The sequence below is a fragment of the Janthinobacterium sp. GW823-FHT06H09 genome (genome assembly GCF_058794735.1).
In genome coordinates, this window is the sequence record NZ_JBXAHC010000019.1 from 1 (window position 1) to 96,666 (window position 96,666).

At 63.8% G+C, this 96,666-nt stretch carries 85 protein-coding genes, 2 tRNA genes and 2 pseudogenes; 57 read left to right on the forward strand and 32 right to left on the reverse strand.

Annotation, left to right across the window (positions count from 1 at the left end; all coding sequences use genetic code 11):
- A pseudogene (locus tag AC1Q6X_RS24640) lies at positions 1–110 on the forward strand (IS1595 family transposase); the annotation flags it as partial.
- A gap of 16 nt (positions 111–126) precedes the next feature.
- Here the strand turns inward: AC1Q6X_RS24640 and AC1Q6X_RS24645 are convergent.
- Positions 127–465 (reverse strand): hypothetical protein, encoded by a 339-nt coding sequence (locus AC1Q6X_RS24645; protein ID WP_492420370.1) that lies wholly within the window; start codon positions 463–465, stop codon positions 127–129.
- 294 nt (positions 466–759) lie between these two features.
- On the opposite strand from AC1Q6X_RS24645, the gene AC1Q6X_RS24650 reads away from it, so the two are divergent.
- The 4 genes from AC1Q6X_RS24650 to fdhD all read left to right on the forward strand — a co-directional run bounded on the left by AC1Q6X_RS24650 (position 760) and on the right by fdhD (position 5,143).
- Positions 760–1,842 (forward strand): calcium:cation antiporter, encoded by a 1,083-nt coding sequence (locus tag AC1Q6X_RS24650; RefSeq protein WP_070219547.1) that lies wholly within the window; start codon positions 760–762, stop codon positions 1,840–1,842.
- Between the two features lie 162 nt (positions 1,843–2,004).
- Positions 2,005–3,462 carry a Ppx/GppA phosphatase family protein gene (locus AC1Q6X_RS24655; RefSeq protein WP_492498732.1) on the forward strand — a complete coding sequence of 486 codons (1,458 nt, stop codon included), beginning with the start codon at positions 2,005–2,007 and terminating at the stop codon, positions 3,460–3,462.
- 93 nt (positions 3,463–3,555) lie between these two features.
- Positions 3,556–4,248 carry a hypothetical protein gene (locus tag AC1Q6X_RS24660; RefSeq protein ID WP_492498681.1) on the forward strand — a complete coding sequence of 231 codons (693 nt, stop codon included), beginning with the start codon at positions 3,556–3,558 and terminating at the stop codon, positions 4,246–4,248.
- 76 nt (positions 4,249–4,324) lie between these two features.
- Positions 4,325–5,143 carry a formate dehydrogenase accessory sulfurtransferase FdhD gene (fdhD, locus tag AC1Q6X_RS24665; RefSeq protein ID WP_492498683.1) on the forward strand — a complete coding sequence of 273 codons (819 nt, stop codon included), beginning with the start codon at positions 4,325–4,327 and terminating at the stop codon, positions 5,141–5,143.
- Here the strand turns inward: fdhD and AC1Q6X_RS24670 are convergent.
- Both AC1Q6X_RS24670 and AC1Q6X_RS24675 read right to left on the reverse strand, forming a co-directional pair.
- Positions 5,119–5,274, reverse strand: coding sequence for a hypothetical protein (locus AC1Q6X_RS24670; RefSeq protein ID WP_492498684.1), 156 nt, complete (start codon positions 5,272–5,274; stop codon positions 5,119–5,121). The two genes, fdhD and AC1Q6X_RS24670, sit on opposite strands and share 25 nt — an antisense overlap.
- 106 nt (positions 5,275–5,380) lie before the next feature.
- A pseudogene (locus AC1Q6X_RS24675) lies at positions 5,381–5,623 on the reverse strand (CbbBc protein); the annotation flags it as partial.
- 146 nt (positions 5,624–5,769) lie between these two features.
- Here AC1Q6X_RS24675 and AC1Q6X_RS24680 point away from each other — a divergent pair.
- Positions 5,770–6,531: a GNAT family N-acetyltransferase gene (locus tag AC1Q6X_RS24680; RefSeq protein ID WP_070219538.1), complete on the forward strand. Its 762-nt coding sequence runs from the start codon at positions 5,770–5,772 to the stop codon at positions 6,529–6,531.
- On the opposite strand, the gene AC1Q6X_RS24685 is transcribed toward AC1Q6X_RS24680, so the two are convergent.
- From AC1Q6X_RS24685 to AC1Q6X_RS24695, 3 genes are all read right to left on the reverse strand, one after another.
- The gene (locus tag AC1Q6X_RS24685) at positions 6,464–11,941 is read right to left on the reverse strand and encodes a CHAT domain-containing protein (RefSeq protein WP_492498685.1); all 5,478 of its coding nucleotides are present in this window, start codon (positions 11,939–11,941) and stop codon (positions 6,464–6,466) included. The genes AC1Q6X_RS24680 and AC1Q6X_RS24685 overlap by 68 nt on opposite strands.
- A 266-nt stretch (positions 11,942–12,207) precedes the next feature.
- Positions 12,208–12,495 carry a hypothetical protein gene (locus AC1Q6X_RS24690; RefSeq protein ID WP_034757399.1) on the reverse strand — a complete coding sequence of 96 codons (288 nt, stop codon included), beginning with the start codon at positions 12,493–12,495 and terminating at the stop codon, positions 12,208–12,210.
- Between the two features lie 181 nt (positions 12,496–12,676).
- Positions 12,677–13,369 carry an ABC transporter ATP-binding protein gene (locus AC1Q6X_RS24695; RefSeq protein WP_070313594.1) on the reverse strand — a complete coding sequence of 231 codons (693 nt, stop codon included), beginning with the start codon at positions 13,367–13,369 and terminating at the stop codon, positions 12,677–12,679.
- Positions 13,370–13,690: 321 nt separating this feature from the next.
- Between AC1Q6X_RS24695 and egtD the strand changes: the two genes are divergently transcribed.
- Positions 13,691–14,683: an L-histidine N(alpha)-methyltransferase gene (gene egtD / locus AC1Q6X_RS24700; RefSeq protein ID WP_492498686.1), complete on the forward strand. Its 993-nt coding sequence runs from the start codon at positions 13,691–13,693 to the stop codon at positions 14,681–14,683.
- A 7-nt stretch (positions 14,684–14,690) separates the two neighbouring features.
- On the forward strand, positions 14,691–15,923 hold the full coding sequence (egtB, locus tag AC1Q6X_RS24705; RefSeq protein ID WP_492498687.1) for an ergothioneine biosynthesis protein EgtB: 1,233 nt from the start codon (positions 14,691–14,693) through the stop codon (positions 15,921–15,923).
- Between the two features lie 16 nt (positions 15,924–15,939).
- Here egtB and AC1Q6X_RS24710 read toward each other — a convergent pair whose 3' ends face one another.
- The 5 genes from AC1Q6X_RS24710 to AC1Q6X_RS24730 all read right to left on the reverse strand — a co-directional run bounded on the left by AC1Q6X_RS24710 (position 15,940) and on the right by AC1Q6X_RS24730 (position 21,417).
- Positions 15,940–17,544, reverse strand: coding sequence for a methyl-accepting chemotaxis protein (locus tag AC1Q6X_RS24710; protein ID WP_492498688.1), 1,605 nt, complete (start codon positions 17,542–17,544; stop codon positions 15,940–15,942).
- A 329-nt stretch (positions 17,545–17,873) separates the two neighbouring features.
- Complete coding sequence (gene leuA, locus AC1Q6X_RS24715) at positions 17,874–19,580, reverse strand: 2-isopropylmalate synthase (protein ID WP_070219528.1); 1,707 nt, start codon at positions 19,578–19,580, stop codon at positions 17,874–17,876.
- A gap of 353 nt (positions 19,581–19,933) precedes the next feature.
- Positions 19,934–20,203, reverse strand: a complete 270-nt coding sequence (locus AC1Q6X_RS24720) for a barstar family protein (protein WP_492498689.1) — start codon at positions 20,201–20,203, stop codon at positions 19,934–19,936.
- A gap of 14 nt (positions 20,204–20,217) precedes the next feature.
- The gene (locus tag AC1Q6X_RS24725) at positions 20,218–20,880 is read right to left on the reverse strand and encodes a hypothetical protein (RefSeq protein ID WP_492498690.1); all 663 of its coding nucleotides are present in this window, start codon (positions 20,878–20,880) and stop codon (positions 20,218–20,220) included.
- Positions 20,881–20,970: 90 nt separating this feature from the next.
- Positions 20,971–21,417, reverse strand: coding sequence for a hypothetical protein (locus AC1Q6X_RS24730; RefSeq protein ID WP_492498691.1), 447 nt, complete (start codon positions 21,415–21,417; stop codon positions 20,971–20,973).
- Between the two features lie 178 nt (positions 21,418–21,595).
- Between AC1Q6X_RS24730 and AC1Q6X_RS24735 the strand changes: the two genes are divergently transcribed.
- The 6 genes from AC1Q6X_RS24735 to AC1Q6X_RS24760 all read left to right on the forward strand — a co-directional run bounded on the left by AC1Q6X_RS24735 (position 21,596) and on the right by AC1Q6X_RS24760 (position 28,774).
- Entirely contained in the window at positions 21,596–22,504 is a 909-nt protein-coding gene (locus AC1Q6X_RS24735) for a patatin-like phospholipase family protein (protein ID WP_492498692.1), read from the forward strand.
- A gap of 70 nt (positions 22,505–22,574) precedes the next feature.
- Entirely contained in the window at positions 22,575–22,982 is a 408-nt protein-coding gene (locus AC1Q6X_RS24740; RefSeq protein ID WP_070219521.1) for a GlcG/HbpS family heme-binding protein, read from the forward strand.
- A gap of 295 nt (positions 22,983–23,277) precedes the next feature.
- Complete coding sequence (gene carA / locus AC1Q6X_RS24745; protein WP_070219520.1) at positions 23,278–24,456, forward strand: glutamine-hydrolyzing carbamoyl-phosphate synthase small subunit; 1,179 nt, start codon at positions 23,278–23,280, stop codon at positions 24,454–24,456.
- Complete coding sequence (gene carB / locus AC1Q6X_RS24750; protein WP_492498694.1) at positions 24,449–27,685, forward strand: carbamoyl-phosphate synthase large subunit; 3,237 nt, start codon at positions 24,449–24,451, stop codon at positions 27,683–27,685. The genes carA and carB overlap by 8 nt, the downstream gene beginning before the upstream one ends.
- 169 nt (positions 27,686–27,854) lie before the next feature.
- On the forward strand, positions 27,855–28,331 hold the full coding sequence (gene greA, locus AC1Q6X_RS24755; protein ID WP_034757428.1) for a transcription elongation factor GreA: 477 nt from the start codon (positions 27,855–27,857) through the stop codon (positions 28,329–28,331).
- A complete protein-coding gene (locus AC1Q6X_RS24760) occupies positions 28,331–28,774 on the forward strand; it encodes a DUF4149 domain-containing protein (protein WP_492498696.1) in 444 nt (147 codons plus the stop codon). Before greA ends, AC1Q6X_RS24760 begins: the two co-directional genes overlap by 1 nt.
- 201 nt (positions 28,775–28,975) lie before the next feature.
- Here AC1Q6X_RS24760 and AC1Q6X_RS24765 read toward each other — a convergent pair whose 3' ends face one another.
- Complete coding sequence (locus tag AC1Q6X_RS24765; protein WP_010397237.1) at positions 28,976–29,446, reverse strand: YhbY family RNA-binding protein; 471 nt, start codon at positions 29,444–29,446, stop codon at positions 28,976–28,978.
- Between the two features lie 42 nt (positions 29,447–29,488).
- Here AC1Q6X_RS24765 and AC1Q6X_RS24770 point away from each other — a divergent pair, with 42 nt between their 5' ends.
- From AC1Q6X_RS24770 to AC1Q6X_RS24795, 6 genes are all read left to right on the forward strand, one after another.
- Entirely contained in the window at positions 29,489–30,172 is a 684-nt protein-coding gene (locus AC1Q6X_RS24770) for an RlmE family RNA methyltransferase (protein WP_070219517.1), read from the forward strand.
- A gap of 202 nt (positions 30,173–30,374) precedes the next feature.
- Positions 30,375–32,255, forward strand: a complete 1,881-nt coding sequence (ftsH, locus tag AC1Q6X_RS24775) for an ATP-dependent zinc metalloprotease FtsH (RefSeq protein ID WP_035817778.1) — start codon at positions 30,375–30,377, stop codon at positions 32,253–32,255.
- Between the two features lie 115 nt (positions 32,256–32,370).
- Positions 32,371–33,204 (forward strand): dihydropteroate synthase, encoded by an 834-nt coding sequence (gene folP, locus AC1Q6X_RS24780; protein ID WP_230505425.1) that lies wholly within the window; start codon positions 32,371–32,373, stop codon positions 33,202–33,204.
- 39 nt (positions 33,205–33,243) lie between these two features.
- A complete protein-coding gene (gene glmM, locus AC1Q6X_RS24785) occupies positions 33,244–34,581 on the forward strand; it encodes a phosphoglucosamine mutase (protein ID WP_230505427.1) in 1,338 nt (445 codons plus the stop codon).
- Positions 34,582–34,718: 137 nt separating this feature from the next.
- A tRNA-Pro gene (locus AC1Q6X_RS24790) sits at positions 34,719–34,795 on the forward strand.
- A 94-nt stretch (positions 34,796–34,889) separates the two neighbouring features.
- A tRNA-Arg gene (locus AC1Q6X_RS24795) sits at positions 34,890–34,964 on the forward strand.
- A 71-nt stretch (positions 34,965–35,035) separates the two neighbouring features.
- Here AC1Q6X_RS24795 and AC1Q6X_RS24800 read toward each other — a convergent pair.
- The 3 genes from AC1Q6X_RS24800 to AC1Q6X_RS24810 all read right to left on the reverse strand — a co-directional run bounded on the left by AC1Q6X_RS24800 (position 35,036) and on the right by AC1Q6X_RS24810 (position 36,799).
- Positions 35,036–35,215, reverse strand: coding sequence for a hypothetical protein (locus AC1Q6X_RS24800; RefSeq protein WP_492498698.1), 180 nt, complete (start codon positions 35,213–35,215; stop codon positions 35,036–35,038).
- Between the two features lie 159 nt (positions 35,216–35,374).
- Positions 35,375–35,941, reverse strand: coding sequence for a PEP-CTERM sorting domain-containing protein (locus tag AC1Q6X_RS24805; RefSeq protein ID WP_070300314.1), 567 nt, complete (start codon positions 35,939–35,941; stop codon positions 35,375–35,377).
- Positions 35,942–36,247: 306 nt separating this feature from the next.
- Entirely contained in the window at positions 36,248–36,799 is a 552-nt protein-coding gene (locus tag AC1Q6X_RS24810; protein WP_175444744.1) for a GbsR/MarR family transcriptional regulator, read from the reverse strand.
- 137 nt (positions 36,800–36,936) lie between these two features.
- Here AC1Q6X_RS24810 and cydD point away from each other — a divergent pair, with 137 nt between their 5' ends.
- The 6 genes from cydD (at position 36,937) to AC1Q6X_RS24840 (ending at position 45,582) form a co-directional block, all read left to right on the forward strand.
- Complete coding sequence (gene cydD, locus AC1Q6X_RS24815; protein ID WP_492498699.1) at positions 36,937–38,637, forward strand: thiol reductant ABC exporter subunit CydD; 1,701 nt, start codon at positions 36,937–36,939, stop codon at positions 38,635–38,637.
- Positions 38,634–40,316 carry an amino acid ABC transporter ATP-binding/permease protein gene (locus AC1Q6X_RS24820; protein ID WP_492498700.1) on the forward strand — a complete coding sequence of 561 codons (1,683 nt, stop codon included), beginning with the start codon at positions 38,634–38,636 and terminating at the stop codon, positions 40,314–40,316. The genes cydD and AC1Q6X_RS24820 overlap by 4 nt, the downstream gene beginning before the upstream one ends.
- A 122-nt stretch (positions 40,317–40,438) precedes the next feature.
- Positions 40,439–42,016 carry a cytochrome ubiquinol oxidase subunit I gene (locus AC1Q6X_RS24825; protein ID WP_492498701.1) on the forward strand — a complete coding sequence of 526 codons (1,578 nt, stop codon included), beginning with the start codon at positions 40,439–40,441 and terminating at the stop codon, positions 42,014–42,016.
- Between the two features lie 13 nt (positions 42,017–42,029).
- Complete coding sequence (cydB, locus tag AC1Q6X_RS24830; RefSeq protein ID WP_230505440.1) at positions 42,030–43,184, forward strand: cytochrome d ubiquinol oxidase subunit II; 1,155 nt, start codon at positions 42,030–42,032, stop codon at positions 43,182–43,184.
- 173 nt (positions 43,185–43,357) lie between these two features.
- Positions 43,358–43,483: a cytochrome bd-I oxidase subunit CydX gene (gene cydX, locus AC1Q6X_RS24835; RefSeq protein ID WP_070222085.1), complete on the forward strand. Its 126-nt coding sequence runs from the start codon at positions 43,358–43,360 to the stop codon at positions 43,481–43,483.
- Positions 43,484–44,022: 539 nt separating this feature from the next.
- Positions 44,023–45,582 (forward strand): methyl-accepting chemotaxis protein, encoded by a 1,560-nt coding sequence (locus AC1Q6X_RS24840; protein WP_492498702.1) that lies wholly within the window; start codon positions 44,023–44,025, stop codon positions 45,580–45,582.
- A 59-nt stretch (positions 45,583–45,641) separates the two neighbouring features.
- Here the strand turns inward: AC1Q6X_RS24840 and AC1Q6X_RS24845 are convergent, their stop codons facing one another.
- Entirely contained in the window at positions 45,642–45,821 is a 180-nt protein-coding gene (locus AC1Q6X_RS24845) for a hypothetical protein (protein WP_492498703.1), read from the reverse strand.
- A 165-nt stretch (positions 45,822–45,986) separates the two neighbouring features.
- Here AC1Q6X_RS24845 and AC1Q6X_RS24850 point away from each other — a divergent pair, with 165 nt between their 5' ends.
- Entirely contained in the window at positions 45,987–46,706 is a 720-nt protein-coding gene (locus tag AC1Q6X_RS24850; protein WP_492498704.1) for a hypothetical protein, read from the forward strand.
- 2 nt (positions 46,707–46,708) lie between these two features.
- Here the strand turns inward: AC1Q6X_RS24850 and AC1Q6X_RS24855 are convergent, their stop codons facing one another.
- Positions 46,709–47,083, reverse strand: coding sequence for a DUF1294 domain-containing protein (locus tag AC1Q6X_RS24855; RefSeq protein ID WP_070222081.1), 375 nt, complete (start codon positions 47,081–47,083; stop codon positions 46,709–46,711).
- A 58-nt stretch (positions 47,084–47,141) separates the two neighbouring features.
- A complete protein-coding gene (locus AC1Q6X_RS24860; RefSeq protein ID WP_070310921.1) occupies positions 47,142–47,708 on the reverse strand; it encodes a methylated-DNA--[protein]-cysteine S-methyltransferase in 567 nt (188 codons plus the stop codon).
- A 95-nt stretch (positions 47,709–47,803) separates the two neighbouring features.
- On the opposite strand from AC1Q6X_RS24860, the gene AC1Q6X_RS24865 reads away from it, so the two are divergent.
- On the forward strand, positions 47,804–48,553 hold the full coding sequence (locus tag AC1Q6X_RS24865; protein ID WP_070310919.1) for a nucleotidyltransferase domain-containing protein: 750 nt from the start codon (positions 47,804–47,806) through the stop codon (positions 48,551–48,553).
- On the opposite strand, the gene AC1Q6X_RS24870 is transcribed toward AC1Q6X_RS24865, so the two are convergent.
- Positions 48,550–50,784, reverse strand: a complete 2,235-nt coding sequence (locus AC1Q6X_RS24870) for a TonB-dependent siderophore receptor (RefSeq protein ID WP_492498705.1) — start codon at positions 50,782–50,784, stop codon at positions 48,550–48,552. The genes AC1Q6X_RS24865 and AC1Q6X_RS24870 overlap by 4 nt on opposite strands.
- A 335-nt stretch (positions 50,785–51,119) precedes the next feature.
- On the opposite strand from AC1Q6X_RS24870, the gene AC1Q6X_RS24875 reads away from it, so the two are divergent.
- Positions 51,120–51,980 carry a hypothetical protein gene (locus AC1Q6X_RS24875; RefSeq protein ID WP_162995619.1) on the forward strand — a complete coding sequence of 287 codons (861 nt, stop codon included), beginning with the start codon at positions 51,120–51,122 and terminating at the stop codon, positions 51,978–51,980.
- 7 nt (positions 51,981–51,987) lie between these two features.
- Here AC1Q6X_RS24875 and AC1Q6X_RS24880 read toward each other — a convergent pair whose 3' ends face one another.
- From AC1Q6X_RS24880 to AC1Q6X_RS24895, 4 genes are all read right to left on the reverse strand, one after another.
- Positions 51,988–52,386: a bacteriohemerythrin gene (locus AC1Q6X_RS24880; RefSeq protein ID WP_070222077.1), complete on the reverse strand. Its 399-nt coding sequence runs from the start codon at positions 52,384–52,386 to the stop codon at positions 51,988–51,990.
- A gap of 299 nt (positions 52,387–52,685) precedes the next feature.
- Positions 52,686–52,841 carry a hypothetical protein gene (locus AC1Q6X_RS24885; RefSeq protein ID WP_162995620.1) on the reverse strand — a complete coding sequence of 52 codons (156 nt, stop codon included), beginning with the start codon at positions 52,839–52,841 and terminating at the stop codon, positions 52,686–52,688.
- A 140-nt stretch (positions 52,842–52,981) separates the two neighbouring features.
- Complete coding sequence (locus AC1Q6X_RS24890; protein ID WP_099408630.1) at positions 52,982–53,167, reverse strand: hypothetical protein; 186 nt, start codon at positions 53,165–53,167, stop codon at positions 52,982–52,984.
- Positions 53,168–53,297: 130 nt separating this feature from the next.
- Positions 53,298–55,823, reverse strand: coding sequence for a PepSY domain-containing protein (locus tag AC1Q6X_RS24895; RefSeq protein WP_492498706.1), 2,526 nt, complete (start codon positions 55,821–55,823; stop codon positions 53,298–53,300).
- Positions 55,824–56,021: 198 nt separating this feature from the next.
- Here AC1Q6X_RS24895 and AC1Q6X_RS24900 point away from each other — a divergent pair, with 198 nt between their 5' ends.
- The 3 genes from AC1Q6X_RS24900 (at position 56,022) to AC1Q6X_RS24910 (ending at position 59,428) form a co-directional block, all read left to right on the forward strand.
- On the forward strand, positions 56,022–57,122 hold the full coding sequence (locus tag AC1Q6X_RS24900; RefSeq protein WP_121669144.1) for a branched-chain amino acid aminotransferase: 1,101 nt from the start codon (positions 56,022–56,024) through the stop codon (positions 57,120–57,122).
- Between the two features lie 70 nt (positions 57,123–57,192).
- Positions 57,193–57,909 carry a ribonuclease T2 family protein gene (locus tag AC1Q6X_RS24905; RefSeq protein WP_492420320.1) on the forward strand — a complete coding sequence of 239 codons (717 nt, stop codon included), beginning with the start codon at positions 57,193–57,195 and terminating at the stop codon, positions 57,907–57,909.
- Positions 57,910–58,015: 106 nt separating this feature from the next.
- Positions 58,016–59,428 carry an MFS transporter gene (locus AC1Q6X_RS24910; RefSeq protein ID WP_492498707.1) on the forward strand — a complete coding sequence of 471 codons (1,413 nt, stop codon included), beginning with the start codon at positions 58,016–58,018 and terminating at the stop codon, positions 59,426–59,428.
- Between the two features lie 4 nt (positions 59,429–59,432).
- On the opposite strand, the gene AC1Q6X_RS24915 is transcribed toward AC1Q6X_RS24910, so the two are convergent.
- The gene (locus AC1Q6X_RS24915; protein WP_492498708.1) at positions 59,433–61,067 is read right to left on the reverse strand and encodes an acyl-CoA synthetase; all 1,635 of its coding nucleotides are present in this window, start codon (positions 61,065–61,067) and stop codon (positions 59,433–59,435) included.
- A 145-nt stretch (positions 61,068–61,212) separates the two neighbouring features.
- On the opposite strand from AC1Q6X_RS24915, the gene AC1Q6X_RS24920 reads away from it, so the two are divergent.
- From AC1Q6X_RS24920 to bla, 12 genes are all read left to right on the forward strand, one after another.
- A complete protein-coding gene (locus tag AC1Q6X_RS24920; protein ID WP_230505613.1) occupies positions 61,213–61,884 on the forward strand; it encodes a Crp/Fnr family transcriptional regulator in 672 nt (223 codons plus the stop codon).
- A gap of 62 nt (positions 61,885–61,946) precedes the next feature.
- Positions 61,947–62,540, forward strand: a complete 594-nt coding sequence (locus tag AC1Q6X_RS24925; RefSeq protein ID WP_492498709.1) for a helix-turn-helix domain-containing protein — start codon at positions 61,947–61,949, stop codon at positions 62,538–62,540.
- Positions 62,541–62,576: 36 nt separating this feature from the next.
- Complete coding sequence (locus tag AC1Q6X_RS24930) at positions 62,577–62,963, forward strand: DUF2946 domain-containing protein (protein WP_227742147.1); 387 nt, start codon at positions 62,577–62,579, stop codon at positions 62,961–62,963.
- Positions 62,964–63,025: 62 nt separating this feature from the next.
- Positions 63,026–63,622, forward strand: a complete 597-nt coding sequence (locus AC1Q6X_RS24935; protein ID WP_070291700.1) for an SCO family protein — start codon at positions 63,026–63,028, stop codon at positions 63,620–63,622.
- A 17-nt stretch (positions 63,623–63,639) separates the two neighbouring features.
- On the forward strand, positions 63,640–64,116 hold the full coding sequence (locus AC1Q6X_RS24940) for a copper chaperone PCu(A)C (protein WP_492498710.1): 477 nt from the start codon (positions 63,640–63,642) through the stop codon (positions 64,114–64,116).
- A gap of 122 nt (positions 64,117–64,238) precedes the next feature.
- Positions 64,239–64,901, forward strand: a complete 663-nt coding sequence (locus tag AC1Q6X_RS24945; RefSeq protein ID WP_492498711.1) for a CerR family C-terminal domain-containing protein — start codon at positions 64,239–64,241, stop codon at positions 64,899–64,901.
- Positions 64,898–66,106 carry a multidrug effflux MFS transporter gene (locus AC1Q6X_RS24950; RefSeq protein WP_070222053.1) on the forward strand — a complete coding sequence of 403 codons (1,209 nt, stop codon included), beginning with the start codon at positions 64,898–64,900 and terminating at the stop codon, positions 66,104–66,106. The genes AC1Q6X_RS24945 and AC1Q6X_RS24950 overlap by 4 nt, the downstream gene beginning before the upstream one ends.
- A gap of 122 nt (positions 66,107–66,228) precedes the next feature.
- On the forward strand, positions 66,229–67,569 hold the full coding sequence (locus tag AC1Q6X_RS24955) for a DUF3422 family protein (protein ID WP_492498712.1): 1,341 nt from the start codon (positions 66,229–66,231) through the stop codon (positions 67,567–67,569).
- A gap of 89 nt (positions 67,570–67,658) precedes the next feature.
- Complete coding sequence (locus tag AC1Q6X_RS24960; protein WP_492498713.1) at positions 67,659–69,152, forward strand: hypothetical protein; 1,494 nt, start codon at positions 67,659–67,661, stop codon at positions 69,150–69,152.
- Positions 69,153–69,213: 61 nt separating this feature from the next.
- Entirely contained in the window at positions 69,214–69,606 is a 393-nt protein-coding gene (locus AC1Q6X_RS24965) for a BlaI/MecI/CopY family transcriptional regulator (protein ID WP_070310901.1), read from the forward strand.
- Complete coding sequence (locus AC1Q6X_RS24970) at positions 69,603–71,366, forward strand: M56 family metallopeptidase (protein ID WP_492498714.1); 1,764 nt, start codon at positions 69,603–69,605, stop codon at positions 71,364–71,366. Before AC1Q6X_RS24965 ends, AC1Q6X_RS24970 begins: the two co-directional genes overlap by 4 nt.
- Before the next feature lie 81 nt (positions 71,367–71,447).
- Complete coding sequence (gene bla / locus AC1Q6X_RS24975; RefSeq protein ID WP_492498715.1) at positions 71,448–72,377, forward strand: subclass B3 metallo-beta-lactamase; 930 nt, start codon at positions 71,448–71,450, stop codon at positions 72,375–72,377.
- A 5-nt stretch (positions 72,378–72,382) separates the two neighbouring features.
- Here the strand turns inward: bla and AC1Q6X_RS24980 are convergent, their stop codons facing one another.
- Entirely contained in the window at positions 72,383–72,709 is a 327-nt protein-coding gene (locus AC1Q6X_RS24980) for a tetratricopeptide repeat protein (protein WP_492498716.1), read from the reverse strand.
- A 72-nt stretch (positions 72,710–72,781) separates the two neighbouring features.
- Positions 72,782–73,768, reverse strand: a complete 987-nt coding sequence (locus AC1Q6X_RS24985; protein WP_492498717.1) for a zinc-dependent alcohol dehydrogenase family protein — start codon at positions 73,766–73,768, stop codon at positions 72,782–72,784.
- Between the two features lie 121 nt (positions 73,769–73,889).
- On the opposite strand from AC1Q6X_RS24985, the gene AC1Q6X_RS24990 reads away from it, so the two are divergent.
- The 3 genes from AC1Q6X_RS24990 (at position 73,890) to AC1Q6X_RS25000 (ending at position 78,252) form a co-directional block, all read left to right on the forward strand.
- Positions 73,890–74,801, forward strand: coding sequence for a LysR family transcriptional regulator (locus AC1Q6X_RS24990; RefSeq protein ID WP_492498718.1), 912 nt, complete (start codon positions 73,890–73,892; stop codon positions 74,799–74,801).
- Between the two features lie 55 nt (positions 74,802–74,856).
- Complete coding sequence (locus tag AC1Q6X_RS24995) at positions 74,857–76,947, forward strand: TonB-dependent siderophore receptor (RefSeq protein ID WP_492498720.1); 2,091 nt, start codon at positions 74,857–74,859, stop codon at positions 76,945–76,947.
- Positions 76,948–77,088: 141 nt separating this feature from the next.
- Positions 77,089–78,252 (forward strand): acetyltransferase domain-containing protein, encoded by a 1,164-nt coding sequence (locus tag AC1Q6X_RS25000; RefSeq protein WP_492498721.1) that lies wholly within the window; start codon positions 77,089–77,091, stop codon positions 78,250–78,252.
- 12 nt (positions 78,253–78,264) lie between these two features.
- Here the strand turns inward: AC1Q6X_RS25000 and AC1Q6X_RS25005 are convergent, their stop codons facing one another.
- From AC1Q6X_RS25005 to AC1Q6X_RS25015, 3 genes are all read right to left on the reverse strand, one after another.
- Positions 78,265–80,136 (reverse strand): carboxypeptidase-like regulatory domain-containing protein, encoded by a 1,872-nt coding sequence (locus AC1Q6X_RS25005; protein WP_492498723.1) that lies wholly within the window; start codon positions 80,134–80,136, stop codon positions 78,265–78,267.
- A 106-nt stretch (positions 80,137–80,242) separates the two neighbouring features.
- Complete coding sequence (locus tag AC1Q6X_RS25010) at positions 80,243–80,773, reverse strand: isochorismatase family protein (RefSeq protein WP_492498724.1); 531 nt, start codon at positions 80,771–80,773, stop codon at positions 80,243–80,245.
- Positions 80,774–80,951: 178 nt separating this feature from the next.
- Positions 80,952–81,869, reverse strand: a complete 918-nt coding sequence (locus AC1Q6X_RS25015) for a LysR family transcriptional regulator (RefSeq protein ID WP_121671030.1) — start codon at positions 81,867–81,869, stop codon at positions 80,952–80,954.
- A gap of 140 nt (positions 81,870–82,009) precedes the next feature.
- On the opposite strand from AC1Q6X_RS25015, the gene AC1Q6X_RS25020 reads away from it, so the two are divergent.
- From AC1Q6X_RS25020 to mmsB, 3 genes are all read left to right on the forward strand, one after another.
- Positions 82,010–83,206, forward strand: a complete 1,197-nt coding sequence (locus AC1Q6X_RS25020) for an ABC transporter substrate-binding protein (RefSeq protein WP_492498733.1) — start codon at positions 82,010–82,012, stop codon at positions 83,204–83,206.
- Between the two features lie 86 nt (positions 83,207–83,292).
- On the forward strand, positions 83,293–84,807 hold the full coding sequence (locus AC1Q6X_RS25025; protein WP_492498725.1) for a CoA-acylating methylmalonate-semialdehyde dehydrogenase: 1,515 nt from the start codon (positions 83,293–83,295) through the stop codon (positions 84,805–84,807).
- A 10-nt stretch (positions 84,808–84,817) separates the two neighbouring features.
- Positions 84,818–85,723, forward strand: coding sequence for a 3-hydroxyisobutyrate dehydrogenase (gene mmsB / locus AC1Q6X_RS25030; protein ID WP_230505498.1), 906 nt, complete (start codon positions 84,818–84,820; stop codon positions 85,721–85,723).
- On the opposite strand, the gene AC1Q6X_RS25035 is transcribed toward mmsB, so the two are convergent.
- Positions 85,720–86,109, reverse strand: a complete 390-nt coding sequence (locus AC1Q6X_RS25035; protein WP_230505500.1) for a DUF1090 family protein — start codon at positions 86,107–86,109, stop codon at positions 85,720–85,722. The two genes, mmsB and AC1Q6X_RS25035, sit on opposite strands and share 4 nt — an antisense overlap.
- 152 nt (positions 86,110–86,261) lie before the next feature.
- Here AC1Q6X_RS25035 and AC1Q6X_RS25040 point away from each other — a divergent pair, with 152 nt between their 5' ends.
- The 6 genes from AC1Q6X_RS25040 (at position 86,262) to AC1Q6X_RS25065 (ending at position 93,046) form a co-directional block, all read left to right on the forward strand.
- Positions 86,262–87,086 (forward strand): tetratricopeptide repeat protein, encoded by an 825-nt coding sequence (locus AC1Q6X_RS25040; RefSeq protein WP_492498726.1) that lies wholly within the window; start codon positions 86,262–86,264, stop codon positions 87,084–87,086.
- Positions 87,083–88,084, forward strand: a complete 1,002-nt coding sequence (locus tag AC1Q6X_RS25045; RefSeq protein ID WP_492498727.1) for a tetratricopeptide repeat protein — start codon at positions 87,083–87,085, stop codon at positions 88,082–88,084. Before AC1Q6X_RS25040 ends, AC1Q6X_RS25045 begins: the two co-directional genes overlap by 4 nt.
- Positions 88,085–88,152: 68 nt before the next feature.
- Positions 88,153–89,367, forward strand: a complete 1,215-nt coding sequence (locus tag AC1Q6X_RS25050) for an AGE family epimerase/isomerase (protein ID WP_492498728.1) — start codon at positions 88,153–88,155, stop codon at positions 89,365–89,367.
- A complete protein-coding gene (locus AC1Q6X_RS25055; protein WP_492498729.1) occupies positions 89,364–90,296 on the forward strand; it encodes a carbohydrate kinase family protein in 933 nt (310 codons plus the stop codon). Before AC1Q6X_RS25050 ends, AC1Q6X_RS25055 begins: the two co-directional genes overlap by 4 nt.
- Before the next feature lie 263 nt (positions 90,297–90,559).
- A complete protein-coding gene (locus AC1Q6X_RS25060) occupies positions 90,560–91,012 on the forward strand; it encodes a hemerythrin domain-containing protein (RefSeq protein ID WP_070310706.1) in 453 nt (150 codons plus the stop codon).
- 393 nt (positions 91,013–91,405) lie between these two features.
- Positions 91,406–93,046 (forward strand): diguanylate cyclase domain-containing protein, encoded by a 1,641-nt coding sequence (locus AC1Q6X_RS25065; RefSeq protein WP_070310689.1) that lies wholly within the window; start codon positions 91,406–91,408, stop codon positions 93,044–93,046.
- Between the two features lie 50 nt (positions 93,047–93,096).
- Here AC1Q6X_RS25065 and AC1Q6X_RS25070 read toward each other — a convergent pair whose 3' ends face one another.
- Positions 93,097–94,194, reverse strand: a complete 1,098-nt coding sequence (locus tag AC1Q6X_RS25070) for a LacI family DNA-binding transcriptional regulator (protein WP_492498730.1) — start codon at positions 94,192–94,194, stop codon at positions 93,097–93,099.
- Complete coding sequence (locus AC1Q6X_RS25075) at positions 94,178–96,091, reverse strand: glucokinase (protein WP_070222013.1); 1,914 nt, start codon at positions 96,089–96,091, stop codon at positions 94,178–94,180. Before AC1Q6X_RS25075 ends, AC1Q6X_RS25070 begins: the two co-directional genes overlap by 17 nt.
- A 345-nt stretch (positions 96,092–96,436) precedes the next feature.
- Between AC1Q6X_RS25075 and AC1Q6X_RS25080 the strand changes: the two genes are divergently transcribed.
- Positions 96,437–96,666: carbohydrate porin (locus tag AC1Q6X_RS25080; protein WP_492498731.1), on the forward strand; the 230-nt coding region annotated here is incomplete at its 3' end.

Below are 96,666 nucleotides of genomic sequence, written 5' to 3' on the forward strand. Positions count from 1 at the left end.
TGCCGAATTACCTGGGGTGGCGCTGGATACTGGACGCCGGGCGCATCCGCTCCCCAGAAACATTATTGAAGGCAACACTGGGAGCATTCCCACATTTGACGGTGACATAGCCATATCTAAACCGGCTTATTTCTTGTGCGAGCCCAGCCAGCTGGGTTCCTTGCCGCATTCTTTGGGCAAGAACAGCGCATCGAGGCCCGGATCGCAGCGCCGGTCAGGCGCCTTCATCGGCTCGACGCTGAGCCATTCGCTCTTGGGCAGTATCTTTTCTTCGCGTGGCGCCACGGGCGGCGCGGGCGGCAGGCTGTCTTGCCAGCGTGCCTCCGGGGCAGGCGCGGGCGCAGTGGCCCAGTTGGCGTCAACCTGCGCTGCCTGCGCCGGCGGTGTGTCTGCGTGCGCGGCGGCGCACAGCAGGCTGCCCGCGAAGAAGAACGCGCGCATGGCTGTGCTGTTTATGGAAATCATGGTTTGTCCTTGGTCGGTGCCTGGAAGGCGGACCCTGCATTATGACGGCGGCAGCAAGCAAAAAGACAAGAAAATTGCAACGGCATGTTACCAAAGGGACTATAGTTACTGGTAGCAAGCAGGTGCACTGTGGCAAGGTGATTGAAAGGCGGGTCAGGCGCGGGTCGCCGTCACTCGAGATGTGTATTCCCTAACTTGCATTTAAGCTAGGCAAGTTATGCTGTGGCATGCACGCCAGGCTGTCCTTTGCCGTCCGCACCGCGCCCCTCTTTTTTTACTCTTGCCAGGCCCATAATGAAAATGCTCAAATCCCTGCCTGTATGGCCGCTTGCCGCCCCGCTTGCCGGCTGGCTGTTCCTGTTCGGTTCCACCCTCAATCTCGGCGGCGCCTATCAGATCCTGCTGGTGGCTGGCCTGATCGGCAGCGTGCTGGCCGCCGTGTACCACGCGGAAGTGGTCGCGCACCGCATCGGCGAACCGTATGGCACCCTCGTGCTGGCGCTGGCCGTGACGCTGATCGAGGTGGCGCTGATCGTCTCGCTGATGCTGGCCGGCGGACCGGAAACGACGGGGCTGGCGCGCGACACCGTGTTTGCCGCCATCATGATCATTTTGAACGGCATCGTCGGCATCTGCCTGCTGCTGGGCGCCGGGCGCCACCGCGAGCAGACCTTCGGCCTGCTGGGCGTGAGCGCGTCGCTGGCCACCCTGGCGGCCATCGCCATTTTGACGCTGGTGCTGCCGAACTACACGTCGAGCGCCGCCGGCCCGTACTACAACTCCAGCCAGCTCATTTTCATCGCCGTCATCTCGCTGGTCCTGTACGGCACTTTCGTGCTGGTGCAGACGGTCCGCCACCGCGATTACTTCCTGCCCAAGGAAGCCGTCGGCGATGAAGAGGTGCATGCGGCGCCGCCCACGCCCACCGTCGCCTGGGTCAGTGCCGGTGCGCTGCTGGTGTGCCTGGGCGCCGTGGTGCTGCTGGCCAAGTCGCTGGCGCCCGCGCTGGAGACGGCCATTGCCGCCATGGGCGCGCCGAAAACCCTGGTCGGCATCGTCATCGCCGCCATCGTGCTGCTGCCCGAAGGCCTGGCCGCCGTGCGCGCCGCGCGCGCGAATCGCCTGCAAACGAGCTTGAACCTGGCGCTCGGCTCCGCGCTGGCCAGCATCGGCCTGACTATTCCGGCTGTGGTGGTGGTGTCGCTGGCCACGGGCCTGACCATTACGCTGGGACTCGATATCAAGTCGACGGTGCTGTTGCTGCTGTCGCTGATGGTGGCCACCCTGTCGCTGGGCACGGGCCGCACCACGGTCATGCAGGGCACGGTGCACCTGGTGATTTTCGCCGTGTATCTCTTTACCACCATCGTCCCATAAGCTGCCGCACGGCTGCCGTTTTGTCACAATCCTGTCACGCCGCTGTCATACGATGAGGGTAGTGTGGTAGGATTTTTAAATCGTTTAAATGATTTATATAGTTTAGCAACTGAATTTGCCAACTTTTCAGTTGGCACAGTCATGACAAGACAAGAGGCCAGTATGTATGCAGCGGTGGACCTGGGGTCCAACAGTTTTCGTTTACACGTCGGCAAGCATGATGGCGACACCATCCGCGTGGTCAAGAGCGTGCGCGATCCGATACGCCTGGCCGCAGGCCTGGACGCCAATGGCGACCTGACCGAAGCGGCCATGCAGGGCGCACTGGCCTGCCTGCAGCGCTTTCGCGCCATTCTCGCCGGCTTCGAACTCGATGCCGTGCGCGTGGTGGCCACGTCGGCCATGCGCGTGGCACGCAACGGCGCCGTCTTCCTGCCGCTGGCCGAGCAAGCCATCGGCTACCCGATCGAGATCATCTCGGGCGAGGAAGAGGGCCGCCTGATTTACATGGGCGTGGCCAATGCGCTGGCCATTCCCGGCGAACGCCGGCTGGTGATGGATATCGGCGGCGGTTCGACCGAACTGATACTGGGGCGCGGCAACGATATCGAACGCGTGGAATCCTTCAGCCTGGGCACGGTCAAGCAAAGCCTGTCGTTCTTCATCGGCGGGCGCATCGACGCGCCGTCGTTCGAGGCGGCCATCCTGTCGGCGCGCAGCCATTTCGAGGATGCCGCGCCGCCGTACCATCCGCAGCACTGGAAGACGGCTTACGGCTCTTCCGGCACCATCCGCACCATCGCCGACATCATCGCCCGCAACAAGCTTGGTGACGGCTTGCTCACCAGCGTCAGCCTCGATGCGCTGGCGCGCCGCTTCATCGAACTCGGTCATACCAGCCGCATCGACATGCCGGGCTTGCGCCCCGACCGCGCCAGCACCATCGTCGGCGGCCTGGCCATCCTGATCGGCTTGTTCCGCGAACTGGCCATTCCCGCCATGACGCCGATCGAGGCCGGTTTGCGCATGGGCGTGATGTGGGACCTGTACCTGCGTTCGACCAAGCGCGACCGCCGCGAACAGTCGGTGCAGGGTTGCATGGAGAAATTTCATATCGACCAGCAGCGCGCCGGCCGGGTGGCCGAGCAGGCGCTGGCCATGTACGCGCAGCTCAAGCCCACGTCCGATGCCCTCGTGAAATGCCTGCGCTGGAGCAGCCTGCTGCACGAGGTGGGTATGGCCGTGTCGCAGACGGGTTATCACAAGCATGCATCGTATATCGTGGAAAATGCGGACTTGCCCGGTTTTACCACGCGCGAACAGAAGACCATGAGCCGGCTGATCCTGGCGCAGAAGGGCAACTTGCGCAAGATCGGCGAGGTGCTGTCCGACCCCGATTTCGCCAAGGCCGTGCTGGCGCTGCGCCTGTCGATTCTGCTTATGCATGCGCGCATCGAGGCCGATTTCAGCGAACTGCGCCTGCGCATGAAGAGCCGCATCGAACTCGACATCAAGCGCGGCTGGGTGGCGCACCATCCCACCGTGTCGTTCTGGATCGAGAAGGAGCAGGAATTCTGGGATGAGGTCGGGGTCGATTTCACCATCCGCGCCAGCGCCTAGAAGGTCATGGCATGCGCATGACTTGATGTGCAGCAAGCAAGATTTCAAAAAACAGTATATATTGTTTATATTATTTACTAGATTGGAGAATTCATGACCAAAACCACCCCAGCGAAAAAGGCCGACAGCGCGCCCGTATCGATGTTCCCGACCAGCGCATCGATCAACGCGGCAGCGGCCAAGGCCGCACCGGCTGCCAAGCCTGCAGTGAAGCCCGCCGCGAAGCCGGCAGCCAAGCCGGTGGCCAAGGCCACCGTCAAGCCAGTGGCCGCCAAACCGGCCGCTGCGAAGCCGGCGGCAGCGAAACCTGTGGCCGCCAAGGCGCCTGCCGCCAAGCCGGCGGCCAAGGCCGTCGTGGCCAAACCTGTCGCCAAGGCCGCTGTCAAGCCTGCCGCCAAGACGGCAGTAAAAACCGTTGCCAAGCCAGTGGCCAAGGTTGCTGCAAAGCCCGCCGCCAAGCCGGCAGCGAAAACCGCCGTCAAACCGGCTGCCAAGGCCGCCGCCAAGCCTGCGCCAGCGAAAAAAGCGCCGGTCGCCAAGGTCGCCGCCGTCAAGGAAAAAGCCCGCAAGCCGAAACTGGTGCGCGACAGCTTCACCATGCCGGAAGCGGAATACGAAGTCCTGGGCCAGGTCAAGAAAGCCTGCCTGAAGGCCGGATTCGAGATCAAGAAAAGCGAATTGCTGCGCATCGGCGTGGCGCTGATCAGCCAGATCGACCTGGCCACGCTGCAAAACGTGCTGGCCGGTTTGCCGCAGCTGAAAACGGGCCGTCCGAAGAAGGATTGATGGCGCGGGCAGGGGCCGCCCCCTGCCTGGCCGTTCTGGTTTACCATGGGGCCTGTGATAGTTCCCCATGGTTGCCATGTCAGAAGAAACAGAGATCGAACGCGCCGGCTTCGTCGAGCGCGCCATTGTCCGCCACTGCGGCGGCGAATCCACTGCCGCCATCGACCACGTCGCCGAGGAAATCCCCGTCGCGCTGGTCTTCAATGGCATTTCCCACGTCGTCATGATGGCCACCCCGCGCGACCTGGAAGCGTTTGCCTACGGTTTTGCGCTGACGGAAGGCGTGGTGGCATCGGCTGCCGCCATCTTCGATTGCGAAGTGTTGCTGCGTCCCGATTCCGCCGAAGTGGCTTTGAACATCGCGCAGGAGGATTTCGTGCGCCTGAAGGACCGGCGCCGCCAGCTGACGGGCCGCACGGGCTGCGGCGTATGCGGCATCGACAGCATCGACATGCTCGATTTGCGGCCCGCGGCGCTGCCGCCGTCCCTGATCCGCGTCGACTTGCCCGCCGCGCTGGCGCGCGCATCGGCCGGCTTGCGCGAGCACCAGGCGCTGATGCGGGAAACGGGCGGCGTGCACGCGGCCGCGTGGTGCACGCCCGACGGCGACATCGTGCACGTGTTCGAGGATGTCGGCCGGCACAATGGTCTCGACAAGCTGATTGGCTACCTGGCGCTGCACGATATCGACATGCGGCGCGGCTTCGTCTTCCTGTCCAGCCGTGGCAGCTACGAGCTGGCGCGCAAGGCGGCGCGCATGCAGATACCCTTGCTGGCGACGATTTCCGCCCCCAGTTCGCTGGCCATTTCCATCGCCACGCAGGCCGGCATGAAGCTGGTGGGTTTCTGCCGCCAGGACGCGTACGTGGACTACACGCCGGATATCGTCATCTGAACATTCGCCGCTTGTAGCAGCACCGGCACGGACTTCGACGTCGGCGTGCCGGCGCCGTCGGCCGTGCTGGCCAGCGGCACCAGCGCATTCGTCTCCGGGTAGTACGCCCAGGCAGCCGCGCGGGATGTCATAGGCGACCAGCCGGAAACCATCGGCCCGGCGCGTCACGCCATCGTCCCAGCCGCCTATCAAATCGACCATGTCGCCATCCGTAAAATCCAGCATGGCGATATCGGCCGCATTGGCGGCGACGGCCTTGGCGCCGTTTTCGCAAATGGCGAACGTGGACGCGTGGTGGCGGTCGGGCCAGGCGCAGCCGGGGCAATCGAAACCGTCCGGCTGGTTTTGCGCCAGCAGCGCCTTCAGATTCCCGGGCGCGACGCGCTCCTGGCGCAGGCTGATGGCCGCGTGTTTCAAGGCGTCCCAGCCGGCGGCAGGCTTGGTGTAGGGCGTGATGTGGACGGCGTCGGTGTCTGTCATGGGCTCTTTCGGCCGGGCGAGTGTGGTAATTATGCACGATCCCCACATGGCATTGCCTTGCGTCATGGAAATGACATTCGGCTGTCATTTTCCTGACATATTAGGCAAGTACGCTGGAGTCGTCTTGATCACAGGGGGATGAAACCATGCAAAACATAATCGCATCAAACGAAGCCAAGGCCCGGCCGGTCCAGCTGGTGCTGAGCCAGGCCTCCACGGCGGCGGAATTGCGCGAAGTCCAGCGTTTGCGTTACAAGGTGTTTATCGAGACGATGGGATTGACGTCGCTGGCCAACGCCGATGGCCTCGACAGCGATGAATTCGACGCGCACTGCGATCACCTGATCGTGCGCGACGCCGACACCCTGAAAGTGGTGGGCACCTACCGCGTGCTGAGCGCGGCCAAGGCGGCCAAGATCGGCCGCCTGTATGCGGAAAACGAGTTCGACCTGAGCCGCCTGAAGAACCTGCGCGGGCGCATGGTCGAAGCGGGCCGCGCCTGCATCCACCCGAAATACCGGGGCGGCAGCGTGATCATGCTGCTGTGGTCGGGCCTGGCCGAGTACATGCGCCGGGAGCGCTGCGACTACCTGGTCGGCTGCGCCAGCATCAGCCTGGCCGATGGCGGCCATAACGCCGTCGCCGTGTACCAGGCGCTGGCGGAAAAGCACATGGCCCCGAGCGAGTACCGCGTCACGCCGCACCTGCCTTTCCCCATCCACCAGGTGGAAGCGGCGCACAAGCCGCAAGTGCCGCCGCTGATCAAGGGTTATCTGCGTTCGGGCGCCTGGATTTGCGGCGAGCCGGCCTGGGATCCTGATTTCGAAAGCGCCGACATGTTCATGATGATGCCGCTGGCGAATCTGGACGAGCGCTATGCGCGCCATTACGGGGTGGTGCCTGGCTAAGGCTGCCAGGGCTCGCGCCGGGCAGTGAGGCCTGCAGCTGGCTGGCCAGCGCCTGCACGGCGCTGCGCAAGCCGGTCTCCGGGCTGTCGGGCGGCAGCAGTTCGAGCAGGAAGCGCAGCGGCGCCGTGATCGTTTCGGGTTCGCCGATGCTGCCGTGGCGCCGCACGGCGTCGTGGTACAGGGCCAGGAAGGCGGCGCGCGCGGAAGAGTCGAAGGACTGGCCGTCCGGCGCCTGCCACAGGGCCGCCAGCAGGGCGGCGCGCACGGGGGCGCCGGCGTCGATGGCGCGGTGTTCATCCGCGTGGCGCTGGCGCGCATAGGCGATGGCGTCGTGCAGCAAGTCGCCCAGCTGCGGATCGAGCGCGCGCCAGGCGCCGCCGTCGCCATGGGCTTTCAGCAGCAGGGCGCCCGCCAGCGCCTGGAAAATCAGGTCGCAGTCGGCCGCGCCGCTGCGCCGCCGCGCTTCTTCCAGCGCGGCCAGGCAGGCGTCCGTCATGGCGCGCAGGGCCGATGCGCCGGAGTTTCCTTCGCGGCAGGCCAGGCGCGCCTGCAAGGCCCAGTAGCGTCCCAGCAGGGCCAGGCGCTGCGCCGTGGGCGCCAGCGCCACCAGCAGGTCGATATGCTGTTTTCCATCCTGCAGCAGCTGGCGTCCCTGGGCCGGGTCGGGCACGGCGGGCACCTCGATGCCGGCACCCGCATCGAGGCCGCACAGGGCCGCGCCCTGGCGTATCTCCAGTTCCGCCCAGTGCGCGAGCGCGCGCAAGCCCACCTTGCCGTCGGCCGCGCTGTGCGCCGCCCGGTAATGTTCGATGGCGCGCAGGGTGTTCTCCAGTCCACCGAGACCGGCGCGCGTGGCGGCCATGTTTTCGCGGATGTCGGCGCAGCCGAAGAAGCGCGCGCGCACGGCTTCCTCGATGCTGCCCAGCTTTTCCTCGATGGCCGCGCGGCGCGCAGGATCGGCACCCGCCAGGCGCGCGTGCAGGGTTTCCAGGTCGGCCAGCAAATGGCCGTGGTAGTGGTAATCGGGCGCTTGCCAGGGCCGGCTCTGCGTGTTCGGAAAGCGGTAGCGGTCGTCGCCGTACGCCTGGTAGGCGCCCCAGGTGTTCGAGGCGGGGAACTGCAGATACGCCGCCTCGCGCGCCAGGCGCACGGCGTCGCCGAAGTATTCGCCGCTCAGCATGGCGTGGTAAAAGCTGTGCGCGAAGATGCTGGCCGCCTGATCGTCGATGCGCCAGCCGGCCGCGATCACCGCTTGCGAGCCCATTTCAATGAAGGCCGTGGCCAGGCTGGCGGCCAGTTTCGACCATGGCGCGATGGCGTCCGGGCGCATGTCGCCCAGGTGGCAGCAATTGATGAAGACGAATTGCGGCACGCGTTTCAATTTCCCCACCTGCGCCGCCGTCAGCCGCGTCTTCGGTCCCAGCACCAGGCCCGTATGCGCGATGCCGGGGCCGGCCACTTCGCCGTGGCCGGCCAGGTGGATGGCGAAATAGCGCTCGTCGAACAGGTGCACCAGCACGCGCTGCGCCTGCGGGCGCAGCAGCTCGCGCACCTGGTAGCCGTACGCGCCGAACATGCGCGCCACGTCCTGCGCCTCGGCCTGCGCGGCGGGCAGCTCGGGCAGGCCGGAATCGGTATCGCCGATCACCAGCACGCTGTTGCTGGGCGGGCTGACGGCCGGCGGCTGCTCGCGCAGGCTGGCCAGCTGGCGCACCATGCCGATGCGCGTCGACAGGGGGCTTTCCTCGCTGCCCGCCTCGTCGCGCATCAGTTCCCACGGGTAGATGGCGGCGCTCTGGTCGACGGCCAGGATCAGGCCGCGCATCTCGGGGATGGCCGCCTTCAGGCCATTGGGCAGCATCAGTTCGTACAGGGCGCGCGACAGGCCCGGCTGGTCGGTGGTGTTGTCGGTGGCATCCATGATCAGGCCATCGACGGCTTGCCGCTGGTTCGGCTCCTCGTCGACGCTGTTGTGGGCGCGGTCCGTCAGCACCGTGAAGCGCAGGGCGCCCGACAGATCGGCGGCGACGATCTGCACGCGGCGCCAGCCGTTGTCGCCGCTCAGGCTGGGCAGGATGCGCCGGTAGCCGCCGGGGCTGTGGCGGATGCGCCGCTCGAACGTGAAGCTGCCCTGGTAGCGCGCTTCGGCCATGATCTGTTCGATGGCCACGGCGGCGGCGATGGCGCGCGCCTCGGACTGTTCGTAGATGGCGATATGGCCGATGCGGCAGGTCATGCCCGCGTCTTCGAGGCGCCGGTTGGCGCTGCGCGCGCCGTCGATCAGGGCCCGCGCGCACAGGGCGATGCTCAAGCCGCCGTAGCCGGAACCGGACAACAGGCTGGCCACGCGCAAGCCGTGCTCGCCCATCGGCGGCGTGGCCACATGGCCGGCGGCGCGCACCTGCAGGCAGACGCACGCGTATTCGAGCAGGCCGCCGGCAAAGGCGCGCGCCAGTTCGCCCGGCGTCAGCTCGCCCAGCGCGCCCAGGCCGATGACGATGGCGCCGCCGGGCCGGCGCGCCGCATCGGGCTGCAGCACCACGAGGGCGGAGTCGGGGCGCTGCGGAAAGCGCCCGAGCGCGTGGATTTCCTGCAGCTTGCCCGCCAGCAGGCGGTCGAGAAAACTCATGCTGCCGCGCAGCGATTCGGACGCGTAGCAGCCGCTCATGACGGGCGCATCGGCCGAGGCCATGCTGCCGTGGATGACGGATAAGCTCAGCTGCGGCGCGCGGCTTTCCGGCGCGCTGGCGGGCCCGGCGGCGCCGATGGCCGCGTCGAGCAATTCCTGCGGCTGCGGGTACAGCGGCGTGGCGTCGGGCACGTAGGGATGGAAGCGGGGCGGGGCGCCGCCCGGCGCGTGCGGCGGGTGCCGGGGCAGGGCGGCGCCCTGGCCGCCGTCAAGCAGCTGCGCGATGGCCGGGTAGTATTCTTTTTGCAGCAGCAGGTCGCCGTGCGCCACCGGCAGGTAGCAGGCCGCCACGCCGTCCGGCACCGCGCCTTGCCAGGCCGTGCGGCCATCGCCGTCCGGCGACCAGGCCGTCTCGATGGCGCCGTCGCGCAGGCGCAGCGCCACCGGCGTGTCGGCGCAGCCGGCCAGGTAGCTGCAATGGCGCGCGTCGAGCGGGGCCGCTTCCAGCAGGGTCACGGTGGCGCGCGCGGCGGCCAGCGCCGGCGCCTCGGGCGCCTGCCAGCCGCCGGGCAGGCCCGCTTGCGCGTCGCCGGCGGCCAGCTGCGCCCAGGCGCCGGCGTCGAAATAATCGATGGCGCCCGCCTGCGGCCACGGCAGCATGTCGAGCACGCCGGGAAAGGCGCGCACGAAGCCGAGAAACTGGCGCCGCGTGTGCTTCCAGCCTATCCAGCAGGCCAGCATCTGCACCAGCCGGTCACGCCCCAGCAGCACTTGCACCATCGCCTGCGTGCCACGGTTGGCCGTGCCCACCTGCAGCAATCGGCTGCCGGGCAGGGCGCCGAAGCGCTGCCAGCGGTCCTTCAGGGCCAAGCGCGCCACCAGTCCGCCCATGCCGTGGGCGACGATGCGCAACGGTTGGCCGCGCTGTTCGGCGTCGCGCATGGCGTCGTCGAGCACGGGCAGGAAGGCGCGGCACGACTCCTGCAGCGACAAGCGCCAGTCATAGGTAAAGGGCCGCACTTCCTGGCTTTGCGCGAGAAAGCGGGCGAACGGTTCATAGCATGACTCGAGCCAGCCGGCGCTGACGATGTGCGGCTGGCCGACGGCCAGGCGTTCGATGCGCCCTTCGACCAGGTTGACGGGGTCGAACCAGATGCGGTTGCTGCCCACTTGCAGGTGGCTGCCCATGATGTCGGGCAGCAGCAGCACGATGGGCGCGTGCGCGCGCCGTTTCGGCACTTCGCCGCCGCGCGCCAGCGGGCCGTGCTCGATGCCCGGCAGCGGCTGGTAGGCGGTCTCGTCGCCGGCGAGCGCCTGCACGGCGGCCTGGCTCGATGGCGCGCGCTCGAAGTAGTTCAGGTGGTGCGTGTGCGGCCCGCGCAGCAGCAGTTGCCGCACGGGCGTGCTGCGCGTGGCGCCGCCGGCCATCGAGGCGCAATTGACCACCAGGTCGTTCTGCCCGCCGTACAGCTGGTCGTCGAGGCAGTCGCCCAGCCAGCCCAGCAGGCCGTCGCCGCTGCACGCGCCGGCCAGCACGTGCAGCGGACTGGCCACGCGCACGTCGGGCGCGTTGAGCAGCGCCACCAGGGGCGAGTCGGGCATCATCGCTTCCAGTCCCGGCAGGATGCGCGCGTCGCAGCGCTGCTGCACCACGGCCAGCAGGAAGGCCATGGCGCCGTCGGGAACGCCGCCGTGCAGCAGCAGGTTGAACATCACGCTGGCCCAGCGGTCCAGGCGGCCCGACATCAGGGTGGTGCCGCGCGACGGGCAAGCCACGCGCACGAAACGGGCGATGCGGATGGCGCGTGTTTTCAGTTCCACGCTCAATTCGCGCAGGCGCACCGCATCCGCGTCGTAGCCGCCGCGTCCGCCCAGCCGCGCCTGCGCCGTGAAATGCTCGATATCGTGGCTGTTGAACGCTTCGCCGCCCACCGTGTTTTCGCTCAACCGCTCCAGGCCGTCGCCGGCCAGGTCGACGGCGCCGCGGCTGTCGATGCGCTGCGCCCGGGCCAGCAATTCGCCCACCAGGCCGCCGCGCGAATGGGTCAGCAGGTGCAGCACGGCGCCGTGCGGCAACTGACGCACGAGGGCCAGCGCGTTCTCGATGGGACTGTCGCTGAGGCTGCGGTGCTCATAGCCGTAGATGCGGTTGCCGTACTGCGCCGCCAGTTGCGGCGCCAGGCCGTTGCGCCACAGGCCGGCAAAGCTGCGCTGGGTCGACGAGGCCGTGCCGTGCAACAGCAGCAGCACCGGTTCCGGCCCGGCGGGCAGGCTGGCGACGGCCGTCATGCCGCCCGCCTCGATGCCGCAGCGGTACAGGCCCAGCCGTTGTTCCAGCTGGCGGTCCTGGAAGGCACCGGCCGCCGCCAGCGCCGTCATGGCGGCGGCGCCGCAGCGGTACACGCGCACGGCCCGCAGCATCCAGGCGCCCAGGCCGTCGCGGCTGGCGCCGGGCGGCGGGCGCGCCGCCTGCGGGCGCAGGGCCAGCCCCACTTCGATGCTGGCGGGCGCGCCGTCGCGCGCCAGCGTGGCCGGCCCCAGGTAGCGTGGCAGGTCCAGGCTGCCTGCCAGCAGCGAACTGCCGTCGCACAGCAGCAGCTGCACCACGTCGGCCGGGCCGATATCGAGGGCGATGCGGCAGCTGCCGATGCCGCGCGCGCTCGACAGCACGTGGGTTTCGCTGTGCCAGCCGGGCGCGGCGGGGCAATCGCCGGCGCTGGCGAGGGGATCGCGCGTGAGCGTCAGGCGCAGCACGGGCGGCGCAAGGGGATCGCTGGACATGCGGTTGGGATCACTGGTTAAAAGCTGACCTTGATGCCTGCGCGGACTATGCGTGTTGTGTCAGATCAAGTATGTGTGGAAATGCAGGGGGAGAAGCTGGGAGGGCTGGCGCGGCAGGGCAGAGAAACGGTCAGCATGGTTTGGGCTGGGTCTCTTCGCTATCGTGCTCGGATGTTGTGCGGTGAGCGAACTACGCGAATTGTATGGCAAAAGTTCATGGCGCCGGGGACCTGGGTGCCTGGCATGGCATTACAACAGCGGGTGGTTCAATGGACTGGTGTGGCGGACAATTCCTTCAGTTCGCGGATGGTGATGTCCGATTTTTCATGCATGCGCAATAAAATCGTTGCACCGACCGACAGTTTGCCGTGCCGAATCTTGCTGATGATGGGAGGCTGAACTTCCAGGACGCGGCACAGTTCCGCATCATTTTTCAAGTTCAGCTTCTCGATCAGGGTATCGAGCAGTTTGTTCGGCACAAAACTCGATGGTTCGAGCGCACGCGCCCGGTTCATCGCTTCAATCATTTCCAGCTTCTTTTGTCGAACGTTCATTTACTCCTCCTTCAGGTTATGCAAGGGACGAGACCACTTTTTATATGGTCCCGGCTATAGTTCGTCATCGCAGTACGGCTGTCTGGGTGACGTGACAACATTTGCGTTACAACATTGATAACCAGGCAAGTGTTTTCAATAATACTACGATAACAAAACTTGTGACAGATGGTCAGTTAAATTAACTGATTGTTTGATCAATTTGGTTGACGGTTGTTGTATTTTGTAAGCCGCTTTTCGTCAGAATCATGGTCCGGTCCGCCATTTCGGCGGCGGCCAGCGAGTGCGTGACCATGATCGCGCAACTGCCGTTGGCCTTGATTTCGGCGCGCAGCAATTGCAGGATGCTGTGCGCCGTGTCCGGGTCGAGGTTGCCGGTGGGCTCATCGGCCAGCACCAGCGCCGGCTTGTGCACGAGTGCGCGGGCGATGGCCACGCGCTGCATTTCGCCGCCCGACAATTGCTGCGGAAAGTCGCCGCCGCGTCCGCCCAGGCCGACGGCCTCGAGCATGCTGGCGGCACGCTCCTGGGGCAGTCCGTTGAGCAGCAGCGGCAGGGCCACGTTTTGCAGCAGGGTCAGGTGCGGCAAGACGTGGAACGCCTGGAAAATAAAGCCCATGCGGGCGCGACGCAGCCGGGTGGCGGCGGCGTCATCGAGGCTGGACATGGCAATGCCGTCCACCAGGATAGGGTGCGCTTCGGCACCCGCATCGGGCGTATCGAGGCCGGCGATCAGGTTCAGCAAGGTCGACTTGCCCACGCCCGAATCGCCCATGATGGCGATGAATTCCCCCGCCTTGAAGCGGCAGGAAAGGTTGGCCAGCACGGGACGGGCATTGGCATAGGACTTCGACAGATGGCGCAATTCGAGCATGGTGATCTTGATTAATAACGGCTATCGTAAAGGGAGGCACGCGGGGGAGAGGGGGGCCTGGGAACTGCAAGGGGCGCGGATTGTTTGGCCGGCAATGTGTAGTATACGACAGCCTTATCATTTTTGCTGGGTAATACCAATTTTATGTGAATGCCGGCTGTTTGACCTTAAGTTACCTGCCGCACGGCTGGCTTGCGCGGATTCCGCTATGATGGAAAAAAGTCATCGGCAAGGCGCCCGCACACCGCTGCGGCAGGGGCGGCGCGCCCGGTGGCTGACCGTGCAAGCCCTTCGTGAACCTCATATTGACGACGCCAGCCCATGACCATGCCACTCGCGCAACAGCAGTCCGATTTGTATCCCGCCAGCAACGCCAGCGCGGCCAGCGCCACTCCTGTCACGATAGCCGAGATCAGCGCAGGACTGTTGGCGCGCGATGCCTGGACGTCGCCCAAGTACCTGTACGACGCGCTCGGCTCGAAACTGTTCGAAGCCATCTGCGCCTTGCCCGAGTACTATCCGACGCGTACCGAGGCGGCCATCTTCGCGCGCCACGGCGCCGAGATCGCGCACGCCGTGGGGCCGGGCAGCACCCTGATCGACCTGGGCGCGGGCAACTGCGCCAAGGCCGCCAGCCTGTTTCCCCTGCTGCATCCGGCGCAATATGTGGCCGTGGATATTTCCTACGATTTTCTCAGTGAATCGCTAAGCCGGCTGCAGCAGCGCTTTCCGCATATCGAGATGACCGGTCTGGGCCTGGATTTCTCCAGCCGCCTGGACTTGCCCGACAGCGTGCGCGACGCGCGGCGCCTGTTCTTCTATCCCGGCTCGTCGATCGGCAATTTTGCGCCTGAGCAAGCGACCGCTTTTTTGCGCCGCCTGCGCGCGAACGCGGACGGCGATGGCGGCCTGCTGATCGGCGTCGACCTGATCAAGGACGACGCCATCCTCGACGCCGCCTATGACGATGCGCTGGGCGTCACGGCCGCTTTTAATCTGAACATGCTGCGCCACGTGAACGGCCTGATCGGCGCCGACTTCGACGTGCGCGCGTGGCGGCACCACGGCTTTTTCAACGCCGACGAGCACCGCGTCGAGATGCACCTGGAAGCACGCAGCGAACAAGTTGTCCATTGGAAAGGTGGCCAGCGCCGTTTCGCGAAAGGTGAACGCATCCATACAGAGGACAGCTATAAATATACGCGCCCGGCCTTCGTCGGCTTGCTGGAGCAGGCGGGGTTTTCCACCGTGCAAGTCTGGACGGACCCGCAGCAGTGGTTTGCCGTCATTTATGCGCGCATCATCAGGGACTAAGAAAAAGATGCTGATCGATCATTACAATACAGTGCGCCAGCACTCGCTGCGGCTGGCCGAACCCCTGTCCGACGAAGATTGCGGCGCCCAGTCGATGCCGGACGCCAGTCCCGTCAAATGGCACCTCGCGCATACGACCTGGTTTTTCGAAACGTTTATCCTGGAAAGCATGGAAACGGCGTTCGCGCCATTCCACCCGGCCTTCCGCGTGCTGTTCAACTCGTATTACAACGGCGTGGGCGAGAAGCACCCGCGCGCCCAGCGGGGCTTGCTGACGCGCCCCGGCATGGCGCAGGTGCGCGCCTACCGGGCCGACGTCGATGCGCGCATCGCGCGCCTGCTGGCGGGCGAACTGGCGCGCGACGAACGCGAACGGCTGACCATGCTGCTGGCGCTGGGCCTGGAACACGAGCAGCAGCACCAGGAATTGCTGTTGACTGACGTCAAACACCTGCTGGCGCAGAGCGCCCTGTTTCCTGCCTATCTAGACGGCGCGGTGGCGCCGGCGCGGCAAGCCGCGCAGCCCACGGCCTGGCTCGCCTTCGACGGCGGCCTGGCGCAGATCGGCCATGCGGGCGACGGCTTTTGCTTCGACAATGAATTACCGCGCCACCCGCAATACGTGGCGCCGTTCGAACTGGCCAGCGCGCTGGTGACGAATGGGGAATTTCTCGCCTTTATCGAGGCGGGCGGCTATCGCACGGCGCATTGGTGGCTGGCTGAAGGCTGGGACTGGGTCCGTACGCAACAGCTGTCCTGCCCGCTGTACTGGCAGTGCGACGAGGCGGGCCGCTGGCAGGAATTCACTTTATCGGGCTTGCGCCCGCTGGACCCGCAGGCGCCGGCCACGCACTTGTCGCTGTTCGAGGCCGATGCGTATGCGCACTGGGCCGGTGCGCGTCTGCCGACGGAAGCGGAGTGGGAAGTGGCGGCGCAGGGCGTCGACATGCAGGTGGGCCAGCTGCATCCGGCGGCCGGCGCGCCGGGAACGGGACTGCGGCAGATGTTCGGTCATTGCTGGCAGTGGACCAGCAGCAGCTATGCGCCGTACCCGGGCTACCGCACGGCGCCCGGGGCGCTGGGCGAATACAACGGCAAGTTCATGCTGAACCAGTATGTGCTGCGCGGCTCGTCGTGCGCCACGCCGGCTGGCCATGCGCGCGCCAGTTACCGCAATTTCTTCCCCGCCGGCGCGCGCTGGCAATTTACGGGCATCCGCCTGGCGCGCCAGGTGGAATAAGCAAAGGTGGAATAACTTAGTGCAGGCGCGGGACGGCGGGCGCGTCAGGGCGGGACGGTGCCTTGGCGCTGGCGTTCTGCTCGAGCTTGAACTGGCTGACGAGGGTTTCCAGTTCGCCCGCCTGCTCATGCATGGCCGCCGCCGCCGCGGCCGCTTCCTCGACCAGGGCCGCGTTCTGTTGCGTCGTCTGGTCCATCTGCATGATGGCCGCATTGATCTGCTCGATGCCTTCGCTCTGCTCGTGGTTGGCGACGCTGATTTCACCGACGATGGCGCTGACCCGGCCCACGCTGGCCACTACTTCATCCATCGTGGCGCCCGCCTGGCTGACCAGCTGCGCGCCCTGGCCGACCCGCGTGACGGAGTCGGCAATGAGTTCCTTGATCTCTTTTGCCGCCGCCGCCGAGCGTTGCGCCAGGTTGCGCACTTCGGATGCCACGACGGCAAAGCCGCGGCCTTGCTCGCCGGCACGCGCCGCTTCCACGGCCGCATTCAGTGCCAGGATATTCGTCTGGAAAGCGATGCCGTCGATGACGGCGATGATGTCGACGATCTTGCGCGACGAGGCATTGATGGCGTCCATGGTGCCGATCACTTCCGCCATGGCCGAGCCGCCGCGCTGCGCAATGGCCGACGCCGAGCGGGCCAGACTGTCGGCCTGGCGCGCATTGTCGCTGTTGCTGCGCACGGTGCCCGTCAGTTCGATCATCGACGAGGCCGTCTCTTCCAGCGCGCTGGCCTGCGCCTCGGTGCGGGCCGACAGGTCGGCATTGCCGCTGGCGATCTGGCTCGACGCCACGGCGATCGTACCCGTGCCGCCGCGCACTTGCCCCACGAGGGTGGCCAGGTTGGTGTTCATGTCGCGCAAGGCCTGCAGCAGCTGGCCCGCTTCATCCTTGCCGTCGGCCGCGATCTTGCTGCTCAAGTCGCCTCCAGCCACGGCTTGCGCCACGCGCAGTGCATACGCGATCGGCGTGGTGATCGAGCGCGTGACCCGCCAGGCAAATAGCACGCCCAGCAGCAGGGCGGCCGTGCCTAGGCTGGCCATCAGCACATTCGCCGCGGAAATATTCTGCTGGATTTGCTGGCCGCCATGCACGACCACGCCGCGCTGAATTTCATTCAGGCGGTTCACCGTCTTTTGCAGTTGGTTCAGGGCGGGCAGGGTATCGTCGCGCACGTGCTTGGCCGCTTCCGCGCGCTGCCCCGCCACCAGCAGCTTGTCTGCCTGGCTGAACGAGACGACATAGGCCTTGCGCTGCTGCTTCAGGGTGGCCAGCAGTTCCTTGCCTTCCGGCAGCACGATCAGGCGGTCGAGGATGGCCAGCGCATCGGTGATGGTGGCCTTGTTGGCATCGATTTCGCCATGGATGGCGTTGGCGCGGGCTGGATCTTCATGGATGAACAGTTCCAGCACCAATGCCGCGTTCGAACGCGTCGTGCTGCGGATGGTGGCGATGGCGTCCGCCTTGGCCCAGTCTTTCTCGATGATGGACTCGCTGAGCGCGCCGATCTTGTCCAGCCGGAACAGGCCCGTTCCCACCAGCACTGCCATCAGCAGCAGCACCACGCCAAAGCCGGCACCCAGGCGCGCGCCTATCTTCATATCCGTCAATTTCATACTGATTCCCTCGGTAGCGAAAGTAATCCTCAAGAAATCATTGGCAATTTATAGCGAACAGAAACAGATGTGATGCTAGGCGCGCTCTGCGACGCAGTGCAAGCACTGCTAGCGGAGGGCAACAAAGCAGCACGCTGTTTATGGAAGCTAGAAATGACAAGAATTTATTGGGGGTTACTTTTAAATCTGTCCCCGGTGGTCTTATTATGAGTCGATTATACGGCGCGTGATGCTTCTTTTACAGCAACAATTGCCTTACGGAAATGAAAAAGCGGCACGGCGATCAAGCCGTACCGCTTTTTTTCCCTGTGCGAGAGGGAATGCAGTCCTTAGACGGCGCTCGCCGCCACGTTGGCCGTTGTTGTTTTTTCGGCTTCCGTCTGCCCGATGCGGCGGTTCACGGCCGACAGCACGGCCTTGAACGAGGCGGTGACGATGTTGCTGTCGATGGCGGCGCCGAACAGGGTCGGGCCGTTATCGAGGCGCAATTCCACGTAGCACGCCGCTTGCGCGTTGGCGCCGGAGCCGATCGAGTGTTCGTGGTAATCCATCAGCTTGATGTCGAGACCGAGCGCATTGACGAAGGCGTCGATGGGGCCGTTGCCACCGCCTTGCAGGGCCAATGGCGTCTGGCGGTGCGACAGGCTGATGTCGATCTGCACGGACTCGTCGCTGCTGGTGTCTTCCACCATGCGGTGCGAAGCGTAGGCGTACGGCGCCGTTTGCTCCAGGTATTCCTTCTGGAAGATTTCATGGATATCCTGTGCGGCGATTTCGCGGCCCGTGGCGTCGGCCACGGCTTGCACGGCGCGCGAGAATTCGATCTGCAGGCGGCGCGGCAAGACCAGGCCGTATTCCTGTTCCAGCAGGTACGCCATGCCGCCCTTGCCGGACTGGCTGTTGACGCGGATCACGGCGTCGTAGCTGCGGCCCAGGTCGGCCGGGTCGATCGGCAAGTAGGGCACTTCCCAGATGCTGTCCGGTTGTTGCTTGGCAAAACCTTTCTTGATCGCATCCTGGTGCGAGCCGGAGAATGCCGTGAAGACCAGGTCGCCCGCATACGGGTGGCGCGGGTGGACGGGCAGCTGGTTGCATTCTTCCACGCACTTGCGCACGGTATCGATGTCGGAGAAATCCAGGCCCGGGTGCACGCCCTGCGTGTACAAGTTCATCGCCAGGGTGACGAGATCGACGTTGCCCGTGCGCTCGCCATTGCCGAACAAGCAGCCTTCGACGCGGTCGGCGCCCGCCATCACGGCCAGCTCGGCCGAGGCGACGGCCGTGCCGCGGTCGTTATGCGGGTGCACGCTGATGATGATGGAATCGCGGCGCGCCAGTTTGCGCGACATCCATTCGATCTGGTCCGCATACACGTTGGGCGTGCTGCATTCCACGGTCGATGGCAGGTTGATGATCATCTTGTTGGCGGGCGTCGGCTTCCAGATGGCGCTGACGGCGTCGCAGATATGTTTGGAGAAATCGAGTTCCGTGGTGGAGAACGATTCCGGCGTGTATTCAAAGCCCCATTCCGTTTCCGGATGCTGGGCCACCAGCTGTTTTACGAGGGTAGTGCCGGTGGTGGCGATAGTCGTGATTTCTTCGCGCGACATGCCGAACACGACCTTGCGGAACACGGGCGCCACGGAGTTGTACAGGTGGACGATGGCGCGTTTGGCGCCGACGACGGATTCCACCGTGCGGCGGATCAATTCTTCGCGCGACTGGGTCAGCACGATGATGGTGACGTCGTCCGGAATGCGGCCTTCATCGACAAGCTTGCGCACGAAATCGAAATCCGTCTGCGATGCCGATGGGAAACCCACTTCGATTTCCTTCAGGCCGATGGCGATCAGCATCTCGAAGAACCGCAGCTTCTTTTCCGCGCTCATCGGCTCGATCAAGGACTGATTGCCGTCGCGCAAGTCGGTGCTCATCCAGATCGGCGGTTTGCTGATGATCTGGTTCGGCCATTGACGGTCGGTCAATTTAACTGGAGGAAAGGCGCGGTATTTGGAAGCTGGGTTTTGCAACATCATGATCGGGTACTCCTGAAGATAGGGGGGAAATCAATGGTTGTGGCGCAAGCTTGCCGGGCGGCCACGCAACACTAGGCCAGGCAAGCGATCGGTAGCGGTAGCAGTGCGGCCGCGATGCCGGCAGGGGCGGTCGCAGCGGGGATTACGTGTACGTATGGGGATGGTGCAAACATCATCAAACCTTCCAGGGTTTTTGAAACACGCCGGCGTGTGGCCAGGCGAAGCAATGCGGCAAACTTATGCGCGTGCTAGTAGTAGTCGCGATAGCGACAGCAGGGAAGGGGAAGAATGTTTGAAGGAGGACATGCACTCAATGTAAGGGATGTCGGGCGGGGCTGTCAAGCGTTTCCGTTTTACATGTAGTGCACGTGTGATGCCCCGTTCGGCATTTCCTGCCGCGCGCGTTCCAGGCAGCGCCGCAACAGGGCCGCATCGCGGGGCAGCCGCGACGCGAGCCCCTGCCAGCCCAGCAGCTCCAGCTGTTGCGGCATGTCCACCAGGCCCGTGATGGCATCCCAGAAGGCATCCCAGTTCATGCCGTAGAAGGAAGGGAAATCCAGTGCGGCGGCCAGGGCGGCATGCAGCTGGCGCGGCGAGTTGATCTCGCTCAAGTCGATTGTCACGAGGGCGCGCCTGTTCACAGTATGCCCTTGAGCAAGTTCTGCAGGTTTTGCCGCATGCCGCCCACCACCGCCTCGTGCTGCTCCAGGATGGCGGGCGCATCCTTGAACGGTGCCGGGTCGAGGTACAGGCGCGGCAAGTCGGCGACGGCCACGCCGCGCGGGCCGCCGCGCAGGATCTCGTCCACATGCTTGTTGATCGAGTGGATGGCAGCCTGGATGCGCGGCGTGGAAGATGCCGCCAGGCAGGCGGCCAGCGCGGCGTCGAGTTCGGCGCGCGCGGGCGCCTGCGGCAGCACGGGGGCGGCGACCTGTTCCAGCGGCGACATGTTGACGGCTCGCTTGCGGTAGGCCAGCAGGGTATCGAGCGCCATCAGCCGGTGTGCGCCGCCCCGTTGCAGCCAGTCAACGATTTGCGGCCACGGCGTGTCCAGCAGGGCCGCCGCCACGCCCCATTGTCCCGCCACGGGCGAGCCGATATTGGCGTCGATCCAGGCGATTGCGGCCGGATTGCCCGTGTAGGCCAGCAGGATGGCGTTCGACGAGCGCAGCATGGGTGCCTGCGTGGCGAGGATGGTGCTCAGCCAGGCGAGGGCGCCATCGGGCGGCTGCCCCGATAGCTGTTGCGCAAATGGCGCGCTCAGGGCGCGGCTGTCGGAAAATTGATATTCGTTGGACATGTTGAGCGATTCGGCGAGTGAGAAGAGGTGGGGCGCTTCGGTATGCGCACAAGCTATCCCAGGGGCAGGGGGGCAATAGAGCGGACGCTGCTATTGCTCCGATTTTTGGCAGCGAGCGGAAAATGGCAAGGCGGTGCTGTTTTCAAACGGGGAATTGAATTCGCCCTTTACTTGCGTCAAGTTGCCGCTAAAGCGCATGGTCAGCGGGCCGCTGCTTGGCCCCGCGTCATATGTGCAAGACAAGCTGTCGCCGCTTTGCCGGCAATCGTAGAAATTACTCGCTTTGCCGCGCCCGTCAATGATGTGGGTGCCTTGCGCGCCGTGCCGGTCGGGGGCGTCGAAGCTGAGTTCAATCGTGTGCTCCCCCTGATCATTGGAAATCTGTATGTTACCCGTGCAGGTAAAGCCCGCCATCCTTTCCGCGATGCTATCTGGGCGCTGCGCCGCGGCGGGGGTGGCGTTGGCGCAGGCTGCACCGAGCAGGGTGGCAACGAGCAAGCATGGGTGCGCGATGAAGCGGAACAGGTCTGTTTTCATAAGCCAGGAGGTGGTGAGGTGGGGAACCAGGCGCCAGTCTAGCAGTCGGCGTGGCGCGCACGGTTCGCAATCTTGTCACTATAAACATTTAAGACCGCCTTCAGTGCTGCCGGCTCCGCTTGCGCTACAATCGGCTCTCCTTTATTGCCACTGCCGCGCGCGGTTCTCTTCTGTCACCATGTTCCCTAAACGCCTGACCCTGCTTGCCCTGGCCGCCTTCGTGCTGGCCGGTTGCGATACCACCGCCCCGAAACCCGTACAAGTATTGACGCCGCTCGAACCCGTCGTCGCTCCCCGCAAGATCAAGATCGGCCTGGCGCTGGGCGGCGGCGCGGCACGCGGCTTTGCACATATCGGCGTGATCAAGGCGCTCGAATCGCAGGGCATCCATGCCGACATCGTCACCGGCACCAGCGCCGGCAGCGTGGTGGGCGCCCTGTATGCGGCAGGCAACTCGGGCTTCGCCCTGCAAAAGATGGCCTTCGACATGGACGAGGCGGCCATTTCCGACTGGGCCTTGCCCCTGTTCGGCAAGTCGTCCGGCGTGCTGAAAGGCGAAGCGCTGCAAAGCTATGTCAACAAGGCGGTCGGCGGCGTGCCGCTGGAAAAACTCAAGATTCCGTTTGGCGTAGTGGCGACCGATCTGAAAAATGGCCAGCCGATCCTGTTCCAGCGCGGTAACACCGGCATGGCCGTGCGCGCCTCGTCGGCCGTGCCCGGTGTGTTCCAGCCCGTGACGATCGCCGGCCATACCTATGTCGATGGCGGCCTCGTCGCTCCCGTCCCCGTGCGCTTTGCGCGCGACATGGGTGCCGACTTCATCATCGCCGTGAATATTTCGTCGCAAACGGATACGCAAAAGGCCATCAGTTCGATGGAAGTCATCATGCAAACCTTCGCCATCATGGGTCAGCGCATCAATCAGTTTGAATTGAAAGATGCGGACGTGGTGATCCAGCCCAGCCTGGGCACCATGAAGGGCAACGATTTCAACAGCCGCAACCAGGCCATCCTGGCGGGCGAGCAGGCGACGTTTGCCGTCATGGCGCAGCTCAAGCAAAAGCTGAAAGCCAAACGCGAGCAGTAGGCGATCATGACGCGATCGCGCCGCTGCGCATTTCGTATACAATTTTGCTTTAACATAACAAGGATGTCTCATGCAATCGAAACCGATTTTGACCCTGGACGACGTAAAGAAAATCGCTGCCGCCGCCGAAGCGGAAGCGGTCAAGAATAACTGGGCGGTCACGATCGCCATCGTCGACGACGGCGGCCATCTGGTATGGCTGCAGCGCATGGATGGCGTGGCGCCGATCTCGTCGCACATCGCCCCATCGAAAGCCAAGACGGCCGCGCTGGGCCGCCGCGAATCGCGCATCTATGAAGAGATGATCAACGGCGGCCGCGTGTCGTTCCTGAGCGCCCCGGAAATCGACGGCTTGCTCGAAGGCGGCGTGCCCATCGTGTACGACGGCCACTACGTGGGCGCCGTCGGCGTCTCGGGCGTGAAATCAGCCGAGGATGCGCAAATCGCCAAAGCGGGTATTGCAGCTCTGACGGCCTAAGTACTACGCGTAGCTGCAGAACTAGCCGCTCCGCGCAAGCCGGGCGGCTTTTTTCTTGGGGCGCAGGATTTATGTTGCTGCGCAAAAAAATGCCGGGCTTTCTGAATTTTCTTCCTTGTGGAAAAGCTTCCTTTTGGTTATAATTCAAAGGTTTAGCCAATCACACATATACCGTAGCGACTACCCATCCCCTCATTCAAAATGACCGTTGAAACACCCTGAGTGCATCTGGCTCGGGTATCTAGGCGGTCGGTCTGACGTGGCGCAGCTACGGTAACTTTATCAGGAGTTGCCCTTGCCGCCATTTTTTTCTGGCCCTGCCGTTCCAGCCATATTAGCGCTTGCTGATGGAACGATCTTTAAAGGTTTTTCGATCGGTGCCGCCGGTCATACCACGGGCGAGGTTGTTTTCAACACCTCGATGACCGGGTATCAGGAAATCCTTACCGACCCAAGCTATTGCCGCCAGATGGTCACCCTGACCTATCCGCATATCGGCAATACGGGCGTCAATCCCGAAGACGTCGAGTCTTCCAAGGTACACGCCGCTGGCCTCATCATCCGCGATCTGCCATTGCTGGCATCCAATTTCCGTTCCACGCTCTCCCTGTCCGATTACCTGAAAGCTGAAAATATCGTCGCCATCGCCGGCATCGATACACGCAAGCTCACGCGCATCCTGCGTGAAAAAGGTGCGCAGGGCGGCGCCATCCTCGTCGGTACGCAAGGCAACGAGCCATCTAGCGCCCAAGCGCTGGAACTGGCCCGCTCCTTCCCCGGCCTGGCCGGCATGGACCTGGCCAAGGTCGTCTCGGCCAAGGCGCCGTATGAATACCGCGAAACGGAATGGACCCTGGGCGAAGGCTATGGCCAGCTGGCCGACGCGGACGCGAAATACCACGTGGTCGCCTTCGACTACGGCGTCAAGCGCAACATCCTGCGCATGCTGACGGCGCGCGGCTGCAAAGTCACCGTGCTGCCCGCGCAAGCGACGGCGGCCGATGCCCTGGCGCTGAATCCGGACGGCATCTTCCTGTCGAACGGTCCCGGCGATCCGGAACCGTGCGACTACGCCATCGCGGCGACCCGCGAGTTGATCGAGAAGGGTATCCCGACCTTCGGCATCTGCCTCGGCCACCAGATCATGGCGCTCGCTTCCGGCGCGAAAACCTTGAAGATGAAGTTCGGCCACCACGGCGCCAACCACCCGGTGCAAGACCTGGAAACGAAACAGGTCTTGATTACCTCGCAAAACCACGGTTTCGCAGTCGACGCGGCAACCTTGCCCGCGAATTGCCGCGTGACCCATGAATCGCTGTTCGACGGCTCCCTGCAAGGCTTTGCCCGCACGGACAAGCCGGCCTTCTGCTTCCAGGGCCACCCTGAAGCGTCGCCGGGCCCGATGGATGTTGCTTACCTGTTTGACCGCTTCATCAACTTGATGGCTGCGGAGGAGAAAAAGAAAAATGCCTAAACGTTTAGATATCAAAAGTATTCTGATTATTGGCGCTGGCCCGATCGTGATCGGCCAGGCCTGCGAATTCGATTATTCCGGCGCGCAAGCGTGCAAGGCCCTGCGCGAAGAGGGCTACAAAGTCATCCTGGTCAACAGCAATCCCGCGACCATCATGACGGACCCGGAAATGGCCGACGTGACCTACATCGAACCGATCACCTGGTCGGTTGTCGAGCGCATCATCGCCAAGGAGCGTCCTGACGCGATCCTGCCGACGATGGGCGGCCAGACGGCGCTGAACTGCGCGCTGGACCTGTTCAACAATGGCGTGCTGGCAAAATACAACGTCGAGCTGATCGGCGCGTCGCCGGAAGCCATCGACAAGGCCGAAGACCGCTCCAAGTTCAAGGATGCGATGACCAAGATCGGCCTCGGTTCGGCCCGTTCCGGCGTGGCGCACTCGATGGAAGAATCGTGGGCCGTGCAGCGCACCCTGGGCTTCCCGACCATCATCCGTCCATCGTTCACCATGGGCGGTTCCGGCGGCGGCATCGCCTACAACGAAGAAGAATTCGAAACCATCTGCAAGCGCGGCCTGGAAGCATCGCCGACGAAAGAGCTGCTGATCGAAGAATCGTTGCTGGGCTGGAAAGAGTACGAGATGGAAGTGGTGCGCGACAAGGCGGACAACTGCATCATCATCTGCTCGATCGAAAACCTCGACCCGATGGGCGTGCACACGGGCGACTCGATTACCGTCGCTCCTGCGCAAACGCTGACGGACAAGGAATACCAGATCATGCGCAATGCCAGTCTGGCAGTGCTGCGCGAGATCGGCGTCGACACGGGCGGCTCGAACGTGCAATTCTCGATCAATCCTGTCGATGGCCGCATGATCGTCATCGAGATGAACCCGCGCGTATCGCGTTCGTCGGCCCTGGCATCGAAAGCGACGGGTTTCCCGATCGCCAAGATCGCCGCCAAGCTGGCCGTGGGTTTCACCCTGGACGAGCTGCGCAATGAAATCACGGGCGGCGCCACGCCGGCATCGTTCGAACCGTCGATCGATTACGTCGTCACCAAGATTCCCCGTTTCACGTTCGAGAAATTCCCGACCGCCGACCACCACCTGACGACGCAGATGAAATCCGTCGGAGAAGTGATGGCCATCGGCCGTACCTTCCAGGAATCGTTCCAGAAAGCCTTGCGCGGCCTGGAAGTGGGCGTGGACGGCATGAACGAAAAGACCAAGGACCGCGAAAAGATCGAAGAAGAACTGGGCGAGCCTGGTCCTGAGCGCATCTGGTATGTGGGCGACGCGTTTGCCCAGGGTTTTACTCTGGAAGAAGTGCACCAGCTGACCAAGATCGACCCATGGTTCCTGATCCAGATCAAGGAAATCGTCGACCTGGAACTGTGGCTCGATACGCAGAAGCTGGAAAACCTGGACAAGAACACCCTGTACAAGTTGAAACAGAAGGGCTTCTCGGACCGCCGCCTGGGTTTCCTGTTGCAGACGACCGACACGGCCGTGCGCCAGCAGCGCCATGCGCTGAACATCCGTCCCGTCTACAAGCGCGTCGACACGTGCGCGGCGGAATTCTCGACCGACACGGCGTACATGTATTCCACGTACGACGAAGAGTGCGAATCGAATCCGACCGACAAGAAAAAGATCATGGTGCTGGGCGGTGGCCCGAACCGTATCGGCCAGGGTATCGAGTTTGACTATTGCTGCGTCCACGCGGCCCTCGCCATGCGCGAAGACGGCTACGAAACCATCATGGTCAATTGCAACCCAGAAACGGTTTCGACCGACTACGATACCTCGGACCGCCTGTACTTTGAATCGCTGACGCTGGAAGACGTGCTGGAAATCGTCGCCATCGAAAAGCCGGTGGGCGTGATCGTGCAGTACGGCGGCCAGACGCCACTGAAACTGGCGCTGGACCTGGAAGCGAATGGCGTGCCGATCATCGGCACCTCGCCCGACATGATCGATGCGGCCGAAGACCGCGAGCGTTTCCAGCAGATGCTGCACAAGCTGGAACTGCGCCAGCCGCCTAACCGCACCGCGCGCACGGAAGCCGACGCTCTGGCGCTGGCGCAGGAAATCGGCTACCCGCTGGTGGTGCGTCCATCGTACGTGCTGGGCGGTCGCGCCATGGAAATCGTCCACGAGCAACGCGACCTCGAGCGCTACATGCGCGAAGCCGTCAAGGTCTCGCACGATTCGCCGGTGCTGCTGGACCGCTTCCTGAACGACGCCATCGAGTGCGACGTCGATTGCATCTCCGACGGCGAAACGACCTTCATCGGCGGCGTGATGGAACACATCGAACAGGCTGGCGTCCACTCGGGCGACTCGGCTTGCTCCTTGCCGCCATACTCGCTGGCACCGGAAACCATTGAAGAACTGAAACGCCAGACGGCGCTGATGGCCAAGGGTTTGAACGTGGTCGGCCTGATGAACGTGCAATTTGCTATCCAGAAACAGGAGATCGATGGCGCAATGAAAGATGTCGTCTTCGTGCTGGAAGTCAATCCACGCGCGTCGCGCACCGTGCCTTTCGTCTCGAAAGCCACGGGTCTGCAACTGGCGAAGATCGCCGCGCGCTGCATGGTCGGCCAGTCGCTGGCGTCGCAAGGCATCACGCAGGAAGTCGTGCCGCCATATTTCAGCGTCAAGGAAGCCGTGTTCCCGTTCGTCAAGTTCCCGGGCGTGGACACCATCCTCGGCCCTGAAATGAAATCGACGGGCGAAGTCATGGGCGTGGGCCTGACCTTCGGCGAAGCGTTTGTGAAATCGCAACTGGGCGCCGGCGTCAACCTGCCAAAATCGGGCAAGGTTTTCATCAGCGTGAAAGCGTCGGACAAGCCGCGCGCCGTGCAAGTGGCGCGCGACCTGGTCGAGTCCGGTTTCACCGTGGTCGCCACCAAGGGCACCGCCGCCGTGATCGCTGCTGCCGGCATCGCCGTCACGCCAGTGAACAAGGTGATCGAAGGCCGTCCGCACGTGGTCGACATGATCAAGAACCATGAAATCGTGCTGGTGATTAACACCGTGGAAGAAAAGCGCAGCGCCATCGTCGATTCGCGGGCCATCCGCACGTCGGCCCTGGCCTCGCGCGTGACGACCTACACGACCATCGCGGGCGCGGAAGCGGCCGTCGAAGGCATCCGCCATCTGGATGAGTTGCGTGTGTACGATTTGCAAGGCCTGCACAAGACCCTGCAGCAAGCATAGTCCGCGTGTCATTTGCAGTGGCCGCCGTTAGGCGGTACACTGCATGCTTATCAACCACAGAGTTCCGTGCAGAGCAGCGCGCGGCCTCTGTGGTTTTCACTTGGTAAGTCCGTTAACCGTGGCAAAACACGGACAACGGCGCCGATAACTAGCAGATAGTAGAGATAACATGACCTCAGTCCCATTGACCAAATACGGCGCAGAACTCCTGAAGGAAGAGCTGCATCATTTGAAGACCAAGGAACGCCGCATCGTCATCGATGCGATCGCCGAAGCGCGTTCGCACGGAGATCTGTCGGAAAACGCCGAGTACGATGCCGCCAAGGAACGCCAGGCCTTCGTCGAAGGCCGCATCGCCGAGCTCGAAGGCAAGCTGGGCGCAGCGCAAATCATCGACCCGACCGCGCTCGACGCGGAAGGCCGCGTGGTGTTTGCCTCGACCGTGAACCTGGAGGACCTGGAATCGGGCCAGAAAGTCACGTACCAGATCGTGGGCCTTGATGAAGCCGACCTGAAAATGAACAAGGTTTCCGTGACGTCCCCGATCGCCCGCGCGCTGATCGGCAAGTACGCCGGCGACGTGGTGGAAGTGCAGGCGCCGTCCGGCCCGCGCGAATACGAAATCCTGGAAGTACTGTACATCTGATGCTGGGCCGCGTGCGCCTCCTCGTTGCCACCCTGTGGGCGGGCAGCCTGTGGACCATCGGCTTCATCGTGGCGCCTACCCTGTTCGGCACCCTGAGCGACCGCGTGCTGGCCGGCAATATCGCCGGCAGCATGTTCCGCGCCGAGGCCTGGCTGTCCATCGCCTGCGCGCTGGTACTGCTGGCCTTGCTGCAATGGGCGCCAGGTGCGCTGGAACTGAAACGCCGCCGCCTGCTGGGCGCGCTGGTGCTGTCCATGCTGGTGTGCGCGCTGCTCAGCCATTTCGGCATTTCGCCGCTGATGGCCGAACTCAAGGCGCAAGCGCCGTCGGGCATTATGGACGAGGCCATGCGCAGCCGCTTCGGTATGCTGCATGGCGTGTCGACCCTGATCTTTGCCGTGCAAAGCCTGCTGGCGGGCGTGCTGATCTGGAAGCAGCAGTAATCGCTGGTGTTTGTCGGATTACGCGCTGCGCGCTAATCCGACCTACATGACTGATGGTCGATATCGTAGGTCGGATTAGCGGCGCCTTGGCGCCGTGTAATCCGACAAGCGCAATTGCAATAAAAAAGCGGAGCAGGGGATATCCCGTGCTCCGCTTCTTGTTTCAAGCCCGGCCGCCTCGCGGTGGCCGGGTGAACAGGCTTACTTGCTGCCCAGTGCGCTTTTCTTGGCGCTTTTCTGACGTGGCTTGGCACGCTTGATGGAACCGCCTTCGGTAACGCGCTCATTGCCCTTGATCATGACTTTCGTCACGCTGGGGCGCTTGGTGCCGCTGGCGCTGGCCTTGACGATGGTCACTTCGCGCATGCCTTTGCCGGCGCTGACCTTCTCCTTAACCACTTCTTTTTTCGGACGGTAGATTACCAGCAGTTTGCCAATATGTTGTACCGGGGCGGCGCCGAGATTGCCGCAAATCGTATCGTACATTCCGACGCGGGCTTCGCGGTCGTCGCCGAACACGCGGACTTTAATCAGGCCGTGCGAATCCAGGCCAAGGTCGATCTCTTTGAGGACAGCAGGTGTCAAGCCCGCTTCGCCAATGATGACGATAGGCTTCAGCGCGTGTGCTTCGGCGCGCAGTGCGCTGCGCTCTACGGGTGTAAGTTTTAGCATAATAATATTTAGTAATTCCCTTAAAAGCAGTATTCTACGCGAATGGCAAAGAAGAAATTAAACAAAAACTGGTTGCACGACCACATAAATGATCCTTATGTGAAGTTGGCGCAAAAAGAGGGCTACCGCGCCCGGGCAGCATACAAGCTCAAAGAAATCGATGAAGACGAGAAACTGATCAAACCTGGCCAGGTGATTGTCGACCTTGGTTGTACTCCCGGCAGCTGGGCCCAGTACACGCGGCGCAAGCTGGCCGGCAAGGATGGCGGCGGGGTCAATGGTACCCTGATTGGCCTGGACATGCTGGAAATGGAGCCGATCGCCGATTTCCACTTCATCCAGGGCGACTTCCGCGAAGCGCGCGTATTGCGCCAGCTGGAAGTGGTGTTGCAAGGCCGCAAGGTCGATCTGGTGCTGTCGGACATGGCGCCCAACCTGTCGGGCATTGCCACGGCGGATGCCGCGCGCATGGAACATCTGATCGACCTGGCCATCGAATTTTCGCAATTGCACCTGAAGCCGTCTGGCGTATTGCTGGTGAAATGCTTTAAAGACATGGGTTTCAGCCAGATCGTGGAGAAATTCCGCGCTGAATTCAAGGTCGTGGTACAGAAAAAGCCGAAGGCCAGCCGCGATAAATCGTCGGAAATCTTCCTGATGGGCCGTGGAATCAAGAATCCGCTGAAAAATGCCGTAGAAGAAGATGATCCCGCCCTTGATATTTAAGAGGGAATCCGCACATGGGAACGAGAAGTGCAGTAGCGTCTGATGGCATAAAAGCCTAAATTGTTTATACTGCATTTTTTTGCGTGAACGCGGTTTTTTCGCGCGCACGGATCGGCGGGCTTTGGCACGGCCCGCTTATTGCGAGTAAAATCGTGTTTCTAGCTATAGGTAAAGAGATGCGCACTGCATCCAAGGAGTCTTCGTGAATAACATGTTTTCCAAATCTGCCATCTGGGTAGTCGTATTGCTGCTGTTGTTCATGCTGTTCAAGCAATTCGACAGTCATGGCGCCACAGGCGGCAGCAAGGCCATCGCTTATTCCGATTTGCTGGATGAAGTCAAAGCCAAGCGCGTCAAGGATGTCGTGATCGAAGGTTCGTCGATCACCGCCAAGCTGATGGACGACACCAAGGTGCGTACCACTGCCACCAGCCTCGACAAGGGCCTGATCGGCGACTTGCGCGACAATGGCGTGCATTTCGATGTGCGTCCGCCTGAGGAAGCGTCTTTCCTGCAAACTATTTTTGTTTCCTGGTTCCCCATGCTGCTGTTGATCGGCGTCTGGGTCTTCTTCATGCGTCAGATGCAAGGCGGCGGCAAGGGTGGGGCATTCTCGTTCGGCAAGTCGAAGGCACGCATGATGGATGAAGCCAGCAACACCGTCACCTTCGCCGATGTCGCCGGTTGCGACGAAGCGAAAGAAGAAGTCAACGAAGTGGTCGACTTCCTCAAGGATCCGAGCAAATTCCAGAAACTGGGCGGCCGCATTCCCCGCGGCGTGCTGATGGTCGGTCCTCCTGGCACGGGTAAAACCCTGCTGGCGCGCGCCATCGCCGGCGAAGCCAAGGTGCCGTTCTTCTCGATTTCCGGTTCCGACTTCGTGGAAATGTTCGTCGGCGTGGGTGCCAGCCGCGTGCGCGACATGTTCGAAAACGCGAAAAAGCATTCGCCGTGCATCATCTTCATCGATGAGATCGACGCTGTCGGTCGTCACCGCGGTGCCGGCATGGGCGGCGGCAATGACGAGCGCGAACAGACCCTGAACCAGTTGCTGGTCGAGATGGACGGTTTTGAAGCGAACTCCGGCGTCATCGTCGTGGCCGCCACCAACCGCGCCGACGTGCTCGACAAAGCCTTGCTGCGTCCGGGCCGCTTCGACCGCCAGGTGTCCGTCGGCTTGCCCGATATCCGCGGCCGCGAACAGATCTTGAACGTGCATATGCGGAAAGTGCCTATCGGTACTGACGTGAAAGCCGATATCCTGGCCCGCGGCACCCCCGGTTTCTCGGGCGCCGACCTGGCCAACCTGGTCAACGAAGCAGCCTTGTTCGCCGCCCGCCGCAGCAAGCGCCTGGTGGAAATGGCTGACTTTGAAGATGCGAAAGACAAGATCTACATGGGTCCCGAGCGTAAATCGATGATCATCCGCGAGGAAGAGCGTCGCAATACGGCTTACCATGAGTCCGGTCACGCCGTCGTCGCCAAGTTGCTGCCGAAAGCCGATCCCGTGCATAAAGTGACGATCATGCCGCGCGGCTGGGCCCTGGGCCTGACCTGGCAGCTGCCGGAGCACGACAACTTGTCCGCCTACAAGGACAAGATGCTGGAAGAAATTTCCATCCTGTTCGGCGGCCGTATTGCCGAAGAGATTTTCGTGGGGCAGATGTCCACCGGCGCGTCGAACGACTTCTCGCGCGCCACCAAGCTGGCCCGTTCCATGGTGACCCGCTTCGGCATGTCCGACAGCATGGGCGTGATGGTCTACGAAGACAGCGAAAACGAAGGTTTCTTCGGTGGCGCCACCAAGACGATCTCGGAAGCGACCCAGCAAAAGGTCGATGCTGAAATCCGCAACATTCTCGACAAGCAATATGCTTTGGCGCGCACCTTGCTGGAAGGCAACCGCGACAAGGTCGAAATGATGACGAAAGCGTTGCTGGAATGGGAAACCATTGATGCAGAGCAAATCAATGACATCATGGCCGGCCTGGAGCCGCGTCCACCGAAAGTCATTCCGCCACGCCGCAATGCGGGCGACAGCGGCACGGGCGGCATCTCGCCAAACGTGACGGCACCAGCCTGATTAGTGCGGCCCTGACGGGCGGCACGCAAGGGGATGGCAAGAACGAGGGTAAGGAGCAATCCTTGCCCTTTTTCGTTCCAGCAGCAGTTTTTTCCTGACGACTACAAAGATTCACATGCGACACTATTTGCAATTCGGCCGTTTCGGCTTCAACCTGTCCGGCGCGCAGGCGCTGGTGATGGGCATCCTGAACATCACGCCCGACTCGTTTTCCGATGCGGGCCAATACCAGCACCTGGAATTTGCCCTGTCGCGCGCCGAGCAGATGATGCTTGATGGCGCCGACATCATCGATATCGGCGGCGAATCGAGCCGCCCCGGCGCGCCGCCGCTGCCGCTGCACGATGAGTTGCAGCGCGTCATGCCGGTGCTGTACGCCTTGCGCGACTGCGGCAAGCCCTTGTCCGTCGACACGTACAAGCCGGAAGTCATGCGCGAAGCCATCCTGGCAGGCGCCGACATGATCAACGACATCAACGGTTTTCGCGCGCCGGGCGCCATCGAGGCCGTGCGGGACAGCGATTGCGCGCTGTGCATCATGCACATGCAAAACGTGCCAGAAACCATGCAAGCCCAGCCGCAGTACGACGACGTGGTGCGCGAAGTCATCGACTTCCTGCGCGAACGCATCGACACCATGACGGCCGCCGGCATCGCCCGCGAACGCCTGTGCGTCGATCCCGGCTTCGGCTTTGGCAAAACGGTGGAGCAGAACTACGCTTTATTGCGCGCCACGCGCCAGCTGCGCAGCGAGCTGGACCTGCCTGTGCTGGCGGGCCTGTCGCGCAAGTCGATGATCGGCGCCGTGACGGGACGTCCCGTCGAGCAGCGCCTGGCCGGCAGTGTTGCCGGTGCGCTTGCGGCGGTAGCGCAAGGCGCGGAAATTATTCGTGTGCATGATGTAGCAGAAACCGTCGATGCCCTGAAGGTCTGGCGCATGGCGCATTGAAGCTGTAAGATTCATTATAAACAACAAAAAGAGAAATTTATGACGCGTAAATATTTTGGCACCGATGGCATTCGCGGCCTGGTGGGCACCGCTCCGATCACCCCCGACTTCGTCATGCGCCTCGGCTATGCGGCCGGCAAGGTGCTGGCCAAGTCGCAGGGCGGCAAGGCGCGCCCGACGGTACTGATCGGCAAGGACACGCGCATTTCCGGCTACATGCTGGAAGCGGCGCTGGAAGCGGGCCTGTCGGCCGCCGGCGTGGACGTGATGCTGGCCGGCCCCATGCCGACGCCGGCGATCGCTTACCTGACGCGGGCGCTGCGCCTGTCGGCTGGTGTGGTCATTTCCGCCTCGCACAATCCGTATCACGACAATGGCATCAAGTTCTTTTCCGGCCAGGGCACCAAGCTGCCCGACAGCGTGGAACTGGAAATCGAAGCGGCGCTCGACGAGCCCATGGCTTGCGTGGCGTCGGACAAGCTGGGCCGCGCCAAGCGCCTCGACGATGCCCAGGGCCGCTACATCGAATTTTGCAAGAGCACCTTCCCGAACGAGCTGGACTTGCGCGGCCTGAAGATCGTCGTCGATTGCGCGCATGGCGCCGCCTACCATATCGCGCCGCACGTCTTCCATGAACTGGGCGCGGAAGTCATCGCCATCGGCAACAAGCCCGATGGCTTCAACATCAATGCGGGCTTTGGCGCCACGGCAACCAAGGCCATGGCCGAAGCCGTCGTCGAGCACGGCGCGGACCTGGGCATCGCCCTTGACGGCGACGCCGACCGCCTGATCATGTGCGACGCCACGGGCCGCTTGTACAACGGCGACGAATTGTTGTACGTCATGGTCAAGGACCGTCTGGCGACGGGTCCCGTGGCCGGCGCCGTCGGCACGTTGATGACGAATATGGCGCTGGAAGTGCTGTTCAAGCAGCAGGGCATCGGCTTTGCGCGCGCCAAGGTGGGCGACCGCTACGTGCTGGAAGTCATGAAGGAAAAGGGCTGGATACTGGGCGGCGAGGGCTCGGGCCATTTGCTGTGTCTGGACCGCCACACGACGGGCGACGGCATCGTCTCTGCGCTGCAAGTATTGTCCGCGCTCAAGCGCAGCGGCCAAAGCCTGCAGCAATGCCTGGCCGAACTGGTGCTGTTCCCGCAAACCCTGATCAATCTGCGCGTGGCGCCCGGTTTCGACTGGCAGAAGAATGCCGCCATGGTGGCCGAGAAAGAGCTGGTCGAGGCCGAACTGGGCGACACGGGCCGCGTGCTGATCCGCGCTTCGGGCACCGAACCGCTGATCCGTGTGATGGTGGAGGCGAAGGACAAGGAGAAGGCCGAGAGCATGGCGCGCCGCATCGCCGACAAGGTCGGCAGCTGAAAACGCCCAAGGCGGCGTTGCACTGCCTTGCCCTGAACGTTTTCAGCAAGCCTCTTCAAGCAGGCGCGATAGTTATTTCCATCTAATTCGCCTGGGGCAATTGACGAAATTGGGCAGGGGCGTTATTATCTTGTCTTCGGAGTGTGGCGCAGCCCGGTAGCGCACCTGGTTTGGGACCAGGGGGTCCAAGGTTCGAATCCTTGTACTCCGACCAAAGTCATAAGCGGGCTGTCAGAAATGACAGCCCGTTTTCTATTGTGCGACGCCTTGGCATTGCTGGCGCGCATAGACTAAAATGCTGCACCTTTCCGCCCATCGTTCAACGGATAGGACAACGGTCTTCTAAACCGTGAATGGGGGTTCGATTCCCTCTGGGCGGACCAGTTCATGCTGGTCATGCACGCGACAGCCTGTCGCATTGCCATCACTCTTCATCTTTTGCCTGCCTGCCGTGTCACGGCTGCGCAAACAGTACCACGCTCAGCAAATACAACAGCGGCGCCGCGAACAGCAGCGCGGATAGTAGCGACCCCATTTTCTTGCTGGACAGCCGGGCCAGGCGCAGCCGTTCCCGCGCGGGCAAGTGCTGGCGGATCACGCTGCGCGCGCGTGGCTGAAACGGTTGTTCGTGCATGAGATCTCCCTCGTCGATCAGCAGTGGATGCCGTCGAGCATAGCGAGAGGGATCTAAAAATGGTGTAAAAAGCGTGCCTGGCGCCGCAAGCGCGGCGTAAAGATGCGGCTGGCATGGAGGCGGCAGCGGACGCCGTTGCGCCGCTGCCGCTGGTGATGCTTACTTTCCCTGGCGGCGGCGTGCCAGGAAGCCCAGCAGGCCCAGGCCGGCGAGCAGCATGGCATAGGTTTCAGGTTCCGGCACGGCGGAAATGAAGGCCCTGTAGTTGCTCAGATCCTTGGGCAGGCCTTCCACCGTGAACGTGGTGCCGGCAGCCACTGGCGCGGCCCAGTGGAACACCAGTTCGCCCTGGCCGAAGTGGATGGCCAGATAGTCATAGGCGGCCGCGCTCGTATAGGAATTGACCCCGCCGCTCAGGCCTGCCGTGGTGCCGGCAGTGCAGCCCGAAGTGGCGCTGTCGCAATACGAAACGGCGGCGCCCAGGCTGCTGCCGAACACGCCATTGATGTAGCCCTGGATGTCCGAGGGGCTCTGCGGCACCAGATTATCGTCATAATATTTCACCTCCAATGCCGGTGATGGCGAATAGGTGACGGTGCTGCCGGCAATGACGAAACCGCTGGCCGGCCCCACATCGACCCAGGTGGCCGCTTGCGCTGCACTTGCCAGTACGGTCATTGCGGCCAGCATGGATGCCTTGACGGCAATGCTTTTTATGCTTTTCATGAAAATCCCCTTGTGCTTGAGACAGTTGCTACATCGTGTAGGGATACGCCCCTGCCTGCCGGGGAAGTCATCCCATTGCCCGTTTTTAGCTGCTATTTCCTGCGCGTATTGAGTACGCAAATGCAAGCTTACTCTTGATGTAAATTAATACAATTTTAATAATTCTATTGGTTTGCTTGACAACATCGCATGCGGCTATGTATGGATGTGCTAGCGATGGCCAACATGACGTTAGGAAATAGCGTGACAAGGCGCGCCAGCTTGTGCTAGCGGCGTTCGGACTTGGGAAAAGGGGAGGCGGGTGCTTCAGTCGCTGTTGTTGCTGACGCCAAACAGGCGATCCTTGGCGTTGAGCAGCTTTTGTACCTTGGCGCCCATTTTCATCAGTTGCGCCATCGATTCGGGCGACAGGCGCTGCAAGTCGTCGAACCAGGTGTTGGCCAGGTCGACCAGTTCATACATTTCGCGCATGCGCTCCTGCGCATATTGATCCACGGGTTCCGTGGCCGGGGCCAGCAGCGCTTCGCGCAGCACTGTCAAGGTCGGGGCCACCTCGCGGCGGCGGCGCTCGGCGGCCACCACGCGGAAGATTTGCCACACGTCGCCCAGCGAGGAAAAATACTCGCGCCGGTCGCCGGGGATGCGCGACTGGCGGATCAAGCCCCAGCCCTGCAATTCCTTCAGGCCGATGCTCACGTTCGAGCGCGAAAAACTCAGGTGCTCCGCGATTTCATCCGCGTGCAAAGGATGCTCCGCGACAAACAACAAGGCGTACACTTGCCCCACCGTGCGGTTAAAGCCCCAGCGGCTGCCCATCTCGCCGAAATGGCTGACGAAGGTCAGGATCAGCGGCGTCATTTGGATATTTTGAGTTTTCATAATTATCTGAATTTTTTCACGCCAAACCGCCAGGGTCAATTGATATATGTCATGTTTCGCAGTATTATACAAAAAATCGAATTTACAGAAAATTCTGAAAACTCAAAAAATATAAGATGACGACCTCGCCACTGTCCTTGCCCCGCTTTATTCTTCCCCGTGCCGCCAGTCTGGCGCAAGGCGGCGCCGCCTTGCTGTGGCTGCCGCAAGCGGCCTTGCTGGCCTGGGCCGTCCAAGCCATGCTCGATGGCGCGCCGTGGCGCGCGGCCCTGTTGCCGGCCGCCGGCGTGCTGCTGCTGGGCATGCTGCGCGCCGGCTGCGAAGCGTGGGGCGCGCGGCGCATGTATGCGGCCGCGCGCGCGCACCTGTCCACCTTGCGCGGGCAAGTGGCGCAGGCGCTGGCGCGCCGTTCGCCGCTGGACCGCCAGCGCGCCCAGTCAGGCCAGGCGGCCAGCGTCATTGCCGAGCAGGCCGAAGCCATCGTGCCGTATCTGGTGCGCTACAAGCCGGCGCGCTGGAAAGTCATGCTCGTGCCGCTCGTGATCCTCGCCGTGGTGACGCCGCTGTCGTGGATCGCCGCGCTGATCCTGCTCATCGCCGCGCCTCTGATTCCCGTCTTCATGGCCCTCGTGGGCATGGGTGCGCAGGCGGCCAGCCGCGCGCAGATGGTGGAAATGGGCAGCATGAACGCCTTTCTGCTGGACCGCCTGCGCGGCCTGGCCACCTTGCGCGCGCTCGATGCCGTCGATGCCACGGCCGCGCGGCTGGACGTCTCGTCGCAATCCGTGCGCCGGCGTACGATGGTGGTGCTGCGCATCGCCTTTTTGTCGTCCGCCGTGCTGGAACTGTTTTCCGCGCTGGGCGTGGCCATGGTGGCCGCCTTCATCGGCTTCTCGCTGCTGGGCAGCCTCGATTTCGGCACCTGGGGCCGCGAACTGACGTTGGGGCAGGGCTTGTTCATCCTGCTGCTGGCGCCCGCGTTCTTCGAGCCGCTGCGCGAGCTGGCCGCCGTCTGGCACGACAAGGCGGCCGGCGAGGCGGGCCTGGCCGGACTGCACGATCTGGCCGCCGAGGGCGTGCCTTTGCCGGGCTTTGGTGCGGAAGTTGCCGCCGTCTCCGCCGCCGCCATGGCGGTGGCGCCGCCGCCCGCCATTGACATCCATCAACTGCGCTTTGCCCATCCCGGCGAAGCGCCCGTGTTCGACGGCTTGGACTTGAGCGTGCGCGCCGGCGAACACGTGGCCCTGCTGGGCGCCAGCGGCGCGGGCAAGACCACCTTGCTGTCCTTGCTGGCCGGCTTGCTGCCCGCCGGCGGCGGCGACATCCGCATCGGCGGCGTGCGCCTGAATGACGGTACGGTCAATACCGTGCGCCAGCGCATGGCCTGGATGGGCCAGCGTCCGCACGTGTTTGCCGCGTCCGTCAGCCAGAACGTGACACTGGGCCGGGCAGGTGCGAACGCCGCGCACGTGACGCAGGCGCTGCACCTGGCCGACCTGGCCAGCGTGGCGCAGGCGCAGCCGGCCGTCATGCTCAGCGATGGCGGCCAGGGCTTGTCCGGCGGTGAAGCCGTGCGCCTGGCCTTGGCCCGCGTGGCCCTGCATCCGCATGCGGACTTGCTGCTGGTCGATGAGCCGACGGCCCACCTGGACAGCGAAACGGCGGCGCGCGTCACGGACGCCTTGCTGGCCCTGGCAAAAGGCAAGACGATGCTTGTCGCCACGCACGACCCCGTGCTGGCTGGCCGGCTGCAGCGCACGGTGCAAGTTGATGCCCAGGCGCATGCGCAGACGCAGAAGGCAGAGGCGCGCGCATGAAAACATCGCTGATATCGCACCCCGTGCTGCGGCAATTGCTGCTGGCCCAGCCCCGCAAGCTGATCGGGGGCGCCGTGCTGGCGGCCCTGACGGCCGTGGCCGGCATGGCCTTGCTGGGCTTGTCCGGCTGGTTCATCACGGCCACCTCGATCGCCGGCCTGCATGCCTCGACGGCCATCCTGTTCGACGTGTTCGGCCCGTCGGCCGGCATCCGCCTGCTGGCTATCGGCCGCACTGGCTCGCGCTATGCGGAGCGCCTCGTCACGCACGACGCCACGTTCGCCGCCCTGGCGGCCATCCGCGTGCAGCTGTTTCGCGGCTGGTCGCGTCCGGAAGCGGCCAGCCGCCTGCTGCGCCAGCCCGCCAGGCTGCTGTTCCGCCTGACGGCCGATATCGACGCGCTCGAATCGCTGTATCTGCGCCTGCTGGTGCCCGCCTTCACGGCACTGTGCGTGGCCCTGCTGGCCGGCGTGGCGTTGGGCGTGATGCAGTGGCAGCTGGGCCTGGGCCTGGCCGCGTGGCTGCTGGCCGCCGGCGGCGGCATCAGCTGGCTTCTGGCGCGCGGCGCCCGCCGTCCCGCCATCGTGCGTACACGCGCCATCGAAAAACTGCGTTCCGCCACCATCGACCTGGTGGCGGGCCAGACGGACCTGGTGATGGCGGGCCGCATCGACGCCCAGTGCGCCGCGCTGGGAGAGATCGACCGCTCGCTGGCGCAAGCCGATGTTGCCCTGCTGCGCCTGGAGACGGCGGCCGGCGCCGCGTATGGCGTGGCGGGCAGCGCGACCCTGGCAGGGGTGCTGCTGGCCGTGGCCGCGCTGGTGCAGCAGCAGGCGCTGAACGTGCCGCTGGCGGCCCTGGCCCTGTTGATTGCATTGACAGCCGTGGAACCGTTTGCGGGACTGCGCCGTGGCGCGCTGGAAGCGGGGCGCATGCTGCTGGCCATGCGCCGCCTGGCGCCGCGCCTCGATGCTCAGGAGATCGCAGTGCCGCCGGCTGACAGCGCACCGGGCTTGCGCCTGGAACAGGTCAGCGCCGCACATGCGGGCAGCCATGTCGCCATCTTGCATGATGTATCGCTGCACATCGGCGAGGGCGAGCGCGTGGCCTTGATCGGCCCCAGCGGCGCGGGCAAGTCGACCTTGCTGGCCATCGCCGCGCGCGAGCTGGCGCCGCTGTCGGGCACGGTGCACGCGGGCCGCGCCTGTTTGTTCACCCAGAAGACGGAATTGTTCCAGGACAGCTTGCGCGACAACCTGCGCCTGGCCGACCCGTCCGCCAGCGACGCGCAGCTGTGGGCGGCGCTGCAGGCAGCCGGCCTGGACGACGAAGTGCGGGCCTTCGCGGACGGCCTCGATACCATGCTGGGCGAGGGCGGCCTGGGCTTGTCGGGCGGCCAGGCGCGCCGCTTGGCGCTGGCGCGGCTGTTCCTGCACGCATCGACCTTGTGGCTGCTGGACGAGGCGACGGAAGCGCTCAATGCGCAGACGGCGATCGATGTCCTGCAGCGCCTGGCCGCGCGCAGCGAAGGGCGCAGCTTGCTGATCGCCACCCACTTGCGGCGCGAAGCGGCGCTGGCGGACCGGCTGGTCAGCCTGCGCGATGGCCGTATCGTCGGCGACGCGCGCCGTGGCACGCCAGCCTTCGAGGCGGCGCTGGCGGGCCTGCGCGCAGATTAAGGAGTGAAGGGAAGACTGGAGACACAGGCGGTCCGTATGCCAGCGTGAGGGCGGCGGACCAATCGAATCGCATCAGATAGATACCAAGTTTACACACAGTAGGGAAATACCAAGGAAATCATATGGACTTCGATATTGTCGCTTTATCCAGACTGCAGTTCGCGCTGACAGCTCTGTACCACTTTATATTCGTTCCGCTGACGATAGGGCTGTCAGTGATCCTCGCCATCATGGAGACGGTCTATGTGATGACGAGCCGCCCCATCTGGCGCGACATGACCAAGTTCTGGGGTGTCTTGTTCGGCATCAACTTCGCCATGGGCGTGGCGACGGGCGTCGTCATGGAATTCCAGTTCGGCATGAACTGGAGCTATTACAGCCATTATGTGGGCGACATTTTCGGCGCGCCGCTGGCCATCGAGGGCTTGATGGCTTTCTTCCTGGAAGCGACCTTCGTCGGCCTGTTTTTCTTCGGCTGGGACAAGCTGTCGAAGCGGGGCCACCTGGTCACCACCTGGCTGGTGGCCATCGGCTCGAACTTCTCGGCCCTGTGGATTTTGATCGCCAACGGCTGGATGCAAAATCCCGTCGGCGCGGCCTTCAATCCGCAGACCATGCGCATGGAAGTGACGGATTTCGGCGCCGTGCTGACGAACCCCGTGGCACAGGCGAAATTCGTGCATACGGTGTCGGCCGGCTACACGGCGGCGGCCATCTTCGTGCTGGGTATTTCCGCCTGGTATCTGCTGAAGGGCCGCCACGTGCAGCTGGCCAAGCGCTCGATGACGGTGGCCGCCTCGTTCGGCCTGGCCGCCACCTTGTCAGTCGTGGTGCTCGGTGACGAAAGCGGCTACCTGTCGTCCGAACACCAGAAAATGAAGCTGGCCGCGATCGAAGCCATGTGGACCACGGAGCCGGCACCCGCCGCCTTCACGGCCATCGGCTTTCCCGACGCGAAAGCGCGTGAAACGCATTACGCCGTGCATATCCCGATGGTGATGGGCTTGATCGGCACGCGTTCGCTGACGACGGAAATCCCCGGCATCGAGCAATTGGTCGACCGCGGCGAGCTGCTGATCCAGGATGGCATCAAGGCGTACGACGCGCTGCAAACCATCCGCAGCGTGGCGCCAGGTGCGCCTGTGCCGCAAGAGGCGAAGGACGTGTTCGAGTCGAAAGGCCAGTCCATGGGCTATGCCTTGCTGCTGAAACGCTATGTCGACGATCCGCGCCAGGCCACGCCCGAGCAGATCCGCCAGGCCGCGCTCGACACCGTGCCGCCCGTGGGGCCCTTGTTCTGGTCCTTCCGCGTGATGGTGGGCCTGGGCATGTTCTTTATCTTGTTGACCGGCACCTTCTTCATCCTGTCGACACGCCGCACCCTGGACAAGCACCGCTGGCTGCTGAAGCTGGCCGTGTTCGCCATCCCGTTGCCGTGGGTGGCCATCGAGGCGGGCTGGATCGTGGCCGAAGTGGGCCGCCAGCCGTGGGTCATCGAAGGCGTGCTGCCGACGGCCGTGGCCGTCTCCAACCTGGGGGCGTCGACGCTCCTGATTACCATCGCCGGCTTTGCCGCCATCTACACCGTGCTGTTGATTATCGAAATGAAGCTCATGCTCAAGGCCATCCGCAAGGGGCCGGAAGAGACGCCGCGGGCTCCCGTGCCAGCGGCCGCAGCCATTCATACTCAACGCGCCTGAGGAGGACCAGACCATGATTTTGCATGAAATGATTTCCTATGAAACCCTGCGCCTGATCTGGTGGCTGCTGATCGGCATTTTGCTGGTGGGCTTTGCCATCACGGACGGCTTCGACCTGGGCACGGGCATCCTGCTGCCGTTCGCCGGCAAGACGGACCTCGAGCGCCGCGTCATCATCAACAGCATCGGGCCCGTATGGGAAGGCAACCAGGTATGGCTGATCCTCGGCGGCGGCGCCATCTTTGCCGCCTGGCCGCAGCTGTACGCCGTCTCGTTCTCTGGCTTCTACCTGGCCATGTTCGTCATCCTCGTGGCGCTGATCGTGCGCCCCGTGGCGTTCAAGTTCCGCAGCAAGCGCGAAGACCCCCGCTGGCGCGCCCGCTGGGACGCGGCCCTGTTCGTGGGCGGCTTCGTGCCGGCCCTGATCTGCGGCGTAGCCATCGGCAATGTGCTGCAGGGCGTGCCGTTCCGTTTTTCGCCGGACATGCATATCTTCTATGACGGCAGCTTCTTTGCGCTGCTCAACCCGTTCGCCTTGCTGTGCGGCCTCGTCTCGGTGGCCATGCTGGTGATGCATGGCGCCACCTGGCTGCAAGTGAAAACGGACGGTGCGGTGGCGGAACGTTCGCGCCGCTACGGCAGCGTGGCGGCAATCGCCACGGTCGTGCTGTATGCGGCAGCCGGCGCGGCCCTGTGGCTGTGGGTCGATGGCTACCGCGTCACCAGCGCCGTCGTCGTCGATGGCCCGTCGAACCCGATGCTGAAAACGGCGCAAGTGCACGTGGGCGCCTGGTTCCTCAACTTTGCCGCCCATCCGTGGACCTGGATCGCCCCTGCGGCCGGCTTGCTGGGCCCCTTGCTGGCGTTCGCCTTGCTGCGCGCGCGCCGCGAAGTACCCGCCTTGCTGGCCAGCGCGGCCAGCATTGCCGGCATCATCCTCAGCGTGGGCGCGGCCATGTTCCCGTTCATCCTGCCATCGTCGATCGATCCGCGCGCCAGCCTGACGGTGTGGGATTCCTCGTCCAGCCACATGACCCTGTTCATCATGCTGGTCGTCACGGCCGTCTTCATTCCCCTCATCGTGGCGTACACGACGTGGGTGTATAAAGTGCTGTGGGGTAAGGTTGACGGCAAAGCCATCGAAGACGACACCGGTCACGCTTATTGAGAATACCTAACTAAACCTACTGCGCGTCGCCCTTTGCGGCCGGCGATGCTCACCGTACTGGAGTACGGTTGCGCTTCTCGACCACAAATCGCTGCCGCTCACTACGGTTTTGTTAGGTGTCGTTAGTTTGATAGTAAAAACGATCAAGCTGGAATTGAAGAAAGGAAATAATTATGTGGTACTTCGCCTGGATACTGGGTCTTCCGCTGGCGGCGACGTTCGCCGTGCTCAATGCGATGTGGTATGAAGTCGCCGATGGCGACACGACGCCCGAGCAGTACCGCGACACGCCGAACTAGTCGCGCCTGAATTTGATTTGCCCCGCCCGGTGCAATGGTTTTGCCATTGCCGCCCGGCGGGGCATTTTTATGGTTTTTCGCGGATTTCAGTCAAGCAAATCCCGCCATGCCGTGAAAGAGGAAAGATTTGTTGTACGGCCAACACGGTATTCGCCGCCGTACCGGCAGAACTTCACTGAGCCTTGCCGAACGCACGGCTTTTTCATTGCCCGCTCCCTGCATTGTCATCGACGCGACGTACGTCCGCGGATCGGGCCGGTCTGCACAGGCGGAAATTCGCTAACACTTGCCCTTGCACACTTCACGTCATTTGATAATAAATTTGTGATTTTTGTTTTATTTTTGTTGTTTTCATTTATTTTTATTAAATTTACTTTAAATCGCCAAAATTTAGCTGTAAAATAAGTTGCTTCCTACAAATATAGAGTGATGATTTGGCAATGAATTTGACTTCGAATGATCGCCTCTCACTCATGCGAGAGCAATGTCATCTCGGTAGCTGAACCAGAGGCAAGCATAGTTAATTCAAGGAAAATATTATGAGCATGATAAGGGGACTCAAGCTAACGCACCGTCTGGCTGTACTGATTGTGATCTTTTCGGTCGGTTTCATCCTCTATGGCCTGTGGTCGTTCAAGACTCTGCAAGAATGGAAAGTGAACGGCCCTGTTTATCAGAAAATAGTGCAAAGCAAGGATCTGATTGCGGACGTGTTGCCACCGCCGGAGTACATACTGGAATCCTATCTGGTCAGTTTTCAGCTGCTGGCGACCGAGGATCGTGCCGAACAGGCGCAGTTAATCGCACGATTTAACACGCTCAAACGTGATTACGATGAGCGCCATGCATTCTGGAAGGGCGCGACACTGGATGCCGATATCGCCGGGCTGCTGCTGAACAAGGCGCATGCGCCGGCGCTGGCCTTCTACACGGTTGCACTGCAACAGTTCATCCCCGCAATAGAGGCACAGGACAAGGCCGGCGCCACCGTTGCGATGAAAAAAATGACGATCAGCTACGCCCAGCATCTGCAGGCCATCAAGCAACTGGTCGAGATGACCAGCCAACGCGCGTCGGCGATAGAGGCGGATTCGAGCGCGCGCATCACGGTGGCGGGCAGCTTGCTGTTGGCGATACTGCTGGTCTCGCTGGGCACGGCGATTGGGGTGGCTGTGCTCATTAGCAAGAGTATTACCAAGCCACTGCGGGACGCCGTGCACGTTGCCCGCATTGTCGCTTCCGGTGACCTGCGCAGCCATATCGCGACCGACTATCGCGACGAGCCGGGCGAATTGATGCGTGCTCTGAAAAGCATGACGGAGAGCCTGCGTCATACGGTGGGCCGTGTGCGTGGTGGTACTGAAACCATCTCGACTGCCTCGCAGGAAATTGCTGCTGGCAATTTGGACCTCTCGGCCAGAACCGAGGCTCAGGCCGGTGCACTGGAGCAAACATCGTCGGCGATGCAGCAGTTAACCAGCAATGTGCAGCAGAATGCCGAAAGCGCTCAGCAAGCCAATCAACTGGTCTTGTCGGCTTCAGCGGTAGCGGTGCAGGGCGGGCAGGTGGTCGAACGTGTCGTCGCGACCATGGTATCCATCAAGGACAGCTCGAACCGTATCGTCGAGATTATTTCCGTGATCGACGGCATCGCGTTTCAAACGAATATTCTGGCCCTGAACGCGGCTGTCGAAGCGGCGCGCGCCGGTGAGCTGGGGCGCGGTTTTGCTGTCGTCGCATCGGAGGTGCGCGCCCTGGCGCAACGTTCCGCCACGGCCGCCAAAGAGATCAAGCAGCTGATTGCCGAGTCGGTCGAAAAAGTCGAGCTTGGCAGCAATCTGGCCGATGAAGCGGGCGGCACGATGAAGCAAATCGTCTCCTCTGTCCAGCAAGTCGCGGGCATCATGGGGGAAATCGCCGTCGCCAGCCAGGAACAAAACGATGGCATCAAACAGGTGAATCAGGCCATCAGTCAGATGGATGCGGTGACCCAGCAGAATGCCGCCCTGGTCGAGCAGTCGGCGGCGGCAGCGGCCAGCATGCAGGAGCAGGCGGACAGCATGATGCAGGACATGCGCGTGTTCAAATTGCTGGCGTGACCTTGGTGACCGGCCTTGTGCACCCGGGGCCGCGCCTGGCCGGCCAGGAAAGGCGGGACTCAGGCCGGCGACTTGCTGACCGGTTTTGGGGTGGCAATGGCGATCGGGTCGCTGGCCGGAAAACTTTCCTTCAGCGCTTCATCGAGCGCTTCCTCGGCGTGGCCTTCGTTGGCCGGCGTGGGCGAATCGCGCTCCGGTGGCGGGGCGGGCGTGGTGGCGGCGTTGGTGCTGGAATGCATGATATTCCCCTCGCGGTGGTGCGCCATGGGGCCGGGGTGGTCTTGGCGCGGACTGATGCATCCAGCCTAGCACATCGCGCAGGAATGGCGCGCAGGATGCGCCTGCCGCAGGGGCGGATGGCGGCGTCTGCTACACTGCGCTCCACTTTGACCGACGGAATTGCCATGACTTCCCTATCCCTGCCGTACCGCGCCACCGCACTTGACGCCTGTGCCTGGCTGGCGCAACAGACGGGCACCCCGTGGACCCTGGCGCGCCTGCTCGAGCAGGGCGGCTTGCCGTTTATCTGGCTCGACTACAGCGCAGCCTGGGCCGAGCTGTTCCATGACGGCGTGACGCGCTATGCGGCACCCGTCGTGTTCATCGAGGACAAGCAGCACCTGGCCGCGGGCGCCGGTGATGTCTGGCTGCGTTTTACGCGCGACTCGGGCAATCTCCCCATTGAACTCAAGGGGCAGGGCTTGCGCGTGCCGCTGGACGGCCTGCACTTCCAGGAGCGCGACCTGTTGCGTTTGCTCAAGGAACTGCAGCATCCGCCGCCGGCCGACACGGCAGCGGACAAGGCACCCGTGGTCTTGCCCAGCGCCTTGAAGGGCCTGGGCCGCGAACAGATCCTGACTGCTTTTGCCGGCGTGGGCAAGGTCGACCTGGACCAGGGCCTGGCCAGCGGCGTGGGCATCTTTGGCGACGATGGCGCGCGCGTGCGCAAGAATTCGCGCGGCGGCAAGAACAGCCATTTGTGGCATCCGGTGACCCTGGCGTTCGGCTTGCACGATGTGCACCGCGTGCCGATGGCGCATTTGAAAAAGGCGTTCGCCACGCAACCGTTGCTGCGCGATTGGAAGGCGGACTGGCTGGAATCGCTGCGCCTGCTGGGAGAGTGACCTTATAACTCGATGGGGGCGACGTCCGTGCCGATATCGGGCGCCGCGTAATGCATGCTGAAATACACGAAAGCGCCGATATTGAGGGCGACCGTGATCCAGAACACGATGCGGAACGAGCGCTTGCTGGACTTGTGGCGCAGCCATTGCTGGGCCAGCACGGCGCCCGGCCAGCCGCACAGCAGTCCCAGCAGCAGCAAGGTGCGCTCCGGGGTGCGCCAGCGGCCCTCCTTGGCGGCGGACTTGTCGATCGCATAGGCAACGAAGCATCCCAGGCTCAGCACGCCATACACGAGGGCAACCAGGGCGGGGATGTGGAAAAAGAAGGTGGCGAGTAAGTACAGTACGACAAAGAACGCGATGACAAGGTAAGGCATAGGATGTGTTGGCTTGAACGGAGGGCGTGAGTATCCCACATGGGAGCGATGGCGCCGCTTAAAATAAACAGCCTTGCGCCGTATCGACATGCACGGCGCGGCGGCGGGCGTGGCCCGTTTTCAGCGCTTCGCGGTCGCTGGACAGGGAAATGCCTTCCAGCGCCAACAGGGTTTCCTTGGCATGCAGACCGCCCGCAAAGCCCGTCAGCTCGCCCGTGGCACCGACGACGCGGTGGCAGGGGGCGATGATGGAAATGGGATTCTTGCCGTTGGCGGCGCCCACGGCGCGCACGGCGGCGGGGCGGCCGATCTGGCGCGCGATCTCGCCATAGCTGCGCGTCTGGCCATACGGTATCGTCAGCAGCGCACGCCACACTTCCTGCTGAAATGGCGTGCCGGCAAAATCGAGCGGCACTTCAAAATGCTGGCGCGTGCCGGCAAAATATTCATCCAGCTGGCGCGCCGTTTCCTGCAGCACGGCGCAACCGTCATCGACGCGCATGTCGCCCAGGCGCACACGGTTCGGCTTGTCGTTTTCCCACAGGATGGCGGCCAGGGCTTCCCCGCGCGCCACCAGGGTCAGCTCGCCCACGGGCGAGGGCACCACGATGCAGTCGTATTCCATGTTGGTTCCTTGATCAGATGGCGCCAGTGTAGCAGGCTGGCGGCAGCCTGCGTATTGCGTGTAGGATAGTGTTTTATCGACATGGAGCACCGGCTTTGACGACGATCCCCACCTATGAGACCATTCGCGCGATTGCCCAGCGGCTGGTGCACGAGCGCTATCCCACGGCCGTGGCGGCCATCATCGGCGGCTCGTTCGCCACAGGCCGGCAAACGCCTACTTCCGATATCGACTTGCTGCTGCTGTTCGACCACGTCGATTGCGCCTGGCGCGACACCCTCGTGGCCGAGGGGCGCACGGTGGAACTGTTTGCGCACGACGTGGCCACGTTCACGTATTTTTGCAAGGAAATGGATGCGCCGGGCGGCACGGTGCCGCTGGCGATGATGGTCGTCGAAGGGGAAAACATCGTCGCCGCCGGCGACGCCTACGCGCAGCTGCACGCGCTGGCGCACGCTTTCGACACGGCCGGGCCGCCCGCGCTCGACGCGGAAAACCTGCAGCGCCGCCGCTACGCCATCACCACCGCGCTGGAAGACCTGGTCGACAGCACGCACCCGGGCGAGGCGCTGGCCGTCGCTTGCCAGCTGTACGAAGCGCTGGCCGACCTGCACCTGCGCGCGGCGGGGCAGTGGAGCGGCGGCGGCAAGCATCTGTTCCGCCGCCTGCAGGCCTTCGACGCCGTCATCGCCGGGCAGCTTGACGGCGCGCTGCGCCTGGCCGCCGCCGACTTGCCGGCCGGCCAGCGCGCGTTCGGGCAAGTCGCCGCCGCCGTGCTGGCGCCCGTGGGCGGTCCCTTGCTCGACGGCTTTACCCTGCCGGCGCCCGCGCACTGGCGCGCTTAAAACATCGTGCGCACGGCCAGGCTGATGTTGCGCGGTTCGCCCCAGAAGACGCCGTCGAAGAAGCCCACGTTGCGGTAGTACTTTTTATCGAGCAAGTTATTCACGTTCAGCTGCACGCTGGCGTGGCGGTTGAGCGCATAGCTGGCCATGGCGTTGAGCAGCGCATAGCCCGCTTGCGGAATGTCGGTGATGGTTCCCGATGGCGGGCGGCCGTACCACGATTCGCTGTAGGTGGCGCTTTGCGCCGTCATGCTGGCGCCCGCCCTCAAACCGGCCAGGCGGCCGTCGAAGCGGTAGCTGGTGGCCAGGCGCAGCAAATGGCGCGGCTGCGTGGTGGCGGCGCGGCGGCCATCGGCCTCGGCCGCGTGCAGATAGGTATAGCCGCCGCTCGCTTCCCAGGCGGGCGATAACTGGCCGGAGACGTCGAACTCGACGCCCTTGGCCGTCACGCCGGCGCCATTGGCCACCATGGCCTGGCCGCCGTCGGGCAGCAAGAAGCCGGGCGGCACCGTGCGGTCGAGTTCCGCCATGTTCTTTTTCTTCGTATGGAACAGGGCGGCCGACGCGTTCAGCTTGCCTTCATAAAATTCGCCCTTGATACCCAGTTCCGCATTGTCTCCCGTTTCCGGCGCCAGGAACTTGTTGTTGCGGTCCTTGCTCGATTGCGGGTTGAACAGCTGCGTGAAGCTGGCGTAGGCCGAATACTGCTTGTTGATATCGAACACGGCGCCCACATACGGCGTGACTTCATTGCGCGTTTCCACGAAGTCGCTGTTGTCCGTGTGCACGCCTCGTGTATCGTAGTTGCGCGTATCCGTGCGGTAAGTACTGCTGCGCGCGCCGATGATCACATGCAGCGGGTCGGCCAGGCTCAAACGTGTGGCCACATAGCCGCCCGCCAGGCGCGTCACGGTTTCCGTGTGCGAGCCGTCCGGGTGGAACACGGGGCGGGGGATGTTGCCCGTCCAGCTGCGGTAATCGGGGACGACGTTCGGGTAGTTGATTTCCGCCTCGCCGCCCAGCGAGCGGGCGCGCTGGTTGCCGCCGTTCCAGCCGGCGATGGCCGTATGCTTGCGCCCCAGCAAGGTGAAGGGGCCGCTGGCGTAGACGTCGAAATTATCGCCCGTGGTCTTGCCCGGGCCATAGGCGCCCGTCCACAGGAGCATGCCTTCGCCCGTGGCCGGATCGGGATGGCCGCCGCCCGCGTAGGCGACGGTGGTGCGGTTCGTGCTTTCCGTGCGCGCATAACCGAGGTGCAGATTCCAGTTGCCGGGCAGGCGCTGGTCCAGCGACGTGAAGATGGTGTGCTGCTTGTTGGCCCAGGTGCTCCAGGGCGTCGTGAGGCTGGTGTCGCGCGGCAACCTGGCCAGGCTGCCGTCCGCATTCCAGTACGGCACGGCGCCCCAGGTGGCGCCTGTCGGCTTGTTGTCCTGGAAGTCGACGCCCGCCGTCAGCAGGGTGCCGGGACGCACGTCCGCTTCAAGGATGGCCATGCCCACCGTCTTGCGCTCGTGGTACATGTCCAGGTAGGAATCGCGTTTTTGCCAGGCCAGGGCCGCGCGCGCGCGCACGCTGCCCTCCGCGTTCAGGGGCGTGGACAGGTCGGCCTCGATCCTCTGGTCATCCCAGCGGCTCATGATGAGGCCGGCGCTGGCCTCGAAGTCCTTCGCCGGCCGCTTGCGTATCATGTTGATGGTGGCGGACGGGTCGCCCTTGCCGCCCATCAGGCCCGTGGCGCCGCGCACGACCTCGATGCGGTCATACAGGATCGTGTCTTGCAGCGGCGCATTGCCGCCGCGCGCCATGCCGTCGATCTGGATATTGTTGATGCCGAAGCCGCGCGCATAAAATGTCGTGCGCTCCGTGTCGTTCTGGCCCACCTGGATGCCTGTCGTCTGCGCCAGCGCCTGGTCCAGCCGCACGGCGCCCAGGTCGTCGAGCAGCTGGCGCGTGATGACGCTGACCGATTGCGGCGTCTCGCGCAGCGACAGGTCCATGCGCGTGGCGCTGCGCGCTTCGCCGGCCGTGTACGACTGCGTGCCTTCCGTCGTCGCGGTCGACTGGCCCAGCACGGTGACGGCGGGCATGGTCACGTCGGCCGCGGCGGCGTCGGCGGCCTGTGCCGGCAGGGCCACGCCGGCGGCAAGACTGAGCAGGCTGATGTGTAATAAACGGGGGAGGGCGCGCAAGGCGGGCTGGCGCGAAGATGAGAAGGCTGTCGTTGATTGCATTATTTTCCTGGATATTTTTAGTCGTGAGTGTTCCTATCTCGTCTGGCGAGCTGCGCAGTAGCTGGGGGATGGCGTAACGCTGGCCCGTGGTCTGGCTTGGATAGCAGTTCCACCGCAAGGCCCGGCGCGGACGGGCAGTGGAAAAGAAAGGCGCGCGATTCCTGTCACTTTTGTAAATAGGAATCATTATCAATATAGGTGATATTTGCCAAATAATCAAGCGTGTGCACCAAAGGAGTGCAGGCGGGAGTGCAGGCAGACCCGGGGCGGCGCATCGGCTTGCCTTCTGCGATAATGCAGGCGCTGACAAATATTTTCCTTAATGAAAGAAATGCATGCGTACATGGATCGCTTGTGCCGGATGGTTGTGTGTCGTCTCGCTGGGTCAGGCCCAGGAACACGCGCCGCCGCCGGCTGCTCCCGCGCCGCTGCAGAGCGCCAGCGTGCCGCCCGCCGCCGATGCCGTTGCGCCACCGCTTGCGCCGGCCACATCCGCGGCATCAGCACCCAAGGCAACGGCGCCAGCAGAGGAAGCCTTGCCACCGCAAACGGTGACGATCACGGCCACCAGCGATGCCAAGGCGCCGCACGTGCGGTTCACGGCATACCGTGAAAGTTATCTGACGGCCAGGAAAGTGTGGCAAGTGTCGAGCGGCAGCGTGGTCATGGCCCTGCGCCTGATTCCTGCCAAGCTGAGCGCCACCATCGACGATGTGCGCGTGGCCTTGCAAGGCAATGGCGCCCCCATGCCGATCAAGGTGTCGGCCGGCGGCGTGTTTGTCGTGCCGCTCAACGATGATATTGCCGCGCAGGACGGCACGTTTTTGGTGAACAAGGGCAGGGGCGAGCTGACGGCCAATATCGTGCTGCAGCCGTCCGTGGCGCGCGATGCGTGGAACGTCACGCGCGTGGGGCAGGTCTTGCGCGACGCCCGGCGCGCCGTGCGGGCCATCACGCCGTGGTACAAGCGGCCGTTCGCCAGCGACGTGCAATCGCTGGCCTTTTGCGCGGCCGAGCGGGGCAGCGCCTTGCAATTGATGGATGGAGAACAGCTGATCGCAACGCTGCCCATGAACGAGGCGGCCGTCAACGACATCAACCAGCCCGTGTTTTGCAAGATTTTCGACGGCGAAGACAAATACCCGGGACACTACCGCGTGGTCATGCCCGAGCAGGCGACGGTGCTGTTGCTGTAATGAACTGCTAGTTAGGCTGGCGCTGCACCAGTTCCAGCGCCGCCGCCAGGGCCAGGTCCATGGTGGCCTGGTGGAAGATCAGCCACTGCGGCAACAGCGACAGCGCATGGCGGCCCTGTTCCAGGTCGCCTTCATCGACGGCGGCCCAGGCATGGTGCAAGCCGCTGAGCACGCGGGCATGCTGTTCGCGGTGGTTGGCCAGCGAGGGAAAGCCGATTTGCTCCATCAAATCCTCTTCCTCTCGGAAATCGCGTTCGACGGCCGCAATCAGCTCGCGAAACGCCACGCTGAAATGCTGGTCGCTTAACTGCCCCAGCCGTGCCAGCTCCTGAAACAGCGCCTCATGCGCCTCGTCGATGGCGGGAACGCCCAGCGCCATCTCATCTTTCCAATGCGATTTACCCATGCCGATGCCCCCGGTGAAGTCCGTCGCGGCGCGAAGCGGACTGTTCCAGTGTGGACGCAGCGAAGGGCGAAATCCATGATCTGGATCAAAAATATGGTGAAGGGGGAAGAGGAAAACAAGACAAAAACAAATCGACGAAGGGAACAATTCCCCACCCGCAACAAAGCGGTTTTTAACGATGCGCCGTGTTACCGAGCGCCGCTGAAAAACGCCGCTGGCAAGGCGTCTTTGACGCAGACAGTACGCTAGTACGGCAAGTCAAAGCAACGCAGCCAGCGACGTTTTCTCAGCCGCGCGTCTTATTGCCGAGGCCAGCGGGCCCACAGAGCTTGCGCATCGACATTCGGCACCTGCAACTGCTGTCCGGCCGACGTCTGCATCGCATCCCTCAGCACGAGGGGCACGAGCATCAGGGCCGACAAGGCGAGGCAGAGCAGCACTTTGAGCGTCAACATGGTCGTCTCCCGGTGTCCCGGCGGCGGCGCGGGGATGCGGCGCCTGCCGGTCACGTCCTATGTACTACCATGCTTGCAGTTTAGTTCATCTGATTGAAACTTCAACTAGTTGCTGTGATGCACTGCACCAGTGACGCCTCTTATTTGGCCTTGCGGCTGCGCCGCGGCTTGCCTGCGGCGGGCAGGAAAGAGTCGAACCACACTTGCGTCAATTGCCGCGTATTTTTCGCCGCTTCGCGCTTGACGGCGGCCGTGGCGTGGCCGCGCGCCGTGTTGGCGACGCGGTTGGCGGCGCTCAGGTACATGCTCATCCAGGGGTTTTTCATGGCTAGCCTCGCAAACAGTGGGTGGGGGCGGCGCGGATATGCCGCCATGCCGCTACTGTAGTCCGATGGCCGGCGCTGACCGTGCGGCGGCCCACATAGCCGGGCGGCGCTGGCAATGTGCTGAGGCAGATCAATACACGTCGCGGCGGTAGCGCCCGGCCGCCAGCAGGGCGTCGAGACCGTCCTGTCCCAGCACTTCTTGCAGTACAGCATCGATTCCCGCCGCCATGCCTTGCAGGCTGCCGCACACGTAGACGATGGCGCCTTGCGCCAGCCAATCGCGCAGCTCGCCGACGTTGGCGCGCAGGCGGTCCTGCACGTATTCGCGTTTGCCGCCCTCGTTGCCGTCGCGCGAAAAGACACGGTCCAGGCGCGCCAGGTGGCCAGCGTCCAGCCAGCCTTGCAACTCTGCGCCGCAGACGCTGTCAACAGCTTGCTGGCGCTCGCCGAACAGCAGCCAGTTACGGGCCAGCCCCGCCCGCTGGCGCGCGCGCAGGTGCGACCGCAGGCCTGCCAGGCCGGAACCATTGCCGATATAAATGCAGGGCACGTCGACCAGGGCGGGCGCGAAGGCGGGATTGGCTTGCAGGCGCAAACGGATGCCGGCGCCCAGCGGGGCGAAGCGCGTGAGCCAGCCGGAACAGAGACCGTACCCGTCGTTTGTGCCGCCCGCGTGGCGCTCCTGGCGCACCAGCAACTGCAGTTTGCCATCGGAGGGCAGCGACGCGAGCGAATAGCTGCGCGGCGCATGCTGGGCACTTTGCGCGTCGCCCTCGCTGCCATCCGCGTTGCAGGCGATGATTTCCGCCAGCGCGCCCGCTTCCCAGTCAGCATCGGCGGGGCCCGTCAAGGTGATTTCATGCAGTTCGCCGCCCAGGCTGCCCGGGTTCAGCAGCACGCGGCGCGTCAGGCGCCATTCGGCGTACGACGCTTCTTCCTGTACGCCGATGGCGTCGATGGCGCTGCCGCTACAGCTGGCCAGCGCTTGCGACCAGGCGGCCAGGGCGGCGGGGTCATGCTTGTCCACTTCGATCAGCGGGAACATGGGCGTGGCGCCCAGTGCTTGCAATTGTTGCGCCAGCGCATGGCCAAAGCCGCAGAAGGCGCCGTAATGGCGGTCGCCCAGGGCCAGCATGCCGAATTCCAGGCCCGCCAGCGGCGTGCCCACCGTTTGTTGCAGCAGGCGCGCGAAGCGGCGCGTGCCGTCCGGCGCCTCGCCTTCGCCAAAGGTGCTGGCGACGATCAGGGCCCGTTCGTACTGGCGCAATTGCGCGGGATCGAAACGGTCCAGCGACTGCACGTCGACGGCCACGCCGGCCTGCTGCAAGGCGCGCGCGCTTTCCAGCGCCAGGCGCTCGGCCTGTCCCGACTGGCTGGCGTAGGCCACCAGGGTCGGTAAACCTGTGTCCGTCTTACCCGGCGCGCCGGCGCCCAGCAGCGCGCGCTGCGCTTGCACAGCCCGCTTGGCCTTGCGGCGGCCCAGGTACAGCATCCAGCCCGTGATGGCGAACAGGGGCAGGCCCAGGCTGGCCAGGGTGACGATGATGCGGCCGGGCAAGCCGAAATACGTGCCCATGTGCAGCGGATAAATGATGTTGACGAGGCGCTGCCCCAGCGCCTGCTGGCTGTACGGTTCGTTTTCCGTGAGCGTGCCGTCGGCCGGCGCAATGCTCATGCGGCTGCGCGCCCGTTCGTGCGGCGCATCGCCGGCCAGCCACGTGAATTGCACGGCTTCGCCGGGGCGCACGGGCAGACGCACCGTGGCCAGGGTCCAGCCGGGGGCATGCTGCTGGAAAACGCTCCAGGCCAGGCCGATGTCGGCGACAGGCGATGGCTCCTGCGGCGCCTCTTTCTTGCCGGGCGCCTGCGCCGTGCGCGGGGGCTTGCCGGCCCAGGCGTCGATATTGTCGCGCACCACGTCATAGCTCCAGTAGATGCCCGTCAGGGTCAGCGCCACATAGACGACCAGGCACCAGGTGCCGGCCACGGCGTGCAGATTCCACAAAAAGGAGCGACCTTTTAATGCAGGGTCGAAGGTCAGCCAGGTGCGCCAGTCCAGCGGACGGCGGGGCCAGCGCAGGTACAGGCCGGACAGTTCCAGGCCCAGCAGGCACAGGGCCAGCGCGCCCGCCACTTGCCGGCCCGGGTCGCGCGGCAGCAGCAGCCAGCGGTGCAAGGACTCCGTCCATTCGAAAAATGCGGCGCCCGCCAGCGCCGGCTGGGTCGCGCCCGTGTACGGATGCATATAAATGGATGCGCCGCGCCGCTGGCCATGCTTCGGCGCGAAAAACAGGCGGGGCGCCGCGCCCGCCTGCGCATACATGGTGACCGAGGCCACGCGCTGGCCGTGTTCGGCTGCGGCAATGCTGCTCAGTTGGGCCGGCATCAGCGGTGCGCGCGTTTCCACGGGGACATGGCGCACGCCGGGGTTCATAACGTCGAGCAATTCATCCTTGAAGGCCAGGGTGGCGCCGCTCAGTCCGATGATCACCAGCACCGTGCCGGCCGTGATGCCGATAAACCAGTGCAATTGAAACCAGACCTGCTTCCAGCTCCAGTGCCAGCGCCGTTGTTGCGGGACGGCAAGCTGACGAGTCTGCGTCGCCTCATCGGCGCCGGCGCGCGGCAGGGAGTGTGGAAGGGAGGAGGTCGTCATGAAGCGGCTTTCGATAGCGCCGCCATGCGGGGCGTCAGGCATGGCGGGGAAGAAGGAGGATTGACATAGTAACGCAAACGAGAATCATTCGCAAATGATGGCTTCTTGTTTTCACCTGGCGATGGCCATTCTCGTTTGCCTGATCGGGCGCTGGAGGCGCTACAATAGGGATACTGTTCACTAGTTCCGATTGCTGCCATGACCACTTCCACACCGAATCTCGTCGTCACCCCGTCCGCCCACCCCCTGTCCGACGCCGAGCGCGCCGCGCGCATGGTCAACCCGGCGTTTGGCCGCATCTTCACGGACCACATGGTGGTGATTCCTTACCGCGACGGCAAGTGGCAGCAGGGCGAACTGAAGGCCTACGGCCCTTTGACGCTGGACCCGTCCGCCTCGTCGCTGCACTACGGCCAGGCCATCTTCGAAGGTTATAAAGCGTTTGCCCAGCCCGATGGCAGCATCAAGACTTTCCGCCCGGAACAAAATGCCGAGCGCTTCAACCGCAGCGCCGCGCGCCTGGCCATGCCGGCCATTCCCGTCGAGCTGTTCCTGGAAGCGGGCGATGCGCTGATCGCGCAAGACCGTAACTGGGTGCCGAAGAACACGGGCGAGAGCCTGTACATGCGTCCGCTGATGATCGCCACCGACCCCTACCTGGGCGTGCGTCCATCGGAAGAATACCTGTTCGTGCTGTTCGCCTCGCCGGCCGGCGCCTACTTCCCGAAAGGCGTGAAACCCGTCACCGTGTGGATCAGCGAAGACTTCGTGCGCGCCGCGCCAGGCGGCACGGGCGAAGCCAAGTGCGCGGGCAATTACGCGGCCAGCCTGATGGCCCAGTCGCAAGCGCAAGAGAAGGGCTGCGACCAGGTCGTGTGGCTCGACGCCGTGCACCGCGAGTTCATCGAGGAAATGGGCGGCATGAATCTGTTCTTCGTCTACAAGGATGGCGAGAAAGTCACCGTCGTGACGCCGGAATTGACGGGTACCTTGTTGCCAGGCATCACCCGCCGCAGCCTGCTGGAAATGGCAAAAGACCTCGGCTATGCGACGGAAGAGCGTAAATTGTCCGTCCAGCAATGGCGCGACGACATCGCCTCGGGCCGCATGACCGAAGTGTTCGCCTGCGGCACGGCAGCCGTCATCACGCCCGTGGGCGTGGCCAAGGCCAATGGCTTTGAAATGACCATCAACAACAATGAAAACGGCGCCGTCACCCTGGCTCTGCGCGAAGCGCTGCTGGGCTTGCAGCATGGCACGGCACCGGATACGCACGGCTGGATGCATACCGTCTGCTAAGTTGATGGTGTAATTTCACTACCGCGCCGGCACCCAGTTGCCGGCGTTTTTATATCTTGAAGGAAATACGATGAAAATTCGCTCTATCCTGCCTGCCTTGGCCGCCGTTTTCCTCAGCCTGTCGGCCGGCGCCGTCCACGCGGCCGACGCCGCCTGCGCCATTCCGCGCAACGTCAGTTATTACGACTACGACGTCAAGCCGTCGGACGAGAAAAACACCTGCTACAAGCAAAGCACGAACGTGCCCACCGATTACTTCATGCTGGCGCTGTCGTGGTCGCCAGGCTTCTGCGACAGCCAGCGCCGCCGCGGCGCAGTGTCGAAGAAGGCCGCTTTTCAGTGTGCCGAGAGCAATCACTTCGGCTGGATCGTGCATGGCTTGTGGGCACAGTCGAATAACCCGGGCACGTGCGAAGACATTTCCGTGACGCCGCCGCGCAAGACGGAGCTGCATCCGCGTTACTGCAAGGGCAATTTGCCGAAGCTGGCGCCGTCGGACATCCTGCCGTACATGTGCATGCAGCCCGGCGAAGCCTTGCTGCAGGGTGAATGGGAAAAGCATGGCGCCTGCGATTTCGATACGGCCAAGCAGTATTTCGAGAAGGAACGCGAACTGTTCCAGGCCTTGAAGTTGCCGGATTCCACCATGCCGAAAAACGAGTTGTTCCAGTGGATGAAGCAGCACAACCCGCAGCTGAAAGGCCGCTGGCTCGGCTATGAAAAGCACTCGGGCGAGCTGCGCATCTGTTATTCGAAAGATTTTAAAGTGATCGACTGCCAGAAGTGATGTAGGGTGAAATCGACGGGCCTGCCCGGCAGAGTCCGTCCATCCATGCTAGTGTCTTGGCTGCGGTACCGTATGCCGCCCCGGACGGGCTAGACGAACAGGCAACATGATGAAGCAGAAAAACAAGGCGCAGCCTTTCCTCGTGGGCGAGGACGGCTTGCCGCCCGGCGCCCGTTTATGGGCCATGCTGGCGCTGGCCATCGGCGTGGGCATGGCCTCGCTCGATACGGCGATCGCCAACACGGCCTTGCCGGCCATCGCCAGCGAGCTGCACACGACACCGGCCGCCTCCGTCTGGATCGTGAATGTGTACCAGCTGGCCATGGTGGCGACCTTGCTGCCGTTTTCCGCCCTCGGCGAAATCGCCGGCTACCGGCGGGTGTTTATCTCCGGCATGTTCCTGTTTACTTTGGCGTCGCTCGCCTGCGCGCTGGCCTGGTCCTTGCCCTCGCTGGTGGTGGCGCGCCTGTTCCAGGGCGTCGGCGCCAGTGCCATGATGAGCGTCAACACGGCGCTGCTGCGCGCCCTGTACCCTAAACATTTGCTGGGCCGCGCGTTCGGCAACAATGCGCTGGTGGTGGCCGTCGCGTTCGCCATCGGGCCCACGGCCGCCTCGCTGATCCTGGCGACGGCGTCGTGGCCATGGCTGTTCGCCATCAACGTGCCGCTGGGCGTGGCCGGCTTTTTCCTGGCCAGCCGCATGCTGCCGGCGACAAAACTGTCTGGCCACACGCTCGATGCGCGCACGGCGCTGTACAACGTGGGCGCCTTCGGCTTGCTCATCTTGCTGTTCGGCGACGCGGCCCATCACGCGGACCTGTCGACCTTGCTGCCGGAACTGGTGGCCGTGGTGGTCTTTTTTATCTTGCTGCTGCGCCGACAGGCGGGGCATGCGGCACCGATGCTGCCGATCGACCTGTTCCGTCGTCCCCTGTTCTTGCTGTCGTCGCTGACGGCCATCTGCACGTTTTCCGCGCAAGGCCTGGCCTTCGTTTCGCTGCCATTCTATTTTGAAGTCACCCTGGGCCGCTCTCCCGTGGAAACGGGATTCTTGATGACGCCGTGGGCCGTGCTGGTGGCCGTGATGGCACCCGTGGCCGGACGGCTCAGCGACCGGTATTCGCCGGGCGTGCTGGGCGGCATCGGCCTGGCGGCGCTGGCGGGCGGCTTGCTGACGCTCGTGTGGATACCGGCGCATCCGAGTGCGTTCGACATCGGCTGGCGCATGGCCTTGTGCGGCATCGGTTTCGGCTTTTTCCAGGCGCCCAATCTGAAAGCAATCATGGGCAGCGCGCCGCCCGAGCGGGCCGGCGGCGCCAGCGGCGTGGTGGCCACCTCGCGCCTGATCGGCCAGGCGACGGGCGCGGCGCTCGTCGCCTACTGCTTCACGGTCTCGGCCAGCCGGGGCACGACGTATGCACTGTGCCTGGCGGCAGGATTTGCCGCCGTGGCCAGCATCGCCAGCTTTGCGCGCCTGGTGGTGGCGCAGCCGGCGTGGCTGGCTGGCAAGGACAATTAAGCGTCTAGACGTCGATGGCCTTGTCCGAATGCATGCGCTTGCGCAATTCGAACTTCTGGATCTTGCCCGTCGATGTGCGGGGCAGGGGGCCGAAATAAATGGCTTTCGGCACCTTGAAGCCCGCCAGGTTGTTCTTGCAGAAGGCGATCAATTCCGCTTCCGTCACCGTCGCCCCTTCGCGCAATTCGACGAAGGCGCACGGCGTCTCGCCCCATTTCTCGTCGGGCTGGGCGATGACGGCGGCGGCCAGCACTTGCGGGTGATGGTACAGCGCATCTTCCACTTCCACGCTGGAAATGTTTTCGCCGCCCGAGATGATGATGTCCTTGCTGCGGTCCTTCAGCTTGATGTAGCCGTCCGGATACATCACGCCGAGGTCGCCCGTGTGGAACCAGCCGCCCGCGAACGCTTCCTGCGTCGCCTTTTCATTCTTTAAATAACCCTTCATGCAGATGTTGCCACGGAACATGATCTCGCCAATCTGTTCGCCATCGGCCGCCACCGGTTCCATGGTTTCCGGGTCCAGCACGGCCACGGCGCTTTGCAAGTGGTAGCGCACGCCCTGGCGCGATTTCAATACGGCCCGCTCTTCCTGGCTCAAGGCGGCCCACTCGTCCTGTTCGGCGCAGATGGCGGCGGGGCCGTACACTTCCGTCAAGCCATACGAGTGGATCAAATCAAAACCCATGGCTTCGATCTTCGCCACCATGGCCGCCGGCGGCGGCGCGCCGGCCACCATGCCGCGCACGGTCCAGTCGATTCCCTCGCGCCAGTTGGCGGGCGCGTTGGCCAGCGCCGCATGCACGATGGGCGCTGCGCAATAGTGGGTGATGCGCAATTCGCGCATCAGGTCGAACACGAGTTTCGGTTCGAACTTGCGCAGGCACACGTTCACGCCCGCGCGCGCGGCCACGGTCCACGGAAAGCACCAGCCATTGCAGTGGAACATCGGCAAGGTCCACAGGTAGACGGCATGCTTGGGCATGTCCCACTCTAATATGTTCGACAGGGCATTCAAGGCCGCGCCGCGGTGGTGGTAGACGACGCCTTTCGGGTCGCCCGTGGTGCCGGACGTGTAATTCAGTGCGATGGCATCCCACTCGTCCGCCGGCGGCTGCCAGTCGTAATCGGGGTCGCCGCTGGCTAGCAAGGTTTCATAGTCGAGGTCGGAAAACGCATCCACTTCGGGGCCCAGCACGTCATTGACCTGGATCACGCGCAAGCCTGGAATCTGCGCTGCCATCTGGCGCGCCAGCTCGGCAAATTCCGTGTCGGCCAGCAAGACTTTCGCCTGGCCGTGGCGCAGCATGAAGGTCAAGGAGGCCAGGTCGAGGCGGATGTTCAGCGCATTGAGGACGGCGCCGGCCATGGGAACGCCAAAGCTCGCTTCCACCATGGCGGGCGTGTTCGGCAGCATCACGGCCACCGTATCGCCCGTGCCCACGCCCAGCTTGATCAAGCCGGAGGCCAGGCGGCGCGTGCGCGCATAGGTCTCGCGCCACGTCTGGCGCAGGCTGCCATGTGCAATTGCCAGGCGATTGCCATATACTGCGGCTGCCCTGGCGATATAGTCGAGCGGGGTGAGGGCCGCGTAGTTGGCGCTGTTTTTGCCGAGGCCGGTGTTGAAATCAGCAGTCATGCTTGTCTCCTGTTAAATAAAATTCTGTAGCTCCCTGTTTCGGGATTGATACCGGTTAGCATAGCACCGGCGCTGGAAAATCACTGTCATCTTAGTGACAGGTCTGAAGGATGGAATGGATAGCAACGATAGTGTAGAACTTGCAATGCCGGAACTCGACAGCCACGACTGGTTCGCGGCCCTCGACGCGCGGCATCAGACTCTGTTGCGCGCCGGCAGCGTGCTCCGGCATTTCGAGGCGGGCGCCTTCATCACGCGGCGCGGCGAACCGTCGGCGCACTGGATCGGCGTGCACACGGGCTTGATCAAGCTGGCCGTCTACAACGCCGATGGGCGCGGCGCCACGTTTTCCGGCGTGCCGGCCGGCGGCTGGAGCGGCGAGGGCAGCGTGCTCAAGCGCGAATTGCGCCGCTACGACGTGGTGGCCGTGCGCGCATCGAGCATCATCCTCGTGCCCGTGGATCTGTTTCATCTGCTGCTGGCCGAGAGCCTTTCCTTCAATGCCTTCGTCATCCGCCAGCTGAACGAGCGCATGGGGCAATTCATCGCCACCATCCAGAACCAGCGCCTGCTGGCCGTCGACGCGCAGGTGGCGCAAGCGATCGCGCAGCTGTTCCACCCCATGTTATACCCGCGCACCTCCAGCGTGCTTGAGCTGTCGCAGGAAGAAATCGGCTTGCTGACGGGCATTTCGCGCCAGCGCGTGAACCAGGCGCTGGGCCATCTGGCCGAGCTCAAGCTGATCAGCATCGCCTACCAGTCGATCCGGGTCGTCGACCTCGATGGCTTGCGCCGTTATGGCGTAGCGTCGCTGTGATGACAGACTGGGCGCGCGATGTGTGGCATGCTGGCGGCTGGCTTATGACATTGAATTGACGCATGGCACTCGTTTCCGATCATCCTCTGCACTTGCTGGGCTTGCGCTTTCCGCTCCGGCTGCGCGTTACCGTGCGCCAGGGTTTTGTCACCTTGCATAATGAAATCGCCACCAAGAAGCTGGGCAGCGGCGACAGCTTCGTCGTGCCCGCGTTCTTGCGCTTTGCCTGCGACGTGATGCCGGGGCGGGGCAAGCCGGCCGTGTTCACCTTGGCGCTGGAAGACGATGAAGCCGATGGCGGCCACGGCGGCGGCAAGCGCTGGAGCCAGGCGCTGGCGCAGCACATCTTTGATACGCCGCAAGGCAAATGGACGGCGGCACGGCTGGCGGCCCTGTGGCAAGTGACGCCGCACAAGGCGCGCGCGCGCCTGTTTGCCGAGGGCGAGGCATTGCTCAGCCTGGTACGCGAACAGCGTTTGGCGCACGCGCTGCATACGGCGGCGCAAGCGGACGCCGATGGGGACGACGGCGAGCGCGACCTGGCGCAGGTGGCGGCCGGCTCCGGCTTTGCCTCGATCCCCGCATTTTGCGACGCCTGCGTGGACGTGGCCGGCGTGCGTCCCAGCCTGTTCCTGCGGGGACAGGCGCCCGGATAGCCAGACTCCGTTATAATCGGGGCCATGGGATCTTTATTGAAACGCAAACAGTGGCATATGTGGTTCGCCTGCCTGGCGATACTGCTCAATGCGCTTTCGCCGTCCCTGTCGTATGCGTTTGCTTCGCGGCATGCGAACGCGAACAATGCCGCCGTCGAAATCTGTTCGGCCAGCGGCGCCGTCTATACGCAGGCGGACCTGGCGCCAGCCGCCAGATCCACCACCGATTCCGTGCTGCACCACATCGAGCATTGCCCGTTCTGCATGAGCCATGCGGGCAGCGTGGGTTTGCCGCCGTCCTCATCCTCGCCGCTGGCCGTCATCACGGGCCACGACCACTATCCGCCATTGTTTTACCAGGCGCCCAAAGCGCCGTTCGCGTGGCTGGCCGCCAGCCCGCGCGGCCCGCCTTCGGCTGCCTGAACGCAGCAGTCATACCTTCCACGTCTTAACCGTCTCCACTACGCCCATCGGGCCAGAATGCCATGAAACGTCGTCTTTTCCTTCTCGCCGGCACGGCGGGATTGCTCACGCTTGCCGCTTGCGAACAAGCGCCGAAACCCCATTACAACGGCCTCGACCTGACGGGAGGCGATTACAAGCCCGACTTCAAGTTGAGCGGCCCCGACGGCAAGGTCTACACCCTGGCCGACTTCAAGGGCAAGTATGTGATGGTCTTCTTTGGCTTCACGCAATGCCCGGACGTGTGCCCGACAGCCCTGTCGCGCGCGCTGGAAATCCGCCAGAAACTGGGCGCCGATGGCGATAAACTGCAAGTGATCTTCATCAGCATCGACCCCGAGCGCGATACGCCCGAGCTGCTGGGCGAATACATGCGCGCCTTCGACCCCAGCTTCCTGGGCTTGCGCACGGACCCGAAGGACACGGCGCAGACGGCCTTCAATTACAAGGTCTTCTACCGCCGCGTGCCGAGCGGCAGTTCGTACACGATGGACCACACGGCCATCAGCTATGTGCTCGACACCGAGGGGCGCATGCGCCTGGGCTTGAAGCACCAGTTGACGGGCGATGAGTGCGTGCAGGACATCAAGACCCTGATGAAATCGAAATACACCTTATAACTACCGAGGAAATGATCATGACCCATCTGAAAACCCTGCTGGCCACGGCCCTGACCGTGCTGTCCTTCTCCGCCGCTGCCCAGACGTCCGTGCAGATCACCGACCCGTGGGTGCGCGCCACCGTGCCGCAGCAAAAAGCCACGGGCGCCTTCATGCAGATCACGGCGCCGAAAGCCATGCGGCTGCTGGAAGTGCGCTCGCCCGTGGCGGGCGTGGCGGAAATCCATGAAATGAGCATGGCGGACAATATGATGCGCATGCGCCAGGTCAAGGAAATCGCCTTGCCAGCCGGAAAAGCGGTGGAACTGAAGCCGGGCGGCTACCACGTGATGCTGCTGGACCTGAAAGGGCAGGTGAAGGCGGGCGACAAGATCCCGCTGACCCTGGTCGTCGAAGGCGAGGACAAGCGCCGCGAAACGATCGAAGTCAATGCCGTGGCCCGTCCGCTGGGCGCCAGCTCGACGTCAGCTGCGATGCCGGCGATGAAACACTAAGCCTGCCGCTGTCCCTTGAAAAGCCCGGTACGCCGGGCTTTTTTGCGTCCATCTGAAAGTTAAACGGTTGTTTGATATAATTCTGCACAATATTAAACAGCTGTTTAAATGATGGGAATGGCATGGCGGAAGAGAAAGAAAACGAACCGGCGCGCGCGCGCATCCTGCAGGCGGCGCTCCAGCTGTTTGCCGACGAAGGCTACAAGCTCGCGTCCGTGCGCAGGATCTGCGAGGCGGCCCACGTCAACGTGGCGATGGTCAATTATTATTTTCATGGCAAGGAAGAGCTGTATCTGGCCGCCTTCGACCATGCACGCGAACTGGCGCGCGCCTCGGCTGCCGACGTGGCCGCCGCCAGCGCGCAGGCGCAGTTGCCGCCCGTGGAACAGTTGCGCCTGGCAATCGAAGCGCTCGTCTCCGACATGCTGCGCGCGGGGCCGGCGTCCTTGTTCAGCCGGCTGGTGGCGCGCGAGCTGATCGAGCCGACTGCCGCCATCCACAAGCTGGCCGAGCGCAATGTGCGCCCGCAGCACGCCCTGTTTACGGGCTTGATCCGTGGCGTGGTAGGGCCGGCCATGCCAGACGACGTGGTGCAGAAATGCGTGTTCAGCGTGATTGGCCAGGTGGTGTTCTATGCCCGTTCGCGCATCGTGCATGAACTGGTGGTGCCGGAGATCACCTATGACGAGGCGGGTATTGCCGATATCGCCCGGCATATTGCCGCCTTCTCGCTGGCGGCCCTGGACGGCTTGCGCCGCCAGCATTCTGCGCAGGAGCTTGCATGAAAACCAGAAACCTGACCCTGGTGCTGGCCGGGCTGGCCATGCTGGGCCCGTTCGCTACCGATACCTTCCTGCCATCGTTTCCCGCGATCGGCACGCATTTCGACGTCAGCAGCGTGCTGGTGCAGCAGACCCTGAGCGTCTACCTGGCCGCGTATGCCTTCATGACCTTGTTCTACGGCACCTTGTCCGACTCGTTCGGCCGCCGTCCCGTGATTCTCGCTTCGCTCCTGATCTTTGCCGCCGGTTCCATCGGCGCTGCCTTCGCCCCCAGCTTTGGCTGGCTGCTGTTCTTCCGCGGCATGCAGGGCGCCTCGGCCGGCGCGGGCAGGGTGATCGGCCAAGCTATCGTGCGCGACAGTTTAGCTGGCGCCGCCGCGCAAAAGATGCTGGCCAATATCATGATGGTGTTCGGCATCGCGCCCGCCATCGCCCCCATCATCGGCGGCTGGCTGCACGTGGCCTACGGCTGGCAATCGACGTTCGTGTTCACCTTTTCCGTCACCGTGCTGCTGGCGCTCGCCTGTCTGAAAGGCTTGCCGGAAAGTTTAGCTGTCGAGCAACGTCAGCCTTTCCATCCAGGCAACATCGCGCGCAATTACTGGCTGGCCTTGCGCCACCGGGCATTCCTCTTGCGTTCGCTGGCCGTGGCCTTCGCCTTTGGCGGCTTTGCCCTGTACATCGCCTCGGCCCCGCATTTTATTTTGGAGTTGCTGCATCTGCCGGAAACGGCGTTCGGCTGGATGTTCATCCCCATGGTGGCGGGACTGGTGCTGGGCTCGGCGCTGTCGGGCAAGCTGGCCCACGTGGTGAAAAGCACCGTGCTGGTGCGCTGGGGCTTGCTGGCCATGGCGGCCACGGGTGCGATCAATATTGCTTACAACCATTGGTTTGCGGCCAGCATCCCATTCGCCGTCGTGCCCGTGATGCTGTACGCGTTCGGCATGTCGCTGGCCTTGCCGGGCATGACCATGTCGACGCTCGACATTTTCCCGCAGATGCGGGGCTTGGCCGCATCCCTGCAAAACTTCGTGCAAATGCTGGTGTTTGCGCTGGTGTCCGGTTTTGTCGCACCGTTGCTGTTCGACAGCGCATTCAAACTGGCGCTGGGACAGGCTTCGGCCGTCGTGCTGGCCGCCGCATTCTGGTGGCTGGGCAGCCGGCAAGGGGTGGGGCAGGGCGTGGTAGGGGTTGTCAAAACAATATGACGGGCCCTGGAAAAGGATGGCATGCATTCTGCTTTGTTACACTGTGACAATCAGACCCTCGCTGCGGGCAGCACAGCACGCGCGCGGGTCTAAGCAGTTTTGCAACTTTACCTTTGGCTATCATGCACTTGATTAACTCCAGTTTGAACCACGCCTTGCGCGTGCCGCTGGCTGCGGAAATCCACTCGCGGCCGTTTTTGCAGCTCGATGCCCCCGAGCTGATCACCCACCTGGCCGTCTACAAGGATGACAGCGCGGCGCCCGGTGCGTCGAATATGGCGGCCCAGCACGCTACCCTGGCGGCCCTGTGCACGCATTTCGGCGTCACGCCGCCCGCTGCCGAAGCCAAGTATTTCTATTACGACTTTGGCCGCTTCCGCCTGAAATGGGAATGCCACACGGAATTTGCCACGTTTACCTTCGCCGAACATCCGGGCGCCGCCTTGCCCCTGGAGCAGGCGTTCGAACGCATGCCCCTGGAACAGTTGCCGCAACAATGGCTGGTGGGCTTGAAGGGCAAGCTGATGGTGGCCGCCCACGTGGTGCTCGAGCAGGCAACGGAGCCGGCCGAAATCTTCATGCAAGGCTTGTCGCGCGTGTTCGAGGGCAATACCCTAGCCGGCAGCAAGGTGCTGCAGGGCGGCGAATTGTGGACGGATTTCACCATCCAGTCTGACGGCTTCAGCCGTTTCGTCATCCGCGACGCGGGCATGCGCTCGCAGCAGTCGGGCCGATTGGTGCAGCGCGTGCTGGAAATCGAAACCTACCGCATGATGGCTTTACTGGGCTTGCCCTACGCCATGCAGGCGGCGCCATCGCTCAATGCCATCGAGAACGAACTGGCCACCCTGGCCGCCGCCATGGTCGATACGGACGATGCCCCGGGAGCCGGCGACGAGGGCGTCTCCGAGCAAGGCTTGCTCGACCGCATCACGCGCCTGGCGGCCCGCATTGAAAAGCTGTCGCTCGACAATAGCTACCGTTTTTCCGCCTCGAAAGCCTATATGGGCCTCGTCAAGGCGCGCATCGACGAGTTGCGCGAAGTGCGCATCGAGGGCATCCCCACTGTCGAGGAATTCATGGACCGCCGTTTGACGCCCGCCATGAATACGTGCGAAGCGATGTCCAGCCGCCAGGAAGCGATGGCGCAGCGCATTGCCAACACCAACGACTTGCTGCGCACGCGCGTGGGCATCGTGCAGGAATTGCAAAACCGGCAAATCCTGCAATCGATGAACGCCCGCGCGGCCCAGCAACTGCGCTTGCAGCAAGCGGTGGAGGGCTTGTCCGTGGCCGCCATCTCGTATTACGTGATCGGCCTGTTCAGCTATACGGGCAAGGCGGCCAAGGTGATGGGGCTGCCCGTGAATCCGGAAATCCTCGTCGGCGCCCTGGTGCCGTTCGTGGCGGCGGCCGTCTGGCTGGGCTTGCGGCGCATGCACCACAAGCTGCACGCGGATTGACCAGGGCAGGCACTCAGGCGGTGCGTACGCCGCGCGCCGCCAATCTTTGCTATCGTGCTGGCCTCATTGTTTGCTACAAGGAAATCAGCGTGCTTGCCAAGGTTGGAGATATCTACAGTGTGTTTTCGCACAGGCTGCAGCAGTATGTGGCTTGCCAGGTCACGGCCATCGACGATGCCGCGTCCGGCAGCGCCCCGCTGGCCGCCATTTTGCAGCTGGACTGGACGGGCGACACCTTGCCCGATGCGCACGCCGTGCAGGCGATGCGCCCCCTGGTGTGCGATTACTATTTCTGGAACAAGCGCCACGACCACAGCTTTGCCAGCGCGACGGTGCCGCGCCACTACAGCCTGGTGGCCAATGTCGCGCCGCTGGTCGAGACGGCAGTGAAAAGCTACAGCGGCGGCTGGCACATGGGCGACAGCGTGTACCGCCAGCGCCGCTGGGAGCAGGTCGACCCTGCCCGGCGCCAGCGCTTCAAGGCGGCATCGAGCGAGGAAGTGATGGTCGGCGGCCAGGCCGTGCGCCAGAAGACGAGCCGCATCGGCGACGACATTCTGCAGGCGATCAGCGACCTGTCCGAACTGGACCAGCTGCCTTGCCTGACGACCATCGAGACGCGCCACGGCAGCGCGGCGCTGGCCGCCTACATCAACGGCAACCCCATCATCAACGAAGTGCACTGGCAATCCTCGACGGAGAGCGAACTCGACTTGCGCAACAGCAATGTCAGCCGTCTCGTCGTGCATGGCGCAGGCTTGCGCTCGCTGCGCCTGAACGAGGGTTTGAGCACCCTGATACTGAATGGCGCGCCGTCGTCCGCGCTGCGCATCGACGACCCGCATGCAGGGCGCTTCCTGCGCCTGCAGTGTTCCGGCGCCCTGACGCCATTCCACGGCCTCGACCAGCTGGCGCGCCTGTCGCTGAGCGCCATGCCGGCCGTGGATTTCGACATGGTGGCGCAGCGTTTCCCCTTGCTGACGGACCTGACCGTGTGGGGCAAGCCGGGGCTGGCGTCAAACGTGGCCAGCATCGCCAGACTGGACCGTTTGCGCTCCTTCACCGCGTATGAACTGTTCGGCTACGGTGCCGACGACTTCCCCGTGCCGGCGCAGTTGCCGGCCTTGTCCAGCCTGTGCCTGACCAGCCTGCCGGCCGACGCCGCCAAGGCCATCAAGGCCAGTTATAAAAAGGCGGCGGTGCTGGGTCTGGACCTGTCGGTGACGCGGCCGCGCAAGCCGGAATGGCTGGCGGAAAACCTGGACAATCCGTTCCGCGACTGGGATGGCAGCGCGCACATTGCGGCGGCGTATGCCAAAAAAGCCGCGCAGGCGTATAAAAAGCTGCTGGCCACGGCGCGCACGCTCGACGGGGCGAACGATGCCGGGACGGCGCAAGCCGTGGCGCAGGAGATGGTCACCGCCTATGTCGGCGTGTTCAACCAGATCGAGCGGCGTTCCAGCGTAATCGAAACGGTGGAGCGCGATGAAATCTATGTGGCGCTGGAGCAGGTGCTGGCGCAAGTGCCGCTGCCGGATGTGGCGGCGCTGTATGCCTTGTTTGACCGCTTGCGCGATTTTTAGTCAGACATGCGCTAGAAAAAAAGTTCTAGACATAGAGTTCTAGAATGGATATTCTAGCGTCATGTTAAAAAATACCTCCACTCCCCATCCCACGGCCGCCGAACTGGATCTGCTGCGCATCCTGTGGCGGCGCGGTCCGTCCGACGCGCGCGCCGTGTACGACGCCCTGGCCGAAGAGCGTGCCGACGCCAGTTACGCCACCGTGCTGCGCCAGTTGCAGCTGATGCATGGCAAGGGCTTGCTGAGCCGCGACGAAAGCCAGCGACCGCAGCTGTATGCGGCCGTCGATGCGCAGGAAAAGCTGCAAACGAGTCTGCTCAAGGACTTGATCGGCAAGGTGTTTTCCGGCTCCGGCAAGGCGCTGGTGCTGACGGCGCTGCGCGAGCACGTGAGCGACGCGGAACGCCTGGAAATTGAAAAAATTCTGCGCAGCAAGGATGGCAAACAGCCATGAATGTGGACATGCGCTTGGGCATCGAGTTGGGCAAGCTGGTCCCTGCGCTGGGCTGGGTCTTGCTGTATTTCGTCTGGCAGGGCTTGATCGTCGGTGCCGTGTCCGCCGTCCTGCTCTGGCTGCTGCGTCAGGCCAGCGCGCGCTGGCGCTATGCCGTCTGCGCGCTGGCGCTGCTGCTGTGCGTTTGTATTCCTTTTGTGCACCTGCTGTCCCTGCTGTCGGGCGCATCGCCGGCCCGGCTGACGGTGGACGCTCCGCCCGCCTGGCGCGCCGCGCTGCAAGCGTGGATGCCGGCCCTGGTGCTGGCCTGGAGCGCCGGTGTCGCCCTGATGAGTTTGCGCCTGTGCCTGGGCCTGGCCTGGGTCGGCAAGCTGCGCCGCCAGGCAGTGGCCGCGCCCGCCATCTGGCAGGCGCGCCTCGATGCGCTGGCGCTGCGCATGGGCTTGCACGGCAGTCGGAAAGTGCCGCTGAAGCTGCACGGGGGATTGTCCAGCCCCGTCACGGTGGGATTCTGGCGCCCCGTCATCCTGCTGCCGGCCGCCTTGCTGAGCGGCATGCCCGTCGCCTTGCTCGAAGCGCTGCTGGCGCATGAACTGGCGCACGTGCGGCGCTGGGATTACCTGGTCAACCTGCTGCAAAGCGTGGCCGAGGCGCTGCTGTTTTTTCACCCCGTCGTCTGGTGGCTGTCGGCGCGCATGCGGGCCGAACGGGAACAGGTGGCCGACGCGCTGGCCGCGCAAGCACTGCAAGACCCGCAGCAGCTGGCCACGGCGCTGCATGCCTTGTCCCTGCACACGGCCATCCCGCAACATGCCGGCTTGCTGATGTCGGCCCGGGGCGGGGCGCTGCTCACGCGCATCGAACGCCTGATGGCGCCCGGGCGTGATACGGCCGGCTGGAAACTGGCCGTGCCCGCCTTGCTGCTGGCCTGCGCCACCTTGCTGCTGCAGGTGCAGGGCAAGCCTGCCGTCAACGGGACGATGCTGGCCGATGCCGCCGCCGCGATGCTGGACTTCCCCGTCAGCGCGAAACACATGCTGGTATTTGACGACAGCACGGGCCAGGTGCTGATGGCGAAAGACGCGGACGCCGTCGTGCCCATCGCCTCGATCACCAAGCTGATGACGGCCATGGTGGTGCTCGACGCGGGCCTGGCCCCCGACGAACAGCTGCGCATCGTGCGCGCCGATGGCGATGCATCCTTGCAGCGCCGCAGCCTGCTGGCCGACGGCGTGGCCGTGTCGCGCGGCGCGCTGTTGCAACTGGCGCTGCTGCCATCCGAAAACCGCGCCGCCGCCGCGCTGGCGCGCACTTATCCCGGCGGCAACGCGGCTTTTCAGCAAGCCTTGCAAGCGAAGATACGCCACCTGGGCTTGCGCCGCACCAACCTGACGGACCCTGTCGGCAGTTCGCCCGCGAATACGTCGACGGCCAGCGAGGTGGCAAAGATCGTCGCGGCCGCCGCGCGCTATCCGGACATTGCGCGCATCACCAGCCATCCGCAAGCGAGCGTGGCCGTCAATGGCAAGGTCCGCACCCTGCGCAACACCAATCCGTTGGTCGGCGGCAAGGGCTGGGACATTGTATTGTCCAAGACGGGCAGCAGCCACGAGGCGGGCAGCTGCCTGACCATGCGCATGCGCAGCGGCGGCAAGCACGTCACCGTGGTGCTGCTCGACGCCGACGGCGCGCAGCGGCGTTCGCTAGACGCCGGACACATCCGCGACACCCTGGCCGGGAGCCCAGGCCGCATGCATTGATACCCCCCCCGGGCGCGCCGCGCGTGCGGCCGCCTTTCTTTTTACACTCTGGAGATGACAATGACACTATTGGCGAAGTTGATGCTGGCTACGGTTGCGACCATGGCGGCGGGCACGGTGCAGGCGAAGACCCCCGCGCCGGTGCAGGATAAACCTGTTAATTGCGACAATTGCAAGGAATGGAATGGGCCCGTCAAGCCGTTCAATATCTATGGCAATAGCTGGTATGTGGGCACGGCAGGCCTGTCCGCCGTGCTGGTGACGAGCCCGCAGGGCCACATCCTGCTCGACGGCGCGCTGCCGCAATCGGCGCCCCTGATCATCGCGAACATCAAGACGCTGGGCTTTCGCATCGAGGATGTGAAAGTCATCCTCAATTCGCACGCCCATTGGGACCATGCGGGCGGCATTGCCGCGCTGCAGCGGGCGAGCGGTGCCACCGTCATGGCCAGCGCCTCGGGTGCCCTGGGCCTGCAAAGCGGCACGAATGGCAAGGATGACCCGCAATACCAGGCCAATCCCGTCGTGCATGTGGCCAAGGTGGCCAAGGTCAAGGTGGTGGGCGAGGGCGATACCGTCAAGGTGGGCCCCCTGGTGCTCACGGCCCACATGACGCCGGGCCACACGCCCGGCGGCACGACGTGGACTTGGACCTCATGCGAAGATGCACGCTGCCTGAATGTGGTGTATGCGGACAGCCTGAATCCTTATGCGAGCGGCGATTTCACTTATACAGGCAAAGGCGGCACGCCCGATATTTCTGCCTCGTTCGAAGCGAGCATCGCCAAGGTGGCGGCCTTGCCATGCGACATCATCATCCCCGTGCATCCGGGCACGACGGACGTGCTGGGCAAGGCCGCCAGGCGCAGCGGTACGGACAATCCCCTGATCGACGCCAACGCCTGCCGCGCCTATGCGACCGAAGCGGGCGGCTTGCTGGCCAAGCGGCTGGCGAAGGAACGGGGCGAGGCGGTGCCTCTTGATGCCAAGGCCGCCGCGCACGTGCATTAATCGTTTTATTCTGCCGCCTGCCGCTGTTTTTGCAGGCGTTTCAGGAACACCGTCATTTCCTTGACGGCTTGCAGGTCGCCTTGCTGCTGGGCCACTGTGACGCCCGTGGTCCAGGCAGCCTGCGCTTCATCCAGCCTGCCCAGCTGGAGCAGGGCCTTGCCCAGCAGCTTCCAGGCGGCGGAATAGCTTGTTTGCTGTTGCGTCGCCTGCGCCAGGTGGATGACGGCTTGCTCGGCGTCATTGTCTTTCAGGCAGGCGTCGCCCAGGCCAAAGCGCAGCAGGGCGCTGTCGCGGCCCTGCGCCAGCAGTTTTTCCAGTTGTTCACGCAGCATTTTCGCCTCACCTCAATATGCAAGTTAATGCTTGTATATTAGCGCTTGCGCGCTTGAGAAACAAGCCTGCCTTCAATCCGCCACATTCACCACCAGCTTGCCGCGCGCGCTGCCGTCCATCTGTGCCACATGCGCCTCGTGTGCCGTGCGCAAGCTAAAGCGGCGTGGATCGAGCCGCACCTGCAGCTTGCCCGTCTCTATTAACTTGTTGGCTTCGCGCAGGATGGCGCCATGGTGCGCGTGATGCTCGCCGCTCAACAGGGGCAGCAGGGTGAACACGCCCGAGTAAGTCGCCGCGCGCGCCGTCAGCGGGCTCAGGGCGAACGTGCCCCAGCCGAGGCAGCTGACGACGTGGCCGCCATACATGCGTGCCGCCTTGAAACTGGCGTCCAGGGTGGTGCCGCCCACCGTGTCGTAGACGATGTCGAAGCCGGCGCCGCCCGTATGCTCGGCCACGTAGTCATCGACCGTGCTGGTGCGGTAATCGATGAAGCGCGCGCCCAGCGCTTCGATGGCCGCGCGGCTGGCGGCGCTGCCCGTGGCAGACACCTTCGCGCCCAGGGCGACGGCGAGCTGCACGGCCATGTGGCCCACGCCGCCCGCGCCGCCATGCACGAGCACGCTGTCGCCCGCCTTCACGTGGGCGCGGTCGACCAGCCCTTCCCAGGCCGTGATGAAGACGAGGGGCAGGGCGGCCGCCTCGCGCAGGCTCAGTCCTTGCGGCACGGGCGCCAGCAGGGCGGCGTCGAAGATGCCGTACTCGGCCAGCGAACCCTGGATGCCGCCGATGCCGCCCGCCATGCCATAGACTGTTGCGCCAACGTGAAAAGTCGTCACGCCTTCGCCCACGGCAGCTACGGTGCCGGCCACGTCGATGCCGAGGATGGCGGGCAGGCGCGGCCGGGCGTGCGGCGCGGCGCCGGCGGCGATTTTCGCGTCGAGCGGATTGACGCCGCTGGCGGCGATGCGCACGAGGACTTGCCCGGGGCCGGGCTGCGGCACGGGCAGCTGCTCGATGGTCATGCGGGTGGCGAAGCTGGTGAGGACGAGGGCTTGCATGGGATTCTCCTGTGGTTGATGCCCCCAGTCTAGGCGGGAAGGGAATAAAGAAAAACCGGGCGCGGCCCGATGCACTATTGCGGAATCGTGGATAATCGCCTGACAAACAGGAAGGGAAGGCATGGACAAACTGGAAGCGATGAAGGTGTTTTGCGCCGTGGTCGAAGCGGGCGGCTTCAGCAAGGCGGCGCAGCGCCTGGGCATTTCCACCTCGTCCGTGACGAACCAGGTGGCGGCGCTGGAAAAGCATTTCGGCGTGCGCCTCTTGCAGCGCACGACGCGCAGCATGTCGCTCACGGCCGAAGGCCAGCAGTGCCACGCGCAGGCGCGCCAGGTGCTGGCCGGCATGGCGGCGCTGGAATCCAGTCTGGAACAGGCGGCAGGGAAACCCTCGGGCAGCCTGCGCGTGGATATGCCCAGCAGCATCAGCCGCAATCTGGTGGCGCCCGCCTTGCCCCGCTTTACCGCCGCCTATCCCGATATTTCCCTGCGCCTGACGGTCAGCGACCGCCTGGTCGACATGGTGGAAGAGGGCATCGACGTGATGCTGCGCATCGGCGAACCGCAGGATTCGTCGCTGGTGGCGCGCAGCTTGCTGACCATGGATTATCTGTGCTGCGCTTCCCCCGCCTTCATCGCCCGGCATGGCATGCCGCGCAAGCCGCAGGAACTGGACCAGTTTGCCTGCCTGCATTTCCTGTATCCGAAAGCGCGCCAGGTGCGGCCCTGGCTGTTCCAGGATGGGGAAGCAGGCGAGCCGTACGCCCACACGCCCGCTGCCGCCTTGTCTTTCGACCATATCGAATCGATGATCGCCGCTGCCCAGGCCGGTTGCGGCATCGTGCAGGCGCTATCCGTTTCCGTCTTGCAGCCTTTGCGCGAGGGGACCCTGGTGCCCGTGCTGCAGCCGTTCCGCACGCGGGGACCGGACTTGTGGGCGCTGTTCCACCCGCGTCAGCTGCGCGCCGCCAAGGTGCAGGTGTTCGTGGAGTTTTTGGCGCAGATTGTTCATGAAGGCTTTAATGAGAATTGATTATCAATTATAATGCAAGCCTATTGCATTGATTTGCGCCTTCGTCAGGAATTCCATGCCCGTGTTTTTACGCCGCCCCGTGGCGCTGTTACTTGCCGCCGCCAGCCCCTGGTCACTGGCAATCGATGATGTGCAGGCCGGCGATGTCGTTACCGTCAAGGCCGAGCGCCAGCATTACCGCAGTCTGTCCGCCACGGGCGCCACCAAGACGGACGCTTTATTGATGGACTTGCCGCAAAGCGTGCGCGTGCTCACAAGCGACCTGCTGCGCGACGCGGGCGTGACGACTTTGGCGGGCGCGCTGGACCTGGCCAGCGGTATTTCAAAACAAAGTCCGCTGGGCGGCCTGTGGGACAGCTATGCCATGCGCGGTTTCACGGGCGACCCGAATTTCGGTTCCGACTACATGGTCAACGGCTTCAGTTCCAGCCGCGGCTACAACGGCATGCGCGACGGCGGCAATACGCAGAATGTGGAAGTGCTCAAAGGCCCCGCATCGGCCCTGTACGGCCGGGGCGAGCCGGGCGGCACGGTGAACATCACGACGAAAAAGCCGAAGTTCGCGCCGGAATACAGCGCCGATGTTGCGCTGGGCAGCTTCCGCACGCGCCGCGCCGCCGTCGACTTGACGGGACCGTTGAGCGACACCATCGCCTACCGCCTGAACGCCGCGCACGAGGAAGGGCACAGCTTCCGCGATACGCTGAAAGTCGAGCGCAGCCTGTTTTCTCCCTCGTTTATCTGGCTGGCGGGCGAGCACACGACCGTCTCGTATGAAATCGAAGCGGTGCGCCAGCGCGCGCCGTTCGACCGGGGCGTGGTGGCCGTGAACGGCAAGCTGGGGGCCGTGCCCGTGTCGCGTTTCCTGGGCGAACCGGGCGACGGCCCTATGACGGTCAAGTCGCTGGGGCAGCAGCTGTTCATCCACCACGCGCTGTCCGACGACTGGACTGTGCAGGCGGGCGCTTCCTGCCGCGACAGCGAATTGCGCGGTTATTCGACCGAGGCGAACAAGCTGCTGGCCGATGGCCGCACCCTGAACCGGCAGCGCCGCCACCGCGATTTCTCGGCCACCGACGTCTCCGCCCGCCTTGAAGTGCTGGGCAAGTTCAAAACGGGCGCGCTGGCGCACGAGGTGCTGGCCGGCGTGGACGCCTACCATTTCGACGACCACCGGGTACAGCTGCGGCGCAACCCCAGCGCCGCGAATGCCTATGCCATCGACATTTTCAATCCCGTGTATGGTGGCAAGGCCGCGCCGCTGGCCCGGTCCATCGACACGCAGGAAGGGCAACGGGCGCGCGGCCTGTACGCGCAGGACCAGATCGACCTGGGCGCCCAATGGAAGGCGCTCGTTGGTGTGCGCCGCGACAGCTACACGCAGGATGTGGCGAACCATCGCCTGAACGTGAGCAACCGCCAGTCGCTGTCGGCCACCAGCCCGCGCGCGGGCCTCGTCTACCAGCCGTCGACAATGTGGTCGCTGTACGCGAGCGCGGCGAAGGGTTTCCGGCCCAACAGCGGCATCAGCATCGATAACCAGGCTTTCCCGGCCGAGCGCAGCCGCTCGTATGAACTGGGCGCCAAGCTGGAAACGGGCAAGCTGACGGGCACCGTGGCCGTGTACGACATCCGCAAGAGCAATGTGCTGACGACCAATCCCGCCAACACGGACTTCGCCATCGCGGCGGGCGAGGTGGGCAGCCGGGGCCTGGAACTGGACGTGTCGGGCGAACTGGCGCGCGGCTTGCGCGTCTCGGGCGCCTATGCCTACACCAACGCCACCGTCACGCGCGGCGACAATACGATCGTGACGGGCAGCCGCTTCGCCAACGTGCCGCGCCACAGCGCCAACCTGCTGGCCACGCAGCAATTCGCGCTGGGTACGGGCACGGCCAGCGTGGGCGGCGGTTTTCAGTATGTGGGCGAGCGCCTGGGCGACGTGGCCGTCAGCAGCCAATTTACCCTGCCGGCCTATACGACGGCCAGGTTGTTGGCGTCATATGCGCCCAACGCCAGACTGCGATTGGCTTTGAGCGTGGAAAACCTGTTCAACCGCAGCTACTATGCGAGTTCCTACAGCCAACTGTGGGTGGCGCCGGGGGCGGAGCGCACGGTGACCCTGAATGCGCATTACCGGTTTTAACTGTGGGGCTCTGTACATGCCACATCATTGTTCGAACCCAGCAGCATAGAGCCGGGGTCAGACCCGGCGGGTCTGACCCCAGATTTTGCTGGTGGGGTGAAATAACACTGCCGACTCACTAAAGTTTTTATACATCAACCAATGACTGCTCCCCTGACTTCTCCCGCCACCCTGCGCACCCGCATCGCCGTCATCGATGTCATGCGCGGCCTCGTCATGCTGATCATGCTGTTCGACCATGTGCGCGAGACCGTCTTTTTACATCACCAGGTCAGCGACCCCATGGATGCGACCCACGTCGATCCGGCCCTGTTCTTCACGCGCCTGGCCGCCCACGTCTGCGCGCCCATGTTCGTTTTCCTGACGGGACTGTCCGCCTGGTTGTACGCGCATCCGGCCGCCGGTCCTCGCAGTGCTAGCGGTTTCCTGTTCAAGCGGGGCTTGCTGCTGGTGGTGCTGGAACTGGTGTTCGTCAATTTCGCGTGGAGCGGCGCGTTTCCGCCCGCCGTGCTGTACCTGCAGGTGATCTGGGTCATCGGCCTGGCCATGATGGCGCTGGCCGTGCTGCACAAGTTGCCCTTGAAAGTGCTGCTCGTGCTCGGTGTGGCGATGATCGCGGGCCAGCATTTGATGACCGGCTTGCGCGCCGAACAGGGCAGCCTTGGCTATTACGCGCTGACGGTGCTGCTGCAACGCGGTTACCTGGTGGCGGACGGCGCGATGAAAATCAAGGTCAGCTATCCGTTGCTGCCATGGATAGGCGTGATCGTGCTCGGTTATGCGGCCGGGCCCCTGTATGCGCGCGCATTTTCTGCCACGGCACGGCGGCGCTGGCTGCTGGCGCTGGGCGCGGGCAGCTTGCTGCTGCTGGGCCTGCTGCGCGGCTTCAATCTGTATGGTGAAACCCTGCCGTGGGTGGCGGGCGACACGGCCTTGCGCACGGCCATGAGCGTGCTGAACTTCACCAAGTATCCGCCATCGCTGGACTTTTTGCTGTTCACCCTGGGCCTTGGCTTGCTGGGCCTGGCCTGGCTGGAAAGCGTCGATAACGGGTTCACGCGGGCTTGCGCCACCTTTGGCGGCGCGCCCATGTTTTACTACTTGCTGCATCTGTATCTGCTGCTGGCCATCGGCCTGACCTTGACGGCCGTGCTGGGCGCCAATCACGGCACCCGCTACGGCGTCGAACATATCTGGCAAGTCTGGCTGCTGGCCTTGCTGCTGATGCCCGTGCTGTACTTCCCCTGCCGCGCGTTTGCCAGCTACAAGCGCGCGTCGAAGCAGGCGTGGGTGCGTTACTTCTGAATCAAGCCTATTCTATTTGCAGTACAGCCTGTCAATGCTGTGGCTGGACGCCAGGTAATGCCGCGTCTGCCAACCGATGGCCACCCTGTAGGCGCACGGCGGGTCGAGCGCCACGTTGACGGGGAAGCCGCCATTGTTGCCTGACAGGTGAGGCCCGCCCGCGCCGCCGCGGAACAGATAATTGCTGGGCGGTGGAGGCGGCGTGAAACTGGCGGCCGGCAGCGGTGGCGGCGGATGCTGGATGCCGTTGTTGTTGGAAATCGTGATATTGAAAAAGCGCAAATGCGGGTGGTCTATCGTGTACAGGATATGCACGAGGCCGCCCGCGATGGGATTGCAGGCATTGCTGCGCAATTCTTCCAGGTCCAGCGCCACGATGACGGGCGAGTTGTCGAAGACGATCGAGTCGAGCCCGTCCGTGGCCACGAGCGCCAGGGTATTTCCGTCACGCACTTCGAAACCCAGGCGGTAGCGGCGTATCGGTTCGCTTTCGGCCGCCGTCAGGCTGCGGCCCGCGTCGAGGATGGGCAAGCCGCCAGGCAGCTTGGCCGGATGCAGGCTGGTGATGGCGGGCGTATTCACGGCGAGCAAATCGAAGGTGCGCAGGAAGATGTTGGGCGCCACGTTGACGACGGCCGTCGTGCCGTCGCGCATGTCCACGGTGACGGGCTTGCCGTCCACGCGTATCCAGCCGCCCGGTTTCAAGTCGCCCGCATCGACGATCACCTGCGCCGAGTCGGCCAGGCCCAGTCCGTTCGTATAAAACACATAGCCGACGAGCGTGCCGAGCACTTGCGTCAACGGCGCCAGGCTGGCCGGCGCCACCGTCGGCAAGGCTGTCGGGTCGTCGCTGCCGCCCGGCCAGGACCATTCGCCGATGAGGAAGCGGTATTCGAGCGGATTGGCGGGAATGGCGCTGTTGCGCAGCGGGCAATTGCCTTTCAACGTGACGCCGCCGGCGAACACGTACGAGGCGCCGGGGCCGCCCGCATAGCCTTGCGCGGAAAAGCCCGCCATCGAGGGGAAGGGGTGGATGTCGAACACTTCCACCTGCTGCCAGTGGGGCACGCCTTCCACGTCGGGCGGCAAGACGTCTTTCGAGCACAATTCCACGCAGAAACAGTGGCCCACGTTTTCGCGGCCCGGCTGGCGCCCGTTCGCCTGCGTTTCCGACAGGATGGTCACGCTGCCCAGCTGCGCCGTGAAGTACACGTCGGGTCCGCTGGCAAATTCCACGTTGATGAACGGCGAGAATGGCGTCAGCGTGAAGTCCGACGTCAGGTAGTCGATGCGGAAGCGCCCGTTGGTGTCCGTCACCGCAACGCCCAGCGCATCGTCCTGCAGCCAGTCCGCGTCGAACGCGCGCACGGTGGCGCCCGCGATCGGCGTGTGCGGCGCGTCGCAGGTGCGCAGGCGGCCGCAGATGGTCCAGGCGCCGAAACGGGCGCGCACCAGGCACCAGAAGCGTTGCGGCAGGCAATAGTCCCAGACAGCGACGAAATCGTTGTCGACCTGGCGCCAGCGGGGCTGGAGGGTGGTGATGGAAAATTGCAGCGGCACGGGGTCTTTCGGTCCCGGTTTCAAATGGGGCACGGTGGGGCACAGGATATCGACCTCCACAGCCTCGCCCTGGTAATCGCCTTCCAGGGTGAAACTGTAGTTGCCGTCGTCATCCGTGCGCGCTTCGGCCAGCAGGAAGGGGGCTTTCGCCTGCACTTCCTCGTCAGAGAGGATGGCGAAGGTCTCCTTGGCGCTGGCCACGGCCAGGGCCGTGACGTTTTGCGTGTCGCGCGGCCGGTACAGGCGCACGATGACGTGCGACAACGGTTCCGGACATTCGGCACAGATCAAGCCGCACAGCTTGCCCCGCAGGATATAGGCCATGATGGTTCTCCAGCTCGGTTGGACAGTTGCGCCGTTCAAGATGGCGACGCTGTTACCAAGCTAGCAAACGGGCAGCCGATGGGTTTGATCCTGCGTAAAGGAGTGCCTATTTGATCAGCGCCAATACCTCGCGGAAACGCGGGTGCTTGCAGTCGCGTAGCCATTCAAAGGCCAGCATTTCCACCGTCACCAGCTGCGCGCCCAGCTTGCCCAGGCGGGCCAGCGCCGCGTCGCGGCTGGCGGCCTGGCGCGAACCGACGGCGTCGATGGCGATGATGACGTCATACCCGAGTTCGAGCAGGCCGATGGCCGTCTGCAGCATGCACACATGGGCTTCGCAACCGGTGACGACGATCTGTTTGCGTCCGGGCGGCAAGATCGCCTGCAAGCCGTCGGCACAGGCGCCGAAATGCGTCTTGTGCAAGGTCCGTTCGCACAGCACGGCGATCTCTTCCACGTTCGGCCCCAGTCCCTGGCGGTTCTGTTCCGTGCCCAGCACGGGCACGTCGAGCAGGTGGGCGATTCTGGCCAGGCGCAGGTTTTGCGCCAGCACCAGGCCGGCGTCGTGGATGGCCGGCATCAAGCGGCCTTGCAGGTCGACAATGACCAGTACGGCCTGGTTTGCATCTATCAGCATGGCGATCTCCTGAAACACCTGCCAAAACCTACTGCGCGTCGGTAGTCGCGGCCTGCGATGCTCACTGTACCTTCGTACAGTTGCGCGTCTCGACCACAACTCCCTTCCGCTCGCTACGGTTTTATCAGGCGTCGTTAGTAATTAATATGTGGCGACAGTGTAGCGCGCCGCAGTGTGCTCAAGTTGGCCAGCTGGGCGTGGCCGTCTCGCCCATCAGATAGGCGTGATTCAAATCGATGGCGCTGCGCAGGTAGTTCCACAGGGCGCTGACCCGGGCGATGTTGCGCCGCTCGCTGGGCGAAATCATCCAGAAGGCGCGCAGCAGGTCGATCTCGCCGTCGAGCACGGGCACCAGTTCGTTCGACTGCTGCGCCACGAAGCAGGGCAGGATCGCCAGTGCCTGGCCCGCGCGCGCCGCGTGGTACTGGGCGATGACGCTGGTGCTGCGAAACGCGCGCAGGGAATCGGGTGCCACGTTGTCCATGTAGCGCAGCTCCGAACTGAAGACCAGGTCGTCCACATAGCCGATGATCGGGTGCTGCGCCAGCTGCGCCACGCTGGTGATCGCTGCGTGGCGCGCCAGGTAGGCTGGCGTGGCATACAGTTTCAGCCGGTAGTCGGACAATTTCGTCACCACGTAGGGGCCGGACAGGGGCCGTTCGATGGAAATGGCTACGTCCGCCTCGCGCTTGGACAGGCTGACGAAGCGGGGCACGGCGATCAGGTCCACGCTGATGTGCGGGTATCGTCCGCAAAACTGCGCCAAATGGGGCGCCAGCACGATGGCGCCGAAGCCCTCCGTGGCACCCAGGCGCACCTGGCCCGACAGCAATCGGTTGTGTTCGCCCAATTCCTCGGTGGCGGCAAACACCGTGCTTTCCATGGTTTCCGCGTATTCCATCAGGCGGTGGCCCTCGGGCGTCAGCTGGTAGCCCACGTAATTGCGGTCGAACAGCTGCGTGCCCACCTGCTCCTCGAACTTGCGCATGCGCCGCGACACGGTGGAATGGTCGATGCCCAGCTTTTTCGCCGCGTCGACGAGTCCCGCGCTGCGCGTCAGTTCCAGGAAGACCCGTACATTGTCCCAATCGAGCACTTTGTTCTCCTTGTGCATTTTTGCAAAGGAATTATGCATTAATTCCACTTGAACGCATATTTTTACACATGCAGAATGCATCTAAACATATAAGAAAACCCGTTCACCTGGAGACACGCATGAAAAAAACCGTTCTGGCCATGGGCGCGCTGGCGCTTTCCCTGTCTTTCACAGGCGCGCACGCGCAGATTTCCGATGGCGTCGTCAAGGTCGGCATCCTGACCGACATGTCCGGCCCGTATTCGGCCATGGGCGGGCGCGGCTCCGTCGTCGCCAGCCAGATGGCCGTCGAGGATTGTCTGAAGGCTGAATGCAAGGGCATGAAGATCGAAATCCTCTCGGCCGATCACCTGAACAAGGCCGACATCGCCGCCTCCAAGGCGCGCGAATGGATCGACCGCGACAAGGTCGACGCCATCGCCGATCTGACCAATTCCTCGGTGGCCCTGTCCGTGCAAAAACTGATGAAGGAGAAGGGCGGCATCGCCATGTTCAGCGGCCCGGCCACGGGACGCCTGACGAACGAGGATTGCTCGCCGAACGGCTTCCACTGGATGTTCGACACGTATTCGCAGGCGGCCGGCACGGCGGCGGCGCTGACCAAGCTGGGACAGAAGTCGTGGTATTTCGTCACCGTTGATTATGCGTTCGGCCATTCGCTGGAAAAGGATGCCAGCGAAGTCGTCAAGCGCAATGGCGGCACGGTGCTGGGCGCCGTGCGCCATCCGCTCAACGCGTCGGATTTCTCGTCCTTCCTGGTGCAGGCGCAAGGGTCGAAAGCACAGGTGATCGGCCTGGCCAACGGCGGCGCGGACACCGTCTCGGCCATCAAGCAGGCGCGCGAATTCCGCATCGGCAGCGGCAAGGACCAGCGCCTGGCCGCCTTGCTGGTATTCCTCTCCGACGTGCACGCGCTGGGGCTGGAAACGGCCCAGGGCCTCGTCTACGCGGACGGCTTTTACTGGGATTTCGATGACCGCAGCCGCGCCTTCGCCAAGCGCTTCGAGGCGCTCAACAAGGGCGCCAAGCCGACCATGGTGCAGGCGGGCGTGTATTCGAGCGTCTACCACTACCTGAAATCGGTGGCGGCCGCGAAAAGCGACGACTCGAAGATCGTCGCCCAGAAAATGCGCGAGCTGCCGATCAAGGACGCCGTCATGAACAACGCCTCGATCCGCCCCGACGGCCGCGTCATCCACGACATGTACCTGGTGCAGGTGAAGACCCCGGCCGAATCGAAAGGCGCGTGGGACTACCTGAAAGTGCTGTCCACCATTCCCGCCGACCAGGCGTTCAAGCCGATGGATGGGGCGGCGTGCAATCTCGTTAAAAAATAATTCCGGGGTCAGACCCGTCGGGTCTGACCCCAGCTTTACGCCGTTGGGTTTAGCTGAACAAACATCGCACACCCGGAGCCTCAATCATGAACCAAGCCCTCACCTCAGTCCCCGCCATCCCCCTGCACATCGCCGGCAAGCATCACGCCTCGGCCAGCACGGAATGGCGCGACGTTGTCAACCCGGCCACGCAGGACATCGTCGCCAGGGTGCCGTTTTCCACGCCCGACGAAGTCAATCTGGCCGTCGCCACGGCCAAGGAAGCGTTTAAAACCTGGCGTAATACCCCGCTGGCGGCGCGCATGCGCATCATGCTCAAGTACCAGCAGCTGATCCGTGAAAACATCGGCGCCCTGGCCGAACTGATCACCCGCGAACATGGCAAGACCCTGCCGGACGCGGAAGGGGAAGTGATGCGCGGTCTGGAAGTGGTGGAGCACGCGTGCTCGATCGCCACCCTGCAGCTGGGCGAAATCGCGGAAAACGCGGCCACGGGCGTCGATGTCTACAATATCTACCAGCCGCTGGGCGTGGGCGCCGGCATCACGGCCTTCAATTTCCCCGTCATGCTGCCATGCTTCATGTTCCCCATCGCTATCGCCTGCGGCAATACGTTTGTCCTGAAACCGTCGGAGCAGGACCCGTCATCGACCATGTACCTGGTCGAACTGATGTACCAGGCGGGCTTGCCGGCGGGCGTGCTGAACGTCGTGCATGGCGGCGCCGACGTCGTCAACATGCTGTGCGACCATCCCGACATCAAGGCCGTGTCCTTCATCGGCTCCACCCATGTGGGCACGCATGTCTACCGCCGCGCCAGCGAATCGGGCAAGCGCGCACAATCGATGATGGGCGCGAAAAACCATTGCGTGGTGCTGGCCGACGCCAACAAGGAACAGGCGATCAATAACCTGATCGGCGCCGCGTTCGGCGCGGCCGGCCAGCGCTGCATGGCCAATTCCGTCGTCGTGCTGGTGGGTGAGGCCCGCTCCTGGCTGCCGGAAATCGTTGCCCGCTCGCAAGCGCTGAAAGTGGGACCTGGCAGCGACCGCACGGCCGACCTGGGTCCGATGGTGTCCAAGGCGGCCATGCAGCGCGCGGAAAAGCTGATCCAGGCGGGTGTGGATGAGGGCGCGCAGCTGCTGCTCGACGGCCGCGGCCACAAGGTGGCCGGCTACGAGGGCGGCAACTTCATGGGCCCGACGATTTTCTCGAAGGTGGCTGCTTCGAACGCCGTCTACACGCAGGAAATCTTCGGCCCCGCCATGTGCGTGGTCGAGACGGAGACGCTCGACGAAGCGATCGCCTTCATCAACGCCAACCCGAACGGCAACGGCACCTCGATCTTCACCTCGTCCGGCTGGGCGGGGCGCAAGTTCCAGAACGAGATCGACGTGGGGCAGGTGGGCATCAACGTGGCCATCCCCGTGCCCGTCGCCTATTTCAGCTTCACGGGCTCGCGCGCGTCGAAACTGGGCGACCTGGGCCCGAACGGCAAGCAAGCCCTGTATTTCTGGACGCAGACCAAGACCGTCACGGCGCGCTGGTTCGCCCCGGACGATGGCGGCAGCGGCGTCAATACCACCATTGCGATGAAATAAGGAGGCGGCGATGAGCACCAATATCGTTTTCATCGGCCTGGGCAACATGGGCTTACCCATGGCGCAAAACCTCGTGCGGGCCGGCCATGCGGTGACGGGTTTCGACTTGCTGCCGGCCAGCGTGCGGCAGTTCGCCGCCGGCGGCGGCCTCGTCTCGGACGACCAGGGCGCGGCGATAGGCCAGGCCGACATCGTCATCACCATGCTGCCGGCCAGCCGCCACGTGCTGGGCGCTTATTTGGGTAACCCTTTGGGCGACGCAGGCATCCTGGCGCAGGCGCGGCCCGGCACCTTGCTGATCGACTGTTCGACGATTTCCACCGAGGCGGCGCGCCAGGTGGGCCGCGCGGCCGAGGAAAAGGGTATGCCCATGCTGGACGCGCCCGTGTCGGGCGGTACGGCGGGCGCCACCAACGGCACCTTGACGTTCATGGTGGGCGGTGAAGAATCCGCGCTGGCGGCGGCGCGCCCCTACCTGGACGTGATGGGCAAGGCGATCTTCCATGCGGGCGGCTCCGGCTGCGGGCAGACGGTCAAGATCTGCAACAACATGCTGCTGGGGATTTTGATGATCGGCACCAGCGAGGCGATACGCCTGGGCGTGGCCAATGGCCTCGATCCGAAAGTGGTGTCGGACGTGATGGCGAAAAGCTCGGGCCGCAACTGGACCCTGGAGGTGTACAACCCGTGTCCCGGCGTGGCCGAGAACGTGCCCGCGTCGCGCGGCTACACGGGCGGCTTCGGCGTCGACCTGATGCTGAAAGACCTGGGCCTGGCCGTGGAAAGCGCCTTGGCCAGTGGGGCGAGCGTGCCGCTGGGCGCCCTGTCGCGCAATCTATATAGCTTGCACAGCAAGGCGGGGGCGGGCGCGCTGGATTTCTCCAGCATTTATCAGCTGCTGGGCGAGAAAGCTTAAGGCTGCTGCGCCTGCAGGGCCGCCAATTCGGCCCTGGCTTTTTCCAGCTTGCCTTCCAGCTTGGCGATTTTCTTCGGCTGTTTATTCGCTTCCTGGGCCAGGCGCAGCGAACGCTCAGTCTGGTTCACCTTGGCCTGCGCCTTGACGATTTTCTTGTTGTGGCGTTCGATCAGGGTACTGTCGCGGCAGTGGGCGTTGACTTCGTCGAGCGCGCGCGTCAGGCCCGCGACCTTGTCGGACAGGCCCTGTTCCTGCGCCTGCTGCAATTCGCTGCGGATGCTTTCGCGCTTGGCGGCGCAGCCGGCCAGCTGGGTGTCTGCGGCGCTGGCACCCACGCAGGCTGCGGCGAGCAGAAGGGTCAGGGCGGTTTTCGATAGAAGGTTCATGGCATTCCTGTGTCAGTGGTGAGCCCGTGCAATGTAAGCCTGCCAACGCCCCCTGTCAAACTTCGCCTACCGTGCGCACCTGTCCCGCATGGCATCGGCTACCATGCGTGTTTTCTTCTTGTCGACACCGCCGCATGACCAGGAAATTACTATTGCTGCTCCCTTTGCTATTGCCGCTGCCTGTACTGGCGCAAACCTCGCCTACCTTGCTCGATCTGCAGCTGATCGCCATCAAGGCACGGGCCGATGCGGCCAGCCATAGCCCGGAAAGCATCGCCGAGTTTGCCGAGACCCGGCGTATGGCTGAAACGGGCGACGTGGAGGCGCAGCTGGAACTGGCGCGCATGCTGCAGCTGGGCGTCGGCGCGCCGCAAGACACGGCGCACTCGATGGCCTGGATACGCAAGTCGGCCGAAGGCGGCTATGCGCCGGCGCAGGCAGCTTTGGGGCTGGCCTACACGGTGGGCGGCAAGGTGCCCATCGACCGCGTGCAGGGAGAGTACTGGCTGCGCAAGGGCGTGGCGCAGGGCGACGCGCTGGCGCAAACCATGCTGGCGCTGGAATTCATCGATGGCAGCAGCCCTGCCGAAGAACAGGCGCTGGCCATCATCTGGCTGAAGAAGGCCGCGCTCGAAGAACACTTTATTCCTGCCTATAATGCGCTGGGCGAGCACCTGATGCGCGCAGCCGCCGATGAGCAGGAGCGCGGCGAGGCCTTCCGCTGGTATGACAGATCGGCGCGTGAAAAGGAACCGGCCGGCATGCGCAACCTGGCCCGCGCGCACGAGCTGGGTCTGGGCGTGGCGCAGTCGGACAAGCTGGCCCTGGTCTGGTACGAGCGGGCGGGATGGAGCGGCGACTTGCCCGCCATGCGGCGCATGCTCGACGTGTACGTGAAGGGTGAACTGGGACAACAGGCGAATGCCGAAGACGCCGCCGAATGGCGCGCCAGGCTGGCGGAAAGCGAGAAGAAATGAAGACCATCGTATTGTTATTGACCCTGGCGCTGGCGCAGCCCGTGCTGGCGCAGCCTGCGCCCTCCAAAGAACCGCGCCAGCATCCGGCTCTGGCCGAATTCGATATGTCCGGCCTCGACGACATGCGCGCGAAGGTGCAGGCCGTGGTCAACCGCCCGGCCGACCTGTCGCCGGAAAAAATCACCGCCTACGAAAAGACGCGCCGCGCCGCCGAAGGGGGCGATGCGGCCGCCCAGCTGGAGCTGGCGCAGATGCTGCACGAGGGCGAGGGCACGCCGCGTGACGTTGACGCCGGCCTGGCGTGGATGCGGAAATCGGCCGAAGGCGGCTATGGCCCGGCGCAGGCATTCCTGGGCGTCGCCTATACGCTGGGGCAGGGCATACCCATCGACCGCAAGCTGGGCGAATACTGGTCGCGCAAGGGCGCCGCGCAAGGCGTGGAACTGGCCAACTTCATGGTGGCCCAGCACTTTGAAAACATCCACAGCAGCCCGGAAGAACAGGCGCACGCGCTGCACTGGCTGAAGTTCTATGCCGAAAACGGTTTCATTCCCGCCTACAATGAAATCGGCTACCGCCTGATGAAGACGGCGCACGATGACGCGCAGCGCAGGGAAGCGTTCGGCTGGTACATGCGGGCGGCCAAGGCGCTCGATCCGCCGGGCTTGAACAATGTGGCCTACTCGTATGAAGTGGGGCAGGGCGTGCCGCAGAGTGACGAGGCGGCGCTGGGCTGGTATGAAATGGCGGCCATCGCCAAGAGTCCCCCGGGCCAGACGGGCTTCGCGCGGCTGCTGGAGCAGGGCCGCGGCGGCCCTACCCGGCAAGGGCCGGCGCCCCAGCCCTTCGAGTTGTACCTGCTGGCGGCGAAGCAGGGCGACGCGGAAGCCATGGAGCGGCTGGTCAAGGTGTACGATAAGGGCGAGCTGGGACAGGCGGCCGACCCGGCCAAGGCGGCGCTGTGGCGTGAAAAGCGCAAGTCAGCCACGCTCCCTTAAGTGGACGAGACGGGGCGGAAACGGCATGCTATCATCATTGTTATCGATAACAATATCATGAGAGACCCATGAATCCCGATTTTCGCTCCAGGGCCATGCTTGAAAAGCACATCCAGCACACGATGCACTTCTACCACCCGCGCGCGTTTGACCCGAGCGGCGGCTTTTACCACTTCTTCCTCGACGACGGCACCGTCTACGACGCTGCCACGCGTCACCTGGTCAGCAGCACGCGCTTCATCTTCAATTACGCCATGGCTTACCGCCATTTCGGCGGCGACGATTACCAGGCAGCGCTGCGCCATGGCGTGGCCTTCTTGCGCGACGTGCACCGCGATCCGGACACGGGCGGCTACGCCTGGCAACTGTCGTGGAAAGACGGCGTCAAGACGGTCGAAGACGGCGCCAACCACTGCTATGGCCTGGCCTTCGTGCTGCTCGCCTATGCGCATGCCTTGCAGGCCGGCGTGCCGGAAGCGCGCGCCTACCTGGACGAGACCTTCGAACTGATGGAGCAGCGCTTCTGGCTGCCCGAGCACGGCCTGTATGCGGACGTGGCCAGCGCCGACTGGTCCACCCTGGACGGCTACCGTGGCCAGAACGCGAACATGCATGCGTGCGAAGCCATGCTGGCCGCGTTCGAGGCGACGGGCGAGGCGCGCTATCTGCACCGCGCCGAAACGCTGGCGCACAACATCACGGTGCGCCAGGCGGGCCTGGCCAACGGCATGATCTGGGAACACTACAAGAGCGACTGGGCTATCGACTGGGATTACAACCTGCACGACAAGAGCAATATCTTCCGTCCCTGGGGCTACCAGCCCGGCCACTTCACGGAATGGGCCAAGCTGCTCCTGATCATGGAGCGCCACGCCAGGTTCATGGCCGGACCATCGGAGTGGCTGCTGCCGCGCGCGCGCGAACTGTACGACACGGCGCTGGCCAAGGCCTGGGATGGCGCGCATGGCGGCATCCACTACGGTTTTGGCCCGCACGATGAAATCTGCGACGGCGACAAATATTTCTGGGTGCAGGCGGAAAGCTTCGCCGCCGCCGCCGTGCTGGCCGCACGCACGGGCGACGACGCCTACTGGCAAAGCTACGACAAGATATGGGACTACAGCTGGAAGCATTTCGTCGACCACGAACACGGCGCCTGGTACCGCATCCTGACGCCCGAAAACCAGAAAATCAGCAACGAGAAAAGCCCGGCCGGCAAGACCGATTACCACACCATGGGCGCCTGCTATGAAGTGTTGAACGTGCTCAAAGGTGCCGCATGAGCGCCGCCTTCCCGCGCGAATTTCCACAATTCGTGTCGGCCGGCGAAGCGCTGACGGACATGCTGCGCACGGGCGCGGACGCCTGGAGCAGCCAGGTGGGCGGCTCGACCTGGAACGTGGCGCGCGTGATGGCGCGCCTGGGCGTGCCCAGCGCCTTTGCGGGCGCCGTCAGCCTCGACGTCTTCGGCGACGCGCTGGCGCAAGCGACCGACGCGGCAGGCCTGGACATGCGCTTCTTGCAGCGCCGCGCGAAATCGCCGCTGCTGGCCATCGTGCATGAACTGCATCCTCCCACGTATTACTTCATCGGCGACGACAGCGCCGACCTGCATTTCGACGCGGCGCAGCTGCCGGCCGGCTGGATGCAGGGCGCGCAATGGGTGCATTTCGGCGGCATCAGCCTGGCGCGCGAACCGCTGGCGGGCAAGCTGGTGGCGCTGGCGCAGGAGCTCAAGGCGGCTGGCGTGAAAATCAGCTATGACCCGAATTTCCGCATCATGATGGATGCGCGCTACGACGCCACCCTGCGCCGCATGACGGAGCTGGCCGACGTGATCAAGGTGTCCGATGAAGACCTGGCGGGCCTGTTCCGCCACGACGATATCGATGGCGCGTTTGCCGTGCTGCGCGGCTGGAATCCGCAGGCCACGTATTTGTATACGCGTGGCGCGCAAGGTGCGGCGCTGTACCGGGGCGAACAGACATGGCAGGCGGCCCCGCCCGCCATCGAGGTGGTCGACTCGGTGGGCGCGGGCGACGCCAGCATCGGCGGCTTGCTGTACAGCCTGATGTACCGGCCCTATGCGGACGGCGGCCAGCACTTGCGCTTTGCCGTCGCGGCCGGAGCAGGCGCCTGCCTGGCGGCCGGCGGCTCGCCGCCTTCGGTGGACCTGGTGGAATCGCTGGCGCAGCGCACGCAGCTGCGTTAAGTCGTATGGCGCGGTGCGCTGGCAGGCAGGCGCACCACGCATATTTTTTACGCAATGCAAAAATTTATCATGGTCAGCTTGATCTGCATCGAAACGCGTTGACCTTCCCGCCAGGCCTACCTTGACGTTGGCAATCCTCCTACATGCACGCCGCATGGCCCTGTCTAGAATGGGGACTTCATTGCACACCTGGAGAACACATCATGGCCACCCAATCCCATCAGGCAGCGTCCGTTTCCCAGCAAAATGCCGGTATGCAAGACATGGATGCGATCGAACTGCTGACGCAAGATCATCAGACGGTGAAGGACTTGTTCGAACAGTACGAGGGGCTCAGCGACAGGTCGCTCGCCAGCAAACGCAAGCTGGCGCTGAAAATCTGCGAGGAATTGAGCAAGCATGCGATGGCGGAAGAGGAAATCTTTTATCCGGCCGTGCGCGAGGCCAGCCGCCTGAACGAAGACTTGATCGACGAAGCCATCGTCGAGCACGCCTCGGCCAAGGAATTGATCGCGCAAATCGTCGCCATGGCGCCCGGCGAAGACTTGTACGACGCCAAGGTCAAGGTCTTGTCCAGGCAGATCGAGCAGCACGTACAGGAAGAGGAGGGCGAGATTTTTCCGCGCGCGCGCGAGGCGCAACTCGATCTGCTGGCCATGGGCGGCCAGATCGCGGCGCGCAAGGCGGAAATGCAAGTGCCCGGGATGCAGCCCTGAGCCTGCCTGGCCGCGTGTGACTAGCGCGCTGGCCCTGTCGACGCCCGTTACATCAAGGTAAGCGCCATCAGAGGATGCGTGGCGGGCGCCTGCTGGCGGCAGGCGGTTCACCGCCAGCGGTGCAAGTGGTGGAATCGTTGCTGGAGCGTACGATATGGCGATGATGTGGGGATGGCGTGTCTATTCAGCGGCGCCAGGGCGCCCTTTTTGCGAGAATAGGCGTAAGATTTGCTCTCTTGCCATGTCAAGAGCCTGTTCTGGGAGTGTATTCATCCGGGGATAGGTTCGAAGTCATGCGCTGACCAATATGCCGTGCTTCCCATTGCCATGCATGGCGCCACTTGGCCGGGTCCGTGCGCTTTACAGAGCACGGGCGCTGAGAAGGAAGTCCGCATGCATAAGATCTGGAAGTTTTTCAATCCCCGGAGCTTCAAATTCAAGATGACTGTGCTCGTGGGCGTACTGGTGCTGTGTGCAACGGGTTCTGTTGCGCTCACATCGCTGTCTGTCGCGCAAGGGCAGATGGTATCCGTCATCGGCAATCAGCAATATGCCTTGCTGACCAGTGCCGCGGCATATATCGACGAAGACTTGAATGCCAAGAAAGCGCTGCTCAAGGTGCTGGCGGAAGGGCTGCCTGCGGATGTGTATGAACATCCGCAGCGGATGCAGGCATTTATAGAAAATCATCCAACTCTGCGCGAGGAATTTTTCAATCTCGTCGCCTTTGATGCTACCGGGAAACTGATTGCCAGCATGAATGACCGGCGCGTGGCCGGCAAGCTCAATTTCGCTGCGCGCGAATATTTTATCGATACCGTGAAGCTCAGGGAAGGCGTGATATCGCGTCCATTCAAGAGCCAGCTGTCGGGCAAGCCCGTTGTGCTGGTAACCGAACCGATCTATGACAAAGCCGGCAAATTGCTGTATGTAATCGCTGGCGGTCTCAATTTGCAAAGCCCGACATTTTTTGGCCAGTGGGAGCAGCTCAAGCCGGGCAAGAGCGGTTATCTGTTTATGTTGACCGACGACGGCACGATACTCCACCATCCGGACCCGGCGCGCGTCCTGAAGCGGGTGCATGATGAAACGGGCGGCGCAACCCCTTCCACCTTGGCCGCATTGCGGGGATTCGACGGTTGGACGCAAGGTAAAACCAAGCTGGGCGTGCAGGCAATTATGACGTACAAGCATTTGCGCGCGGCAGATTGGATCATCGGCGCCGTCTATCCTGAAAGCGAGGCATTCACGCCGGTCACCGATATGTATGCCAAAGTCATCATTGCTTCGTCAGGCGTAGCCTTCCTGGCCAGTTGTGCCGGCTGGATCGCGGTGATGCTGCTCTTGCGTCCTTTGGGCGATCTGGGCCGGCATGTGGCGAGCATACGCTCAGGCAATGCCGATATTGCGGTGTTTGATATCGCCCGTAAAGACGAGTTTGGAAAGCTGAGCCGTGCATTCTATGCGCTGTCGCTGCAGAGGGAAGCGGCGGAAAACAACCTCGCCGCTCTGGCGCGTACTGACATGCTGACGGGCCTGCACAACAGGCGCATGTTTGACGAGGCGCTGGCCGCGGCATTGACGCGTGCGCGGCGCGCTGGCACGGGCCTGGCGCTGGCGTATCTGGATATCGACTATTTCAAAAAAATAAATGACACGTATGGGCATGGTATCGGCGATCTGGTATTGATTGAATTTGCCAAACGGCTCAAAGCTTGCGTCCGGGCCTCCGACACGGTGGCCCGCCTTGCCGGCGACGAGTTTGTCATTATTTTTGAACAACTGACGGAGCAGTCCGAGCTCGCGGTACTGGGCAAGAAAATCGTGCAAGGGATGGCCGTGCACTTTGATTGCGGCGGTATCGGTCTGCATGTCACCACCAGTGTCGGCTTGGCGTTCTGCACCCGGGGCGATACGACGGCGGGGGCATTCTTGACGGCGGCCGATACGGCGCTCTACAAGGCAAAAAGCGCTGGCCGCAACGGTTATGCCGTCACTTCCATCGGCAGCCCCGCCTTGACCGAGGCGTTGTAGGGCCGGGTGCGCCGGAATGGCGGGTGGTGGCATCGCCTGTTCCGGCAACGTCAAGGCCTGCGCTGGCCCTGTGCCGTCGGCGGCGCATAGCTGCCCGACGATGCGCGCTCTACCAGGGTAAATTCCATCAAGTGATGCGTGGCGGGCGCCGTCTCCCCGGCGCGGCGCTGGCGTATCTCGTCGATGACGAGCTTGACGGCGGCGCGCGCCATGTCGGCGATGGGCTGGTGGATGGTGGTCAGCTCGGGCCAGACGGTGCTGGCGACGGGCGTGTCGTCGAAGCCGCACACGCTCAATTGCGCCGGCACCTGCAAGCCCATGCCGTGCGCCACGGCCAGGGTGGCGGCGGCCATGTCGTCATTGCTGGCGAAGATGGCGCTGGGGTGCGGTTCGTGCGCCAGCAGCCGGCGCGCCGCGTCGAGCCCCGAACGGTAGGTAAAATAGCCTTGCGCCACCCTGTGCGGCGGCACCTGCAAGCCCGCTTCCCGCATGGCGTCCTCGAAGGCCTGGCGGCGCAGCAGGGCGGGCGTGTGCGCCGGGTCGCCTTCGATGAAGCCGATGTCGCGGTGGCCCAGTGAGATCAAATGGCGCGTCATGGCCAGCGCGCCCTCGTAGTCGTCGATGCGCACGGCCGAGACGCCGGGCGAGGGGCGCGCCGTGGCCACGGCGATGGCGGGGATACCCATGGTATTGAGCTGCGCCAGCACTTCCGGTGAATCGCACAGGGGCGGCGGCACGAGGATGCCGTCCACGCCGGCCGCCACCAGGCAATCGATGCCGGCGCGCTGGCTATCGAGGTCTTCGCAGCGTTCGAGCAGCAGCTGGCCGCCGCCCTGGCGGCACTGGTCCATGGCGCCGACGAGAAATTCACTGAGGAAGGCCGCGCTGGGGTTGCTGTATAGCAAGCCGATGCGCAGGGTGCCCGTGCGGGCGGCACGGGCCGCCAGGTTGGGCTGGTAACGCAGGCTGGCGATGGCCGCCTCGACCTTGTCGCGCGTGGCCGCGCTGACGCTGGCGCGCCCGTTGATGACGCGCGATACCGTCATGGCCGAGACGCCGGCCAGGCGCGCCACGTCATGCACGGTGGCGCCGCTGGCCGTGTCGGCGGCGGCGTGGGCGGCATGCGCCGCTTTATTCGAGGTGGCCACCGAATTTCAGCTTGCCGCTGATGCGCATGCCGTGCAGTTGACCCTCTTCCAGCTGGGCGGCGCTGGTGCGCTGCGCCGTGTCGCGCCGCGCCAGTCCCACCGACAGGATATCGAGCATCATCAGCTGCAGCAGGCGCACGATCATGGGCACGAAATTGAGGTTGCCTTCCGGGTGGTTCAGGGTCAGCAGCACGTCGGCCAGCTTGGCCAATGGCGAACCGCTGGCCGTGATCGCCAGCACGCGGGCGCCGCAGCCCTGCGCCACCTTGACGGTACGCAGCAGGTCGGGCAGGGCGCCCGAACGGGAAATGACCAGCGCCACGTCGCCCGGCTTGAGCATGGCGGCGCTCATTTCCTGCGCCTGCGGATCGGCAAAGAAGCTGCTGACGATGCCCAGATTGAGCAGCTTGTGCTGCATGTCGTCGGCCACCACGCGGGCGCTGCCCACGGCCAGCAATTCCACGCGCTGCGCGCCGCGCAGCAGTTCGATGGCCGCCGTCAGCGCCTTCACGTCGAGCATGTCGCGCATGGCCAGCGCGGCTGAAGCGTTATTGCCCAGCACCTTGCGCGCCAGTTCCGCGTCGGAGTCCGAAATCTCCACGTGGCAGTGCGCCACCGTGATGGCGCCGCCCGTCAGGCCGGAAGCGAGTTTTAATTTGAAATCGGCCAGGCCCTGCACGCCGATCGAGCGGCAAAAGCGCATCACGGTCGGCTGGCTCACGCCGACCCGCTGGGCGATTTCGGCGATCGGCAGGGTCAGCATGGCGTTCGGCTCTTTCAATACCCAGTCGGCCACCTTGCATTCCGATGGGCTCATGCGCCCGCGCGCCTGGCGCACGGATTCGAGCACGGGCGCGCCGGTATGGGCGCGCTTGAGCTTTTGCGCGAGGATGGCGGCGATGCCCAGAAAAGTAGGCAGTTCGGCCGTGATCAGAAACGTGGGGATCTGCGCCAGGTATTCGTTCAGGCGGCCCTTTTGCTCGAAGCGGGCGCGGAACTGCGACCGTTCGAACAAAGGCCCCAGGCGCGGCACGATGCCCCCGCCTATATAGATGCCGCCCAGGGCGCCCAGGGTCATGGCCACGTTGCCGGCGATGGAGCCGAGGATGGCGCAGAAGCAGTCGACCGCTTCCAGGCACACGTCGCATTCATTGTTCAGGGCGCGGCTGGTGATGTCGGCCGCCAGCAGCGGCGGGACGTCATGCCGGCCAGCCCGGTCGGACAGGGCGCGGTAGATCAGTTCCAGCCCGCGCCCGGAGGCGAGGCGCTCGGCCGAGACGTGCGACAGTTCGCGCCAGGCGAAGGACAGCACGTCCATCTCGCGCTGGTCGCAGGGGGCGAAGCTGACGTGGCCGCCTTCGCTGCCCAGCGCGATCCAGCGGTCTTCCGCGGGGATCATGCCCGACACGCCCAGGCCCGTGCCCGAACCAAGCAAACCGATGACGCTGTCGGCGCGCGCCATGCCGCCGCCGATCTGCTGGCGCTGGTCGGGCCGCAGATAGGGCAGGGCCATGGCCAGCGCCGTGAAGTCGTTCACCACCAGCAAGGTGTCGAGGCCCAGTGCGGCGCGCATCGCCTCGATCGAGAAGAACCAGTGATGGTTCATCATGCGGATATTGTCGTCGTCGATGGGATTGGCGATGGCGATGGCCGCATGGCGCACGCGCGCCGAACCGGCGGCGCGCGCCTCGCTGCTATCCATATATGCGGTGATGGCGTCGAGCAGCGACGCGTAGTCGTCGCAGGGCAGCACGGCGACCGCTTCCAGGTGGCCCTGGCGCGTTTCCAGCACGAAGCGGGCATTGGTGCCGCCGATGTCTGCCAGCAGGCGCGGGCCTTCACTGAAACGCTCCGCTGGATCGCTGCCTGCTACTTCCATTTTTTCATCAATTTTCATGGCGGTGCTTTGTCTCGTCTGCGTGCGTGGTCGTGGCCGCGCACTGTCGTTATGGGCAAAAACCAAGGATTTTAATTCGTATACGTGCCGCGTGCCGAAAAATGCGGGATGCCTTCGCAAATGCCTGTCCACCGTGCCAGATGCGGTGGCGCCAGCGAAAAAAACAGGGCAGTCAACTCGCTTGTCGGTACGCAAATAAAGTGTCGCAGAGTAGTCGTAGGATTACAACATAATATGTTGATATTTGTTCGTAGTATAGTTACTATGTCCCTGCTGGAAAGAATTCTGGCCAGTACATTCGGCCACGAATGACTAGATAAAAAATAACTACTGAGGAGACTTACCATGCTGCATCGCAACATGTTGAAGGCCGTGTTGAAGACACTGCCAGCTGCCATCGTTTTGGCCATCGCCAGCGGTTCCGCTGCCGCCGACCCTATGTACCCATCCGATTCCGAAGGCTTCCATGGCTACCTGCGCGCCGGCGCCGGCAGCAATACCTCGGGCGGCGGCGGTTCGCAAGGCTGCTTCGGTCTGGGCGGCAATACCATGAAATATCGTCTGGGCAATGAGTG

Bases quoted from the DNA above. Each gene is read 5' to 3' on its own strand.
- AC1Q6X_RS24695 (WP_070313594.1), bottom strand. From the start codon at position 13,369: ATGCTCGAATTGCGCCATCTGTCGAAGTCCTATGCCAATGCCCGTCCC.
- AC1Q6X_RS25050 (WP_492498728.1), top strand. From the start codon at position 88,153: ATGAATCCCGATTTTCGCTCCAGGGCCATGCTTGAAAAGCACATCCAG.
- AC1Q6X_RS25035 (WP_230505500.1), bottom strand. From the start codon at position 86,109: ATGAACCTTCTATCGAAAACCGCCCTGACCCTTCTGCTCGCCGCAGCC.
- glmM (WP_230505427.1), top strand. From the start codon at position 33,244: ATGACGCGTAAATATTTTGGCACCGATGGCATTCGCGGCCTGGTGGGC.
- cydB (WP_230505440.1), top strand. From the start codon at position 42,030: ATGATTTTGCATGAAATGATTTCCTATGAAACCCTGCGCCTGATCTGG.
- AC1Q6X_RS24880 (WP_070222077.1), bottom strand. From the start codon at position 52,386: ATGGGTAAATCGCATTGGAAAGATGAGATGGCGCTGGGCGTTCCCGCC.
- AC1Q6X_RS25010 (WP_492498724.1), bottom strand. From the start codon at position 80,773: ATGCTGATAGATGCAAACCAGGCCGTACTGGTCATTGTCGACCTGCAA.
- AC1Q6X_RS24985 (WP_492498717.1), bottom strand. From the start codon at position 73,768: ATGCAAGCCCTCGTCCTCACCAGCTTCGCCACCCGCATGACCATCGAG.
- AC1Q6X_RS25000 (WP_492498721.1), top strand. From the start codon at position 77,089: ATGACTGCTCCCCTGACTTCTCCCGCCACCCTGCGCACCCGCATCGCC.
- AC1Q6X_RS24855 (WP_070222081.1), bottom strand. From the start codon at position 47,083: ATGCCTTACCTTGTCATCGCGTTCTTTGTCGTACTGTACTTACTCGCC.
- AC1Q6X_RS24645 (WP_492420370.1), bottom strand. From the start codon at position 465: ATGATTTCCATAAACAGCACAGCCATGCGCGCGTTCTTCTTCGCGGGC.
- AC1Q6X_RS24680 (WP_070219538.1), top strand. From the start codon at position 5,770: ATGCAAAACATAATCGCATCAAACGAAGCCAAGGCCCGGCCGGTCCAG.
- AC1Q6X_RS24770 (WP_070219517.1), top strand. From the start codon at position 29,489: ATGGCAAAGAAGAAATTAAACAAAAACTGGTTGCACGACCACATAAAT.
- AC1Q6X_RS24670 (WP_492498684.1), bottom strand. From the start codon at position 5,274: ATGACATCCCGCGCGGCTGCCTGGGCGTACTACCCGGAGACGAATGCG.
- AC1Q6X_RS24685 (WP_492498685.1), bottom strand. From the start codon at position 11,941: ATGTCCAGCGATCCCCTTGCGCCGCCCGTGCTGCGCCTGACGCTCACG.
- AC1Q6X_RS24735 (WP_492498692.1), top strand. From the start codon at position 21,596: ATGTTCCCTAAACGCCTGACCCTGCTTGCCCTGGCCGCCTTCGTGCTG.
- cydX (WP_070222085.1), top strand. From the start codon at position 43,358: ATGTGGTACTTCGCCTGGATACTGGGTCTTCCGCTGGCGGCGACGTTC.
- AC1Q6X_RS24990 (WP_492498718.1), top strand. From the start codon at position 73,890: ATGGACAAACTGGAAGCGATGAAGGTGTTTTGCGCCGTGGTCGAAGCG.
- AC1Q6X_RS25025 (WP_492498725.1), top strand. From the start codon at position 83,293: ATGAACCAAGCCCTCACCTCAGTCCCCGCCATCCCCCTGCACATCGCC.
- AC1Q6X_RS24810 (WP_175444744.1), bottom strand. From the start codon at position 36,799: ATGACGCCGCTGATCCTGACCTTCGTCAGCCATTTCGGCGAGATGGGC.
- AC1Q6X_RS24820 (WP_492498700.1), top strand. From the start codon at position 38,634: ATGAAAACATCGCTGATATCGCACCCCGTGCTGCGGCAATTGCTGCTG.
- AC1Q6X_RS24950 (WP_070222053.1), top strand. From the start codon at position 64,898: ATGAAAACCAGAAACCTGACCCTGGTGCTGGCCGGGCTGGCCATGCTG.
- egtD (WP_492498686.1), top strand. From the start codon at position 13,691: ATGACCATGCCACTCGCGCAACAGCAGTCCGATTTGTATCCCGCCAGC.
- AC1Q6X_RS24885 (WP_162995620.1), bottom strand. From the start codon at position 52,841: ATGTTGACGCTCAAAGTGCTGCTCTGCCTCGCCTTGTCGGCCCTGATG.
- AC1Q6X_RS24980 (WP_492498716.1), bottom strand. From the start codon at position 72,709: ATGCTGCGTGAACAACTGGAAAAACTGCTGGCGCAGGGCCGCGACAGC.
- AC1Q6X_RS24890 (WP_099408630.1), bottom strand. From the start codon at position 53,167: ATGAAAAACCCCTGGATGAGCATGTACCTGAGCGCCGCCAACCGCGTC.
- AC1Q6X_RS24800 (WP_492498698.1), bottom strand. From the start codon at position 35,215: ATGCACGAACAACCGTTTCAGCCACGCGCGCGCAGCGTGATCCGCCAG.
- AC1Q6X_RS24765 (WP_010397237.1), bottom strand. From the start codon at position 29,446: ATGCTAAAACTTACACCCGTAGAGCGCAGCGCACTGCGCGCCGAAGCA.
- carB (WP_492498694.1), top strand. From the start codon at position 24,449: ATGCCTAAACGTTTAGATATCAAAAGTATTCTGATTATTGGCGCTGGC.
- greA (WP_034757428.1), top strand. From the start codon at position 27,855: ATGACCTCAGTCCCATTGACCAAATACGGCGCAGAACTCCTGAAGGAA.
- fdhD (WP_492498683.1), top strand. From the start codon at position 4,325: ATGTCAGAAGAAACAGAGATCGAACGCGCCGGCTTCGTCGAGCGCGCC.
- AC1Q6X_RS24940 (WP_492498710.1), top strand. From the start codon at position 63,640: ATGACCCATCTGAAAACCCTGCTGGCCACGGCCCTGACCGTGCTGTCC.
- AC1Q6X_RS24895 (WP_492498706.1), bottom strand. From the start codon at position 55,823: ATGACGACCTCCTCCCTTCCACACTCCCTGCCGCGCGCCGGCGCCGAT.
- AC1Q6X_RS24725 (WP_492498690.1), bottom strand. From the start codon at position 20,880: ATGTCCAACGAATATCAATTTTCCGACAGCCGCGCCCTGAGCGCGCCA.
- AC1Q6X_RS25005 (WP_492498723.1), bottom strand. From the start codon at position 80,136: ATGGCCTATATCCTGCGGGGCAAGCTGTGCGGCTTGATCTGTGCCGAA.
- AC1Q6X_RS25020 (WP_492498733.1), top strand. From the start codon at position 82,010: ATGGGCGCGCTGGCGCTTTCCCTGTCTTTCACAGGCGCGCACGCGCAG.
- AC1Q6X_RS24730 (WP_492498691.1), bottom strand. From the start codon at position 21,417: ATGAAAACAGACCTGTTCCGCTTCATCGCGCACCCATGCTTGCTCGTT.
- AC1Q6X_RS24905 (WP_492420320.1), top strand. From the start codon at position 57,193: ATGAAAATTCGCTCTATCCTGCCTGCCTTGGCCGCCGTTTTCCTCAGC.
- AC1Q6X_RS24970 (WP_492498714.1), top strand. From the start codon at position 69,603: ATGAATGTGGACATGCGCTTGGGCATCGAGTTGGGCAAGCTGGTCCCT.
- AC1Q6X_RS24805 (WP_070300314.1), bottom strand. From the start codon at position 35,941: ATGAAAAGCATAAAAAGCATTGCCGTCAAGGCATCCATGCTGGCCGCA.
- AC1Q6X_RS24995 (WP_492498720.1), top strand. From the start codon at position 74,857: ATGCCCGTGTTTTTACGCCGCCCCGTGGCGCTGTTACTTGCCGCCGCC.
- AC1Q6X_RS24710 (WP_492498688.1), bottom strand. From the start codon at position 17,544: ATGAAATTGACGGATATGAAGATAGGCGCGCGCCTGGGTGCCGGCTTT.
- AC1Q6X_RS24655 (WP_492498732.1), top strand. From the start codon at position 2,005: ATGTATGCAGCGGTGGACCTGGGGTCCAACAGTTTTCGTTTACACGTC.
- leuA (WP_070219528.1), bottom strand. From the start codon at position 19,580: ATGATGTTGCAAAACCCAGCTTCCAAATACCGCGCCTTTCCTCCAGTT.
- cydD (WP_492498699.1), top strand. From the start codon at position 36,937: ATGACGACCTCGCCACTGTCCTTGCCCCGCTTTATTCTTCCCCGTGCC.
- AC1Q6X_RS24650 (WP_070219547.1), top strand. From the start codon at position 760: ATGAAAATGCTCAAATCCCTGCCTGTATGGCCGCTTGCCGCCCCGCTT.
- AC1Q6X_RS24860 (WP_070310921.1), bottom strand. From the start codon at position 47,708: ATGGAATACGACTGCATCGTGGTGCCCTCGCCCGTGGGCGAGCTGACC.
- AC1Q6X_RS24845 (WP_492498703.1), bottom strand. From the start codon at position 45,821: ATGCATTCCAGCACCAACGCCGCCACCACGCCCGCCCCGCCACCGGAG.
- AC1Q6X_RS24850 (WP_492498704.1), top strand. From the start codon at position 45,987: ATGACTTCCCTATCCCTGCCGTACCGCGCCACCGCACTTGACGCCTGT.
- AC1Q6X_RS24920 (WP_230505613.1), top strand. From the start codon at position 61,213: ATGCCGGAACTCGACAGCCACGACTGGTTCGCGGCCCTCGACGCGCGG.
- AC1Q6X_RS24925 (WP_492498709.1), top strand. From the start codon at position 61,947: ATGGCACTCGTTTCCGATCATCCTCTGCACTTGCTGGGCTTGCGCTTT.
- AC1Q6X_RS24690 (WP_034757399.1), bottom strand. From the start codon at position 12,495: ATGAACGTTCGACAAAAGAAGCTGGAAATGATTGAAGCGATGAACCGG.
- AC1Q6X_RS24915 (WP_492498708.1), bottom strand. From the start codon at position 61,067: ATGACTGCTGATTTCAACACCGGCCTCGGCAAAAACAGCGCCAACTAC.
- AC1Q6X_RS24870 (WP_492498705.1), bottom strand. From the start codon at position 50,784: ATGCAATCAACGACAGCCTTCTCATCTTCGCGCCAGCCCGCCTTGCGC.
- AC1Q6X_RS24760 (WP_492498696.1), top strand. From the start codon at position 28,331: ATGCTGGGCCGCGTGCGCCTCCTCGTTGCCACCCTGTGGGCGGGCAGC.
- mmsB (WP_230505498.1), top strand. From the start codon at position 84,818: ATGAGCACCAATATCGTTTTCATCGGCCTGGGCAACATGGGCTTACCC.
- bla (WP_492498715.1), top strand. From the start codon at position 71,448: ATGCTGGCTACGGTTGCGACCATGGCGGCGGGCACGGTGCAGGCGAAG.
- AC1Q6X_RS24965 (WP_070310901.1), top strand. From the start codon at position 69,214: ATGTTAAAAAATACCTCCACTCCCCATCCCACGGCCGCCGAACTGGAT.
- AC1Q6X_RS25065 (WP_070310689.1), top strand. From the start codon at position 91,406: ATGCATAAGATCTGGAAGTTTTTCAATCCCCGGAGCTTCAAATTCAAG.
- AC1Q6X_RS24910 (WP_492498707.1), top strand. From the start codon at position 58,016: ATGATGAAGCAGAAAAACAAGGCGCAGCCTTTCCTCGTGGGCGAGGAC.
- AC1Q6X_RS24660 (WP_492498681.1), top strand. From the start codon at position 3,556: ATGACCAAAACCACCCCAGCGAAAAAGGCCGACAGCGCGCCCGTATCG.
- AC1Q6X_RS24935 (WP_070291700.1), top strand. From the start codon at position 63,026: ATGAAACGTCGTCTTTTCCTTCTCGCCGGCACGGCGGGATTGCTCACG.
- AC1Q6X_RS24825 (WP_492498701.1), top strand. From the start codon at position 40,439: ATGGACTTCGATATTGTCGCTTTATCCAGACTGCAGTTCGCGCTGACA.
- AC1Q6X_RS24740 (WP_070219521.1), top strand. From the start codon at position 22,575: ATGCAATCGAAACCGATTTTGACCCTGGACGACGTAAAGAAAATCGCT.
- AC1Q6X_RS24900 (WP_121669144.1), top strand. From the start codon at position 56,022: ATGACCACTTCCACACCGAATCTCGTCGTCACCCCGTCCGCCCACCCC.
- egtB (WP_492498687.1), top strand. From the start codon at position 14,691: ATGCTGATCGATCATTACAATACAGTGCGCCAGCACTCGCTGCGGCTG.
- AC1Q6X_RS25060 (WP_070310706.1), top strand. From the start codon at position 90,560: ATGGATGCGATCGAACTGCTGACGCAAGATCATCAGACGGTGAAGGAC.
- AC1Q6X_RS24945 (WP_492498711.1), top strand. From the start codon at position 64,239: ATGGCGGAAGAGAAAGAAAACGAACCGGCGCGCGCGCGCATCCTGCAG.
- folP (WP_230505425.1), top strand. From the start codon at position 32,371: ATGCGACACTATTTGCAATTCGGCCGTTTCGGCTTCAACCTGTCCGGC.
- AC1Q6X_RS24840 (WP_492498702.1), top strand. From the start codon at position 44,023: ATGAGCATGATAAGGGGACTCAAGCTAACGCACCGTCTGGCTGTACTG.
- AC1Q6X_RS25045 (WP_492498727.1), top strand. From the start codon at position 87,083: ATGAAGACCATCGTATTGTTATTGACCCTGGCGCTGGCGCAGCCCGTG.
- AC1Q6X_RS24875 (WP_162995619.1), top strand. From the start codon at position 51,120: ATGCGTACATGGATCGCTTGTGCCGGATGGTTGTGTGTCGTCTCGCTG.
- AC1Q6X_RS25075 (WP_070222013.1), bottom strand. From the start codon at position 96,091: ATGAAAATTGATGAAAAAATGGAAGTAGCAGGCAGCGATCCAGCGGAG.
- AC1Q6X_RS25055 (WP_492498729.1), top strand. From the start codon at position 89,364: ATGAGCGCCGCCTTCCCGCGCGAATTTCCACAATTCGTGTCGGCCGGC.
- AC1Q6X_RS24955 (WP_492498712.1), top strand. From the start codon at position 66,229: ATGCACTTGATTAACTCCAGTTTGAACCACGCCTTGCGCGTGCCGCTG.